Source organism: Robertkochia solimangrovi, from assembly GCF_007279655.1.
GTDB lineage: Bacteria > Bacteroidota > Bacteroidia > Flavobacteriales > Flavobacteriaceae > Robertkochia > Robertkochia solimangrovi.
The window spans coordinates 57,672-173,014 of the sequence record NZ_QKWN01000008.1 but is presented as its reverse complement, the minus strand read 5'-3'; the positions used below and the strand labels follow the sequence as shown (position 1 = coordinate 173,014).

The 115,343-nt window shown below is 41.9% G+C and carries 104 protein-coding genes (2 of these 104 cut by a window edge); 51 read left to right on the top strand and 53 right to left on the bottom strand.

What is annotated here, in order from left to right:
• The 8 genes from DMZ48_RS12335 to DMZ48_RS12300 all read right to left on the bottom strand — a co-directional run.
• On the bottom strand, positions 1–1,265 hold the 5' portion of the coding sequence (locus DMZ48_RS12335) for a TonB-dependent receptor (protein WP_143955460.1). 1,117 nt of this gene lie to the left of the window's left edge; the window shows 1,265 of its 2,382 coding nt (coding positions 1–1,265); it begins with the start codon at positions 1,263–1,265; its stop codon lies beyond the left edge, outside the window.
• A gap of 425 nt (positions 1,266–1,690) precedes the next feature.
• Positions 1,691–3,106 (bottom strand): alkaline phosphatase, encoded by a 1,416-nt coding sequence (locus tag DMZ48_RS12330; RefSeq protein WP_143955459.1) that lies wholly within the window; start codon positions 3,104–3,106, stop codon positions 1,691–1,693.
• An 18-nt stretch (positions 3,107–3,124) separates the two neighbouring features.
• Positions 3,125–3,562, bottom strand: coding sequence for a hypothetical protein (locus tag DMZ48_RS12325; protein WP_143955458.1), 438 nt, complete (start codon positions 3,560–3,562; stop codon positions 3,125–3,127).
• Positions 3,552–4,763 carry an ABC transporter permease gene (locus tag DMZ48_RS12320; RefSeq protein WP_143955457.1) on the bottom strand — a complete coding sequence of 404 codons (1,212 nt, stop codon included), beginning with the start codon at positions 4,761–4,763 and terminating at the stop codon, positions 3,552–3,554. The genes DMZ48_RS12325 and DMZ48_RS12320 overlap by 11 nt, the downstream gene beginning before the upstream one ends.
• Positions 4,760–5,389, bottom strand: coding sequence for an ABC transporter ATP-binding protein (locus DMZ48_RS12315; protein ID WP_143955456.1), 630 nt, complete (start codon positions 5,387–5,389; stop codon positions 4,760–4,762). The genes DMZ48_RS12320 and DMZ48_RS12315 overlap by 4 nt, the downstream gene beginning before the upstream one ends.
• Positions 5,390–5,408: 19 nt before the next feature.
• Complete coding sequence (locus DMZ48_RS12310) at positions 5,409–6,602, bottom strand: GTP-binding protein (RefSeq protein ID WP_143955455.1); 1,194 nt, start codon at positions 6,600–6,602, stop codon at positions 5,409–5,411.
• Positions 6,603–7,007: 405 nt separating this feature from the next.
• Positions 7,008–7,316 carry a hypothetical protein gene (locus tag DMZ48_RS12305; RefSeq protein ID WP_143955454.1) on the bottom strand — a complete coding sequence of 103 codons (309 nt, stop codon included), beginning with the start codon at positions 7,314–7,316 and terminating at the stop codon, positions 7,008–7,010.
• 63 nt (positions 7,317–7,379) lie between these two features.
• Positions 7,380–7,763, bottom strand: coding sequence for a MerC domain-containing protein (locus DMZ48_RS12300; RefSeq protein WP_143955453.1), 384 nt, complete (start codon positions 7,761–7,763; stop codon positions 7,380–7,382).
• A 511-nt stretch (positions 7,764–8,274) separates the two neighbouring features.
• Here DMZ48_RS12300 and DMZ48_RS12295 point away from each other — a divergent pair.
• The gene (locus DMZ48_RS12295) at positions 8,275–8,859 is read left to right on the top strand and encodes a GNAT family N-acetyltransferase (RefSeq protein WP_242009194.1); all 585 of its coding nucleotides are present in this window, start codon (positions 8,275–8,277) and stop codon (positions 8,857–8,859) included.
• Between the two features lie 334 nt (positions 8,860–9,193).
• Here the strand turns inward: DMZ48_RS12295 and DMZ48_RS12290 are convergent, their stop codons facing one another.
• Positions 9,194–11,779, bottom strand: a complete 2,586-nt coding sequence (locus DMZ48_RS12290) for a M1 family aminopeptidase (protein ID WP_143955452.1) — start codon at positions 11,777–11,779, stop codon at positions 9,194–9,196.
• Positions 11,780–11,788: 9 nt separating this feature from the next.
• Positions 11,789–11,911 carry a hypothetical protein gene (locus tag DMZ48_RS18850; RefSeq protein ID WP_277872834.1) on the bottom strand — a complete coding sequence of 41 codons (123 nt, stop codon included), beginning with the start codon at positions 11,909–11,911 and terminating at the stop codon, positions 11,789–11,791.
• Positions 11,912–12,012: 101 nt separating this feature from the next.
• Between DMZ48_RS18850 and DMZ48_RS12285 the strand changes: the two genes are divergently transcribed.
• Positions 12,013–12,678, top strand: coding sequence for a peroxiredoxin (locus DMZ48_RS12285; protein WP_199287971.1), 666 nt, complete (start codon positions 12,013–12,015; stop codon positions 12,676–12,678).
• Between the two features lie 327 nt (positions 12,679–13,005).
• The gene (locus tag DMZ48_RS12280) at positions 13,006–14,211 is read left to right on the top strand and encodes a hypothetical protein (protein WP_143955451.1); all 1,206 of its coding nucleotides are present in this window, start codon (positions 13,006–13,008) and stop codon (positions 14,209–14,211) included.
• 70 nt (positions 14,212–14,281) lie between these two features.
• Here the strand turns inward: DMZ48_RS12280 and DMZ48_RS12275 are convergent, their stop codons facing one another.
• The 4 genes from DMZ48_RS12275 to DMZ48_RS12260 all read right to left on the bottom strand — a co-directional run bounded on the left by DMZ48_RS12275 (position 14,282) and on the right by DMZ48_RS12260 (position 21,348).
• On the bottom strand, positions 14,282–15,145 hold the full coding sequence (locus DMZ48_RS12275) for a DUF4412 domain-containing protein (RefSeq protein WP_143955450.1): 864 nt from the start codon (positions 15,143–15,145) through the stop codon (positions 14,282–14,284).
• 298 nt (positions 15,146–15,443) lie between these two features.
• The gene (locus DMZ48_RS12270) at positions 15,444–16,817 is read right to left on the bottom strand and encodes a glycosyl hydrolase (RefSeq protein ID WP_143955449.1); all 1,374 of its coding nucleotides are present in this window, start codon (positions 16,815–16,817) and stop codon (positions 15,444–15,446) included.
• 547 nt (positions 16,818–17,364) lie between these two features.
• The gene (locus DMZ48_RS12265; RefSeq protein WP_143955448.1) at positions 17,365–20,154 is read right to left on the bottom strand and encodes a M16 family metallopeptidase; all 2,790 of its coding nucleotides are present in this window, start codon (positions 20,152–20,154) and stop codon (positions 17,365–17,367) included.
• 135 nt (positions 20,155–20,289) lie between these two features.
• Positions 20,290–21,348 carry a helix-turn-helix domain-containing protein gene (locus DMZ48_RS12260; RefSeq protein ID WP_143955447.1) on the bottom strand — a complete coding sequence of 353 codons (1,059 nt, stop codon included), beginning with the start codon at positions 21,346–21,348 and terminating at the stop codon, positions 20,290–20,292.
• Between the two features lie 319 nt (positions 21,349–21,667).
• Between DMZ48_RS12260 and DMZ48_RS12255 the strand changes: the two genes are divergently transcribed.
• The 7 genes from DMZ48_RS12255 to DMZ48_RS12225 all read left to right on the top strand — a co-directional run bounded on the left by DMZ48_RS12255 (position 21,668) and on the right by DMZ48_RS12225 (position 28,638).
• Complete coding sequence (locus tag DMZ48_RS12255) at positions 21,668–22,786, top strand: PQQ-dependent sugar dehydrogenase (protein ID WP_143955446.1); 1,119 nt, start codon at positions 21,668–21,670, stop codon at positions 22,784–22,786.
• A complete protein-coding gene (locus tag DMZ48_RS12250; RefSeq protein WP_143955445.1) occupies positions 22,783–23,190 on the top strand; it encodes a c-type cytochrome in 408 nt (135 codons plus the stop codon). The genes DMZ48_RS12255 and DMZ48_RS12250 overlap by 4 nt, the downstream gene beginning before the upstream one ends.
• Before the next feature lie 81 nt (positions 23,191–23,271).
• Positions 23,272–23,880, top strand: a complete 609-nt coding sequence (gene udk / locus DMZ48_RS12245; RefSeq protein ID WP_143955444.1) for a uridine kinase — start codon at positions 23,272–23,274, stop codon at positions 23,878–23,880.
• 1 nt (position 23,881) lies between these two features.
• Positions 23,882–24,214, top strand: coding sequence for an FtsB family cell division protein (locus tag DMZ48_RS12240; RefSeq protein ID WP_143955443.1), 333 nt, complete (start codon positions 23,882–23,884; stop codon positions 24,212–24,214).
• Positions 24,215–24,222: 8 nt separating this feature from the next.
• Complete coding sequence (locus DMZ48_RS12235) at positions 24,223–25,611, top strand: methylmalonyl-CoA mutase subunit beta (protein WP_143955442.1); 1,389 nt, start codon at positions 24,223–24,225, stop codon at positions 25,609–25,611.
• Complete coding sequence (scpA, locus tag DMZ48_RS12230) at positions 25,604–27,688, top strand: methylmalonyl-CoA mutase (RefSeq protein ID WP_143955441.1); 2,085 nt, start codon at positions 25,604–25,606, stop codon at positions 27,686–27,688. Before DMZ48_RS12235 ends, scpA begins: the two co-directional genes overlap by 8 nt.
• 68 nt (positions 27,689–27,756) lie before the next feature.
• Entirely contained in the window at positions 27,757–28,638 is an 882-nt protein-coding gene (locus DMZ48_RS12225; RefSeq protein ID WP_143955440.1) for an SDR family oxidoreductase, read from the top strand.
• Positions 28,639–28,736: 98 nt separating this feature from the next.
• Here the strand turns inward: DMZ48_RS12225 and DMZ48_RS12220 are convergent, their stop codons facing one another.
• From DMZ48_RS12220 to DMZ48_RS12210, 3 genes are read right to left on the bottom strand one after another with little or no spacing between them, the layout of a single operon-like run.
• Positions 28,737–33,659: a T9SS type A sorting domain-containing protein gene (locus DMZ48_RS12220; protein WP_162558710.1), complete on the bottom strand. Its 4,923-nt coding sequence runs from the start codon at positions 33,657–33,659 to the stop codon at positions 28,737–28,739.
• Position 33,660: 1 nt separating this feature from the next.
• Entirely contained in the window at positions 33,661–35,745 is a 2,085-nt protein-coding gene (locus DMZ48_RS12215; protein WP_143955438.1) for a fibronectin type III domain-containing protein, read from the bottom strand.
• Positions 35,745–40,583 (bottom strand): hypothetical protein, encoded by a 4,839-nt coding sequence (locus DMZ48_RS12210; protein WP_143955437.1) that lies wholly within the window; start codon positions 40,581–40,583, stop codon positions 35,745–35,747. The genes DMZ48_RS12215 and DMZ48_RS12210 overlap by 1 nt, the downstream gene beginning before the upstream one ends.
• A 316-nt stretch (positions 40,584–40,899) precedes the next feature.
• Between DMZ48_RS12210 and DMZ48_RS12205 the strand changes: the two genes are divergently transcribed.
• From DMZ48_RS12205 to DMZ48_RS12195, 3 genes are all read left to right on the top strand, one after another.
• Positions 40,900–41,433 carry a GNAT family N-acetyltransferase gene (locus DMZ48_RS12205; protein WP_143955436.1) on the top strand — a complete coding sequence of 178 codons (534 nt, stop codon included), beginning with the start codon at positions 40,900–40,902 and terminating at the stop codon, positions 41,431–41,433.
• A gap of 234 nt (positions 41,434–41,667) precedes the next feature.
• Positions 41,668–43,188: a hypothetical protein gene (locus tag DMZ48_RS12200; protein ID WP_143955435.1), complete on the top strand. Its 1,521-nt coding sequence runs from the start codon at positions 41,668–41,670 to the stop codon at positions 43,186–43,188.
• 104 nt (positions 43,189–43,292) lie between these two features.
• The gene (locus DMZ48_RS12195; RefSeq protein WP_143955434.1) at positions 43,293–44,504 is read left to right on the top strand and encodes an LETM1-related biofilm-associated protein; all 1,212 of its coding nucleotides are present in this window, start codon (positions 43,293–43,295) and stop codon (positions 44,502–44,504) included.
• Here the strand turns inward: DMZ48_RS12195 and DMZ48_RS12190 are convergent.
• The 5 genes from DMZ48_RS12190 to DMZ48_RS18630 are packed head-to-tail and all read right to left on the bottom strand — an operon-like array spanning position 44,501 to position 47,451.
• Entirely contained in the window at positions 44,501–45,256 is a 756-nt protein-coding gene (locus DMZ48_RS12190; RefSeq protein ID WP_143955433.1) for a LytR/AlgR family response regulator transcription factor, read from the bottom strand. The two genes, DMZ48_RS12195 and DMZ48_RS12190, sit on opposite strands and share 4 nt — an antisense overlap.
• Before the next feature lie 15 nt (positions 45,257–45,271).
• Entirely contained in the window at positions 45,272–45,622 is a 351-nt protein-coding gene (locus DMZ48_RS12185) for a 2TM domain-containing protein (protein ID WP_143955432.1), read from the bottom strand.
• The gene (locus DMZ48_RS12180; protein WP_143955431.1) at positions 45,613–45,924 is read right to left on the bottom strand and encodes a 2TM domain-containing protein; all 312 of its coding nucleotides are present in this window, start codon (positions 45,922–45,924) and stop codon (positions 45,613–45,615) included. The genes DMZ48_RS12185 and DMZ48_RS12180 overlap by 10 nt, the downstream gene beginning before the upstream one ends.
• A gap of 18 nt (positions 45,925–45,942) precedes the next feature.
• The gene (locus DMZ48_RS12175; protein WP_143955430.1) at positions 45,943–47,280 is read right to left on the bottom strand and encodes a histidine kinase; all 1,338 of its coding nucleotides are present in this window, start codon (positions 47,278–47,280) and stop codon (positions 45,943–45,945) included.
• Positions 47,281–47,295: 15 nt separating this feature from the next.
• On the bottom strand, positions 47,296–47,451 hold the full coding sequence (locus DMZ48_RS18630) for a hypothetical protein (protein ID WP_162558709.1): 156 nt from the start codon (positions 47,449–47,451) through the stop codon (positions 47,296–47,298).
• Between the two features lie 102 nt (positions 47,452–47,553).
• Between DMZ48_RS18630 and DMZ48_RS12170 the strand changes: the two genes are divergently transcribed.
• From DMZ48_RS12170 to DMZ48_RS12160, 3 genes are all read left to right on the top strand, one after another.
• Positions 47,554–48,141 carry a GNAT family N-acetyltransferase gene (locus DMZ48_RS12170; RefSeq protein ID WP_242009193.1) on the top strand — a complete coding sequence of 196 codons (588 nt, stop codon included), beginning with the start codon at positions 47,554–47,556 and terminating at the stop codon, positions 48,139–48,141.
• A gap of 74 nt (positions 48,142–48,215) precedes the next feature.
• Positions 48,216–49,130 (top strand): polysaccharide deacetylase family protein, encoded by a 915-nt coding sequence (locus tag DMZ48_RS12165; RefSeq protein WP_143955429.1) that lies wholly within the window; start codon positions 48,216–48,218, stop codon positions 49,128–49,130.
• Between the two features lie 19 nt (positions 49,131–49,149).
• On the top strand, positions 49,150–49,560 hold the full coding sequence (locus tag DMZ48_RS12160) for a gamma-glutamylcyclotransferase family protein (protein WP_143955428.1): 411 nt from the start codon (positions 49,150–49,152) through the stop codon (positions 49,558–49,560).
• 23 nt (positions 49,561–49,583) lie between these two features.
• On the opposite strand, the gene recQ is transcribed toward DMZ48_RS12160, so the two are convergent.
• On the bottom strand, positions 49,584–51,785 hold the full coding sequence (gene recQ / locus DMZ48_RS12155) for a DNA helicase RecQ (protein ID WP_143955427.1): 2,202 nt from the start codon (positions 51,783–51,785) through the stop codon (positions 49,584–49,586).
• Positions 51,786–51,870: 85 nt separating this feature from the next.
• On the opposite strand from recQ, the gene DMZ48_RS12150 reads away from it, so the two are divergent.
• From DMZ48_RS12150 to lptB, 4 genes are all read left to right on the top strand, one after another.
• Positions 51,871–52,836 carry a KpsF/GutQ family sugar-phosphate isomerase gene (locus DMZ48_RS12150; protein WP_143955426.1) on the top strand — a complete coding sequence of 322 codons (966 nt, stop codon included), beginning with the start codon at positions 51,871–51,873 and terminating at the stop codon, positions 52,834–52,836.
• Positions 52,836–53,681, top strand: a complete 846-nt coding sequence (gene tatC, locus DMZ48_RS12145; RefSeq protein ID WP_143955425.1) for a twin-arginine translocase subunit TatC — start codon at positions 52,836–52,838, stop codon at positions 53,679–53,681. The genes DMZ48_RS12150 and tatC overlap by 1 nt, the downstream gene beginning before the upstream one ends.
• Positions 53,674–54,030, top strand: a complete 357-nt coding sequence (locus DMZ48_RS12140) for a carboxymuconolactone decarboxylase family protein (protein ID WP_143955424.1) — start codon at positions 53,674–53,676, stop codon at positions 54,028–54,030. Before tatC ends, DMZ48_RS12140 begins: the two co-directional genes overlap by 8 nt.
• A gap of 92 nt (positions 54,031–54,122) precedes the next feature.
• Positions 54,123–54,863 carry an LPS export ABC transporter ATP-binding protein gene (lptB, locus tag DMZ48_RS12135; protein ID WP_143955423.1) on the top strand — a complete coding sequence of 247 codons (741 nt, stop codon included), beginning with the start codon at positions 54,123–54,125 and terminating at the stop codon, positions 54,861–54,863.
• Here the strand turns inward: lptB and DMZ48_RS12130 are convergent.
• Positions 54,860–55,615 (bottom strand): CDP-alcohol phosphatidyltransferase family protein, encoded by a 756-nt coding sequence (locus tag DMZ48_RS12130; protein ID WP_143955422.1) that lies wholly within the window; start codon positions 55,613–55,615, stop codon positions 54,860–54,862. The two genes, lptB and DMZ48_RS12130, sit on opposite strands and share 4 nt — an antisense overlap.
• Positions 55,616–55,770: 155 nt before the next feature.
• On the opposite strand from DMZ48_RS12130, the gene lnt reads away from it, so the two are divergent.
• From lnt to DMZ48_RS12095, 7 genes are all read left to right on the top strand, one after another.
• Positions 55,771–57,366: an apolipoprotein N-acyltransferase gene (gene lnt, locus DMZ48_RS12125; RefSeq protein ID WP_143955421.1), complete on the top strand. Its 1,596-nt coding sequence runs from the start codon at positions 55,771–55,773 to the stop codon at positions 57,364–57,366.
• 51 nt (positions 57,367–57,417) lie between these two features.
• Complete coding sequence (locus DMZ48_RS12120; protein WP_143955420.1) at positions 57,418–59,289, top strand: ABC-F family ATP-binding cassette domain-containing protein; 1,872 nt, start codon at positions 57,418–57,420, stop codon at positions 59,287–59,289.
• Complete coding sequence (locus DMZ48_RS12115; protein ID WP_143955419.1) at positions 59,286–59,789, top strand: hypothetical protein; 504 nt, start codon at positions 59,286–59,288, stop codon at positions 59,787–59,789. Before DMZ48_RS12120 ends, DMZ48_RS12115 begins: the two co-directional genes overlap by 4 nt.
• A 142-nt stretch (positions 59,790–59,931) precedes the next feature.
• Positions 59,932–60,507: a cob(I)yrinic acid a,c-diamide adenosyltransferase gene (locus DMZ48_RS12110; RefSeq protein WP_143955418.1), complete on the top strand. Its 576-nt coding sequence runs from the start codon at positions 59,932–59,934 to the stop codon at positions 60,505–60,507.
• 154 nt (positions 60,508–60,661) lie between these two features.
• Positions 60,662–60,883: a DUF2795 domain-containing protein gene (locus DMZ48_RS12105; protein ID WP_008612884.1), complete on the top strand. Its 222-nt coding sequence runs from the start codon at positions 60,662–60,664 to the stop codon at positions 60,881–60,883.
• 85 nt (positions 60,884–60,968) lie between these two features.
• A complete protein-coding gene (gene secA / locus DMZ48_RS12100) occupies positions 60,969–64,328 on the top strand; it encodes a preprotein translocase subunit SecA (RefSeq protein ID WP_143955417.1) in 3,360 nt (1,119 codons plus the stop codon).
• Between the two features lie 205 nt (positions 64,329–64,533).
• On the top strand, positions 64,534–65,739 hold the full coding sequence (locus DMZ48_RS12095; RefSeq protein WP_242009192.1) for a sensor histidine kinase: 1,206 nt from the start codon (positions 64,534–64,536) through the stop codon (positions 65,737–65,739).
• 48 nt (positions 65,740–65,787) lie between these two features.
• On the opposite strand, the gene DMZ48_RS12090 is transcribed toward DMZ48_RS12095, so the two are convergent.
• Positions 65,788–66,186: a hypothetical protein gene (locus DMZ48_RS12090; RefSeq protein ID WP_143955416.1), complete on the bottom strand. Its 399-nt coding sequence runs from the start codon at positions 66,184–66,186 to the stop codon at positions 65,788–65,790.
• 6 nt (positions 66,187–66,192) lie between these two features.
• Positions 66,193–66,753 (bottom strand): RNA polymerase sigma factor, encoded by a 561-nt coding sequence (locus DMZ48_RS12085; protein ID WP_143955415.1) that lies wholly within the window; start codon positions 66,751–66,753, stop codon positions 66,193–66,195.
• A gap of 115 nt (positions 66,754–66,868) precedes the next feature.
• Here DMZ48_RS12085 and DMZ48_RS12080 point away from each other — a divergent pair, with 115 nt between their 5' ends.
• Together DMZ48_RS12080 and msrA are read left to right on the top strand one after the other, a co-directional pair.
• Entirely contained in the window at positions 66,869–67,210 is a 342-nt protein-coding gene (locus tag DMZ48_RS12080; protein ID WP_143955414.1) for a DUF6249 domain-containing protein, read from the top strand.
• Between the two features lie 112 nt (positions 67,211–67,322).
• Positions 67,323–67,997 carry a peptide-methionine (S)-S-oxide reductase MsrA gene (msrA, locus tag DMZ48_RS12075; RefSeq protein WP_143955413.1) on the top strand — a complete coding sequence of 225 codons (675 nt, stop codon included), beginning with the start codon at positions 67,323–67,325 and terminating at the stop codon, positions 67,995–67,997.
• Positions 67,998–68,000: 3 nt separating this feature from the next.
• Here msrA and DMZ48_RS12070 read toward each other — a convergent pair whose 3' ends face one another.
• Genes DMZ48_RS12070 through DMZ48_RS12060 form a run of 3 tightly spaced genes read right to left on the bottom strand, consistent with a single transcriptional unit; the run spans position 68,001 to position 70,615 of the window.
• Entirely contained in the window at positions 68,001–69,512 is a 1,512-nt protein-coding gene (locus DMZ48_RS12070) for a DUF4097 family beta strand repeat-containing protein (RefSeq protein ID WP_143955412.1), read from the bottom strand.
• Positions 69,484–70,083, bottom strand: a complete 600-nt coding sequence (locus DMZ48_RS12065) for a hypothetical protein (protein WP_143955411.1) — start codon at positions 70,081–70,083, stop codon at positions 69,484–69,486. Before DMZ48_RS12065 ends, DMZ48_RS12070 begins: the two co-directional genes overlap by 29 nt.
• Entirely contained in the window at positions 70,067–70,615 is a 549-nt protein-coding gene (locus DMZ48_RS12060) for an RNA polymerase sigma factor (RefSeq protein ID WP_143955410.1), read from the bottom strand. Before DMZ48_RS12060 ends, DMZ48_RS12065 begins: the two co-directional genes overlap by 17 nt.
• A 114-nt stretch (positions 70,616–70,729) precedes the next feature.
• Here DMZ48_RS12060 and DMZ48_RS12055 point away from each other — a divergent pair, with 114 nt between their 5' ends.
• The gene (locus DMZ48_RS12055) at positions 70,730–71,683 is read left to right on the top strand and encodes an aldose epimerase family protein (RefSeq protein ID WP_143955409.1); all 954 of its coding nucleotides are present in this window, start codon (positions 70,730–70,732) and stop codon (positions 71,681–71,683) included.
• An 83-nt stretch (positions 71,684–71,766) separates the two neighbouring features.
• On the opposite strand, the gene DMZ48_RS12050 is transcribed toward DMZ48_RS12055, so the two are convergent.
• Positions 71,767–72,192, bottom strand: a complete 426-nt coding sequence (locus DMZ48_RS12050; RefSeq protein WP_143955408.1) for an organic hydroperoxide resistance protein — start codon at positions 72,190–72,192, stop codon at positions 71,767–71,769.
• Between the two features lie 90 nt (positions 72,193–72,282).
• On the opposite strand from DMZ48_RS12050, the gene meaB reads away from it, so the two are divergent.
• From meaB to DMZ48_RS12025, 5 genes are read left to right on the top strand one after another with little or no spacing between them, the layout of a single operon-like run.
• Positions 72,283–73,329, top strand: a complete 1,047-nt coding sequence (gene meaB / locus DMZ48_RS12045; protein ID WP_242009191.1) for a methylmalonyl Co-A mutase-associated GTPase MeaB — start codon at positions 72,283–72,285, stop codon at positions 73,327–73,329.
• A 39-nt stretch (positions 73,330–73,368) separates the two neighbouring features.
• A complete protein-coding gene (locus tag DMZ48_RS12040; RefSeq protein ID WP_143955406.1) occupies positions 73,369–74,082 on the top strand; it encodes a glycosyltransferase in 714 nt (237 codons plus the stop codon).
• On the top strand, positions 74,083–74,706 hold the full coding sequence (locus tag DMZ48_RS12035; RefSeq protein WP_143955405.1) for a lipid-A-disaccharide synthase N-terminal domain-containing protein: 624 nt from the start codon (positions 74,083–74,085) through the stop codon (positions 74,704–74,706).
• Positions 74,699–76,327 (top strand): ArnT family glycosyltransferase, encoded by a 1,629-nt coding sequence (locus DMZ48_RS12030; protein ID WP_143955404.1) that lies wholly within the window; start codon positions 74,699–74,701, stop codon positions 76,325–76,327. The genes DMZ48_RS12035 and DMZ48_RS12030 overlap by 8 nt, the downstream gene beginning before the upstream one ends.
• Before the next feature lies 1 nt (position 76,328).
• On the top strand, positions 76,329–77,009 hold the full coding sequence (locus tag DMZ48_RS12025; protein WP_143955403.1) for a hypothetical protein: 681 nt from the start codon (positions 76,329–76,331) through the stop codon (positions 77,007–77,009).
• On the opposite strand, the gene DMZ48_RS12020 is transcribed toward DMZ48_RS12025, so the two are convergent.
• From DMZ48_RS12020 to ruvX, 11 genes are all read right to left on the bottom strand, one after another.
• The gene (locus DMZ48_RS12020; protein ID WP_143955402.1) at positions 76,975–77,547 is read right to left on the bottom strand and encodes a phosphatase PAP2 family protein; all 573 of its coding nucleotides are present in this window, start codon (positions 77,545–77,547) and stop codon (positions 76,975–76,977) included. The two genes, DMZ48_RS12025 and DMZ48_RS12020, sit on opposite strands and share 35 nt — an antisense overlap.
• A 22-nt stretch (positions 77,548–77,569) precedes the next feature.
• The gene (locus tag DMZ48_RS12015) at positions 77,570–77,797 is read right to left on the bottom strand and encodes a hypothetical protein (RefSeq protein WP_143955401.1); all 228 of its coding nucleotides are present in this window, start codon (positions 77,795–77,797) and stop codon (positions 77,570–77,572) included.
• Between the two features lie 11 nt (positions 77,798–77,808).
• A complete protein-coding gene (locus DMZ48_RS12010) occupies positions 77,809–79,209 on the bottom strand; it encodes an MATE family efflux transporter (RefSeq protein WP_143955400.1) in 1,401 nt (466 codons plus the stop codon).
• 37 nt (positions 79,210–79,246) lie between these two features.
• Positions 79,247–80,023 carry a nucleoside triphosphate pyrophosphohydrolase gene (gene mazG, locus DMZ48_RS12005; RefSeq protein ID WP_143955399.1) on the bottom strand — a complete coding sequence of 259 codons (777 nt, stop codon included), beginning with the start codon at positions 80,021–80,023 and terminating at the stop codon, positions 79,247–79,249.
• 11 nt (positions 80,024–80,034) lie between these two features.
• The gene (locus tag DMZ48_RS12000) at positions 80,035–81,075 is read right to left on the bottom strand and encodes an ATP-grasp domain-containing protein (RefSeq protein ID WP_143955398.1); all 1,041 of its coding nucleotides are present in this window, start codon (positions 81,073–81,075) and stop codon (positions 80,035–80,037) included.
• Positions 81,072–81,770 carry an NRDE family protein gene (locus DMZ48_RS11995; protein WP_143955397.1) on the bottom strand — a complete coding sequence of 233 codons (699 nt, stop codon included), beginning with the start codon at positions 81,768–81,770 and terminating at the stop codon, positions 81,072–81,074. Before DMZ48_RS11995 ends, DMZ48_RS12000 begins: the two co-directional genes overlap by 4 nt.
• The gene (locus DMZ48_RS11990; protein WP_143955396.1) at positions 81,758–82,267 is read right to left on the bottom strand and encodes a DinB family protein; all 510 of its coding nucleotides are present in this window, start codon (positions 82,265–82,267) and stop codon (positions 81,758–81,760) included. Before DMZ48_RS11990 ends, DMZ48_RS11995 begins: the two co-directional genes overlap by 13 nt.
• A 135-nt stretch (positions 82,268–82,402) precedes the next feature.
• Positions 82,403–82,846, bottom strand: a complete 444-nt coding sequence (locus tag DMZ48_RS11985; protein ID WP_143955395.1) for a DUF5606 family protein — start codon at positions 82,844–82,846, stop codon at positions 82,403–82,405.
• 51 nt (positions 82,847–82,897) lie between these two features.
• Positions 82,898–83,491, bottom strand: a complete 594-nt coding sequence (def, locus tag DMZ48_RS11980) for a peptide deformylase (RefSeq protein WP_143955394.1) — start codon at positions 83,489–83,491, stop codon at positions 82,898–82,900.
• A 91-nt stretch (positions 83,492–83,582) separates the two neighbouring features.
• On the bottom strand, positions 83,583–84,008 hold the full coding sequence (locus tag DMZ48_RS11975) for a T9SS type A sorting domain-containing protein (protein WP_143955393.1): 426 nt from the start codon (positions 84,006–84,008) through the stop codon (positions 83,583–83,585).
• A 127-nt stretch (positions 84,009–84,135) separates the two neighbouring features.
• The gene (gene ruvX / locus DMZ48_RS11970; RefSeq protein WP_143955392.1) at positions 84,136–84,549 is read right to left on the bottom strand and encodes a Holliday junction resolvase RuvX; all 414 of its coding nucleotides are present in this window, start codon (positions 84,547–84,549) and stop codon (positions 84,136–84,138) included.
• Between the two features lie 101 nt (positions 84,550–84,650).
• On the opposite strand from ruvX, the gene DMZ48_RS11965 reads away from it, so the two are divergent.
• Positions 84,651–85,466: a 2,3,4,5-tetrahydropyridine-2,6-dicarboxylate N-succinyltransferase gene (locus DMZ48_RS11965; protein WP_143955391.1), complete on the top strand. Its 816-nt coding sequence runs from the start codon at positions 84,651–84,653 to the stop codon at positions 85,464–85,466.
• 124 nt (positions 85,467–85,590) lie between these two features.
• Positions 85,591–86,355, top strand: coding sequence for a glycosyltransferase family 2 protein (locus DMZ48_RS11960; RefSeq protein ID WP_143955390.1), 765 nt, complete (start codon positions 85,591–85,593; stop codon positions 86,353–86,355).
• On the opposite strand, the gene DMZ48_RS11955 is transcribed toward DMZ48_RS11960, so the two are convergent.
• Positions 86,352–87,293 carry an NAD-dependent epimerase/dehydratase family protein gene (locus tag DMZ48_RS11955; protein WP_143955389.1) on the bottom strand — a complete coding sequence of 314 codons (942 nt, stop codon included), beginning with the start codon at positions 87,291–87,293 and terminating at the stop codon, positions 86,352–86,354. The genes DMZ48_RS11960 and DMZ48_RS11955 overlap by 4 nt on opposite strands.
• A gap of 99 nt (positions 87,294–87,392) precedes the next feature.
• Here DMZ48_RS11955 and DMZ48_RS11950 point away from each other — a divergent pair, with 99 nt between their 5' ends.
• From DMZ48_RS11950 to DMZ48_RS11925, 6 genes are all read left to right on the top strand, one after another.
• Positions 87,393–88,496 (top strand): glycosyltransferase family 9 protein, encoded by a 1,104-nt coding sequence (locus tag DMZ48_RS11950; protein ID WP_143955388.1) that lies wholly within the window; start codon positions 87,393–87,395, stop codon positions 88,494–88,496.
• A gap of 101 nt (positions 88,497–88,597) precedes the next feature.
• Complete coding sequence (locus tag DMZ48_RS11945) at positions 88,598–89,158, top strand: L-threonylcarbamoyladenylate synthase (RefSeq protein WP_143955387.1); 561 nt, start codon at positions 88,598–88,600, stop codon at positions 89,156–89,158.
• Positions 89,159–89,222: 64 nt separating this feature from the next.
• On the top strand, positions 89,223–90,650 hold the full coding sequence (locus DMZ48_RS11940) for a CCA tRNA nucleotidyltransferase (RefSeq protein ID WP_143955386.1): 1,428 nt from the start codon (positions 89,223–89,225) through the stop codon (positions 90,648–90,650).
• Between the two features lie 72 nt (positions 90,651–90,722).
• Positions 90,723–91,742, top strand: a complete 1,020-nt coding sequence (locus DMZ48_RS11935; protein ID WP_143955385.1) for a COX15/CtaA family protein — start codon at positions 90,723–90,725, stop codon at positions 91,740–91,742.
• Positions 91,743–91,793: 51 nt separating this feature from the next.
• On the top strand, positions 91,794–92,309 hold the full coding sequence (locus DMZ48_RS11930) for an IS1096 element passenger TnpR family protein (RefSeq protein WP_143955384.1): 516 nt from the start codon (positions 91,794–91,796) through the stop codon (positions 92,307–92,309).
• A gap of 41 nt (positions 92,310–92,350) precedes the next feature.
• Positions 92,351–93,415, top strand: coding sequence for a nucleoid-associated protein (locus tag DMZ48_RS11925; RefSeq protein WP_143955383.1), 1,065 nt, complete (start codon positions 92,351–92,353; stop codon positions 93,413–93,415).
• Positions 93,416–93,483: 68 nt separating this feature from the next.
• Here DMZ48_RS11925 and DMZ48_RS11920 read toward each other — a convergent pair whose 3' ends face one another.
• Together DMZ48_RS11920 and DMZ48_RS11915 are read right to left on the bottom strand one after the other, a co-directional pair.
• Positions 93,484–94,194, bottom strand: a complete 711-nt coding sequence (locus DMZ48_RS11920) for a LolA family protein (protein ID WP_143955382.1) — start codon at positions 94,192–94,194, stop codon at positions 93,484–93,486.
• 51 nt (positions 94,195–94,245) lie between these two features.
• Positions 94,246–95,313: a hypothetical protein gene (locus tag DMZ48_RS11915; RefSeq protein WP_143955381.1), complete on the bottom strand. Its 1,068-nt coding sequence runs from the start codon at positions 95,311–95,313 to the stop codon at positions 94,246–94,248.
• An 89-nt stretch (positions 95,314–95,402) separates the two neighbouring features.
• Here DMZ48_RS11915 and DMZ48_RS11910 point away from each other — a divergent pair, with 89 nt between their 5' ends.
• Genes DMZ48_RS11910 through uvrB form a run of 4 tightly spaced genes read left to right on the top strand, consistent with a single transcriptional unit; the run spans position 95,403 to position 101,929 of the window.
• Positions 95,403–96,305 (top strand): ABC transporter ATP-binding protein, encoded by a 903-nt coding sequence (locus DMZ48_RS11910; RefSeq protein ID WP_143955380.1) that lies wholly within the window; start codon positions 95,403–95,405, stop codon positions 96,303–96,305.
• A 15-nt stretch (positions 96,306–96,320) separates the two neighbouring features.
• Positions 96,321–97,151, top strand: a complete 831-nt coding sequence (locus tag DMZ48_RS11905) for an ABC transporter permease (protein WP_143955379.1) — start codon at positions 96,321–96,323, stop codon at positions 97,149–97,151.
• Positions 97,152–97,166: 15 nt separating this feature from the next.
• Entirely contained in the window at positions 97,167–99,884 is a 2,718-nt protein-coding gene (locus DMZ48_RS11900; RefSeq protein WP_143955378.1) for a T9SS type B sorting domain-containing protein, read from the top strand.
• A gap of 53 nt (positions 99,885–99,937) precedes the next feature.
• Complete coding sequence (uvrB, locus tag DMZ48_RS11895; RefSeq protein ID WP_143955377.1) at positions 99,938–101,929, top strand: excinuclease ABC subunit UvrB; 1,992 nt, start codon at positions 99,938–99,940, stop codon at positions 101,927–101,929.
• 83 nt (positions 101,930–102,012) lie between these two features.
• On the opposite strand, the gene DMZ48_RS11890 is transcribed toward uvrB, so the two are convergent.
• Both DMZ48_RS11890 and DMZ48_RS11885 read right to left on the bottom strand, forming a co-directional pair.
• Entirely contained in the window at positions 102,013–102,444 is a 432-nt protein-coding gene (locus tag DMZ48_RS11890; RefSeq protein WP_143955376.1) for an Hsp20/alpha crystallin family protein, read from the bottom strand.
• A gap of 346 nt (positions 102,445–102,790) precedes the next feature.
• Positions 102,791–103,195, bottom strand: coding sequence for a TerB family tellurite resistance protein (locus DMZ48_RS11885; RefSeq protein WP_143955375.1), 405 nt, complete (start codon positions 103,193–103,195; stop codon positions 102,791–102,793).
• 366 nt (positions 103,196–103,561) lie between these two features.
• Here DMZ48_RS11885 and DMZ48_RS11880 point away from each other — a divergent pair, with 366 nt between their 5' ends.
• Positions 103,562–104,254 (top strand): phosphoadenylyl-sulfate reductase, encoded by a 693-nt coding sequence (locus tag DMZ48_RS11880; RefSeq protein WP_143955374.1) that lies wholly within the window; start codon positions 103,562–103,564, stop codon positions 104,252–104,254.
• A gap of 111 nt (positions 104,255–104,365) precedes the next feature.
• Here DMZ48_RS11880 and DMZ48_RS11875 read toward each other — a convergent pair whose 3' ends face one another.
• Both DMZ48_RS11875 and sucC read right to left on the bottom strand, forming a co-directional pair.
• Entirely contained in the window at positions 104,366–104,704 is a 339-nt protein-coding gene (locus tag DMZ48_RS11875) for a hypothetical protein (RefSeq protein WP_143955373.1), read from the bottom strand.
• Between the two features lie 426 nt (positions 104,705–105,130).
• Positions 105,131–106,324, bottom strand: a complete 1,194-nt coding sequence (sucC, locus tag DMZ48_RS11870; protein ID WP_143955372.1) for an ADP-forming succinate--CoA ligase subunit beta — start codon at positions 106,322–106,324, stop codon at positions 105,131–105,133.
• Between the two features lie 271 nt (positions 106,325–106,595).
• Here sucC and lysA point away from each other — a divergent pair, with 271 nt between their 5' ends.
• Positions 106,596–107,840 (top strand): diaminopimelate decarboxylase, encoded by a 1,245-nt coding sequence (gene lysA / locus DMZ48_RS11865; protein ID WP_143955371.1) that lies wholly within the window; start codon positions 106,596–106,598, stop codon positions 107,838–107,840.
• Between the two features lie 98 nt (positions 107,841–107,938).
• On the top strand, positions 107,939–108,451 hold the full coding sequence (locus DMZ48_RS11860) for a thioredoxin family protein (RefSeq protein ID WP_143955370.1): 513 nt from the start codon (positions 107,939–107,941) through the stop codon (positions 108,449–108,451).
• Between the two features lie 18 nt (positions 108,452–108,469).
• Here the strand turns inward: DMZ48_RS11860 and DMZ48_RS11855 are convergent, their stop codons facing one another.
• Positions 108,470–109,066 carry a hypothetical protein gene (locus DMZ48_RS11855; RefSeq protein ID WP_143955369.1) on the bottom strand — a complete coding sequence of 199 codons (597 nt, stop codon included), beginning with the start codon at positions 109,064–109,066 and terminating at the stop codon, positions 108,470–108,472.
• A gap of 152 nt (positions 109,067–109,218) precedes the next feature.
• On the bottom strand, positions 109,219–110,151 hold the full coding sequence (locus tag DMZ48_RS11850; protein ID WP_143955368.1) for an NAD-dependent epimerase/dehydratase family protein: 933 nt from the start codon (positions 110,149–110,151) through the stop codon (positions 109,219–109,221).
• 225 nt (positions 110,152–110,376) lie between these two features.
• Here DMZ48_RS11850 and DMZ48_RS11845 point away from each other — a divergent pair, with 225 nt between their 5' ends.
• Positions 110,377–111,276: a MerR family transcriptional regulator gene (locus tag DMZ48_RS11845; RefSeq protein WP_143955367.1), complete on the top strand. Its 900-nt coding sequence runs from the start codon at positions 110,377–110,379 to the stop codon at positions 111,274–111,276.
• 3 nt (positions 111,277–111,279) lie between these two features.
• Here the strand turns inward: DMZ48_RS11845 and DMZ48_RS11840 are convergent, their stop codons facing one another.
• From DMZ48_RS11840 to DMZ48_RS11830, 3 genes are all read right to left on the bottom strand, one after another.
• Complete coding sequence (locus tag DMZ48_RS11840) at positions 111,280–111,849, bottom strand: TlpA disulfide reductase family protein (RefSeq protein ID WP_143955366.1); 570 nt, start codon at positions 111,847–111,849, stop codon at positions 111,280–111,282.
• Between the two features lie 137 nt (positions 111,850–111,986).
• Positions 111,987–114,257: an aconitate hydratase gene (locus DMZ48_RS11835; protein WP_143955365.1), complete on the bottom strand. Its 2,271-nt coding sequence runs from the start codon at positions 114,255–114,257 to the stop codon at positions 111,987–111,989.
• 213 nt (positions 114,258–114,470) lie between these two features.
• A protein-coding gene (locus DMZ48_RS11830; protein ID WP_143955364.1) for an AAA family ATPase crosses the window boundary here: on the bottom strand, positions 114,471–115,343 show its 3' portion. 81 nt of this gene lie beyond the right edge of the window; the window shows 873 of its 954 coding nt (coding positions 82–954); its start codon lies beyond the right edge, outside the window; its stop codon occupies positions 114,471–114,473.

The window sequence follows — 115,343 nt, the reverse complement described above, 5'->3', positions numbered from 1 at the left end:
TTTCGGAATACCCTTTCTCTGGAATCTGCAGGCTTCGGCATATATCCATGAGGAACCGGTTCGGAATGTTCTTCTCTATGATTACTCTGGTACCCCAAATCAAAATGAAGTACGTGGGTTTTCCCGTGGGTAATAAGCGTAGTACTATTGGTAACCTTTAAATGATTCACCGTATGATACGGAAGGTCAATATCACGGTTCGAACGGTCGTAATCAATTGATGAAGTACGAACCTCAAGTCCGTGGGCATTAGCAAAAAAGCCATTTTTGGTATTGACATTACTGATAGAAGTCTCCGATTTAAAATTATCGGAAACATATCCCAGATTAAAACTGGCATTGGCTTCCTTACCTGCTGTATTTCTCAGATTATGGTCATGGAGTTCAAAGATGTAATTCTCATAATTGATTCTATCGGTGGGCACCTTAAAATCACCATAATCACGATAGGTAAACCTTCCTCGGTAATACCAATGTTCTTTACGGGATTGAAGCCCTGCCGATACTCCCAGCAAGTCATTGTTTGTTTCACCCAGCAAATTCACTTCTCCTTCAAAGGTGTTCTGCTGAGGAATCAGGGAGGGTTTAATATTAACCACCCCGGCAATTGCATCCGATCCATACATCAGTGAGGCAGGTCCCTTGATAATCTGGATCGCTTCAATACCATACTGATCGATCTCAAGACCATGATCACTTCCCCACTGCTGTGCTTCATGTTTAATTCCATTCTGTACAACAGCTACCCTGTTAAACCCTAAACCCCGTATTACAGGTTTCGATTGCCCGGAACCGATATTTATAGTACTCACTCCGGGAATTTTTTCGAGGGTCTGCATCAGACTGTTCGCCCTGTTTTTATCGAGAAAATCTTTATTCACCGATTCAGATACGAGTGGAATTGTTCGCGACTCCTTTCGATCTGAAACTCCATGTAACTCAATTGCTTCAAGTGCTGTGGATACGGTTTCAAGGTATACCATCACCCTTTGCAACCCAGGTTTAACCACGACGGTAAACGTTTGGTCAGCAAACCCCATATGAGCTACTTTGAATTCATAAACACCTTCAGGTAGCTCATCGAAGTTAAAATGACCGTATTCATCAGATACCGCATATCTGGTTTCTCCTAAAACGGTAGCCCCGGTAACAGGTTTTTTGGATGCAGCATCTAGCACAGAACCTTCCAAATTGAAAGTATTCTGAGCCATCGCCAGGGAGCAAATACTCAAATAGAGTATACCCCCAATTAATTTGTGGATCATGCTATAGATAACAAAATGAATTAAACATCTATTCCGAAGGCAAATACTTCGAAATAATATTGGAGACTATTGAATAGAAATTCAATGGTCTTATAAGAATGTATTATACGATGAGATGGTTTGAGGAGGAGGGCGACTAAAGAGCTGGTCTGTAGTAAGAGTAAATTCCTTTAGATATGCATAATGGTTAATAACCTTTCTTTCAGATACTAACAGAAAGGTTTCAAGTTGGAGATCCGGAGATTCCCCCGGTAGAACGGGAATCGAATTATGAGTAATCGCATGATCACATAACCTGCAACTTTCAACGTGATCTTTATCAGTGTTATGGGTAAGCACATGTAATCCGACCATTTTCATAGACAAGAAAATGATCAGCAATACCATCGAAATTATGTGCTTATAACTACTGATTTGCATCGCCTTTAAAAATCATTTTCAACCTCCGCCGCTTTCAGCATCAAATAATGGAGATCCGTATTCTTTATAAATGGCTTTAAATGCTGACTTCCCGGACCATACATTGCCAATTCAACGTAATCGGCAGAATGCTGCATACTGATCCATCCAACCGAGTTATATTTCTTCTGAATTTCAGCCAGTGTCTGAAACGGTAAATGTCTGGGATTATACAATCCGTCTTCGGCACCGATTCCTTTATACTGATTGAGTACCGACGCAGCTTCATCTGTTGTAATATCAATAGCGTTGGCATATTGAACGCGGTCCTTGAACTGGTCAATGGAAGTCTCTATCCCTACCCCATTTAAGATCCAGTCATTGGAATGTCTGTATTTCTGAATACTGTCAAAATTTTTATTGGCACTGTCTCCATAGATAATACCTGGATTTGCATTGCCATGGTCAGTGGTAATAATCACCAATGTATCATCGTTTTCCATTGCAAACTTTATCACTACATCCAAAGCCTCATCATGTGCAATCTGATCGTGAATTAAACCTCCAATATCATTCCCATGCGCTGCCCAATCCACCTTTCCGGCTTCTACCTGTAACACGAATCCCTCCGGATTCACTTTCAAGATATCAATAGCCTTCTCGGTCATTTCTGCGAGGGTTGGCACTTTTTTCTTTAGTTCCGAGTTATTTTCGAGGTCTATGGAATAAGGCAAAGCATCCTCTTCGAAAACACCAAGCAAACGTTCGCTATTTGATGCAGCCAGCAAAGAGGATCTTGATTTAACCACGGTATATCCATGCGCTTCAAACTCACGGTACATAGGTTTTCCATCCGATCTTTTTTCCGGATCAAAGTATTTATTTCCACCTCCCAAAAGCACATCAAACTTATGTTCGAGATACTTCACGGCTATACTTTCCTGATCGCTCCGTGATTTTTGATTGACACAAAAACCGGCTGGCGTAGCATGCGTCACCGGTACCGTGGTGACGCAGCCTGCCGATTTCCCAACCGATTTAAACTTTTGCCAAATCGGCATAAACGACTCTCCTTCCCTGCTCATGTTCAGACTTCCGTTCGGGATTCGAACTCCCCCTCCCCAGGATGAACTTGCAGCAGCAGAGTCTGTGACTATGGAATTGGCGGATGCCATATCCATCAATGCCCTACTCACCATATTCTCTTTGTACAATTCCAACCATCGGGTGCCTTTTCCCGATCTCCTTGACAGGTAGATATCTGCCATATTAAGCGTTCCGGTACTCATCCCATCACTAATAACCATAATGATGTTTCTCGCCTTTCTGCTCTTTAATCCACTAAAGCCGGTAACATTCGAAGCCATGCCTTGAAAAGGATGTAACATTGCCGTACCAAGCGTAAACAAGGAACCGTTTCTAAAAAAATTTCTTCTGTTCATTATAAGTTTTTATAAATATTATTCGATCAATTGGCCTTTACATCCCGTAAGGATATAATTGAAATGTTCGACATCATCTGCATTCAAACTCAGTTTACCCGTCACTTTCACAATCGCATCGGTAGGAAAATCAGGTCTGGATAAGAACTCCATTTCAATCACTGTTTCCGGACCTCCCGCACCACAGAAAAAGCAGGATGCCATCGGACTTTTAGAAAGCATAAAAACTTTTTCCTGAGGATCTACATTCAGAAAATATCCGGTGATAGAAACTGTCTTTGATTCCAAAACTTTGACTTCAGGTAAAAAAGTTGGATACATAAAAGGATCATCATAACCGGGAAAATACTTATCGGCGAATGTTACTTTAGACAGAACCTTCCAACTGATTTCAGTTTGGGTATATCCCATAGAGATCCCGATTATTGTGAGCAATAAAAAAAGGCTATATTTCATGGCTAAGAATTTTTGAAATGTTCAGTTTGAGCACCGGATAAATCGCAATACTAACGGCGATGATGGCCACACTTAACACAATGAATATCAGATTCATAATATTACTGTTGAACCAAAAATCAGCCGGAAGCCCTACAGGCAGCAAACTCGTATAATACAAGACACAATAGATGGTGGTTTGGGAGAGTATATAACCCAGAATAAGCGCTAAAATCACCAAAATGAATGCTTCCAGAATTAGCATCATCACCAATTGAAGATGGCTCGCACCATAGGTTCTGTACAGGGCGAGATCAAAGGATCGGTCCTTTACCATTTGTATTAGATTAAGGCAGATCATCAACCCTGATAGCAGCAGGATCAAAAAGGCGATCCAGGAAATAGTTTTAACCCCGATACCAACGAATGAAAATAATCGATCCAGTTCATATCTTGGTATGGCAGCCTGCATACCGGTATTCCTATTTATAGTATTTGAAAACTTTAGTAGTCCGGACAAATTCTTAAAGGAAACCAGAAGGGAGGTTATCTCTTTATTATAATGTTCTTCCCCCGCTTCCTTGCTGTTCTCATCTTCATGATCATGATGTTCATGAAGTTCCCATACACTATCTAAACCGGTTACAATAAGTCGGTCGATCACTGTTCCTGATGGTTGATAGATGCCGACCACTTTCATCGGCCTTTCATGATGGTGTAAACTATTTGCCGCCAAACCATGACCACTTTCAAAGGTATCTCCAATGTCAAGGCCTGTTTTTTGGGCCACATCATTACCCAAAACCACTTCCAATGTATACTTTGGACCTCTCCCTTGCACTATCTCAACGTTATACAGGGTTGGGAAATCAGGGGTCGTACCAACGATTCGGAATCCTTTATAATTATCACCATAAGAAATAGGTACAGCTATTTTAACCAGTGGATTTCTTTGAACAGCTTCAGCTGCTTCATAGGAAATATTTCCTGTTGGATTATCGATGTGCAATATGGAAGAAAGAACCAGTTGTAACGGACTACCTTTAGCTCCTAACACAAGATCAATAGTCCCCAGATCATTATTTAGTTTCGATTCGACGGTATAGTTCAACTGCTGAATTCCAAAAAGCAATGTAATGCTAAGCGTAAGCGTGATAAGTCCTAAGGCCGAATACCAGGGTTTGGAACTAATATTTCTTATACTAATGCTCCAAATATTCATAGAAAGATGGTTTTTGAGAAATGAGCAGTAATACGCTGATCATGTGTGATTACAACCAAATTAGCATCATTTAGTTCGGCTTGCTTTTTCAACAGATCGATCACTTTCATGCAATTTTCATCATCGAGACTTGACGTCGGCTCATCGGCAAGAATAACCCGGGGGGAATGGATTACTGCCATTGCGATACCTAAACGCTGTAATTGACCTTCGCTGAGTTCGTTGGTTCTATGGGAAATACAATCAGCGATATTCAATGACTCCAAGAGCTGTTGAATGACCACCGTATTGATAGCCCGTCCACTAAAGAACAAACGAGCTCTTAAATTTTCCTCGACGGTCAGCGTACTGATCGCATGATTTCTTTGAAAAATGATTCCTATATGATGACCTCGAAATGCATCCAGCCTTTTAGGACTTAGTTCGTGAATCGCGACATCATCGACCACCACAGCTCCATGATAAGGTGACAACAATCCGGAAAGCAGATGGAGTAAGGTTGTTTTACCTACTCCGGATCTTCCCAGTATAAGCAGACTTTCGGAATTATTAAGGGTAATGTTAGGGAAATTGAGGATCCTACTATCCTTCTTATATCTAAAATTAAGGTTTTGAACTTCGATCATCTCAAGATTATTTTTCTTTTCAAACTGGCCATTGATCCTTTGGATTAAAGAGTCCTTCTTTCCAGGTCTCAACTTCTGCATCGGTAAGTAAACAATTATTCAGGGCCTTGAGGATCTCCTTCGTAGCCATGTACTGCCCGATAAAGACCAGCTCATTTTTACGATCACCATATTCCGAATCCCATTCAGACTCTATAAAATGTTGATTCTCCAAAAAAGTACTATACGTGATTCTTTCGACAAATGGCATGGAAGCCCACCAGACTCCTGCGAGATCGACCTTAGTCGAGCCCCCTGCAGTACTCCAAACCAAAGCCTGTCCCGGGCGTGATGCCAACCAGAACAAACCTTTGCTTCTAATAATACTCAATGGAAAATCATGGTTCACAAATTCCAGAAATCTTTCCGGATGAAATGGCTTTTTGCTTTTAAACACAAAGGAACCGATACCATACGCTTCCGTTTCCGGAATATGATCTTTCTCCAGCTCGCGAATCCAGCCGGCTGCATTAGAAGCTTTATCAAAATCGAACAATCCCGTATTTATGATTTTGTTATAGGAAACCCTGGCATTTTCCGACGGAATGATGATGGCATCCGAATTCAGTTTTCGTAAGATGATATAGAGTTCATTTAATTGAAATTTATTGACAAGATCGATCTTGTTCAAAATAATAACATTGGCGAATTCTATCTGATCGGTCAACAGATTTACGATGGTACGATTATCATCCGGTATGTTGGTAAGATCTCTGGAGAAAAGATAATCTGAACTGGAAAAATCTTTGATAAAATTAAATGCATCCACAACCGTAACCATGGTATCGATGTAACTGAAGTTACTGAGATCAATAGTTCCGTCCTCGCTCTCGAAGCTAAAAGTCTGAGCTACAGGAAGCGGTTCGCTTATCCCGGAACTTTCAATAATAAGATAGTCAAACCGCTCTTCAAGCGCTAGACGTTCAACTTCTATGATAAGATCTTCTCGGAGTGTACAACAGATACAACCGTTACTCATTTCCACCAACTTCTCTTCGGTTCGTGAAAGTGAATTTTTACTGGAAATGAGCTGTGCATCGATATTGACCTCGCTCATATCATTCACTATGACCGCAACCTTAAGACCTTCCTTATTTTGTAAAATATGATTTAACAGTGTTGTTTTACCAGCCCCTAAAAATCCACTAAGGACTGTAACCGGTAATTTTTTCATTTCTTGAAATTTTTTTATTATCTAAATAAATCTTTCAGATCCGAAAGGGTAAGTATCCTTAAGAGCATCGCTGGTATTCATAGAAATTTAAGAAAAGAGCTATTTGCCAAAGCGATTACATCGATGACAATAAACATCTAATACACCATACTTTATATGCCACATTTTGTGATTACTTCAGTATTATGAGCACTATATAAACGTTCCTGAAGGCTCCAAATGAGCATGCGGAAGGATAACCTTTATCGAATTATTTATGCGAAGGGAACGCAAGATCTGATATCTCAGGGGTATATCTAATAACTACAGGCTTAACCTGAAAACATAAACAGAGGATCTTCACCTTATCTTTACAGTATTCAGCTTTATAGTACCCTTTTATTACCCAAAGAGAAATTTCGAGGTCTATACAAAAGAAGGGGGTGGGCGGCAGAAGAATTGCCCAGTCATCAATTCTCCGGACTTAGCGATCTCGAGTTCCGGAATTTCGACACTCAATGGTAGTATCTCCGGATTTTGGAATTCGAAAATCTCAAGGTCGACCGGAGGTGTTGGTGTATGGATATTATAAAGTACATGCTCGCAAATAGCACAATCGGAATGATGAGCATGATCTTTAACGTGAGAAAAGACGTGAATTCCTTCCAATTTCATAAAAATGAAAATGGTCAGGAAAGAAAATAAAATAATATTCTTAATAGAATTCTGTCTCATTGACTCAAAGTAAAGGAATATTTTTGAGAAGCAAAGCATCTCAGATGCGGATTTAATAAAAGCTTAATGATTGCATCGAACTACAGATCGTGTAAGTTTCCAATTTACCCAATGAGCTATAGATACCAAAACAGCTCCTGTTACAGTATTCATCATTTCCCATAACTCCGAAAAATGAAGTCTGCTCAATGCGATCATTGTAAATCCTGCGATAACCAGTAGCAACGGCTTAGAACTCTTATGTACCTTCCTATATCCGGGCCATAATGATAAAACAACAAAGACAATCCCAATAAGAATGAAGGTCCATTCAATGATGGGATTATGTAAAAATCGCAAGCTGGTCATAGAGGTAAATGAGAACACTATGGGTACAGCCGCACAATGAATCGCACAAATGAGTGAGCTTGACATGGCGATCAGATCTAAAGTATTGTTCTTTGACATGTGAAGTTGATTTGATTAAACAGAAAGCAAATATATAAATGATTTTTATTAATGCGATAAAGTTGCATTAATAAAAATCATTAAAAATATGCCATACCTTTTAAGTTCATCGGAAACTAATAAGGCAATCGATTCTTCTTCACCTTCACTTATTACAGTCATTTATTTCACAAAAATATTATCCTGTTCGCGACTCACTTCCCTTATGCAACTCACCGTTGTTCACAATCAGTCCAATGGTTTTTATTACCTACAAAGATTCGCATGTATAAGAACATGAGTATTTCCCGCTCATCGCGGGAATCACGTTACTCGTCGTAAGGGTGACATAAATAATAAAAAACATAATATCCTGAATACAAGATCATTATATATTCGCAATGCGTATCTTTGAATGCCCTTTTCAATACGCTGTAATCATTAGTACACGAAACGTAACATTCTATAAGAACAGACAAACAGCCAACTTACCACGAATGAGCATCCCATTGAATAAACAGCCATAAAAATAATGATGACCATACGAAAAGCGAAGAAAGAAGAATCTCAAAAAATAGCCCCACTTATATTCCTGGCGATGGAAGATATCGCTTATAATTTTGCAGGAGAAAAGTCGAAAGATAAAGCCATTCAATTCCTGGAAAGCCTGATCAAAGAAAAAAACAATCAGTACTCTTATGAAAATTGCTGGGTGGCAGAAACTCAGGAAGCTATCGCAGGAATGGCAGTGATCTACAATGGCGCTCACTTAGCATCACTACGAAAACCTGTGACCGAAAAGGTAATGTCGATGTTCAGCAGGTCTTTTGAACTGGAAGATGAAACACAGGCAGGCGAATATTATATAGACTGTATCAGCGTAGCACCTGACCATCAGGGTAAAGGAATCGGTTCTAAGATACTCCTTTTTTTGATCGAAGAATATGTTCACAAGCATCATGAAACACTCGGATTACTGGTTGACAAAGACAATCCAAATGCAAAGCGATTATATGTCAAATTAGGATTTGAGCCTGTAGATGAAAAAATTATAGCAGGGAAAGAAATGGAGCACCTGCAGCTTACTTATGAAAAAGCCACCCTTTTTGAGGATTAAAAGCATAACTCCAGTCCAACCGCCAAAAACAATTAGATATCCAAAATCGATTTCAACCTACAACTCAAAACCTGAGCCTGCGAAGCCCCAAGAAGAACTGAACACGCGAAGCCCCAAGAAGAACTGAACACCCGAAGACACTTTCACCACAGGACACTCAAGCATTTGTGGCTAAAGGCCACCAATCGCGGCGACACTCGACGCCGCCGAAGGCAGGAGTCCCGATTGCTATCGGGAGACACTCCTACTTCGCCGAAGGCTGAAGTCAGGATCGTCACTCCCCAGTGCGCCAGCAGACCAAAAGACTTTAACCTCCCCACAATATCAAAAAAAACTATCTGGCGCTCACCTTCTCCTTCCCAAACAACTCATGATTTCTATACAAATCATCAGCGGCCTGATTGAGTTTCTTCAGCAATACCGGATTCAGATCCGGATGCGCTGCCAGATATTCCTGTAAGATCGTATAAGCCTCTTCAGAGGTATACCTACCGACAGAGGCACTGAGCCAACCTTTGGGAAAGAATATATCTCCCGTACGTTGAATCTCCTCGAGCATTTCCAAAGAAGGTTTCAGGTATTTGATAGACGTATCCTGACGCAAAGGATGATTCAGATACCCCAGTAAACTGAGTACCCAGCTTTCCTTTTCCCGGTTACCTTCCTCTTTAAGCGATTCGAAAACGGCATCCCGCACGGTCACCTCTGAGGACAATGCCGGCTCAAGAAATTCAAATCGTTTGATCTTATCAGGATTGCTTAATGAAGCCTTAGCCTGCTCCAGGATATCTTCTGCCTTTTCATGGCCATACAGTGCCAGACTCATCGCCATCCCGGTATAACTGTCTTCATTCAGTCGGAGTCCGTCAAAGACTTTTTCTTTATTCCAGATCGCATACAATCGTGATTTTCCTTGATCCGAATACGCAACTGAACTAAAGAGTCCGAAGAAGATCTTTTTCAGATTGGGGGACAAATCAGCACTTAATTGTCCATAAGCCAACTCCTCCAAAGGTTTTTGGGCTTCCGCTCGTTGTGCTGCAGAAAGATAATTCCAGTACAGATCGGAGAGTTCGCCCGATATACGGTTTACGATCAGTTCATTCTTTTCCGATAGTATCGCTTTGGTCAGCATTGTATAAGTCGAGTGCGGATCCAGGTTGCCGTTGAGTGAATTTTCATAACAATTAATCAGCGCATAGGTTCTGGCTACATCATCTTCTATCTGAGGAATCAGGTCAATGGATTCCTTATCGACCGGAAAGACCCCGTAACCCATGCCGTTATAATTATAGATAATCGTTTCAGGTTTTGGTAGTCCGACAACTGCTTCGATTTCGGTACGCTCACCGATCATATCCACGGCAACCGTCTTGACCGAATCAGGATATACGAGGCCGATACTAAAGGTCTGATTCCAGCTATTATCGCTACCATCCTCAGCTTTCTGAAGGAGTTCCAGGGAAGCGATCTTATCATTTTCAAAAGTAATCTCCTCGGAGATCACAGGTCTTCCGGGTTCATTGATCCATACCTTACTCCATGCTTTCAGGTCGTGATCGGTGCGTTTATCGAGTATCGCTACCAATTCATTCCAGTCGGCATTCCCATCAGCAAAGGTCTCGATATACTCCTGAATCCCCTCCTGAAATACCTCCTTCCCTATCAGGCTTTCCAGCAGATTCATAACGATGGGAGCTTTATTATAGATAATGGCACCATAGAGCGAACCGGCATCTTTAAGGTTTTCCAGATGCTGACGAATCGGGTTCGTACCGCGAGTTCGGTCTTCTCCATAGGCACGCGGATAATGAGTCAGTATAAATAAAAGATCGTGGTTGATGTCCGGAAAGGCCGGGTTCACGATCTTATCGGCCATAAAGTTGGCGAAAACCTCTTTCATCCAAACATCATTGAACCATTTCATAGTCACCAGGTCACCGAACCACATATGGGAAGTCTCATGGGCGATCAGTTTGGCCCTGGATAATTTTTGATTTTCGGTAGCGGTATTATCCAGGAACAAGGAAGATTCACGATACTGAATGGCGCCTACATGTTCCATTCCCCCATACTGAAATCCCGGGATTGCGGCAAAATCCAGTTTTTGAAACGGAAACGGATAAGCCGTATACTCCTCCAGAAAATCGATGGATTGCTGATGCAGGTCGAAGATGGGCTGCACACTTTCCTCGATCTTTTCAACATTATTTTCCCGATAGAGCATACGCATATCGAATTTCCCGGGATTGATGATGGTATCCTTGAATTTCCCGGCTACAAAAGAGAACAGATACGAACTCATTTTATCGGTTTTCCCGAATAGATGAGTGATCCTATCACCACTTTGTAAGGCTTCCTTTTCCGGAGCACCCCCCAGTACTTTCCAATCTTCAGGCGTAGTAATTTGCAAGGTATAGGTAGCTTTCAGATTCGGTTGATCGAAACAGGGAAACACGGTACTGGCGCGGTCAGGAACCAGTAAGGTATACAGATAATCATCATTTCTGTTGAGGGAAAGTTCTCCTGTTATAAAATTAATTTCCACCACATTTACCCCTTTTTTAAGATACTGGGAATCGATGATCAGATGTTCTTGTTCATGCCTTACGGGTATTTCCTCAGTATTGGTCCGAACGCCGAGTACATGATCGGATTGCTCATTGAAATCCAGTATCAACGGATAATCCAGCGAATTCATTTGCACCTCCAAACGCAATACGGCAGGAATTTGCTTTTCCTTTTCAGCGGGAATATTGAAATGCAGGTTATAGGAAATATCGGAAAGCCGGGCTTTACGCATTTGCGCGAGTTCCAGTGGAATTCCGGGTTTGATGAGTTCGTTGATGTCGATAGATTTTTGGTCGTTACAGGCGAAGACCAGGGATAGAGTAACTACGAGTAATAGGATCTTTTTCATTGAAGCGATTTAAGCATCGCCTAATTTAAGACATAAAATATAAGTAGGAAATTGCGGCAGCGTAAAAGTTGCACTGATGAATTCTGCTGGGTTTGGTATTTTAATCTGCTCAATTCCCTTTCCTAAAGCCATTCAGCACCCCTCCTTTTTTAACATGCTTATGTAACCTGTGTTACACTAAAAGACAATTCTGAATCGTAATTTTAAGATGCTGATTTTTAAAGTTTAAGGTCATGGACACAACAATGAATACGGTAACAAACCGCGTAATGCCAAAGATCGGTGATATGGCTCCCGATTTTGAAGCGGTTACCACCATGGGAAAAATTCAATTCTCAGATTATGCTCCCGATCAATGGGTGGTATTGTTCTCACACCCGGCTGACTTCACTCCGGTGTGCACGACCGAGCTTACCGGTTTTGCAAAACGAAAAGCCGAGTTTGATGCCTTGAACACTGCCTTGCTCGGACTTAGTATTGACAGTGTACATGCGCATTTAGGTTGGATCCAGAATGTACGACAAAACACTGGAGTCCTATTCGACTTCCCTATCATTGCCGATATCGATATGAAGGTGGCTAAACTCTATGGAATGCTACAACCCAATGAAAGTGAAACTGCTGCTGTCAGAGCGGTCTTTATCATCGATCCTTATAAACGCATTCGCTTGATCATGTATTACCCTATGAATGTGGGTAGAAACATGGATGAGATTCTGAGAACCTTACAGGCACTTCAGGTTTCCGACCAATATCAGGTAGCACTACCTCTTGACTGGAAATCCGGTGATAAAGTAATTGTACCACCACCCAGAACGGTCGAAGAGATGAATAAAAGATTAGAAGATAAAACGCTGGAGAAAGTCGATTTCTATCTGGCAAAAAAAGATTTGAATTGATGTAAGTTTAGGTTGGTTTATGAACAAGACCCTGTTCTGGATGATTAGATTGAATAGGGTCTTTTTCGTTCTCAGGGATATTTCAAAAATGGTCTGTAACATTGATGACATTACCGCCTCACTTTTTTTCATTCTTTTGCGCCCATCAGGAAAATTTGAGATCCCGATTTCATGAAAAACAAAATATTCCTTCCCTTTTTCTTTTTATCATTTTTACTCACTGCGCAAAATAAGTCTTTAAATGATGTAACCGATGTGCAAAAAGAAAATACACTTTTTTCGTTTGTCTCTTTAAATGGCACAATCAGGAATTATTTTATTAGCACAATGAATGAAGGTGCTCTGGAAGATTTTGCAACCAACGCATTTGGAGGGATGGTCGGTATCAAAACCACTCCTTTTAAAGGATTTACCGCTGGTCTCAGTGGTAGTTTCGCATTCAAAACATTCTACACAGATCTGAATGTTCCGGACACTTTAACCGGAATGGCATCAAAATATGAACAGGAATTGTACAATATCGGAGACCGCCGGAATTACAAGGATCTCTACAGATTGGAAACCTTTTATCTGCAATATCAACATGCGACAGGAAATATAAGTCTCGGTAAACTGGAGATAACCGACACTCCTTTACTCAACAGGAGCGATGGCAGAATGAACCCGTTTGCATTTCAGGGATTGTGGATCAGTCAGAGGCTGGGTGATCAAAGGTTCAATCTAGCCTGGATCGATCACATTGCACCAAGAAGCACCTATAAATGGTATTCATTTAATGACGGTATCGGACTCACCAACAATGGATTTCAACCAGACGGTACTGAAGCAGACTATCGATATACAGCACAAACCAAAGGTATCGGAATACTCGATTACCACTCCGTCTATAAACGATTGGCGTGGCGTTTCAATTACTGGTATCTTCATAACCTGTTGCATATCGGTATGATCGACATTAGCTATTCAGGAAAACATTGGACCACAGGGTTGCAATATTCACTGCAAACCGCAGACAGATACCAGGAACAAGTCGATTACCACTCCAGATATATTCAGCCCGATGAGCATGGGCAGGTGTTAAGTTACGTCATCGCCTATCAACCTGAACACTGGAAATTTAGTTTTGCTTACACCCATGCGTTTGATTCTGGAAGATATCTTTTTCCGAGAGAGCTGGGTCGGGATCAATTCTTTACTTCCATTTCCAGATCCAGACTTGAAGGTTTCGGTAACATGGATGTGATCACCCTTACCGGGACACATGATCTTTATGTGAAAGGATTAGATCTTACAATTCAATACACACGACTCTTCGGTCCGGAAACCAATAATTATACATTTAACAAATATAATTTGGATGCTTACTACCAGATAAACACACGAATACATTATGAAGTAGAAGGCATATTAAAAGGTCTGAAATTTGATCTTCTCTACGTGTATAAGGAGAATATCCATGACCGGAATGCCGCTGTAATTTTTAATAAAAGTAATTTTCATCAGATAAACCTGATCACGAATTTCGTCTTTTAGATCAGCACATAAAAAAACGGCATTGGAAAAGTTACTCAATGCCGTCCACTGCTTGTTTTTTGATTGTAAACTAATTCTTCATATTCATGGAAAAGGTTTCGTAATCAGACTTGCTAACGCTGAAGGGGTCTTTTTCAAGTCCGACACATCGCATGGTCACATCACTGTCATTTTCCTTTTTATCATGCATGATCATTTCCATGACCAACCCCATTTTTCCATCTTTCATGATCCATTTCTTATCAAAATTTGTCGGTAATTGCTCGCTTTTTCCGAAAGCATCGAACAAGCTGATGCCGGGTTCAAAGGTGTTATAGATGGTAACATGATAATCTTCATTTTCATAGATGAAACCCTGGCAGTCATAGCCTTGTATGGTTTTACCCGGAATCTCGGTAATCGTATACTCCACTTTAGGTTGTTCCCCGGCGGCTTCCATAAGTTTTTTGGGATCATATTTCATGGCATACATCATCTTTTTCCCATCCTGATCCATATATACCACAGAAAGATCTTCGTTGGAATCATACACCATGGTCATATTCATATCCTTTTGATTGATTCCCATACCCCAGTATGCGGCATTTTCCTTCAGGTAAAAATCGATCGGCTGGGAGGATTCTTTTCCGCCGTCGGTTTCCACGCTCATGATATATTTCCATTCAAAGTCATAAGAATCAGGAACACTTTCCGGATCGGCAGCATTCATTCCACCGAGCATAGGATTGCCTCCTTTCATCATGGATTCAGGGTCGAAAGCCTTATCGATGGCATCACTGGTAGCTCCCTGAACTTTGTCATCTATTTTATTAATAGTAGTATTCTCTACGGTCTTTTCCAGCTTCTTCTTCAGCTTCTTTAAAAATTGTGCTTCTGCTTTCGGTATAACGAACAACATCATCGCCGCAAACAGGATCATTCTAAAATAATTCATAATTCAACATCTATTGGTTTAATGATAGTTTTGAGCATTAAGGGATAAATGCATGGAAATGAAGCAGAACGAATTTACAAAATTAAGCGTTCGATCACCGTTAAAATATTGAATAACAGGATTTTTCCCCATTATGTATCCTATTTTGATTTTGCCTTACCAGTGGCCATTCCAATCTCCTAAACTGATTTCAACCCAGCCTGTTGCTGGCATTTTAAACAATTATTGGATTATAAAAAATGTATTGAAGTCTTAAAAGTTAACCGGAAGTTTTAGGGAATAGTTTTAACAGTAGTGATCAGTTACTCGCCACGAGTGAAAAATCATCCAGAAGTAGTGCTTGTTGGGCATAGGGATGTGCAATGATCAACCGTATTGTAGCATCCCCTTTTACATAAAAGCGAACAGAAGATTTTGTCCAGTCGGTATTCTGTGGCAGGGGTATTTCAAGAATCTGTTTACCCTGAGTTTCATTAAGGATGATCATTGAAAAGTTCTGATCTGGTATATCCTCAAATTTGCTGGCAAACGCCAGATCATAACTGGTAAATGGCGTTAGTTTAACCACATGTTCGAGTCGGGATTCCTTTGATTCCATTTTCACAGCAAAGATCCCATCCTCCGCAATATCGACAAGTGAAACACCGGTACTGCTCCAGTGTGTGATACCATTTATTTCAAAAGACCCGTTTTCCAAAAGATTCGGTCTTGGATCAATCAAAGGAGTTTCCGCAATATATCTTCCCTGAGTAATAAAAGCATTGGGTTCGTGAGTTGCATAAAACTCTCCCAGGATAGTTAAACCCTCATTTTCATCATACAATACCGATCTGCCTAGATTCGGATCCTCCGGGTCAGAATTAAACCATGCATAGCGTTCTACATAAGGCATCGTATCTAATGCCGGAAGAACCGCTTCCATGAATTCCAGGATGTCTGAACTACTGTATTTATTATTATTGATATTGGTAGCATCCCAATCACCTACCGCGAACTCAGTGATCCATATCGGTTTTTTATACATCTCATAGGCTCGCTTCACATCATTAATAAAGAACTTCGGATCGATATCTGCATACCAATGCATGGCGAAATAATCGATTCGGTAATTGAGTTGCTCAGCGCGATACATGAATTCTTTCATCCAGTCGTTATCGAAATGTACTGTACATGGACTCACCAGTGGCACACCTACTTGTTCTAACAGTGGCCAAAGATCCAGTGCTCTTTGCACCGTCATATTTGCCTGCTCTGCATTATCCGGTTCATTGAATCCCATGAGATAAGCAACTTTTCCCTCCTCCGCCAAACCTCTGACGTAGTTCACATTTTCTGTATTCGTCATTTCTTTTCCCCAGAACATAGGAACGAACTGTACATTTTCGGGAATGGAAGCGTCGCGTCGTGGTGTCCAAGAATAATACCAATGAGATGCAGAGGCCGTCAATCGTGTATTCCAGGTGTCGATACTATAATGTATACCAATACCCTTTTTTCCATTGATAGGCATGGGAGAAACCGGTTCTATTTCGTTATCTGTAGAATCTTCCGGTGTGATCACCGGTGTATCTTTCAAAGCTTGTAACTCATGAAAATCATTGATGAGATCATCTGAACAGGACACCAGACCTGCAAATGCGAAAGCACCTAAAAGATGATAAACAAACCTCATTTGATAAAAGTTGACTTTAATTTCGGTAAGCTCAGGGGTGAACCGAAAAACACCGGTAGCTATTTATCAATAAGGTTAATTCTGTAAGAAGCAAGGAGGGCTAAATTTAAATAAATAAATTGAAATTCAAACGTTTGATGTATTTTTTTAGGCAATTAATACACTAAATATCAACGTTTAAGCAGATTCAAAGCAAAAAATTACCTTTCATCGGTAAATTATGAATTTCATCAGACTGTAAGTGATAACGTACATTGATGTGATCATATTAACCGTCAGAAAAACAAGCAATTAACACAGTTTAAATACAGAAAAAGAGATAATAACAGGTGAATTGCTCTTGAAAATGCAATAGCAACATGTTAAACGCTGTATCCTAATTATGAATTTATAATTAAGTTATGGATTGTGAGTTATGAAACAGAATACAGCTTTACTGCGTTACTGCTTCACAAGGTAACATCGTAACTAAAACGAATTGAAAATCTTCTTAATAAAAAACCCCGATACATATATCGGGGTTTTTATAATCTTAAAATTCAAAATTTTATAGTTCCGGCATCAATAAACCTTCCACTACATCAGAATTTTTTGTGATATACGATGCTATATCCATAATATCTTTTTTGGTAATTGCATTCACCACCTCGATATAGGTATCCATATCCATTCTTTCGTTTCCATAATAAACCTGCGAAGTGATGGCACTCATCCAATAATTATTATTATTCTCAACCTCTCTGCGTTGTTTGATCATCGACTCCTTTGCTTCTTTAAAATCTTCTGCATTTACCTGACTGGTAAGGATATCCATTTGATCATATACAAGTTTCATCAGATGATCTGCTTTTTCCGGGTTACAATCAAAACCTACAGAAACACTGAAACGTTCCTGAGGCAATCTCGACAGACCGGCTTTTGCACCAACTCCGTAACTTCCCCCTTCTTCTTCACGAATCTGTTCGTGACAAAGCTTCTGTAATAATTGCCCGAAAAGACTATAAGCCAGGCTTTTTTCATGACTATAGGCTGCTTCCCCTTTCAGCACCAAATTAACAGTAGCCTGCGGAGTTTCCATAGGAACCGTAACATGTACCTGAGTTCTGCCTTTTGCAGGTTCAAAATTATGATCCTTATAAGTTTCCTGTTTGCCGTTCACAGTGATATTTCCGATATACTTCGCAGCAAGATCAAGTATCTGATCTTTATCGATATCCCCCATGATTACAAAAGTAAAATCTCCAATATTGGCAAATCTGTCGTTATAGATCTTCTGCATATCTTCAAAATTGATTCTACTCAGGAGGTCCTCATTGAAAAGTAAGGAGCGTTCATTATGATTTACCAAAGCCACGGATAAAGAATCGCTGAAAATGGATTTGTTGTTCTTCTTCTTTTTCTCTAAATTCTTTTCGACTCGTTCCATGGTTAGATCATATACGTCATTATCGAACCGAGGTGCCATAAATGACAAATACAATTTCTGGAACATTACTTCGACATCACTTTTAACACTGCTTCCGGAAACAGACTCTGACAGTTCACCCAAACTTAACGAAACATTTGCTCTGGTTCCCGCCAATTTTTTCCCCAGGGCTACCGCATCATATTCTCCTAATCCTGACTGAAGAGCAATAGCCGTTGCGATCTCTGCCGACGGAAGTAATTCTATCGGCAACAGGGAACGTCCACCTGGACTATACCCTGAAAGATAGATACGATCCTTCTCATAGTCGGTAGGATAAATCACGACCTTAGCCCCGTTCTTAAGCTCATATTCCATCGCTTCAAAACCAGGAACGTTATCAGATTTCACGATTGCGGTCCTATTTAGCGATTCAGCGATCAACGGCTTATCATCAACCTTATCCACATAAGGTTGTAGATCGTTGCGCTTATTCACTCTATTAAATTCCGTTTTAAAATCCTTCTCTTTAGGATAGGTCTCACTTTCACCACCCACCAAAGCGATCACAATATCTTCGGTTTTATAGAGTTTTTTCATCAGAGCGAGTAATTCGTCATTGGTAACGGTCTCCACTCTGTTCACATTATAATTTACACTCCATTCGATATCCGGCATAGGATTGCCCGTAAAGTAATGGTCATAGATCTGAGAAGCATACTGATCACTCGCGATCTTATCTTTATTATTCAAATAGGAAATCTGTCCCTTTTTGATAGAAGCTTTAGCTCTTTCCAATTCGCTCTCCGTAGCTCCGAATGTAACAAAACGAAGCAATTCCGTTAGTGCAAACTGAAAACTCTCAAGTTCCTTTCCATCTTTCGGAACGATACTCAAAGATAGTACGTCCAATGGGCGTACAAATTGTGAATACCTGTACCCAATAGAAAGGGCAGGACAATCTTTTTGACGAACATATTCTGCGAATCTGTTATTCAACACATAAGAGGCCACAGACTTCAGAAGGTTATCTTCGAGATAAGCTTCCCCTTTTAATACCTCCGGGTTCTGGCGAATTGAAAAGTTAATGTTCAAACTTCCCAGTTCCTTATCGAGCGATTCAATAAAAACAAAATCTCCCTTTAAAGGCATTCCAAACACTTTTCTTTCCGGTAGATTCTTTGCCATTGGAATATCAGAGAAAATCTCTTTGATCTTTTTCTCCATAGCATCTACATCAACATCCCCTACCACGATCACCGCCTGAGTTTCGGGACGATACCATTTTCTGTAATAATCCCTGAGTTCGTCATACTCAAAGTTATTAACCACAGACATGAGTCCGATCGGCATTCGGTCTGCATAAACGGAGCCTTTTAACAAACCGGTGGTCCAAACCTTCTCATTGGCTCGGAATGACGGCGTATTTCTTGTTCTCCATTCTTCATTGATCACACCTCGTTCCTTATCGATTTCTTCATCGGTGAGCGATAGAAATCCTGACCAGTCATGCAGAATCAATAACGTGGAATCCATCAATCTTGAGTTCTCCACAGGTACCTTACTGATATTGTAAACCGTCTGATCGAAAGCGGTAAAAGCATTGATCTCAGATCCGAATTTAATACCGTTCTTTTCGAGATATTCGAGCATTGATTTATCGGGATAGTTCTGCGTTCCGTTAAATGCCATATGCTCAAGAAAGTGTGCCAGACCACGTTGTTTCTCGGTTTCTAATACAGACCCAACGTTCTGAGCAAAATAAAATGAAGCCCTGTCTTCAGGTTCATTATTGTATTTGATGTAGTAGGTCATTCCATTCTCCAGTACACCTGTTCGTACTGAAGCATCGAAAAAAGGATCTTGCTTACTTTGGGCGAATAGATTCATTCCCCCAAAAAGCAAGAGCATAGTAATTTTTCTAATCTTCATATTAAGTTAGTTTTCCTTATTTATTACAAAGACAATCAAAAGCGATAAACGGGTGAAATAATTTCAGATTTTATGCAATATTTAACACACTTCCCAGTAAACCACTGGGTTTATGATGAGGTAAGAAAAAAAAGATCAAGCATATTTTGTAATCGACGGAAGGGTTTTGAACCTTCTCTTAAATACTCTTGTGAAATAGGAAGGATTGCTGAATCCGAGATCGTAGGCAACCTCTGAGATCTGTTGCTCTGACTGGCACAGACGATGAAAGGCCATACGCATTTTGATCTCCAGAATCAACTGGTTGGGGGATTCTCCTGATAACTTTCGTATTCTCCTGTTCAGCTGTGATTTGCTCATTCCCATCTGCGAACAAAAACTATCGATATCGAAATCACAATTATCAAGTTCGGCTTCGATGATGGAAGCGCTTCGGTTTAAGAATTGAATATCATTGGCCTTCAACACCTTTAGTTCTTCATCATCTTCAAGCGATACGATACCTTCCAACTGAATATATCGGGAAGTGATATCATCAAGATAGATGCTGCCGCACCTGTTTATATAATTCATTCTGCCACACAATTGCAGTGCTGCTTTTCCCGCACTTTCAATATCCTTACATTCCGGAGCGATCGTACTCAGTGAAATTCTGAATTCAGGTATATTCTTCAGATTATTTAATCGTGATCTTATCCCAAAGGCACAGAGTAAAGCCCTGCTTGCAGATTTGAATCTGGCCATAATCTTTTGAGAAGGTTCATAGATGAGTATACCATCATGAATTCGGATCAAGTCTCTTATGCCATTATCATCGACACCATGGTTTTGATACTGATCCAGTAAGGCTAACTGCAGTAAGGTATCCGATGGTAACGCAGGTACATCTTCTCCAGAATCTTCCGAGGAAATCTCGGTTCGCATCACATTAAAAAAATTAAGATCATTTCCATCTACCCCAACAAGGTTACAGGAGCAATCTTTAGACGAACTTTTATGAGCAGCAATACAATTTGACATGGCAGGGGCTTCCATTAATATATAAATAGTACGTTCGTCATAGTTGATCCAAAACTTTAAATGTTTCACCCCAAACACTTCCTGAACTGCCAGATCCTTTAAATGAGCAGACAGTAAGGCGGAAAGACCTTCGTTGACTTCATCCATATAATGTACATCCATAAACAATGCCATGACTTCTACAATTTAATTCGTGGGAGGAATATGATTATAGCATTAAAAATACGAATAAATAAGACCTCAATCCTTATGAGACAGCTAATTACAGGCATTTTCCCCTTGAATACAGGGGGTAAGAATCCTCATTTTAACAGGGGTTTAAAGGAGATCGTATTCCTTTACCAAAGCGTTGTCAGGCATCTCCCACTTCCTACAGCAAAAGGATTAGAGAGCAACTTGTCTAAACATCCTAATTTTTTCTTTTTATTAAGAATTTTAACGTAATAAAACGTTATTTTTAACAGGAATCAAAAAAATCAACTAATCCATATTTATGAAATTGAAATTCAAACTTTTATTTTTCCTCTCATGGTTTCTCACTCTTTCCTGTGCTCAGAAAAAAGACAAGGAAGTGACGACCCCTGAAAACCTGGAATATACCACAGAAACCGTTGTTGATGGTATAACTATCCCATGGGGACTCGCATTCCTGCCGGATGGAAGTCTCCTGATCTCTGATAAAAGCGGTGAGATCACCTTATTTAAGGATGGCAAAAAAGAGACTGTAAGCGGCGGTCCGGAAGTATATGTAAGAGGACAAGGAGGTTTAATGGATATTGAATTACATCCGGATTATGAAAATAATGGCTGGATCTACATGACCTACGCTTCCAGTGAAGGAGAAGGCGAAGGTGGTCATACTGCACTGATGCGGGCAAAACTGAATGGTACCACACTGGTAGAACAACAACAATTATACAAAGCAACACCTAACACGACGGAAGGAAGACATTTCGGATCCCGTATCGAATTCGATGATGACGGGTACCTTTATTTCAGTATCGGTGAACGAGGTAACAGAGATGTAAATCCACAGGATATCACAAGAGATGGAGGTAAGATCTACCGTTTAAATGATGATGGAAGTGTTCCTGATGACAATCCCTTTATGAATGAACCGAATGCGGTTAAGGGTATCTTTAGCTACGGGCACCGTAATCCTCAGGGAATGGCAAAAAATCCGGAAACCGGAGAAATCTGGGTACACGAACATGGTCCACAAGGGGGTGATGAGATCAATATCATCAAGAAAGGTGCAAATTACGGATGGCCGGTGATCAGCTACGGAATCAATTATGATGGTTCCTCCTTTACCGACATTACGGAAAAAGAAGGCATGGAGCAACCATTTCACTACTGGGTTCCTTCGATAGCTCCCAGTGGAATGTGCTTCGTAACTTCCGACAAATATCCTGACTGGAAAGGAGATCTACTGGTAGGATCCTTAAAATTTCAATATCTTGAAAAGTTGAGTATGGCTGATGGTAAAGTGACCAATCGTGAAAAATTATTCGAGAATATCGGAAGGGTGAGAAATGTACGTCAGGGGCCTGATGGTTATATCTACCTGGGTGTTGAAGGCAAAGGAATTCTGAAAATAGTGGCAAAATGATAAAAACATTGTTCATATACATCCTGCTCACGGGTATCCTCGTTTGGAATGTATATCCGGAACAAAAATTCGACCTGCAAAAAAGTATTAAACAAGGCGAAAAGATCTATCAGACTTCCTGTGCCACCTGTCATCAGGTGAACGGACAAGGTGTGAATCCTTTATACCCGCCATTAGCCAATTCCGACTACCTGTTAAAGAACAGAGAAGCGAGTATCAAAGCGGTGAAATACGGACAACAAGGGAAGATCACTGTAAATGGCAAGGTCTATAACAATATGATGATACCTATGGGACTCAATGACGAGCAGGTTGCAGATGTGATGAACTATATACTGAATTCCTGGGGAAACAAAGCAGAGAAACCGGTTACCCCGGCTGAAGTCACTGCGGTTAAAAAATAATCCATTAATATTCCCACAGTCCTCCGGCAATTTGTTATTTTTCTGCCTCAAAACATTACTTTTGCAGATAAATAATCAACTATGCTTATTATCGGTATAGCCGGAGGAACCGGATGTGGAAAGACCACTGTAGTTAACCAGATAGTCAACGAACTTCCTGAAAATGAGGTTGGTGTCATTTCTCAAGATTCCTATTACAAGGATACCTCCGAACTCTCTTATGAAGAACGAACCCGGATCAATTTTGACCATCCCAGGGCTATTGACTTTGAGCTGTTGGAAGCGCACCTATCTGCTTTAAAAAAAGGGGAATCGATCGAACAACCGGTCTATTCATTTGTAGAACATAACCGTACCGGTGAAACGGTCACCACACATCCGAGAAAGGTAATGATCGTAGAGGGTATTCTCATCCTAACACATTCGGAACTACGTGAACTGTTCGACATCAAGATCTTCGTTCATGCCGATTCGGATGAGCGTCTGATCCGAAGACTGAAAAGAGATCTTATGGAAAGAGGTCGTGATATCGATGAAGTACTCAGCAGGTACCAGAATACACTGAAACCGATGCACGAACAATTTATCGAACCTACCAAGGAATTTGCTGATATCATCATCCCCAACAATAAATACAATACCGTTGCCATAGATATCGTTAGAACTATTATCAACGAACGCCTGATATAATATGAAGCTCAAAGAATTAAGAAAATCACGATGGTTCAGGATCTTCAGTAACATCTACGTTCTGGTCACGACCATCTTTGTCATCTGGATGTTGTTCTTTGACACCAATAGTTGGTGGTTTACCCACAAGGAACTGGATAATGAAATCGATAAGCTCGAAAAACAAAAGATACACCTCCAGGAGGAAATTCAAAAGGATAAACAGACATTAAAACGTCTTCAGAATATCGATGAACTCGAGAAATTCGCCAGGGAGGAATATTATCTGAAACGTCCTGAAGAAGATATTTTCATCATTGAATATGAAGATAGTCTTAAAACCGATCATAAATAACACCATTCATGTTTGAAGAATTCCATGAAATACCGCCAAAACAATGGAAGCAAAAGATACAATACGACCTTCAGGGAAAAGATTATAATGAAACCCTGATCACCGATACTCCGGAAGGAATACGTATCAAACCCTTCTATTCCGCTGAAGACAGGCCTGAACTAGCGCCTGCCCAACCCGATCAGTCTTGGAAGATCTGTGAACGCGTCTATGTCAGTAATCTGCATACAGCCAACCGGAAAGCAATGCATGCGCTTAACTCCGGAAGTGAAAGTATCCTTTTCCACTTCGATAAAAGATTTGAGGATCTCCAACTCCTCTTCGAAGGAGTTTCCGAAAAAGCAGCTTCGATCTATCTCGAAGTAAATCTGATGTCTGCAGACTTTGTAGAAGAACTTTGCAAAGCCCTTCAGAATGTTACCGGTCAAATCTATCTGCTCAATGATCCTATAGGTCACCTTGCCACTACCGGAAACTGGTTTTCCAATAGGGAAAAAGACCTTGAACGTTGGATGAATATACAACATCATCTCAGCCATACAACATCCGTTGCAAGCGGAATTCATATCAATACAACCCTTTATCAGGAGTCCGGCGCTAACAGTGTCCAGCTGTTGGCTTATACGTTATGCCATCTCGTGGAATATCTCAACGCCCTCGAAGATAAAAACAAACTATCACTCCTCTCCGGATCAAAGACCGTTTTCACGGTGGCAGCCGGAAGCGATTATTTCATGGAGATCGCAAAATTAAGAGCGTTGCGATTACTATATCGATTGATAGCTGAAGAATATGGCCTTCCTGGTGAATGCCATCTGTATGGAAGTCCTTCCTTACGCAACAAGACCATTTACGATTATAATGTTAATATGCTTCGCACCACCGGTGAATCGATGAGTCTCATCTTAGGCGGCGCTTCAGCGGTTTGCAGTATGCCTTATGACTTTATCTTTCATAAGGATAATGAGTTCGGTTCCCGTATCGCGAGAAACCAATTGCTCATTCTGAAGGAGGAAGCACATTTCGATGAAGCCGCGAAAGCGGCCGATGGCGCGTATTATATAGAAGCACTAACAGAAGAACTGGCCACTAAAGCGCTTGAATTGTTCAAACAACTGGAATCCGGTGGCGGACTTTTACAGGAATTAAGAGATCATACCCTTCAACGAAAGATCCGTGAAAATGCAAATGAGGAATTAAAAGCCTTCAAAGAGCAGCAATTACGACTTATAGGTACGAACTGTTACCTCAATACTGCTGAATCTATGAAGAATTCACTGGAACTGCATCCCTTCCTGAAAAAGAACCCACAAAAAACACTGGTCGAACCGATACTTCCCAGGAGGATCGCTGAAAAATCTGAAAATGACCGTTTAAAGAATGAACAACATGGGTAGACGATCATTAGAACATCTAAGCCTGAAGGCTGATACCCTTCGTAAGGACCCGATATCTGTAAAAGACGAGCATGAACATCTTGGATTCGCTGCCGGGTTCCCACCCTATTTACGCGGGCCTTACAGCACCATGTATGTGATGCGTCCCTGGACCATCCGACAATATGCAGGATTTTCCACTGCGGAAGAAAGTAATGCGTTCTACCGACGAAATCTGGAGGCCGGGCAAAAGGGCCTTTCCGTTGCGTTTGATCTCCCCACCCATCGAGGTTACGACTCCGATCATGAGCGCGTCGTGGGAGATGTGGGAAAGGCCGGGGTAGCGATCGATTCGGTAGAAGACATGAAAATATTGTTCGATCAGATACCGCTGGACCGGATGTCGGTTTCCATGACCATGAACGGAGCGGTATTGCCGATCATGGCCTTTTTTATCGTTACCGCGGAAGAACAAGGCGTTGACCGAAAACTATTATCCGGCACCATCCAGAATGACATTCTGAAAGAGTTCATGGTTCGGAATACGTATATCTACCCACCGGAACCTTCCATGCGAATCATCGCCGATATCTTTGAATATTGCAGTAAGGAACTTCCGAAATTCAACAGTATCAGTATTTCGGGCTACCATATGCAGGAGGCCGGTGCTACTCCGGAGATCGAATTAGCGTATACGCTTGCCGACGGACTCGAATATATCAGAACCGGACTCAGGGCAGGTATGAAAATAGATAAATTTGCCCCGAGACTTTCATTTTTCTGGGCGATCGGGATGGATCATTTCAAGGAGATCGCAAAGATGAGAGCTGCCCGGATGTTATGGGCTAAACTCGTAAAACAGTTCGACCCTCAAGATCCGAAATCCCTGGCATTGCGTACCCATTGTCAGACCAGTGGGTGGAGCCTCACCGAACAAGACCCCTTTAACAATGTGAGTCGTACGTGCATAGAGGCCGCCGCTGCAGCCTTCGGAGGCACACAATCGTTACATACGAATGCTCTCGATGAGGCGATCGCTCTACCGACCGATTTTTCGGCAAGGATCGCCAGAAACACCCAATTATACTTACAGGAAGAGACGGGAATAACGCGCACAGTGGATCCGTGGGGAGGAAGTTATTACGTAGAACAACTTACGGCAACGATGGTGGAAAAAGCCTGGGAACTCATCCAAGAAGTTGAAGAACTCGGAGGCATGACCAAAGCCATCGAAGCCGGTATCCCCAAGATGCGTATCGAAGAGGCTGCTGCCATCAAACAGGCCCGTATCGACAGTGGACGAGATGTGATCGTGGGAGTAAACAAGTACAAAGCAGCCTCAGATGAACTGCCGGAACTTCTGGAAGTAGACAATGAGAGTGTCCGCCGTTCGCAGATCGACAGACTTGAATTCGTAAAAGCGAACAGGGATGAAGACAAAGTTCAGCATACGCTGAGCCAACTCACCGAAGCGGCTTCTACAAACACCAAAAATTTATTAGCTTTAGCAATAGAAGCTGCCAGAGCAAGGGCAACCCTTGGAGAGATCTCCATGGCACTAGAAAAGGTTTATGGCAGATATAAGGCAACCACACAAACATTTACAGGCGTGTATTCAAAAGAAGCTGCAGACGACGAAACCTTTACAACTGCCCGGAAATTATCCGATCAGTTCGCAGAACAGGAGGGTCGAAGACCCCGTATCATGATCGCAAAAATGGGACAGGATGGGCACGATCGTGGGGCCAGGGTGGTTGCGACCGCCTATGCGGATATGGGCTTTGACGTCGATATCGGTCCATTGTTCCAAACCCCGGAGGAAGCTGCCAGGCAAGCAGTGGAAAACGACGTTCATGTATTGGGTATTTCATCGCTGGCAGGTGGCCATAAAACACTGGTACCAAAAGTGATCGAAGCGCTCCGGTCATACGATCGGGAAGACATCATGGTGATCGTCGGAGGGGTAATCCCCCGTAATGATTATCAATACCTGTTCGATGCCGGGGCGGTTGCGGTTTTCGGACCAGGGACACCCATCAGTGAAGCGGCGATCAGCATTCTTAAGATTCTCGGAACCGAAGAAGAAACACAACCTTAAACCAACCGGATCGCTGATGATCCGAAAACATTAAATAAAACAACGAACACACTTAAAGACGATATAAAATGGACTACAGTAAAAAAATGCTCAGGGACGATGCTTTAGCCGGTAAGAACATCGTAGTTACCGGAGGTGGTAGTGGACTCGGAAAAGCGATGACCCGCTATTTTCTGGAATTGGGAGCCAAAGTGGCGATCACTTCCCGAAATCTCGATAAATTAAAGACCACAGCATCAGAGCTGGAAAGTGAGACCGGAGGCACCTGTTTACCGGTACAATGCGATGTGCGTCATTATGATCAGGTGGAAGCCATGATGCAAACGGTACTGGATAGTTTTGAAAAAGTGGACATCCTGGTGAATAATGCGGCCGGAAACTTTATTTCCCCTACGGAACGATTGTCTGCCAATGCTTTTGATACCATCATCGATATCGTCCTGAAAGGTACCAAGAACTGTACGCTGGCTTTCGGAAAACATTGGATCGATACCAAACAGGAGAACACCAATGTCTTAAATATCGTAACCACCTATGCATGGACTGGTTCCGGATATGTAGTTCCTTCAGCTGCAGCCAAAGCCGGTGTCCTGGCGATGACCCGCAGTCTGGCGGTGGAATGGGCGAAATATGGCATGCGTTTCAATGCGATCGCACCTGGCCCCTTCCCTACCAAAGGTGCCTGGGATCGTTTACTTCCCGGAGAACTACGTGAAAAGTTCGATCTCGCTAAAAAGGTTCCGTTGAAACGAGTGGGTGATCATCAGGAGCTGGCAAATCTCGCTGCATATATGGTCTCTGATTTCGGTGCCTACCTCAACGGAGAAGTCATCACCATCGATGGCGGGGAGTGGCTGAAAGGCGCAGGAATGTTCAATCTGCTTGAAGCCGTACCCGAACCGATGTGGGATATGCTCGAAGCGATGATCAGAGCTAAAAAAGACCATTAAATTAAGTGACCGTTAGGATTGCATAATGCAAAGCACTGTGTAAGGGAATGTATACTTGAGTATGGAAATGGTTATTCTTGACTTTTGCCTGATTCAAGTCAATTGATCACCAGCTTCCTTACCAGATTACCATCCAGGGTTTCCAGGCACAACGCATAGATTCCGGGAGGCTGATTAGACAGGTCGGTTTTTATATTGTGATGACGGGTTTCCAGGTAGGAGTTCGAGTAAACCGCCAGATTGGAAGTCAGATTGTATACTTTAACGTTTAACGGACTCGACCGATAGAGATCAGCTTTCAGGTGAAATACCCCATTACCGGGATTGGGATAGATCACAACTTCTTCGAAGATCTTTCCGGAGGCACTATCATTAGTCCTTGAGGGATCAGTGGAATCATCGAGCACGATCACCTCCTTGGATTTAAGAGCGGTACAACCGTCAATCGTAGTCAATAAACCGATCGTATAGGTCCCGGGTTCAGGGAACACCAATTCCGCCATCCCGGAGAATTCCGATTTTAGAAGTACGCCTTCCGGCACGCGCCATTCCGCCTCTTCCGGGATAGGGATACTGATATCTACGGCATACACCGGTAAATCCTCATACACACGGGAACTGATCAGGAAATCTGCAACCACTTCCTGTTGGGAAGTAGATACCATAACTCTATCCTCGGCCTCGCATCCATCTACGATGACACGGAGTTTATATACACCGTTGTCATTTACTTCAATTACGGCCTGATCTGAATAAAATACTGCATCCTTGGTCCAGTGATAAGACACTTCCTGACCTGAACAAGTTCCATCCAGCGTTATGGATCGGTCTTTACAAACCACCACTTCATCGGGTAAGTCCAATTCAATGGCTATGGGCTCAGGGATCTCATAGGTGCGAAAAATGGATGGTTTATTTGCTCTGAGGATTTCTACGGTATACTTTCCAGGGCACAGGTTTTGGATTTTTGACCCAATTTTACCATTATTCCACCTATAGATATAATCCGAAACACCATTGTTTACCTCCAAGCTTATCGCTCCCTGACAATCTCCTGAACAGCCTGAGTTGGTAATTTCAAAATTTACCAGATCCGGTTGATCTATAATCACCTCCTGAGTATTTACACAACCAACATCATCAGTAATTTCAATAGTGTACTTACCTGCCTGAAGGTCATGTAACTTAAAAATTTCAGCTTGCTGTAACATATATTCTAGATTGGAGGCCTTCAACTTATATGGAGGGACTCCCCCAGTGATACTCAATGTTATGCTACCATCCTTACCTTCAAAAGTGGAGGCATAAGCAACCTCTAAAAATCCTAAACTAATAGGCGAATTATATTGAATCAATTCAATTTCTCTATCGAGATAACATCCATTCGCATCTGTCACCTGCACTTTATATGTTCCCGCAATTAAATTATCAATTTTATTCCCAACCATACCATTATTCCAATCAATTGAATATGGCTTAGTTCCACCACTTATATCCAAACTTATACCCCCACTCTTATCATTAAAACAAAGGGGAGGATAAATTTTTATATCAACAATCTCAAGTGGTTCGACTCCCTTTACTTCGACCTGACTTCCTACAGTAATTCCATTCATATCTGTCACCTCAGCCATATAAACTCCGGAAGTCAAATTTACCGCAGATATTCCATCTTGAATTAATTTGATATAACTTGAGTCTTCCATTTTATACCATTGAATTTTATAAGGAGGGACTCCACCTGATATTAATGCTAATAATTCACCTTCCGATTCACCATTACAAACAGGTTCAAAAACTGTTTGTAATTCTAAAATCAAGCTTTCAGGTTCTGTAATTTCGTAGTCTACATCAAGTAAACAACCTCCAGAAGAAACATTATCCATTACCTCCAAATGATATATTCCTGCTTTTAAATTTTCGATATCCTTTGTTACGGCTTCAAACATATTCGGCCCTGTCCAATAAAAATTATAAGGTTGAGTTCCTCCAAAAACTCTTATTTTAATATTTCCATCTGCTTTTCCATTTGAAGAAACATTCTGAATTTCAACATTTTCAATTGCTAATATTTCTTTTGGTTGATCAATTAATATATCCTTTTTAATTTGGCATCCCAAACTATCTGATATAACTACTGAATATAGACCAGAATATAGATTTCTAACATTCCCCGTCTCTTCACCAGTGTTCCAACTATAAGAATAGGGAGGGGTACCTCCAGAGGCATTTAAATTAATCCAACCATTATTATTACCATAACAAAAATTGTCTCCTTTTTCAAAAGTCAATGTCAAATTTGAAGGTTCAAAAACTTGAAAAGGTTGTTCAATAAATACTTCACTTTTGGAACTATCAACTATTTTAAGAATATATTTTCCCGCAAATAAATTATCGATTAAATTATTAAAAGTGTCAAATAATAAATTCCCATTAATATCAAAAACTTGAAAATTATAAGGGGGTATGCCTCCAGTCATAATGACTTCAACCTCACCTGACCTATCTTCATTGCATTTAACATTGTTTACAATAAAATGATCTAAAACTAAGGGGTCCGGTTCTTGGATAATAGCCTCTTGTAACAATTCTGCCTGACATCCATTATCATCAAAAATAATTAAGGAATAGCTTCCAGCTTGAAGACCTTCGAAGAATAGCTTGTCAGTCGAATTTAATATTATGTGTTCTATCTTATCCCGATAAAGAATAGCTTTATTGATCTTTTGGGTACCGGAAAATTCAAAAAACAATACACCGGACCTTCCATTATAAATAATGTTATCTTCATGTCTATCTTTCACTTCATGAACTCCAAGTTCTCGTGTGGGTTCATAAATACTAATACCAGTAGAGAAATTATTAAAAGTACAATTATTGAAATCTGTGATTTCATAAAAATATAATCCAGAGCTCAGTCCTTTAATAATCTCCCCTTCATCAAAAAAATTTGGATTCAAGGCTTTTGACCAAGTAATAGTATAAGGTTGAATTCCCCCCTTAATATCCAATTCTATGGTTCCATTATTTCCGTATTTACAGGAAACATTTGTATGACTTTCATTCACTTTGAATGGCTTTGGTTCAGTTATGACAATAGAATCTACGGCTTCAACCCCATTTTTATCTTTCACAGTAACTGAATATGAACCTGCTTTGAGATTAAATCTTTCCTGATTTACAGTACCATCATCCCATAAATATGTATATGAATCATCATTTTGAGAAACTCCACCAATACCCTGTGCTTTAATTGAGGTTAATTCGCCAAAACAATTTAATGGATTCAATCCGGCTTGAAAATCAACTTTTAAAACTGGTGGAGGTATAATCTCAACCTCAAGCGTGTCCGCTCTACATCCATTTTCATCAGTTACAGTCAACTCATAAATTCCTGCACCTAATTGGTTAATATTTTGTTCATTAGAAAAAATCACTCCATTTTTCAACCATTCAATAGAATAATTTCCAATTGATCCCGTAATCTTTATATCAATACTCCCATCTTCAGAACTATTTGACTTAGGATTCATAATATTAAACAGTGATACATTAAGCCTTTTTTCAGGCTCATTAATCACTACTATTACCGACTTCTCACACCCATTTGCATCTTTGAGAACAACCTTATAGTTTCCTACTGTTAATTCTTTAAATTCAGTATCTGATACCCATTCACCATCGTTTATTGATAATAAGTAGGGAGGAATACCACCGATTGGTAAACATGTAATTCTACCTGTAGCTTCATTTTTACATTTCACATCAGATTTAATAATTTTTAAATCTAATAATTCTGGATCTGATATATGAAATGGTGTACTGTAATTGGTATCTGTTGGTATTGCAGAATCACCCTCAGATTCAAATAAAGATGACCAATAGACCCTATATAGACCTTCACTAATTTCCTTTGGCCAGGTAATGTTTTTGTCTTTATAATCTTCATTAGTAAAACTATAGGATTTGACATACGCCCATGAATTATCTGTGAATTTTTCCAAACCTATTAGTAGTTTCTCTCCATTTCCTACTATTAATTCCCGATCGAATGACAATCTAAAACTGCCATTTTTACTTCCTTTACAAGAAGGATTAAGTACTTGAGGGTTGGGTTGAATACTATTATCCAAATTTGGAGCACATCGATTTATATAAAAGCTATATGGACCTAAAATGAACGTTCCGGAATTTAAACTCTGATTTTCTATATCCTGATTAGAATTTCTTATACGACTGTATTTTCCGCCACCACTTGCTTTCAATACAAATCGTAGCTTCAAAAATTTTGAAGCCATTAAATCTTTATTTAATGCTTTCTCCAGTATCTGTGGAGAAACAGATAGAGGATATATACTTCGCATATCCATATCATTAATATGCTGCCACCCATCTTCAATATTATCTGTTAAATATTCCCAATGTCCATCAACAATATTAATCCCTGTCCTATTGAATAGTGGCTTGCAATAACTTGCATTACTATTTATATCCTTTTCAATATCTATATTTGGAATCAACCAAATCTTCATGGCACTTAAAGCCTGAGAATAACTGTAGTTTTCAAGATTTTGAGAATTTGAATTTCCTAAAATAAATGACTCCCCTAAATGAATATCTACTGTCTGCAGGTTAATATATTCTTCACAATATTCGGTCATTGTTTTAGCAAAAATGAGATTACTGCTTTTTTGATTTATATCTATTACACACTGATCTATTTTTCCATCCGCTCCAGTGAAAGTTAAATTTTTATTCTCATACATTGTGACAGATAATTCATCAGCATTAATATGCAAAGGCTCATTGACAAATATTGAATCCGGGTATGAAGTAAAATAAACAAAAGGATCTCTTAATGAAGTTATTGCACATGTAGAACATGATCCACTACCATCCATATATCCATCATAGAATTCGTAGGTATATGGCAATGGTATGGCTACAAGAACATTATCTTGAGCAAATAAATAGAAACAATTAAACGCTAATATATATAATAGAAGTAGTTTAAAATTCATGCTAATAATTAACTTGGATTTTGTTTGAAAAAGATTGAGATCCATCATTATAAATTAGCCTTAACATATATTCATAGTTACTGTTTATAACTATATCCCTATCAGTAAAATGATTTTGATTATAGGGTATTCTCTTATAAAGTGAGAGCTTACCATCACCAACCTTTCTATATAACGCTATAGAAATTAATCCATTTCTATTAGCATCCCAACTGAGGTCGATTAATTTAAATTTAAAATCTGGTGTGGCCTTAAAGAATTTCAAGGCCTCTCTTTGAAACTGTGGAGCTATTTTCACAGAGATTCCAGGGGACGGAGAGCTAATATTTCCAGAACTATCAATTGCTTTTAGAAAATAATAATATTCATTAGCTCCTTTTAACTTTTCGTCCTTGAAAGGCAACTTAAAATCTACAGGTAGATTTTTAATTAAAACTGTGTCCCCTTTCTGACCCTCCTTTACAATAGATCTAAAAAGTTGAATACTTTGAACATCATTTGACGAACTATTCACCCAACTCAGTATAATACAATCCTTATTAACCTGATATTTATTAATTAATGGTGAAGTTGGTTTAATAATATCCGGAAAGTCTACAACCACTTCTTTGGAAAAATCTGATTCATTAAATTTTCGATCAATAGCTTTAATGTAATATCTATATTTTGAAATAAAATCCCCTTTTAATAGTGAATCATTAAAAGTGTCAATCTTTATTGGACTGACGTTCAATTTTGTTTTAATGTCACCATCTTTTTTTGCTCTATAAATGTCATATCCCAAAATATCAGGATCAGCGACTAAATTCCATTTGAGATTTACTATCCGATTTGTTTTCAGAATTATTTTAAGATTTTTCGGTATTTGAGGCGGTATTGTATCAGCTATCTGAATTAATCTTGTATTAGAATCCACATATTCATTTTGCGATAATAAAACTCTAACTTTTATATATTCTACAGAATACTGATTTCTATAATCCAACCTTCTTTGTTCAGACGCTATGGAGTCAATCTTTATTAAGAATGCACCTGTTGGTGTAGCTGAAGATAAAATCTGAAATTTTATTATAGAATCTGTTTTCCGTATATAATATTTCCAATTAAGACGAACACTATCTTTCCATATAATGGGTTCCAATAAATCAGGATAAACTTTTGTGCGGTTTACCTCCTTCAATTTGACCATTGATGAAGGCTTACCAATAGAATTAAAAATTGTCTTCCCGATAATTCTGTAATGATATGTCTTTGATGAATCCTGGAGGATATCCGTAAATTTCAAAGTCTTATTTAATTGAGAATCTGTTTGAGCAAATGGAACTTCACTAACGCGATAAAAAATTTTTCCGTCAACTGATCGCTCAATAAAATAAGAGCTGTATAATTCTGAAAACTCCTTAGAATTATTCCACTGGATCATCCCCTTATTTCCTAAGCGATATGCTATCAACCCTGACGGCGCAGGCAATTCAGTTGTTTTTGAGAGATTTACAAAGGCCAGTGCGGGTTCAGGGTAGGCCAAATCCGTTTCAGGCATTGCAGAGAAAACCTTATAAATATATTGTTCATCTGCTTTAACTTGCCTGTCTACAAATCCTAAACCCGCTAAAAGAGCAATATTAAAATCCTGATCTATAGCAAATAGCGCAAATCCAAATCTTCTATTTAACTCTTCGGCCTTTGAAAAAATTTGGGAAATATTTATTTCATCATCTTCCAATATAAAATCTTCACCATATATTGCCTGTGCCACCACTGCAGCCATAGGTGAGTCATTCACTTTTAATTTCCATTTATTTTTCGTTATTGGAATAATAGGATGCTGATTAAGTCTTTCGAATTTTTCATTTCTTAAGTAATCTCCGTTTCTGAATACCGTTTTACGATAAATATTAAATCCATATTTCAAGGATTTCTTCCAGCATATTGCATTATTCATAGCCCAACGGATCATTACAGAATCAGATGCAGCTTGGCTTTTAATTTGTAAAAATGATTCAACATTGGAATCGCTTATTCGATTTTGTGCTAATCCAATATTCTGAACGGAAACCATTATGAGTAAGAAAGTCATTTGCTTCATTAAAATTCATTTAAATATTCAATATCAACCTTTTCTCCAGAGTCCTGATCTGGCACCACATATTCAAACATGACTTGATATTCTTCTCGGTTAATAAATGGAAAAGCACCATTTATGATATAGTTATAATGCTTACATGCTTGTAAATTGATTGTTTCTGTATTTAAATACTTGCGGACTATCTGATTCTGAAGATCCTTAAAATCAGACCAAAAAATAATTGATTGCTTCCATTGAAATGGAAAATTGGTAGATAGAAAATCAAGATCATTGTATTCAATTGCACTCAAATATCTATTATCAACAATGATATTCTTATTAGGTGGCAAACCTTGATTTAAAATATTCCTTGTAACTTTTAAATTACCATTTAAGGGATATTCTTTGTATAATAGCGGATAAATTTCATTTAGATAATAACGGCTTTTAAGTATTGCTTTCACTGAAATTAACGGCTTATAACCTCCATATGGACTGCCCTTCAACTCCACGATACTGAAAGGCTCAGAATTGGTAGTTGTAAAACCTAAAAGCCCTGCTTCTTCAGTTCCTTCAAAAAAAGTGTAAGTTCTTTTGACTTTAAGATTTCTAATCTTTTCTTTAAACGTTTTATACTTACTGGTTGTAAAAGCAAATTCAAATCTATCTATGATACCTGCTCTATTTATTGAGCCTGTTAATTTATTTTCAGATATACTTATTTCCTGAGATAAATTCTTCAAGGACTTATTAGTACCTTTCTCTTTAATATCAGAGGCTGTCTTAATAGAAATTATATTAACTCTATAGGCAGAATTTGGCACTAATCTCCTTAAATCAAACTTTATACGATTATTAGTTTTATCATAAGACAACTCTTGTTCAATTGTATCTCCAAGAGATTCGTTAATAAGTAATAACTTATCTTTAAATTCGGAATCGAACAGATAATCCTGTCCTTTTTTTAATTGAATAAATCCATATTTGTAAGTTTTAGGAAGTAGATATTTTTGGGCAATAACGGGATACATTAATTCAATGTTTTTAAATGGTAGGATTGAAGGAGCTAATCCAGTAGTAAAAGTTGATCTTCTCTCTTCAATAACTGGGACACCATTTTGCTTTACTTGTACCCATGTACCATCAATTCTTTCTTCAAAACCAACTTGAGCAATAATGATCAATTGTGTTTCTTCAGGCAAAATATCATTAGGTTCAAAGATCAAATGATCTCTTAGATCATTCCACAATGTATCTCCCTTAATCTTTCGATTTCCGTCTTTAACTTCGAATCGATTTAACTTTATTCTATAATTTTTAGATTCCTGGGTTTCGTCAATTCTTAGAATTTCTCCAATTGGAAAATTGAATGCAATCTGTATTGATTCGAAAACATCTGTATTCGTTGAATTGTCATAAGGTAATATATCAGAAATAACTTCTACCTGATCAAGTCCTGTTCTTTCAATAATTTCACATTCCTCTCCAATAGTAATTTTTAATCTAGCTTTTATCGCTATAGTTCCTAATACCTTAATATTTACTCCTGCATAACCTTTAATGAACCATGGATTAGGCAAATGTCCTTGTGCCAACAATGCTATACCAGATTTTAATATTGGCACCTTGGTTTTTAATCCGAATATTCTAATGGCAACACCTAATTCTCCTTGTAAATAAGCATAAACTTGCCCACTCGCATACCATCCATTAAGCCCAACTTCTTCAGAACTTCCTCTGCAGGTCGCCTCACCAAAATCACGCATCATAAGATCTAATCCTACTCCTGCCTCAACTGAAGCATAAATTAATCCCCAGTCAAACCCTAAACCAATTGAAAATTGAGCACCAAATGCATATCCCTTTCCAATGGCTAGATCATTATTATAATTTCGATTAAAAATTCGTTCATCCCCTTTTAGATTTAGTAATTCCGAAATTATATTTGGTGGCGCTGAAGGCTTAGGTAATATAGTACCAGTCATAAAATATAAATTCGCATTCGCTCTATATAATCCTATAGGTATGTCTTTAACTCCAATACGTTTATCCGGTGTACCTATATAGATATACCAATCTTTCGGGCTATTATAAAATTCTAAATATCCTAATCTATTATCTACACCATCACCACGTATCCCTCCAAGATTCAGATAAACGTCAAATAGTCCCCAATAGATTTCATTTTCAAAATCATAATCAAAGGCAACCTGGGCTGCAAACATCTCCTTACCACTCAAAACATCAGGAAATACTTCCTCCGCATAGAATTTCATTCCCTTATGGTCCAAAGTATTTTCATCTATGGCAAGTAAAGCCTTTTCCCGATCCGCCAAATCCTTTTGAACGGTTTCAAAATTCCCCAGGTTACCTATAATTGAATCATCTGATGAATTTGAACTCATAATCGATCCTGCCCCATAAAAGCCGACACGATTGATTCCTCCTCCATTTTTTGATTTATTAAAACTTATCTCTATTCCAGTAAGTCCAGTAAAAGTGGTCTGCTTTCGAACCTCGAACGCCGCCAAAGCCTTAAACCCTAAATTAATTGATTCGTCCGGGATATATTTTATTCCTGATAAACTTTCAGAACTTTTATCATAATTACCTTTTCTCATATGATGATAAAGTCCGCCTCCAATTTTAAAAATTTTAAAATTTAGGTTGTTTCCAGATGAAGGATCTCCATATGCATCAACATACCAGTATTTATAAGCATCTTTTTTACCAAAAATAGCTCCTGCATTAAGGCTGATATTAAGGGCCGGAATATATAAATCCAAATTACCTCCGATGGCATCACCATATGAAGTAGATTCAGACAAAAAATTTAATTTGCCATTTAATTTGAAACCTTTCCTCTCTGCTGAAATTTGGATGGAATCAACATGTATTTTAGAAATTTTCCAATTAAGAATATCGCCGGATTGGTATGCTGCTTTACAATGAATTCCTAAATCACCTTTTAGTCCTTGATCATCTAGTTGAATAAAGCAGTTGAATTTCAAATTCGCAGTTTGATCATTATCAACTAATAAGCTGGTTTTATATACACCAATGTTGAAACCTGAGAATTTCATCAAATCAACTGTATCCTTAAAACCTATGTATGCGACCTGCAAATATGGCTTTTCAATTGTCTGGATTTTAAAATTTTGAAATGCAAGTCCTTCAAAATCTAATTCGTTAAAATTTTCTTTAGCCAATTGTTTTCCTTCAAATGAATTTAAAGCAGAATCCTGCTCCTTATTGAAAGACATTACACCAGTTAAATTTGCTTCAGGGTAAAAATTACCATCCTTTAATTTCAACTGTATATAGGATTCCGGAAATATTTTTGCTTTTGCATTGAAAATATCAAAAGCAACATCCTTTTCTATTTCTGTATTTAGTATATATTCTCCTTGTTCTGTAACGATTGCTTCATACGATAATAGTCCTCCCTTTGTTTCTGGATTAGCAACTGGTAAATTTATCTCTCCATTGAATCCTGCTTCAATAAAATGGTTTGAGGCAATATTAAGTTTAATTGCATCTACCGAAAAAGCCCATTTGGAAGCGATTCCTTTATTAATAGACAATACATGCTCAGCGAAAAATTCTCCAGAAATACCATAATTATCAATTATGAGATTCTCCGCTCCTATTATAATTCTCTCTTTGGAATTCCTTGATTTAAATTCCTTGGGAAGCATAATATTAACCTCTCTTGAAAAAAATCCTCGCCATAATTCTCTTTGTCCACGAATTAATAAATTATTCTCAACATAATATTTTGGAAAACTCATTGCTGACGAATTCAAGGTATCACTAAGATCTAACACACAATCTTTGACCTCGAATCCCCATCCTTTTAATCCTTTAATTTCAAAATGAGGGAGATTGATTTCTATCAAAAGATTTTCCAAAGAAGTCGTTCGAATGTAAAATTCAGCACCTACGTAACTATCATTATCTACGGGATGATTCCCATCACCTGCCGCAAGGTCATTAGGAAATTTATAATCACCATTGCGTTTTAATGGAACTGCAATATTTTTAGAGATTCTAATATCCGCATTTAAAGCCAGTTCTATTATATTCCCATCACAGTCTATGGTAATGAAACTTTCATCGTCAGGCTTACCATTCCTTTTGATTCCTCCTTTAAAAGTTAAAAGCCACTGTCCACCACTACTCGAAACAGGAATATCTGACAATAAGTTTAGGGAGGCCTGGTCATAAATACCTCCTTCATGAGAGATCTTAACGTTACTTGCACCAAAAAACAATTCAGTGCCTATTTCTCCTAACTCAAGCTTTGCGAACATATCAACCTCAGCAAAAAGTGAATGGAATCTTGCATTTATAATACCTATACTTAATTGTGTATTTTGAGTAATATGTTTTTTAATACCAACTGGAAAATTGGTAATTACATTACCTGAAATTACATCTACAAAATTTTTATGTTCTTCAATCTCTTCAAATACCTCTTTAGCTATTTGAATTATTGAATCCGTTTGATTATCAGTCTTAAAAATACGTTTTACATACTCATCAGTAAATTCCGCATAGCCCTGTATCTTATTTAAAGATTGAAAATTTTTATCATTTAATTTAGTAACAGTTTCGTCTATGATCGGTGATACAATACTAAAATTCTTAGTCGCTTTATCTCTTATATCTGTATCTACATAATAATTACGAAATATACCTTCTTCCTCAAAACCCCAGTTTTTCGGAAGAAGGACATATTCCGCATCCTCAAGCATGAACAAACCAAAACCTACTTTTTTAAATGAACCCTGTGTTGAATTAACCCATAAAAAAAATAATAAGAATAGAATGCTATGGAATTTAATTACATGATTCATTTTGTCCGATTTTATATTTTTTGAATTCTTCAATTACCATTTAATTCCACTTATGTAGAAACTAACTAGTGGGAACAGTAAAATAAAAATCTAATTTCCCGTCAGTACAATAAATTGAATTTAATAGTTCTGATTTTTCTTCTCTATTTATCCTATCAGACTCTAAATATATAGAATATTTTCTATATTATAATATTTAAATCTATATTTTTAAATCTTTTTCTTACTTTTTATTTTCTAAATAAGTGTAATTGATTGTTAATTAGAAGCTTACGTAAAACACCAACTGTAAATTATTTTTATATATCTTAACCCCATGCACCCCACTCTCCGACAAGAAACCCCAGCCGACTACCCGTTGGTACATAGCCTGATCGAACGGGCCTTCCGGCATGATCCCCACAGTGATCACCGGGAGCAGTTCCTGGTACGAGCCTTGCGGGAGGCAGCAACCTTTATTCCCGAGCTTTCCCTGGTGGCGGAACTCAACCAGGCTATCGTGGGCTATATTCTCTTTACGCCCATTACCATCGATCATGCCCAGACGCGCATACCTTCCCTCGCGTTGGCGCCGGTGTGTGTGGCGCCTGATTTTCAACGACAGGGGATCGGCAGTGCGCTGATCGAAACCGGACACCGCATCGCAACCGATCTCGGTTACACGACGGTGATCGTACTGGGCCATAAAGACTATTACCCGCGATTCGGGTATGAGCGTTGCGTAGATCATCAGATCACGATGCCTTTTGCCGTCGCCGATGACTATTGCATGGTTAAGGAACTGACCCCCGGAGCCTTAACCCATATACATGGAAGCGTTACCTACCCGAAAGCATTTCTCGGAGCGTAGCAATACCTCGGGTTTGTAAGGCAAAATGTCCTTAACGCCTTTTTTTTATGCATAATTTCTTACATTCGTACCTTTAAATGGTCCCTGAAATTCTTTTAAATCCTATGTTTAATTGCTATGATCGATCGCTGGACGCTCGGGCTGTTGCCGTTCCGTCTGTTCGGTTCGCCCTATCGTCATCGTTAGCTATTGGCTGTTTTCCGGAACCTTAAACGTTAACCTTTGCAAAACCCTATGAAATTTACTGCTTTATTTCTGACCTTCTTTACCTTTTTCAGCTTGCAGGCCCAATGGCAGCTCAAGGAAAGTGAACCCTTTCCGCTACAGTTTGATAACAACCGCATACTCGCCACCCATACCCAGGCGAACGGAAATACCATCGCGATCCGACAAGCCGATCAATTTTTTATCATCGATTTTCTAGACCCGGAGTTACAACCCTTGTATTCCCTCAATATTCCTGTTAGTCAGAATGAGTATTATCTCGAAAATGTGATCACCGATACCGGGATCAAAATATTTACTGTTTCCTCCCCGGAACGTAAGTCTTACGAGGTACACTGTTTTGAACTTTCCCATGGTTCCCGCCAATATCACAAACGTACCCTGTTCAAGATCACCGGAGACCCAAGGAAGAATCCATTCCTGTTTGAAGGGAAATCCAATTATAATATCGCGATCTCCCCGGATAAGCACAGCATTGCCTTTTCGGAAACCCAGGAGCAAAAGGACCTCCATTATTGTCGTATCTATGTCTATGATCTGGAAACCCTGGAGCCGGTCTACAAAAACACCTACCAGGTTGACCCTGGCAAATATTACGAACAGAATGACCTCATCATCGATAATGAGCGTAATGTATATTCCCTGGGTAAACAATTTGCCGATCGCAAGGCACAAAAGAAAAACCAGTATCATTACGTCCTAAATCAGATCAACCGGGATGTAGCGGAGACCTTGGTACTTAAACTGCCGAACTATCAGATCCGCTCCCTGCGTATAAGTCCGTTAGATGATCAATTCCTTCTTATGGGTTTCTATACCAAACCGGATGGAAAAGGGATCAAAGGGGCCTGCCATCTTTCGATCGACCCTCGTGAAATGACGATCAAGAAAGCGCAGCACCACCCCTTCCCTGCCGAGGTTTTTCGGGACCTTTATGGACCTGATGCCGCTTATCACAACAAAAATGAACTCTTCGATTACGAGATCGATCATATCCTGACCGATGATCTAGGAAATACCTATATCACCGCAGAAGAGGTCGTGCAAATCGTATACGCTTCTATGGCGCCCATGCCTATGGCCTCACCAATTCCCGTGGCTCCTTCGGTAAGTTTGAGTTTCAATGCCGGTTTCTACCGGGGCAATAATTCTTCGGTGAAATACGGAAATATTCTCGCACTAAAGTTCGACCCTGCCGGAGACCTGATCTGGGGCCATACTCTCCTAAAAAATAAAACAGGTCCGTCGTACAAAGCGTTTTTACAGGATCAAAAACTCCATATAATACTGAATACCGATAAAAAATTAAAGGAAACGAATGACGGACGGGTGACACTCAAGGCCGGATGGTTCGCTTCCACCGCCCTTTTTGATATTGTCTATAACGAAGACGGCAATTCCGACTTTAATTTGATCCGCGAAAATTCAGCCAACAACATTTTTCATCCCTATTCCGGAGTGTATAGCCATGATTCCTTTTTTATGATCGGAGAAAGCTTGGATGCTATGCGGTATATGCTTTTGTATTAGGGCACAAAACCCAAATAACCAACCTTCAAAACCGGATTGTCTATAGGATCCGGTTTCTTTTTTCCTAAAGAATCGTAATTTTACCCGGACAAAACAAATAAAGCATGAACCCCTCGGCTCAAGGATGGATCGATAAGTTCGGTACGGTGGTACGAAAGTCCCCGATGCCGTATACACAGGAGTCCGAACTCTACCTGGAGTTTCGGAACATCGGCTTTATCTATGGGGCGAACATCGCTCAACCTTCGTTTATCCCGCCCGACCTTAACCTTTCCGAAGATGAACTGGCGAAGCTCAACCTGCTCTCTGCCCTGTATTCGGTCTACCAGCTCAAGGTTGGGGAAGCTTTTAAGTTCAACGATTTCCTGAAGGAAGTGAACCAGTTCTATTCTCAGCTGAAGGTGGAAGAGATCAGCTTCTTCAGCAAACTCCTCACCGGAAAGAAAACCTCACATCAACTGGAGGTACTCCTGCACAAGCGGGTCACCCTTGACGATAACTTTATCACCCGAAGCTTTAACAGCATGCTTACCAATGCGTTGTTGTTCCTCGATGTGATCGCGTTTCGCCGCTATCTCGAAGGCGATCGCAAGGTGCGTAAATATGCGGCGCGTATCGAGCGTATCATCATTAACCTCACCTATCATACCCTGAATTCCAAGGAAGAAAAGAGCGTCAATGATCATAACCTCTTGCGTTTGTTCGAATCATCGCTGCGGTATAATCAGACCCGAAAGGAAGATTTTGACGGCAGTTACCGATCGGAACTGTTCGAATCGTTCACCTATCTGGAAAAGAAATATTTTATCGACCTCAGCGCTCTTGCGGCCTGGGAAGATCATAGCCTGGAATACCGGGAATCGGATTTCATTCACGGGATCGGGAAAGACCTGAACCTGGAATTTCCGGAGATCGAGGAATCCCTGAGCTTTGTGGGTTATTTCTTCGATGCCAACAAGAGTAGGGTCAGTGTGTTCAAGTCTTCGAATCCGGTGAAGATGTTCTACGACAATTCCTATCAGATGGTGCGCAAGCTCATCACCCGAAACTCCAAACGCCTGTTGCGGGAACTGAGTGAGAGCCGGGAACTCTTGCTTTTACTCTCTAAATCGACCACCGATGAACTGGACGAAGAGGAACGCAAGAAGGTCCGCGAGCAATTGCTGGATATTTTTAAGGCTATCCCTTCCCTGGCGATCTTTGCCCTTCCGGGCGGCGCCATCCTGTTGCCGATCTTCATCAAACTGATCCCGAAGCTACTCCCCTCCGCTTTCGACGATAACCGCATCGAAAAGGAAACCGAATCGGAAGTCTAAGACAACCAGTCTTTGAAGTCCTTAACGCGTTCCCGGCTCACGATGATCTCCTGCTCCTTAAAGTGATGGAGCTTCACCTGTAATCTGGAATTGGTATAGCTCACCATATCACTGATGGCATCGATGTTCACAAAGAACTTCCGGCTTACCCTAAAGAACCTGCGCGGTTCGAGTTCTTCTTCGAGGTTTTCCAACGTGGTATCCAGCAGGTAGTTCCGGCCATCGTTCGTAAAGGCATAGGTACCCTTGTTCTCACTGTAGAAGCATTCGATATCGTCGGTATTGATCAGTTTGAGGTGCTGTCCGACCCGGGCGGTATACCGCTGTTTATAGGCACGGTCGACCGGATTGATCAGCAACTTCCGGATATCCTCGAAATCGAGTTGCGAACGTGCGGGATCAGGTCGAAAGGTTTTGTATTTCTTTACGGCCAGTTCGAGCTCTTCATCATCGATGGGCTTCAACAGGTAATCGATACTGTTCAGTTTGAAGGCCTGTAAGGCATATTCGTCATAGGCGGTCGTAAATATGACCGCACTGCTCACCTGCACCGCGTCGAAGATCTCGAAAGAGAGTCCGTCTGATAACTGAATGTCGAGAAAGATCAGTTCGGGGGCGGGATTTTTCCGGAACCAGGCCACCGATTCCTCTACGGAATGCAGCATGGTACTCACGGTTACGCCCATCTGTTCCAGCATGCGGTTGAGTCTTCTTGCCGAAGGTGCTTCGTCTTCTATGATGATCACTTCCATAAAAAAGGGGTACTTTTATTGTTTTTTCTGATAGCGGTCCATTTCCTCCGCTTCTTTTTGCATTAGTTTTTCGATCTTGCGTTCTTCCCAGTTCGCTCCAAACACCAGGTCTTTACCGAACACCTCCCAGAAGTGGATCCCCAGACCCACGCCCCAGCCGGCTACCGACATAAAAAGAATCCAGATTTCGAAGTCGCCACCAAAAGCATGTGAGATGAAGTAATTGATCAGCATAAAGCCATTGACGATCACATAGATCGCGAGGTGCCAGTAGAAGCCTTTGATCTCCTTCACCCGTCGCTGTGCCTTTTTCAGTTTTTTCGAATACTCGGTTTTCGTCTCTTTATAGTCCATCGTTACTCCCATCTTTGCCGTTTCATCTCATTTTGTTCCTTCTCCATGATCTCGCGGATCTTACGCTCTTCCCATTCCTTGTTGAACATGGGGTTCCATCCGAAAGCCTTAGCGGCATGGAACAATAGTCCGAGTCCCCAGCCACCGGCCGCCCATAATACCCACGGATAGGCCAGTCGGTTGGTATACCAGTTGATAAAGGTCAGAAAGCCGATGACCAGGATATAGGAGGTCAGGTTTCCGTAGAACTTCTTCATCTCTGCGACGCGTTCTTTCGCCCGCATATATTTGTCCTGTTCTTTAAAATTTTCCATTATTGGTGATTCTTGGTGTTAGTTATTTTCTTTATCCATCAGTTCCCGGATCTTACGGGCTTCCCAGTTCTTCCCCCAGAGCGGGTTGTAATCAAAGGCTTCCATATAGTGCATGATGACTCCGAAGCCCCACCCCGCCGCCGGAAAGATGATCCAGGGGAAATCGGTGGTCTTATAGTTCAGCCACCCCAGACACGGGATGACGATGAGATAGGCGATCAGGTTCGAATAGAAACCCTTCATGGCCTGTACGCGCTCTTTGGCACGCTGATAACGTTTTTCTGCGATATAATCCTGTTGCACTTCCATGGCTGATACTTGTTTTGACAGCATCGGGATCTTGACGATAAACTCCGATGCGGTTTCGTTTAAATACACTTCTTTACTGGTGAGCAAGGCATAGCGTTCTGCGATATTCCGCAGTCCTACCCCGCTCCCTTTCTTCACCACCTGTTTCGGCTGGAGGTTGTTCGTAACCACCAGGTAACCGTCTTCCTCAAAGATCCGGATGGTGAGCGGATGTGAGGGATTCACCATATTGTGCTTTACGGCATTCTCCAGCAGGAGTTGCAGTGACAGCGGCACGACCTTCATTTCAGGATCACTCGCCGCGTCCGGGAGTTCGAAACGAATGCTGTCTTCAAAGCGCATTTTCAGCAGGCTCACATAGGTTCGGGCGAATCTCAGTTCTTCATCCACACTGACCAGCTCCTTATTCTTCTGCTCGAGCACATACCGGTAGATCTTGGAAAGTGAGGTGGTAAACTTCTGGGCGGCCTCCGGGTTCTCTTCGATCAGGCTGGTCAGTACGTTCAGACTGTTGAACAGAAAATGCGGATCCAGCTGATTCTTCAGGGCATCGAACTGTGCTGTTGCCGTACCGGCGATCACCTTTTGACGGGCTACCTGTGATTCCTTCTTATGCTTGTAATAATAGAAGGCATAGAATCCCGCCACGATGATGATGGTGACGATGATCGACCCATAGTACTGAGCCGGCTCCTGTGCTTTCAAAAACTCCTGCAACGGCTGGCGGTCGACTCCCACCTTAAAGAAAAGATTCAGCAGGAACATGGTCAGAAAGGTTGCGAGGAAAGAAAGCGTGACCGGGAACAACAGTCTTCTCGGCTGCAGGAACTTATACCCGTACCGCCCCATCAGCCATTTCATCACCCACATATTCGCGAAATAAATAGCGACAGAATACACCTGATTGAACAGGAAACGCCGTAAAAAAGCCTGATCAAATGTAACTCCGTAATTCCCGGAATAGATCATATTGATCAGCAGAAAGACTGCGAACACGGCCACACCGATCAAAAATGCTTTTACCAATTCCCTGATGAACCCTTTCATAATGTATTTATTTCTTTAAAGGTAAAATTTTCTGTCGTTATCCTCCACCCAAATTTGTGATGAAACGACGACATTCGCTTCACTGTATCCCGAAGGAAAAGCAGCATATTCTGTTTGCTCTGCTGCGACACTACAGATGAAACTGACGATTAAATAGATGATCCTGATCATGACGTTCGTTTTGATTGATGCAGCAAAGTTGGCTGTTTACCGGAAGTTCTCCTACTATAGTTTACCGAACTGTCGAAAAAAGGGGATGAAATGCAAGCGATCATGAAACTGATAGCTCAATTCGTTAATTTCGACGAATCACAAAGACATAAGCCCCTAGGAACCATAATTTTATCCTATTTTTACGATATGATTTTCCAGACCAGGCGATTATATATCCGAGAAATGCTGAAAAGCGACCTGGGTAGTTTTCATAAAATGCAAAACGACCAGGCCGTGATGCGCTATGTCGGCGGCAAGACCTTCACCCTCGAAGAGAACGTCCGCGATCTGGAAAATATCATCGCTTTCTACAGCAAACCCCGGAACGATTTCTGGATCTGGGCGATCGTCAACCGCGAAGACGACCGCTTTCTGGGTACGGTTGCCCTGGTGCGCAATGAAAAGACCGAATATGAGATCGGGTATCGTCTGTTGATGAAGGAATGGGGGAACGGTTACGGAAAGGAAGTCGTGAACGGACTCATCTATCATGCCTTTGAAAATATGCATCTGAAAGAGATCGTGGCCTATGTCGATAAGGCCAATGCCTCCTCGGTTCGTATCCTCGATTCTACCTTCCGTTTTATCCGCGAATTCTATAATGAGGAAGAAAATTGCATAGACCGCTATTACAGGCTTTCTAATTAACAGGGATTTTTTATTTTTATGGGGTCCCCGGATTCTTTACGCCTTGAGCTTTTTTAAAAGATCCAAACCATCGTATGAGAAAACATATTACGGCCCTCTTCATCCTTGCCTTCCTTTTTTCAGGAATGGCCCAACAGAACCTGGCAGAAAGGCTCGGTTACACCAAAGACACCAAATTACTGATCATACACGCCGATGACATCGGGATCGCCCATTCGGTGAACGATGCCTCTTTTACCGCCATGAAAGAAGGTTCGGTAAACTCGGGCAGTATCATCACGGTCGGCCCCTGGATGGAAGAGGTGGCCGAAATGGCGAAGGAATTTCCACAGGCTGACCTCGGGGTGCATCTGGCCCTGACGAGTGAATGGCTGCATTATAAATGGCGGCCTCTGACGGAAGGGAAAAGCTTTACCACCGAATTCGGCTATTTTTATGCCACCTGTGCGGAGGCCACCAAAAATGTGATCCTTGCCGAACTGGAAGAAGAGATGCGGGCGCAGATCGAGTTCGCCATCAAGAACGGCATACAACCCACCCACCTCGACAATCATATGGGTTGCCTGACCACCGGAGATCCCGAGCTATTGCAGCTTTATCTTAAATTGGGGCGTATGTATGAAATTCCGGTCATGCTCACCAAAAGTCAGGTACCGCCTTCCATCAAAAAGAACCTGACCAAGACGGCAGTATTACTGGATGCCCTCTATATCGCCGGACCGGAAGATTACAAGAACGGGATGGCTGCCTATTACACCAAAGTCATCCGAAATCTCAAGCCTGGACTCAACCAGATCATTCTGCATGCTGCCCACGATGATGCGGAGATGCAGCAGATCTGTTATGGCCACCGGAACTGGGGCTCTGACTGGCGGCAGAAGGATTATTATTATTTCACCAGCGAACGCGTGCAACGCCTGCTGGAAGAGAACGAGATCCGGCTGATCTCCTGGCGTGAGATCCGGGAGATTCTTTTCAATGCCGATTAAAACGAAATAATCCGCCCCCATGACTCCACCCATCCATCATTTATTCGTTTACGGAACCCTGCGCACGGGGTTCGACAACCGCTATGCCCGCTACCTGCATACCCATGGCACCTACCTGGGGGTGGGGCGAATTCCCGGAAAACTCTATGACCTGGGCTCCTTCCCCGGAGCGGTCTTTCTTCCCGAATCGGAATCAGTGGTACAGGGGGATGTTTTCAGCGTGGATCCCGGAAATGAACGCTTGTTCGAACTGATGGACGAATATGAAGGAATCGATGATCCTGATTTTAATTATTATGAAAGAAAAATGATCGGGGTCGAACTCGAAGGAAGCGTATTCCAATGCCTGTCTTATGCACTGATTCGGGACACGAATGGCCTGAAACAGATCGAGGCAGGTGATTATATCGCCTACCTCGATCGGATGTAACAGATTATTTATTACAGTTGGTGTCAGTTTGCTACTTCACTGATGAACTTAATCCGGTAGATTCGAAGTTCATCATCTTCGTAATCTCCGTCAAATTCTTCCATAGCCACTGATATCTTGTCATTGTCTGCATCGATGAAATATTCATGCAATTCATCCTGCTGATCTTCATCGAACAATTCATCGATCCAGTAATCGATGTTCAGTTTCGTTCCCATATAGACGATCTGTTCCATTTCCTTGATCAGGTCATCCATGCTAAGTCCTTTAGATGCCGCAATATCATCCAGCGGAAGTTTGCGGTCAATGTTCTGAATGATATATAATTTAAGTCCGGAATTCGCCCCTGTGGATTTCACGACGAGGTCATCCGGTCTGTCGATATTGTTCTCTTCTACATATTTGGAGATGAAGTCGATAAAGGCTTTCCCGTATTTACGAGCCTTACCATCGCCTACCCCATGAATATTGATGAGTTCATCCATGGTAACCGGATACTTCAGCGCCATATCTTCGAGTGACGGATCCTGAAAAACCACGAAAGGAGGAACTTCCAGCTTTTTCGCCTGTTGTTTCCTCAGGTCCTTCAGCATCTTAAGCAAGACGTCATCGGCTACAAAGCCACCCGTTTTTTTCGCAGTTGCAATGGTATCGTCATCGGAATCCTCATAGGTATGGTCTTCCGTCATCATGAACGAGACCGGAGCTTCCAGGTATTTCTTTCCGGCCTTACTTAAATGCAGTACACCGTACAATTCGATCTCCTTTTTGATGAGTCCGGTGACGAGTACCTGGCGAATCAATGCCATCCAGTATTTATTATCGTGTTCCATTCCGGTTCCGAAGAAGGGTTTCTCATCGGTCTTATGCGACTTGATCAAGGCATTCGTCTTTCCGATCAGGGTATTCACGATCTCTTTGGCCTTATATTTTTCTTTGGTTTCGCGGATGATGGATAATAGTTTAACCACATCATCTTTGGCTTCGTGTTTCTTTTTGGGGAAACGCACATTGTCATCGAGGTCGGCACCTTCGCCGTTCACCTCATCGAATTCCTCCCCGAAATAGTGCAGGATATATTTCCTTCTCGACATGGAAGTTTCGGCATAAGCCACCATATCCTGCAGGAGGGCATGGCCGATTTCCTGTTCTGCAACGGGTTTTCCACTCATGAACTTTTCCAGCTTCTCGATATCCTTATAGGAATAGAATGCCAGGCAGTGTCCTTCCCCCCCGTCACGACCGGCTCTACCGGTTTCCTGGTAGTAACTTTCGATACTTTTCGGGATATCGTGGTGGATCACGAAGCGAACATCCGGTTTATCGATCCCCATTCCGAAAGCGATGGTAGCTACCACCACGTCGACATCTTCCATGAGGAACATATCCTGATGATTGGCACGGGTCTTGGCATCGAGTCCGGCATGGTAGGGAACCGCTTTGATTCCATTCACCTGCAGGGTTTGTGCCAGTTCCTCCACCCTTTTCCGGCTCAGACAGTAGATGATCCCCGATTTGCCTTCGTGTTGTTTGACAAAACGGATGATATCGGCATCTACATTCTTGGTTTTGGGTCGTACTTCATAATAGAGGTTCGGACGATTAAAGGAGGCCTTGAAGACCATGGCCTGTCCCATTCCCAGATTCTTCAGGATATCCTCCTGAACCTTGGGAGTCGCTGTAGCGGTAAGTGCGATAATAGGAATATCATCGCCCAGTCTTTTAATAATCGCTCTGATATTTCTGTATTCCGGGCGGAAGTCATGCCCCCATTCGGAGATACAGTGTGCTTCGTCCACTGCGACGAAGGAGATCTTAACTGTCCTCAGGAAGTCTATATACTCTTCCTTTGTCAGTGATTCCGGGGCAACATAAAGCAGTTTAGTGATTCCGTTTGTGATATCATCCATCACCTGTTTCACCTCCGTTTTGGTAAGTGAAGAGTTCAGTACATGGGCGATTCCCTTATTGGCGGAAATTCCCCTGATGGCATCGACCTGATTCTTCATCAGTGCGATTAACGGTGAGATCACGATCGCAGTTCCTTCCTTTACAAGTGCAGGTAATTGGTAGCATAGGGATTTCCCACCACCGGTGGGCATAATTACAAATGTGTTTTCGTCGTTGACGATGTTTTTTACAACCTTCTCCTGTAAACCTTTAAACTGACTAAATCCAAAATACTTCTTCAGCTCCGCGTGTAAGTCAATTTCAGCAGTACTCATCCTTTCGTTTTACTATTTTATATACATTTGCACTACTAAAGATAAGATATTCTTTTTTTATTACAAATTCTAAAAAATCAAAAGTTTGATCGATAAAAATGCCATTATAGCCTGTGCTAGAAAGGCAATTGATACTGAGGGAGATGCCATCAAAAACCTGTCAGGTTTAGTAGATGGCGAATTTGCGGATGCGATTGAATTTATTTACAATTCGAAGGGTAGAGTCATCATAACAGGAATCGGGAAGAGTGCGATTATCGCTACAAAGATCGTAGCAACGCTCAATTCTACCGGTACTCCTGCTATTTTTATGCACGCTGCCGATGCCATTCACGGAGATCTGGGAACCATTTTGGAGGATGATGTTGTGATCTGTATCTCCAAAAGCGGGAATACACCGGAGATCAAAGTACTGGTTCCGCTGATCAAAAACGGACCGAACAAACTGATCGCGATCACTTCGAACCGCGAGTCATTCCTCGGGCAACATTCCGACTATGTGATGAACGCTTATGTGGAGAAAGAAGCTTGTCCGAACAACCTGGCTCCTACCACCAGTACGACCGCTCAGTTGGTCGTTGGGGATGCCCTCGCGATCTGCCTTTTGGAACTTCGCGGCTTCAGCAGTTCTGATTTCGCCAAATACCATCCGGGAGGTGCGTTAGGGAAAAAACTCTATCTGCGTGTGGGTGATGTTGCTGCAGCCAATATGAAACCGGAAGTGTCGAAAGCATCAGACATCCGTAAAGTGATCGTGGAGATCTCTGAAAAGATGCTTGGGGTGACCGCAGTGGTCGAGAAGAACCAGATCACCGGGATCATTACCGATGGTGACATTCGTAGGATGCTCAACAAATACGAGAACATCAACGGACTTACCGCCGCCGATATCATGACCGCCAACCCAAAATCCGTACATGCCGAAATGATGGCTGTCGACGCACTTGAAATAATGGAAAACAACGGAATCTCCCAGCTATTGGTGACCGATGAAGCCGGTTACTTCGGGGTGATCCATCTTCATGACCTAATTAAAGAAGGAATTATTTAATGGCCCAACAACAAGAAACTGCCTCTGAAATGTCTTTTCTGGACCATCTCGAAGAACTGAGATGGCACCTTATTCGCTCCACACTTGCGGTTGTCATCATCGCCGTGGTAGCCTTTCTGATGAAAGACTTTATTTTTGACACCATACTTTTCGGTCCTAAAAAAGCCGATTTCCCTACCTACCGATTGTTCTGTAATATCTCCAGAACCATCGGTCTCGATGATTCTTTTTGCGAAGGTCCGCAATTCAGGATCCAGAGTCGTCAGATGGCAGGACAATTCTCAGCACATATCTGGACCTCTATCTGGGCCGGATTTATCATCGGTTTCCCGTATCTGTTATATGAGCTGTGGAAATTTATTAGTCCGGGACTCTATGAGAACGAACGTAAGAATGCGAGGGGTTTCATCTTTATCGCTTCCTTTCTGTTCTTTACCGGGGTGTTGTTCGGATACTATGTGATCTCTCCCTTGTCTATCAATTTCCTGGCGAATTACCGGGTTAGTGACGAGGTATTCAACGATATTGACCTGTCCTCTTATATCTCTATCGTCAGATCAGCAGTGATCGCCTGCGGACTCATCTTTGAGTTGCCGATCCTCATTTTCTTTCTGACGAAGATCGGACTGGTGACACCGGAGTTTCTGAAGAAATACCGTAAGTTCGCTCTGGTCATCGTATTGATCGTAGCGGCTGTAATCACCCCTCCCGATGTGGCGAGCCAGGTCGTGGTAACCATACCGGTACTGATCCTTTACGAGATAAGTATACACATCTCCCGTATCGTGATCAAAAGGGATAAAGAAAAGCAAAACAATACAACAAACGTAACTAAGAATGACTGATCAGGTTAAGGAATTCAACGAATATCGCAGCAGGATGAACGAACGCATCCTGGCCGATAACAACAAGATCATCAAGAGGATATTCAACCTCGACACCAATGCCTATGCACCCGGAACCCTGGATGTAAAGACCAAGGAACTGTTAGGCCTTGTGGCTTCTATGGTATTGCGATGTGATGATTGCGTACGTTACCACCTGGAGACCTGTCATAAGGAAGGTCTGACCAAGGATGAGGTTGCTGAAGCGATGGGTATCGCTACCCTGGTGGGAGGTACCATCGTGATCCCGCACCTAAGAAGAGCTTACGAGTTCTGGGATGCCCTCGAAATCCAGGAAAAATCAGAATAATTTTATAATGTTATTATAAAAGAATGCCGTACCGAATCCATTTTTTTACTTTTGAAAGAAATGAATCCGGTACGATATAAAAAATCCGCCCTGTGAAATTACGTGCAGAAAACATAATGAAGTCCTATAAAGGACGAAAAGTGGTAAAAGGGATCTCCCTGGAAGTGAACAAAGGTGAGATCGTCGGACTCCTCGGCCCGAATGGTGCCGGTAAGACGACGTCTTTCTATATGATCGTAGGACTTATCAAACCCAACGGTGGTAAGATATTTCTCGACAGCCAGGAGATCACTGATTATCCGATGTACAAGAGAGCACAACAGGGTATCGGATACCTGGCACAGGAAGCTTCTGTATTCCGTAAACTCAGTGTAGAAGACAATATCATGAGCGTTCTGGAGCTCACCAAGCTCAGCAAACAGGAACGTCACATGAAGATGGAATCGCTGCTCGATGAGTTCAATATAGGCCACATTCGCAAGAACCGCGGAGACTTGTTATCGGGAGGTGAACGACGCCGTACGGAGATCGCACGAGCCTTAGCCACCGACCCGAGTTTCATTCTGCTCGATGAACCGTTTGCCGGAGTTGACCCGGTAGCCGTAGAGGATATTCAACGGATCGTTGCTCAGCTAAAGAATAAGAATATCGGGATTCTGATCACCGACCACAATGTACAGGAAACACTGGCGATCACCGAACGATCCTACCTCATGTTCGAAGGTAGTATTCTGAAAGCGGGAATTCCGGAAGAGCTCGCAGCCGATGAAATGGTTCGTAAGGTCTATCTCGGACAGAACTTCGAACTTCGGAAGAAAAAGCTGGACTTCTAAGCCAGCTTCCCTTTGCTATTCTCGATCACCGAGAACACTACATACAATACGATGATCACCGGTATCGCCATGAATTGCATCACGATCAGCAAAATGAGGCTGAGCAACAAAAAGGTGTATTTTATGATATTATCCCTGAGCTTTCCGCCTTTGAACTTCAAAGAAAAAAGTCGCACTCGCGCGTTGAGCATATAAGCACTCAGCAGCGTGATCACCACCAGAAACCAATTGCTCAGGATCAGTGTATCGAAGGTTACGTTGTTATGATATTTCAGGATCAATGGCAACGAAAGGATGAACAAGGCATTAGCCGGAGTAGGCAGACCGGTAAAAGTGGTCGCCTGATCTTCATCGATATTGAATTTCGCTAAACGATATGCCGATGCCAGGGTGATCAGAAATCCGAGGAAGGAGATCGCGATGAACGTATCGCCTACCCAGAACATGGATTCGGTCGATTCTCCACTCCATGTATACGAATTGAGTCCGTTCGCCTGATTAAACAGCTGAAACATCACAATACCCGGAACGAGTCCGCTGGTCACCAGGTCTGCCAGGGAATCCAATTGCACGCCCAGCTCGCTTTTCACATTCAGCAACCTTGCCGCCAAGCCGTCGAAGAAATCAAAGAAGATTCCGATGGCCACGAACAATGCTGCCAGTTCCAGATGATTCCTTACCGCTAATACTACGGCGATACAACCGCTCAGAAGGTTGAGCATGGTCAGGAAATTTGGTATGTGTCTTTTCATTTAAGCGTTGTTTAGTACTGCAAATTTAGCATAAAGTACTGCGTAAGTTATTAAAATTCCCGCATATTTTCGGCAGAAGACCGGATCGGAATTTTCCAAATGAAGATGCGATTCCTAAATTAAATCCTGATATTAGCGGTGAAAAAATTCTCCGGATGAGAAACAAACTCGTACTGACCCTGATTACCGGTATCTTACTGGCTGCCGCCTGGCCGACCTATGGTATTCCTGTCTTTATATTCTTTGCTTTCACCCCGCTGTTACTGGTAGAGCACGACATCCGAATGGATGACCAGGGCCGCAAAGGGCTCCGGGTCTTCGGGTACGCCTACCTGGCTTTTCTTATCTGGAACAGCATTACGACCTGGTGGATCTGGTACTCCACTCCTTTCGGAATGCTTTTCGCTCTGTTGGTGAACTCACTGCTGATGGCGATCGTTTTTTCCCTTTACCATTTTACCGCGAAACGCTTTCCTCCAAAAATACACCTGGTATTCCTTCCTGCAATCTGGATGGCCTTTGAAAAATTTCATCTGAACTGGGATTTTTCCTGGCCCTGGTTAAACCTGGGAAATGTCTTTTCAGAATACACTTCATGGATCCAATGGTATGAATATACCGGAACCTTCGGAGGAGCCCTGTGGATATGGATTCTCAATATCAGCGTATATCTCACCATTCTCAAATTCTACGCTACGGGTGATAAAAAAACGCTATCCAAGGGAATTGCCAAAAATGTATTGTTTATCGCAATCCCCGTGATCATCTCCATGATCATCCTGATGCGATACCAGGAGAGTGCTGAAAAGATCGAAGTGGTGCTGTATCAGCCCAATGTAGATCCATACACCGAAAAATATGATTCCTCATACACCAATACGATGATTGTGAAACAAATGGAGGAAGATACCCGTGGTGATATCGATAGGAATACCCAATACCTGATCGCCCCGGAAACCGCATTGGCCAACAACACCAGCCTGGAAAGTTTTGATTTTAGCCGGGAGAAACAGGAACTTCAGTTATTTGCAGCCACAAATCCGAATCTGAAGATCATCACCGGAGCAGATTTCTTTAAGCTGTACGGCAAATCACAGAAACCCCCGACGCTTTCCGCCAACCGATCTTCCCGTGGAGACTGGTTTGATGTGTATAATGCGGCGATCCAAATAGACAGGAAGGGTCAGACCCAGGTCTATTTCAAATCCAAACTCGTGGTAGGCGTGGAAACCTTCCCTTTTAAAAGCATCCTGCAACCGTTACTCGGAAATATCATGATCGACCTTGGAGGAACCGTATTATCCCGCGGCACTCAGGAAGAACGCTCGGTCTTCCATTCGCAGGACGGCAGCTATAATGCTGCCCCGATCATCTGTTACGAATCGGTGTACGGAGAATATGTCAGTGATTATGTAAAGAATGGTGCCAATTTCCTGGCGATCATCACGAATGATGCCTGGTGGGACCACACCCAGGGCCATCAACAGCATCTCAGCTATGCCCGTCTTCGTGCCATCGAAAACCGAAGATCGGTAGCCCGTAGTGCGAATACCGGAATATCTGCCCTGATAGACGAGAAGGGAACGATCCTGAAAACATTGGCTTATGGTGTCAAGGGAACCGTAAAAGGTGATATCACCATCAATAATAAAAAGACCTTCTATACCCGATACGGTGATTATATCGCCAGAATCGCCACACTGATCGCCGGGTTTATATTTCTCTTTGCGATCGCCCGAAAAAAAGGATGATCCACAAGGCTTCGGAGGGAATAAATCATTTATTTTGCAAAAAAATTAATCGTGAATTACCTCTCAGTAGAAAACATATCCAAATCATACGGGGAACGTGTGCTTTTCAGCGATATCTCCTTCGGGATCAACAAGGATCAGAAGGTCGCCTTTATCGCTAAGAACGGTACCGGAAAAACCTCCCTGCTCAATATAATCACGGGAAAAGATATTCCCGACACCGGGCAGGTGGTATCCCGAAACGGACTCAAAATGGCCTTTTTACCACAGGAGCCGGATCTCGATCCGAAGCTGACCGTGGAAGAGACCATCTTCGCTTCCGACAACCGGGTATTACAGGTAATTCACCAATACGAGATCGCATTACAGCATCCCGATGATACGGAAGCCTACCAAAAAGCCTTTGAGCAGATGGAGGTGCATCACGCCTGGGATTTCGAAACCCGGTACAAACAGATCCTGTTCAAACTGAAGCTCGACCAACTCGACCAGTCTGTCAGTAAATTATCCGGAGGTCAAAAGAAGCGCCTGGCACTCGCCACGATTTTGCTGAACAACCCGGAACTATTGATCCTCGATGAGCCCACCAACCACCTTGATCTCGAAATGATCGAATGGCTGGAACAGTATTTTGCCAAAGAGAATATCACCCTGTTCATGGTGACCCACGACCGATATTTCCTGGAAAGGGTTTGTAACGAGATCCTTGAAATGGACGAAGGGGTTCTCTACCAGTATAAAGGAAATTACTCCTACTACCTCGAAAAGAAAGAAGACCGGATGCGTTCGGAGCAGGCTTCGGTGGAAAAGGCAAAAAACCTGTATTCCAAAGAACTCGAATGGATGCGTCGTCAACCGAAAGCACGAACCACCAAATCGAAATCCCGGATCGACGATTTCTATGAGATCAAGGAAAAAGCCCATCAGCGCAGAAAGGATCACCAGGTTCAACTGGAGATCAATATGGAGCGTCTCGGATCAAAGATCGTTGAATTCCATAATGTTTCCCTGGCCTTCGGCAAAAAGCAGATCCTCAATAAATTCGAATACAGTATCCGTAAAGGAGAACGTATCGGAATCATCGGAAAGAACGGAACCGGAAAGACCACCTTCCTGAACATGCTCACCGGGAAGCAAAACCCGGATAGCGGAAAGATCATTATCGGAGAGACCGTTAAGTTCGGGTATTATACCCAGCAGGGAATACATGTCAAACCCGGACAAAAGGTGATCGAAGTCATCCGTGAGTTCGGAGATTATATCCCTCTGACCAAAGGCCGACAGATCTCTGCAGCACAGTTACTGGAGCGATTTCTGTTTGACCGTAAAAAGCAATACGATTATGTGGAAAAGCTCAGTGGTGGGGAACAAAAGCGACTTTATCTGTGTACGGTCCTGATCCAGAACCCGAATTTTCTGATTCTCGATGAGCCTACCAACGACCTCGACATCATAACCCTGAACGTACTCGAAAGTTTCCTGATGGATTTTCCGGGTTGTCTGCTGGTGGTTTCTCACGACCGTTATTTTATGGATAAGATCGTCGACCACCTATTCGTTTTCGAAGGGGAAGGCAATATTACCGATTTCCCCGGAAACTATACCGATTACCGGGTCTACGAGAACAGCGGTGGTAATAACCAGGAAAGTTCAGATTCGGAAAAGACAACCACGAAGAAAACCTGGAAAAAAGATCAGAATTCCGGCTTGAATTATCAGGAGCAAAAAGAATATAAGCGCCTGGAGACCGAGATCAAAAAGCTGGAGCGCGAAAAAGATGCGGTAGAGGCGAAATTCGCAACCGGAGACCTCGAAGGCGATGCGATAGACAAAGAATCGATCAAATTACAGGAGATCCTCGACGCGATCGAGGAGAAAACAGAACGCTGGTTCGAGTTATCGATGAAAGCGGAAGGAGCATGAGTCATTGGATCGAAAAACTTAAATTTTACCTGAGATCTGTAAATCAGCACGGTATCCACTCCCCTTTTGTCTATGATCTGACCACCAAAGTGTTCTATAAAAAACAATGCGTAAAACGAGAAGACTGGAAGCCCTGCCACAATGACCGCTATTTCACAGTAAAAGAGGAACAGCTGATCTCAGGAGTTGCTGCCTTTCTTTTCCCGGAAAAGCAAAAACTGGTAACCTATACATTTGACGATCAACCGGAAGGAACCATCACCCCTACGGATATTCTTATCGTGACAGCAGGCTCGAAGCCTACTGACATCATGTATGAGCAAATGAAGGCAAACCTCGACAACGACGGTATACTGATCATGGGCAATCCGCGAAGGAATACTTTGTGGCAAAAATTAAAACAGGATACAGATATCCATCTGACCATTGATACCTTTTCACTGGGTTTTGCCTTTAAAAGGCAACAACAACGAAAGGAAGATTTTATTATTCGGATTTAAATCAGTATTTTTTTATAGTACGTAAAAATCAGATTTAGGTCCTGTAACCGGTAAGTGTCTTAGGATGATTGGCATAAACCCAAATAATTTGGTTACATACATAACATAACCATAAGACACACCAAGAAATGAACATATATCTATGAAAATATATACCAAAACGGGAGATAAGGGAACCACATCGTTATTCGGAGGGGAGCGAGTTCCCAAACATCACATCAGAATTGAGAGCTACGGCACTGTGGATGAACTCAATTCATGGATCGGACTGATTCGGGATCACAGCACTGATGTTGCGATGGCCTTGATACTGGAAGGTGTACAGAATAAACTTTTCACGGCCGGAGCGATTCTGGCTACCCCGCCTTCAAAAGAAGTACTGAAAAGCGGAAAAAAGCGTTTGAACATCGAAAGGATCGAAGAAGAAGACCTGTCAGTTTTAGAAACAGCCATCGACCAAATGGAAACAGAACTTCCGCCGATGACACATTTCGTGTTACCGGGCGGACACCCGCATGTGTCATATTGTCATATAGCACGAACCGTATGTCGCAGAGCGGAGCGAAGAACATCACAACTCAATGAAATTGAAGAAGTTGAGGAGATCGTAATCAGGTATTTAAACAGATTATCAGACTACCTGTTTGTACTGGCACGGAAGTTGTCAAACGATCTACAGGCAAAAGAAGTCAAATGGATTCCAACTAAAAAAGAGTAAAATTCTTCAGGATATCCGCCGATTTTTTATATAAAATTTAATTTAAATGCCTGAAATATACGTTCTTAGAAATAATAAGCATTTAATATAAAAATTACTTGACTTTTTACAATTAAAATTTATTTTTGCACAAATCATTAAACACAATTGCAAGATGTATTGGACTTTAGAATTGGCATCTTATTTAGATGATGCACCATGGCCAGCAACAAAAGACGAGTTAATTGACTATGCTATCAGAACAGGTGCGCCTCTGGAAGTTGTGGAAAATCTTCAGGCAATGGAAGATGAAGGAGACATGTATGAATCAATTGAGGAGATTTGGCCTGATTACCCCACAGAAGAAGACTATCTGTGGAATGAAGATGAATATTAACAAATCCATTAACATTATAAAAATAAAAAGTCTCTTAGGAGGCTTTTTTTTTGCTTAATTTTGATACCTAACACGAATTTCAATCATGAGTTTACTCAATTCAGTTTTAAAGATCTTTGTAGGGGATAAGGCGAAGAAGGACGTCAAAGAACTGCAGCCGATCATAGACAAAATCAAATCATTTGAAGGCTCGCTTTCAACTTTAACACACGACGAATTACGGGATAAAACACGTGAATTTAAGGAAAAGATCAAAGCTTCGAGAGCGGAGATCGACGAGCAGATCGCCTCCCTTAAAGCCGAAGTGGAACTATCGGATGACATCGATAAGAATGAAGATATTTATACCCAAATCGACACTCTTGAAGACCAGGCTTACGAGATCACTGAAAAAATATTGAACGATATCCTTCCGGAAGCCTTTGCGGTGGTAAAAGAGACCGCGAAGCGTTTCGCAGAGAATGAGAACATCGAGGTAACTGCCAGTGCATTTGACCGCGAAATTTCCGGATCCAAAGAATATGTTTCCCTGGCAGATGATAAAGCCATCTGGAAGAATTCCTGGGATGCCGCCGGTAAGGAGGTTACCTGGGATATGATCCACTATGACGTTCAGCTCATCGGTGGTATCGCATTGCACCAGGGAAAAATCGCTGAGATGCAGACCGGGGAAGGTAAGACCCTTGTGGCTACCCTGCCGGTGTACCTCAATGCGCTTACCGGAAACGGTGTACATCTGGTAACGGTGAACGATTACCTCGCACGAAGGGATAGCGCCTGGATGGGACCACTCTTCGAATTCCACGGGATGTCGATCGATTGTATCGATAACCACCAGCCGAACTCACCGGGTCGCCGTAAAGCTTATCTTTCCGATATCACCTATGGTACCAATAACGAATTCGGTTTCGACTACCTGAGAGATAACATGGCTCATACGCCTCAGGATCTTGTACAAAGAAAACATAACTATGCCATTGTCGATGAGGTCGATTCTGTACTGATTGATGATGCCCGTACTCCCCTTATCATCTCCGGACCGGTACCCCAGGGTGACCGACACGAGTTCAACGAACTCAAGCCGAAGGTAAATGATATCGTAAGGGTACAACGCCAATATCTGACAGGAGTGCTCGCGGAAGCGAAAAAGCTCATCCAGGAAGGAAACACCAAAGAAGGAGGATTCCAGTTGCTACGTGTACATCGCGGACTTCCAAAAAATAAGGCACTTATCAAGTTTCTGAGTGAAGAAGGAGTTAAACAACTGCTTCAGAAAACAGAAAACCATTATATGCAGGATAACAATCGTGAAATGCCTAAGGTAGACGAGGCGCTCTGGTTTGTTATCGATGAAAAGAACAACCAGATCGAACTTACCGACAGGGGTATCGAACACCTTTCCGGTGATACCGACAGCGACTTCTTCGTAATGCCTGATATAGGTACTGAGATCGCTAAGATCGAGAATCAAAATCTGGAAGTGGAAAAAGAAGCGGAACTCAAAGAAGAGCTTTTCAAGGATTTTTCCATCAAAAGTGAACGTATCCACACCCTCAACCAATTACTGAAAGCCTATACCCTGTTCGAAAAAGATATCGAATATGTGGTTATGGAAAACAAGGTAATGATCGTTGATGAACAAACCGGTAGGATCATGGATGGAAGACGTTATTCAGACGGACTCCACCAGGCGATCGAAGCCAAGGAAAATGTGAAGATCGAAGCGGCTACGCAGACCTTCGCAACCATCACCCTTCAGAACTACTTCCGTATGTACAAAAAACTGTCAGGTATGACGGGTACAGCGATCACGGAAGCCGGTGAATTCTGGGAGATCTACGAACTCGATGTTATGGAGATCCCTACCAACAGACCGATCGCAAGATTTGACAAGGAAGATCTCATCTATAAGACCAAACGCGAAAAGTATAATGCAGTTATCGAGGATATCGTGAAACTGGTAGGTGAAGGAAGACCGGTACTGGTAGGTACCACCTCCGTAGAGATCTCCGAGCTCCTTTCGAAAATGCTTTCCATCAGAAAGATACAACACAACGTACTGAACGCGAAACTGCATAAAAAAGAGGCGGATATCGTTGCTGAAGCCGGTAATCCGGGGGTTGTAACGATCGCTACCAACATGGCAGGTCGTGGTACGGATATCAAGCTGATCAAAGAAGTTAAGGATGCAGGCGGACTCGCCATTATCGGTACGGAACGCCATGATTCCAGACGTGTAGACAGACAGTTAAGAGGTCGTTCAGGACGTCAGGGAGATCCGGGAAGCTCTCAGTTCTATGTATCTCTGGAAGACAACCTGATGCGTTTATTCGGATCGGAACGTGTTGCCAAGATGATGGACCGTATGGGACTGGAAGACGGCGAGGTAATTCAGCATTCGATGATGACCAAATCTATCGAACGCGCTCAGAAAAAAGTAGAAGAGAACAACTTCGGTATCCGTAAGCGATTACTCGAATATGATGACGTGATGAACGCGCAACGTGAAGTGGTCTATAAAAGAAGAAAACACGCCCTGCAAGGGGAACGTCTGAAGCTGGATATCGCCAACATGATCTTCGACACCTGCGAACAGATCGTTGAAACTAATAAGGCTGCGAACGATTATAAGAATCTGGAATTCGAACTGATCAAGTATTTTTCGATCACTTCACCGGTAAATGAAGACGAATTCAAGCGACTTTCAGACCGAGAGCTCACTTCGAAGATCTATAAGGCTGCCTACCAATATTACAATGAAAAGATGCAGCGAAATGCTGCCACTGCCTACCCGGTCATCAAGAATGTATACGAGAATCCGGGCAACCAGTTCATTCGAATCGTCGTTCCGTTTACAGACGGAGTGAAGACACTTAAGGTGGTTACCAACCTGAAAGATGCCTACGAATCTGAAGGTAAGAAACTGATCACCGATTTCGAAAAGAACATCACACTGGCGATCATCGATGATTCCTGGAAAACACATCTCAGAAAGATGGATGAATTGAAGCAATCGGTACAGCTGGCTGTTCACGAACAAAAAGATCCGCTACTGATCTATAAGTTCGAGGCTTTCGAACTCTTTAAGGAAATGATCGATAAAGTGAACCGTGAGGTGATCTCCTTCCTGTTCAAAGGTGAACTTCCAACAGAAGAAAGCACGAATATTCAGGAAGCCAGAGAGGTTCGTCAGAAAGAAGATTACAAAACCTCCAAAGAGGAAATTCCGAACAGCGACGAACTCGCAGCTCAAAATCGCGCGGCAGGTCAGGCTGGTCAGAAACGTCCTCAGATAACCGAAACCATCGTCAGAGAACGACCTAAGATCGGTAGAAACGATAAGGTGACCATCAAGAATGTGGTGACCGGAGAAAACAAATCATTGAAGTTCAAACAGGCGGAACCCCTGCTCCAAAAAGGTGAATGGGTTCTTGTCGAAGATTGATAAACACAGGCCTCCGGGCACTGGAAAACATAGCGAAGCGATAATTTCTTTTGAGAGGTTATCGCTTCTTTATTTAAAAAAAATAAATATCTTTAACCCGTAAAGCTATTCTGACCCCATACCCCCCTATTGTGAATAGTACCCCCAAAACTTAACCGAATTTACTATGACGATTATTGATTAAGCAACCAAAACAACCCTGAACGTGGAATATAACCAACTGAAAAATAATACGCATCTTATCCTGCGAGTCAATTATTTTTCATCGATACTGATGCTACTCTTAGCGCCCGTATGTTATTACCTGCTCAACATCAAAGGCATGATACCGGGCACGTTCCTGTTCTATGGGATAATGAACCTTTTGAACACCTTTCTGTTCTATAAACACCGCAATCTTACGATCATTTATATTTTCACTACCCTGCTCGGGCTGAGTGGTGCACTAATCGTTACCCTTTATAGTGGCGGAATCAACAGTCCGTTCATCTTTGTGCTGGCGCTAATCGTTTTTGCGGGTTATATATCGACACGGCGTTACGGGATCATACATCTCTATGTGATCTCCGTACTCATCATTATCACCTTCCTGCTCAGTTATTACAATATGTCCTTTCCGAATCAGGTCCCCCCTGAGTCACAGAACATATTCAGTCTGATCTCAATTCTGTTTACTGTATATATTCTGGGAGGCATCTTTGGAAAGATCCTGCAGACGAACTATCGCAACCTGTATAATTCCAAGAAAAAGCTCGAGATCCAGAGCCGGCAGAAAGAGATCCTGTTAAAGGAGATCCATCACCGGGTAAAGAACAATCTGCAGACCGTTTCCAGTTTGCTCAGCCTGCAATCCCGAAGCGTGCCCAATTCTGAGATGAAAGGGGTCCTGATCAACAGTCAGAACCGGGTGATCTCTATGGCACTTATCCATGAAATGCTTTATGCCAATGACGATATCTCCAAGATCCAGTATGAAGACTATGTCGGTCAACTCGCACGCCATCTGATACAATCGATCAAAGGAAAACAACACAATATCAAACTGGAAATCGAGATTCCGGATATCAAGCTAGGGATCGATACCGCAATTCCGCTTGGACTCCTTATCAACGAATTTATCACCAATACGCTCAAGCATGGTATCCGAAATGATGAGGCAGGCACGATCACCATTCGTCTCAACCGGATGAAGGATAACAGTCTGTTGCTGCAATTAGGAGATAACGGGATCGGATTTCAAAACAATGGAGAGATCCCGGGTAATAAAACGCTGGGCTTACGACTGATCCATAATCTCGTAAAACAATTAAAAGGAACGATGGAGCTCGATAAAGAGAAATCTGGGGTTAATTACAACATCCGGTTCACCGAGACTGCATCGAACGTTAAAGCCAGGGAAAGCCTCGGATAGCAACATCCTCTCCACTAGTGTCATTAGTGCCATTAGTGTCACTAAAACCTACGCTTTATATCTTCTATCGATCAGATTCTTCAGGATACTGAACTCAATGATCAGGAATATGGCCAGTATAATGATACCATACATGGCAACATCTGAGATCTCCAAAGCTCCAAAGAAGGAAGCAACACGCTCATATCCGGGCTTTAATCGAGATAGGTACCCAGGGGCATCCTCAGATCCGGGCTCCATCAGGGAATATCCGATGACTCCCACAGCGATCAGGGCGATTAGAACCCATTGCAAAGGGGATATCAACGGGCTGAACTCTGGAAGGGACTGCATGCCCGCAATACTTTTCATTATATTTTGCTTCATCGATACCGGAGGCATTCTTTTGCCTTTATCATCGAAAAAACTTCTTAAAAAATCTTCTTGTTCCTTTTCTGATCTTTCCATATTCCGCTATTTTACGGTTGCTTCATGATCCTTTAATATACCGTATAAAGCCTTTCTCGTTCGAAAGAGCTTTACTTTCAGATTATCGAGTGGAGTCCCGAGGATCTCACTCATTTCCTTAAGCGATAATTCCTCATAATAATACAATTGTATGAGGGTCCGCTGTTCTTCAGTGAGCCTTTGAAGTGCCTGCTCCAAAAGGAATGTTCTGTCTTTACCTTCTAACGAAGATAATGAATCTTCAGAAGTGGTCGTCGGATGAACCTCACTGTACGCTTCGTTATGTTTTATTCTCCTGTTGATCATTTTCACCCGATCAAGTGAATGAAAATATACGATCTTATATAACCAGGTTGAGAATTTAGAGGTTTCCCTGAACTCCTTAATTTTCTGATACGCCTTGATAAAGGCTTCCTGAACTACATCCTGTGCCTCCTCTTCATCCTTCAGGATACGAACAGCAATGGTGAAGGCCATTTGTTGATAGGTATCTACAAAATAGCCAAAAGCTCCGGAGTCACCTCCTTTCACCCGTTCCAAGTAATACTGTTCTCTCTGGTTAGTCATTTGATGGTTAGACGACTCAATAAATACCAAGGTTACAAATATTTTTGACTTTTTCTGTAACCACCTTCTTCTTTACGTCGTCAAAGGGGTAAATAATCAATTAAAAACAATAGTTATGGGTCCTTCAATTTTAATCGTCGCCATCATATTTGCTACGATCTTCGGTATTTTTTATCTGTTTATTTCATCACGTCACAAAGAACGTCTGTCACTTATTGAAAAAGGCGCAGATGCCTCCATCTTCTATGGAAACAGAAAAAGAACCTCTCCGATCTGGAAAATATTTGTGGTTAACCTGGCAACCCTGTTAATGGGTATCGGTCTGGGTGTCTTGCTTGCAGGAATTTTGTCAACCGCACTGAACATGAAAGAAGAAGTGGTCTTCCCCGGCATGATCTTCCTGACCGCCGGACTCGGTTTATTCGCTGGTTTTCAGATCGCACGTAAACTGGATTGATCGTTCTTCAAAGCAAACTTTTTAAAGCGTCTCCATTCCGGAGGCGCTTTATTTTTTTGGATTTCTGCGTAAGGATTTCCGAACTTAACCCACCAAAACAGAAATCAACATTATGAAAACCCATACAATCCTTCTTTTATTCATCAGTATGACCCTTGGGTTATCCTGCAAGGGTAACGCCTCCAAAACCGAAGAAATGACCGCAAGTCATGAAAATTCTACCTCGACAGAACAAGATCTGTCGGGATACAAGACCGCCTACTTCGCAAGTGGTTGCTTTTGGTGTGTGGAAGCAGTATTTGAAAGTGTAAAAGGAGTTAAAGAAGCTGTTTCGGGATACTCGGGAGGATCAGAAAAGAATCCGACCTATCGTGAAGTTAGTTATGGAAAAACCGGTCACGCCGAATCTGTAAAAGTATATTATGATCCAGAAGTGGTCAGTTTTGACACGCTGGTCACTGTATTCTTCGGATCTCAGGACCCGACTACTCCTGACCAACAGGGGCCGGATCGCGGAAAGCAATATCGCTCGATAGCCTTCTATCAGAATGATGAAGAAAAAGCGATCATCGAAAAACATATTCAGGAACTCGAAGCATCGAAGGTGTATGACCGCCCCATTGTCACTCAGGTAGTTCCATTTACCAAATTCTGGGAAGCGGAAGATTATCATCAGAACTATGAAAAACTACACCCAAATGAACCGTACGTCAAGAATGTATCGATTCCGCGTTTAAAGAAATTTCAAAGTAAATATCCTGAACTACTAAAGGAAAATGTCCATTAAGGATTATTGATAGCTGATCTCGCTGAAGGTAGCAACAAGATTTATACTCTTGTCACCGGAATTGGAAATTTTATAACCTTTGGCTAGTTCATTGTTGTAACGTTTATTCACGTCTATCTTAAGATTTCCGGGGTAGCTAACTTTTGAATCGGTTACGCTGCTGTAAAATTTGAACGGTGTATTGGGCAATATGAGTTTCGCTTCCGAATTATCGAGTACGATATCGATCGTATTGAAAGAATCCGAAAGATTAAGGATCTTCAGGTCACCGAAAGATCCATTGATGATGGCGTCACCGGAAACATTCCCCAGTGTTACATCCGATGATTTTGAAAGCAGTTTAATGCTGTTCACCTGTTGCAGATCAACTTCACGGGAATAGTTTACTTTGAGTTCACCTTGTTTCCAGTTATCGACGATCACCGGAGAATAGGAGGCATTGATCACAGTGGTTGCCCCATCGACCACAGTGGCATGCAACCTTGTATATGACAAGGTTGCATTGATATTTCTGTAGTTTTCGGCCAGTTTGATCTCACCGTGTCTTACATTCAATTTTAGTTTTGCTCCTTTAGGGGCTTTTATCTTAATGGTTCTTTTGATTTTAAGATTCTTATTGGAACCTTCATGTCTCAGGAAATACACTTCAGGAGCAGCTTGCGGATTTCCGGAATTGATACGCAACATCGCTTCACGCACTTCTTTTTCTGCCATACGTTGTGCCTCTCTTGCGGCTATCATTTGCTCTTTACGTACGCGTTGTAATTCATCCCGTTGTTCCGCTCTTACTTTCTGTTGCTCTTTACGTATTATTTCTTGTTCCTCACGAAGCTTATCCCGCTGCACTCGCATTTCCTCACGAAGTTTCTCACGCTCGATCATCTGTTTCTCCATCTCCTCCTTCCACTTGAGCATTTCTTTTTTATAGTCTTCGTCGAAATTGGCTTTAAATTTTTCCTTCCATTCTTTCAGATACTTCTCTCCATCCTTCTCATAGGCATCATAATCGAAATTCATATCCCCGAAAGCAAAGGCAATCGGTGGTACCGGAGGAACAGGAGGTGCCGGAGGCACATCAGGAACGGGAAGCGTTCCTATTTCAGGCATCTCAGGTAATTCAGGCATCTCCGGAAAATTGAAACTAAAATCCATGTTATCTCCGGAAAGGACGAAGACATTATCTCCTCTTATATTCCAATTCAGGTTATTATCTCCTGAAATGGTCACTTTTCCGCTATTTCCGATCGCTTTGAAGTTCCAGTTGTCCATGATCTTTTTCGCTTCTTCCTCGGAAACCCCTTCGATCTCGATGGTTGCTTCTACCACGACCTCATTGCGGTTCCAGGTATCGAATTCAAGATCGGCATAACTGGTATTGATATCGATAACCACATCCTTATTCACCTTGAACTCTTCATGAAAATCCTTTTTCTGAACCTGTGCCGACAGCATTCCAGCCATCAAAATAAAAATACAGGATACCAGATTAAGTTTTCTGTACGTTAAACGTTTCATCTTTGTCTTGTTTTAGTTCTTTTAATTTGTCTTTTAACCTGTATAACAACTGTAATCGCATTTGCAGATTATCGATCAGGGCATTTACGGTATTCTCATTCGGACCTATGGTATTCAATTCTTTGAGTAACGACTGATAATCTTTATTGAGTTCGGCAAGCCTGCTCATGTAGGAGTTCATCAGTTTTTCGTTCTCGGCGGTCATATCGAGGTCGGCGAGTTCCAGGTTGATATTCGCCAGATAGTAGTTCTCGATCTTACCGAGATCCGGCGAGATATCACTTAGTGTGATCTGTTTTTCCCGGATTTCTTTTTCACCGCCGGTTTCAACCACTTGTGAACCCGAAGTTTCCACCCCGGAAGATTGCCCCATATAGAATACAAAAACACCTATAGCTGCAACGATAGCGATCGCCGCTGCCATTTTAAGAAACCCGAAGGAAGGCTTTTTGCGATTCTCCGGCAGGCGTTCCTTAAGCAATCTTGCAAAATCATCTCTATGGCCCTGCGGCATTTTTGCCGAATCCGGACTACGATCGTTTTTCAGAAGATCTCTAATGTCTTGTCCCATTTCTTTTGTGTTTTAATAATTCCTGCAATTTTTGTTTTCCCCGCATCAATTGGGTTCGGGAAGTGATGGTAGTGATACCCAGGATTTGCGCAATTTCCTGGTGGTCATAGCCTTCGATCAGGTAGAGCATCACCACATACCTGTATTTTTCCGGAAGTCCGGCTATGGCCTCCTTCACTGCTTCCACGCTGATATCATCATCTACTTCCCAATTTTCCTCGGCAGCATCGGCAACCTGCAGATAATTCTCTTCCAGCGACAAATGATGCTGATGCCTGGATTTCAGAAAATCGATACACTGATTGATGACGATCCGCTTTAACCAGGCCCCGAAAGTCACCTCTGCCCTGAACTGACCCAACCGTTGAAAAGCTTTGATAAATGCTTCCTGAGTGGTGTCTTTGGCATCGTCAGGATCTTTCAAAAAACGCAATGACACGCAATACATAGCATCGCAATACTGATCATAAAGTCTCATTTGAGCCAGGTGATCATTATTTTTACATTTCTCGATGAGATCGGTCTGCATCATGCCGGCAGATTTCTTTAAGGTTGATTACATTTGTTATTCTCTTTAAAGACGAAACAAATTTCACAGCGTTGCAAAAAAATCGCTTTTTTTAAAAATAATTTAAATTAATCATACTTGGAGACATTTACCATAAAGAATAAGCACCTCAGCATCAGCTGCCTCAACTATGGAGCAGCGATGACCTCTCTCATTGTAAAGGACAAGCTCGGGAAAGAAATCAATGTGATCTACGGATTCAAGGATCCGAAAGATTATGACCATAACACCTATTATCTCGGTGCTGCCGTTGGAAGGATCGCCGGAAGGATCGGTGGTGGCGGATTTACCTTAAACGAGGTCTTTTATCCGCTTTACAACGACAACGGAGTTCATCTTCATGGAGGAACAGAAGGTTTCTCTTTCCGTGACTGGGAACTCGAAGAGATCACCGAAGGCGAGCAACCGGAGATCACCCTGAAAAGAAGCAGTGAAAACATGGAGGATGGTTACCCGGGGAATCTGGAGGTTAGCGTAACCTATAAACTGATCGATAATAAACTCAGTATACGTTTTACCGCGGAATCCGATCAGGATACCTATGTGAATTTCACCAACCATAATTATTACAACCTCGCCGGTGAAGGAAGCATTCTGGATCAGGAACTATACATGGATGCCGCTAGTTGGCAGGAGAAGGATGAAAAGAACCTAGCCACTGGAAAACTGCTGGATGTTACGAACACTCCTTTTGACTTCCGCAGTCCTCGTAACGTGGGCTCTCACCCCGATTTTAAAGGTATTGACGACTGTTTCTCACTGGGTGATGAGGAGGTCTCAGCAGGCCTTTATTCTCCCGAAAGCGGTATTGAAATGAAGGTGTATACCAATCAGGCCGCGGTTGTGGTCTTCACCCCCGAAACGATCGATAAAAAGGAGTACCTCAATCCTGATCCCGGGACCTATCCCGCGATCTGTTTTGAAACGCAGGGATTCAATAATGCTCCTAACAAACCGGAATTCCCCAGCATCCTGTTAAAAAAGGGAGAACGATATATCAACGAATCGGTATACGAATTCAACATTCGATAAGCCATCCGATTTTTTCTATACCATCAAAAAGGGCCTTTACCCAAACGGATAAAAGCCCTTTTATTTCCACTTTAAAAAACTCTTTATTCTTCAAGTAAATTGAGTGTCACGTCGATATTGTCACGCGTTGCCTTTGAATAAGGGCAAATTTCATGCGCTTCATTGATCAGCACCTCTCCGGTTTCGAGATCAACTCCGGGAAAATAACCATCGATGATCACACTGAGTAAAAAACCTCCGTCATCAGGATCTTTACCGATCTCAACAGTAACGGTAACTTCGAAGTCACTTGGATCTACTTTATGCTTTTTTGCCACCACTTGCAGGGCGCTGCCAAAACAGGCGGAATACCCTGCTGCGAACAGCTGTTCAGGATTGGTAAATTCTCCCCCGGCTCCGCCGAGACCCTTCGGTACTTCAAGTTTTAAGTCGAGGACTCCGTCGTCGCTTGTGACATGTCCGCTTCTCCCACCTACAGTTGTTGCAGTGGCTTTGTACAATGCTTCCATTCCTAATGATTTAAAGTTCCTTATGAATATAGGATTAATACTGCTGAATACATTATTTGAATTATTAAATTTGTTTTAAAATTTTTCTCCTTGTCTGATCAAACTCCATTGCACTCCACTGATCCTGATAACGCCAAACGATATCGGGAACAAAGGGCCCGAAAGACGGATCCGGAACTTCTGATATCCGGAATTCTACAAGGAGACCGAGTTGCCCTTAGCCGGGCGATCACGCTGATAGAAAGCAAAAAGGCTTCCCACAGGGAAGTCGCGAACACGATAATTAATGCCTGTCTGCCACATGCTTCCCGCTCCGTCAGAATCGGGATCACAGGGGTACCCGGGGTTGGTAAAAGCAGTTTTATCGAAGCTTTTGGAAAATACCTGGTACGACAAGGCAAAAAACTAGCGGTTCTTGCGGTAGATCCCAGCAGTACACGTACTCATGGCAGTATCTTAGGTGATAAGACCCGCATGCAGGACCTGGTACTTTCTGAAGATGCCTTTATCCGTCCTTCACCCTCCGGAGAAACTGCCGGCGGGGTGGCGCGAAAGACCCGGGAAACGATCATTTTGTGTGAAGCTGCCGGCTTTGATACGGTTATAATAGAGACCGTTGGTGTGGGACAGGGAGAACTTGCCGTTCATAGTATGGTCGATTTCTTTCTGTTGCTCAAACTGGCAGGCGCAGGTGACGAACTTCAGGGCATAAAAAGGGGTATCATGGAAATGGCCGATAGTGTGGTCATCAATAAATGTGACGGCACGAACGTCAAACCCGCGAAGAAAGCTCAGGGCGAATTCAAAAGAGCTTTACATCTCTACCCTCCAAAACCAGGAGGATGGCAACCGGAAGTACTCACGGCTTCAGCCCTCGAGGAAACCGGAATCGAAGCGGTCTGGCATACCATTTCGGAATGCCTGGTGTTGCGTCGTAAACAAGGAATCTTTGAAACCAATCGCAGGGAACAAAACAGGATGTGGCTTCGGAATACCATCGAAGACCAGCTCTTATCCGACTTTTACGGAGACCCCAAGATCAGAGCAGCTTTCGAAGAACAGTTAACAGCCGTTGAAAACAATACGGTCTCCCCTTTCGCTGCCGCACAATATTTACTCGGTTTAAGCAGGCAGTAAGTTGAAATAACCTACATTTGCAGATATTTAAAATCGATAATGAATTACGAATTCACCATAGTAGTACCGGTGTACAATGAAGAAGACAACCTGCTAAGGGTTGAAAAGGAATTAAAAGCTTACCTCAGTATTGCAGCAAGAAAGACCAAAGTGCTTTTTGTAAATGACGGATCCTCTGATAACAGTCAGCAGATCATCGAAAAAATATGTGCCGACAATACCGATTTTAACTATATCCTGTTTGAAAAGAACTGTGGATTGAGCGCTGCGATCAAAGCAGGATTCGATCATACAGATACCGAATTGGTAGGATATATCGATTCAGATCTCCAAACCGCTCCTGAAGATTTCAATGTGCTTCTTGAATTCATCAACGATCATGAACTGGTAACCGGCGTTCGTTCAAACCGCCAGGATTCTTTTGTAAAGAATATGTCGTCGACCATCGCGAATGGCATTCGAAGAGCTTTTACCCATGACGGGATGGATGATACCGGATGTCCTTTAAAAGTGATCCGCACCGAATACGCGCAACGTATTCCGATGTTTCGCGGACTCCACCGTTTTTTACCGGCCATGATCCTGTTACAACACGGAAGGATCATTCAGGTACCGGTAAGACACTTCCCCAGAATTGCCGGAACTGCTAAATTCGGACTTTGGAACCGACTTCTGGGTCCATTAGCCGATTGTTTCGCCTACCTGTGGATGAAGAAGAAGTATATTAATTACGCTATAGCCAAAAAAGGATAAATGAACGATTGGCTGATATATTCCATCGGATTTATTGCCCAGATCCTGTTTTCAGGACGCTTATTGTTACAATGGCTGATCTCTGAAAAGAACAAAAAAGTACTCACCCCTTCCCTGTTCTGGAAACTGAGCCTGCTGGCCTCTTTCCTGCTATTCGTTTATGGCTGGTTACGGGATGATTTTGCCATTATGCTCGGGCAAACACTCACCTATTTTATCTATATCCGGAATTTACAGATACAGGGTGAATGGCAAAAGACGCCAAAGGTATTTCGATGGTTCCTCTGGATCTTTCCGGTTCTGGTGATCATCTATGGTTACAACAACAATACTTACGATATAAATCAGTTATTGAAGAATGATGAGATCCCCCTATGGCTCCTCCTACTCGGTAGTATCGCTCAGGTGATATTCACCCTCAGATTCATCTATCAGTGGATCTATTCGGAACGAAGAAAGGAATCGACCTTACCCATGGGGTTCTGGATACTGAGCCTGACCGGAGCATTGCTTATCTTTACCTATGCGATCTTCCGAAAGGATCCGGTTTTACTGGCCGGACATTCCCTGGGAAGTATCATCTATATCAGAAACATATTTTTATTGAGGAAACAACATGATTGAATACATCGAAAAAAATCCGGTTAAGATCGTTCTGCTGGTTTGCCTGCTTATATTCTGTGTTAATCTTGATGTACTGTATGTAAATATCATGGAAGCCAGGAACTTTGTTACTGCCCGTGAAATGATCGATCAAGGACACTGGATCCTGACCACCATGAACGAGTTTCCCAGATATGAAAAACCACCATTACCGACTTGGTTAACCGCAATATCGGCAATGATATTCGGGGTTCATAATCTTTTTGGCTTACGGTTACCCGCGGCCCTGATCGCCACTGTTCTGGTTTATTTCATGTATAAATGTGTTGTTTTTCTCAGCAATTCTAAAAAACTGGCATTATATACTTCGCTCATCCTCACTACCTCCTTCTATATCATTTTTTCCGGAAGGAACGGACAGTGGGATATCTTTACGCATGGATTCATGGTGGTCAGTATTTATTACCAGCTGCTCATGATCTTCAAAGAAGAAAGAAGATGGGGCCATGCGCTGCTTGCCGGCCTGTTCCTGGGATGTTCCTTTCTCAGCAAAGGTCCGGTATCCCTCTATGCATTATGGCTTCCTTTTGTCATCGCCATGATCATGGTATACCGCAGCTCTTTTAAAAAAGCGCATATACTCCCATTCTTAACCTTTTTGATCTCCGGGCTGATCATCGGTTTCTCGTGGTTCATTTACGTCCGCTATGCCGATCCTGAAGCTTTCATCGAGATAACCAAAGAGGAAACTGCCAACTGGGCAGGCTATAATGTTCGACCTTTCTATTATTACTGGAGCTTCTTTACCCAAAGCGGCATCTGGACCCTACCGGCTTTTATAGGACTGCTCTATCCCTATTTGAAAAAACGGGTCGCCGATCCAAAGATCTATCGTTTCAGCCTGATCTGGACCCTGGCTTCGGTGATATTACTCTCACTGATCCCTGAAAAGAAATCGAGATATCTTCTGCCGGTGCTGATACCACTGGCTTTCAATACGGCATCCTATATACAATACCTCATTCAGAACTTTTCACCGAATTCCAACAAATGGGAAAAGCTCTCTGTATATTTTACATTCCTGCTGATCGGTTTGATCGGGATCATATTTCCGTTTGGAGGATACTTCTTCTTTGCCGACAAACTGGAAGGACTTTGGCCTTATTTCATACTTACGTCCATTGCACTATTTGCCATCGGCGTACTGATCATCAAATACCTGCGAAAGGATTCTATCAAAGAAATCTTCTATCTGACCATCGCCTTTATCATCAGCATCATGGTCTTAGGTTTCCCGATTGCAAATGCCTTTAACAGCAATCCCGGTTTTCATAATATCGATGATCTGGATCCGGAAGGCCTACCTCTTTATTCCTATGGTGAACAAGCCCCGGAAATGATCTGGAATCTCGGTTATCCGGCACCGGAGATCGAACATAACGGAGTTATCGAATATCCGGAAGATGAAGCCTTCGGAATACTGGTAGTTCCGGCAAAACTCAACGACTTTCACCGTATATTTGCGAAACGTTACCATATCGTTCCCAAAGACCGGTATGACATTAATTACACCGCTGCTGAGGGACAAAAAGCCTGGAAAGACCGACTCATCAGCGAATATTTTATCTTAAAAAAGAAATAAAATGACCAGAACAGACAAATACGGCTATCTATTTTTAGTGATCACCTTTATCTACAGTCTTTACCTAGGATTCACCGATGTTGATTTCTTCAATGATGTTTTCACGGTTGAAGACGGAACGGTGGAATACGGTACCGCTATCATGTTACTTTGTATCAGTATCCTTAGTTTTTACCGCCTTTTCACAACCGGCCGATCGAAATCATGGTACTGGAAACTCGGGGTTTTCGCCTGCGCTGTTGTTTTTCTGTTCGGAGCCGGAGAAGAGATTTCCTGGGGGCAGCGAATTTTCGATATTCAATCGGGAGAATATTTCCTTGAGAATAATGCTCAGGGAGAAACTAATCTTCATAACCTTGTTGTAGGTGGTAAAAAAATAAACAAGATCATTTTTAGTCAGTTGCTTATGGTTGGAATGGTGATCTACCTCCTTGTTCTTCCCATATTTTATCGCAGAAATGCATGGATCAAGAAAATGGCAGACCGGTTTGCACTTCCTATCGTTAAATGGCATCATACCATCGCATTTATCGTATCTACACTTATCGTGGCTTTGATTCCTGCCGACAGAAAGTGGGAGGTCTATGAACTCGCCTTTGGTGTTGTCTTCTTTTTGATTTTCCTGAATCCGCTGAACGCTTTTATATTCAGTAAAGGGGAAGATACTTACAGCCAAGCCTGAAAAGACGATAACTTCCCCAACCGATCAGCATTCCAAAACACATTCCGGTGATCACATCCAGTGGAAAATGAACCCCGATGTAGATTCTGCTATAGGTTACGACCAATGCCCAAACCAATAAAATGTAAGGAACCACCGGTATTCGCTGTTTGAATAGAAGACTGAAGAAGGTTGCCACGGTCAGGGCATTTGCTGCATGTGCAGAAAAATATCCGAACTGGCCTCCGCATCCTTCCTTAACTACACGGATCATGCCCGCCAGTGAAGCATCATGACAGGGTCTCAAACGCTCAAATCCGTATTTAAACAAATTTGCCAGCTGATCGGCTGAGGTGATCATCAGTGCCGTAATCACAAGGATCAAAAGTGTTTTCTTCCAATTGAAATAATAGATACAGATCAGCAACAGTAAGACGTAAAGAGGAACGGATGACCATTTATTCGTGATGAACATCCAAAAGGCATCCCAGTTCTCATTACCCATCCCATTGAGATAGACAAAAAGCTCCTTATCAAGGGCGATCAGTTTATCGAGCATTATATTAGTTCAGTTTTAGGGATTAGTCTTCGTACCTGCTGATCTCCCGATCGTAGAACTCATTGGCAGCGTTGATCAGGTTCTCTGCTTCGGAAGCGAGCTCCTTTTCATCTTCCTGACTGAATTCTTCCAGCCATTCTACTTCATCGTTCTCCAGATTGATAATGAATCTTGGATATTCGGTATGCACTATAAAGATCGCATCCGGGAAATCGGTGTTATCACCGAGTAAAAACTTAGGTAATTCCATAGTATTCTATTTTATGAAGCAACGGCCTGTTGCTTGTAACTGTTTTCTGTGATCAATTTTCGGGTCATATAATTAAACCTGAAATACAAGAATATGGCTGCCGTGGTCAGTCCTGCCAATAAACCTGCCCAGATACCCATACTTTCGGCTCCGGTATGTAATCCGAAATAAAAAGAGATCGGAAAGCCTACGAACCAGTAGGCCACCAGTGTGATCCCCATCGGAATCCACACATCCTGAAGTCCGCGTAACGCTCCCAAAAAGACTACCTGAAAGCCATCTGAAATCTGAAAGAAGGCGGCTACCAGTAACAATCTCGATGCAATCCCGATCACCTCAATGTTATCTACCTCATTCACCAGATCGTTTTGATCCAGATAGATCGTAGGTAACCAGAACCTGAAAATAATAAAGAAAAGGGCAAATACGATCTCCACGATAAAGGTGAGTGCAAAGATCGAAATAGCGATTCTTCGCAATTCCATATAATTCTTCAACCCTTTTTGATTTCCTACCCTGATCATGGCTGCCACGCTTAATCCAACCCCTACCATATAGGTCATACTGGAGAGGTTCAGAGCGATCTGATTCGCCGCCTGAGGATTCGTTCCCAATACACCGCTGAGCCAAATTGCTGCCGTAAATATACCTACCTCAAAGAACATCTGTAACGCAGAAGGAAGGCCGAGATTCACAATCTTACCAACCATATTGCGATGGAAGGAAAATTTTCTTATCCCGGTTACAAAAGGTTCAGTTCTGCGATTTTTATGAAAGATCACCCAAAGGAAAATCACCATAACGATCCTGGACACAAGAGTTCCGATCGCCGCACCGATGATACCCAGCTGCGGAAAACCGAATTTACCGAAGATCAACAGATAATTAAGGGTGATATTGATGATATTCGACAATACCGTAGCATACATGGGATACTTGGTCAGTGAAAGTCCGTCGGAAAATTGCTTTAATGCCTGAAACATAACGAGTGGGATCATGGAAAAAGCCACCAGATCCAGGTATGGTATCGCAAGGGTCACCACTTCTTCCGGTTGTTCCATGATATGCATCAGTGGTTTTGCCAGCAACATCAACAGAAAGAGAAAAACCCCTAACACCGTACAAATAACCAATCCGTGCAGAAAGGACGACCTCCCTTTTTCCAGATCTCCGGCCGCATCCGCTTCCGCAACGAGCGGCGTGATCGCCGTGGAAAATCCGATTCCCAGTGACATTGCTACAAAGATGAAACTATTCCCCAGAGATACTGCTGCAAGTTCAGCAGTTCCCAGCTGCCCTACCATGATATTATCGGCAAAAGCAACGAAGGTGTGACCCAGCATACCCAGCATGACAGGGTACGCCAGTTTAATATTATACCGGAATTCTTTAGTGTATTTATGAAGTAACATCCCCGAGATTTAGCGCAGCAAAGATAAGTTATAATTCCTATAACTTTTTAGCCTCTTCCCAAAAGACATCCATTTCCGCCAGGGTCATATCTTTCAGAGCTTTACCGGCCTCTGCGGCTTTTCCTTCCAGATACTTAAAGCGCTTGATGAACTTCTTATTGGTGCGTTCCAGTGCATTCTCCGGGTTCACCTTTAAAAATCTTGCATAGTTGATCATAGAGAACATCACATCTCCAAATTCTGCTTCGATAAGATCCTGATCTCCTTTTTCCACCTCGGCTTTAAACTCCGAAAGTTCCTCTTCCAGTTTCTCCCAGACTTGTGCCGGTTCTTCCCAGTCAAATCCAACCCCGGCGACCTTATCCTGAATACGGTTAGCTTTTACCAGTGCAGGAAGACTATTCGGTACTCCTTCCAGTACGCTTTTCTTTCCTTCCTTTAGTTTTAGGTTTTCCCAGTTGCGTTTAACTTCTTCTTCATCTTCCACCTCGATATCTCCATAGATATGGGGATGGCGGTCGATCAGTTTATCGCAGATGGAATTTGCCACATCGGCGATATCGAAATCACCGGTCTCACTGCCGATCTTCGCATAGAAAACAATATGCAGGAGCACATCTCCCAATTCCTTCTTGATCTCCTGAAGGTCTTTATCTAATATCGCATCCCCCAATTCATAGGTTTCTTCAATGGTCAGGTGTCTTAGAGACTCGAAGGTTTGTTTGCGATCCCACGGACATTGTTCTCTCAATTCATCCATAATGGTCAGGAGTCGATCAAAGGCCTTCAATTGTGCTTCACGGGAATTCTTCATAGCGATTCGATTCAGTAAACGAGATGTTTCTTATAATTTCTGTATTGCAAATAACGTGCTTTTGCCTCAGAATACACAGGAAAACGCTCCCCATTTACCCGATGACCGATCGCGATTTCTGCAGCGATCCGCCACAATTTCGCCATATCAAACCAGGCCTTAAAAAGACTATATCCGGGATGATAAACATGTGTTGGTTCAGCTCCGATCCCATTCACTTCAAGGATCTTGAAATCTCCCGCCTTCAAATGTTCAAAGGAGGCCGCCCTAATATCGAAGCGACCAAAATTAAAACCAGGCATACGATCATTCAAACGGTCGAAAACCTCCAGTAGTTCTGAATCGATGAGATCGTTTCCATTGAGGAATTTTGTACCCCGATTATGATTGCCGATCGGTTCGAGCGGGACAATTTCACCTTTTTCCGGGATACTGTTCCATAACCTGATCATTTTACGCTGCAAGCGATCGAATTGCAGGAAGGCACGATCATTACCGGCTATTAGAGCAGCAACGGTATGCACACCGTTTCCGGTCACCGACAGGAACTCCTTACAGGTAAGTGAAGGAATACATCCGGATTCCCGGTCTGGAATCCGGTAATAGAAGACTCCGAACTCAGCAGGCAGCGCTACGAATTCCTGTACTAACATATCGATATCGGGACCGGATTCAAGTTGTCTTTTTAACATATCCAGATCGGTCACTTTTTGCACCTGCAACCCGCGAAACCCTACATCCGGTTTCAGGATCACCGGGAAATCAAGTCCGGACTTCTGAAATAGCCTGAGCTTAACAGCTACCGATTCACCTTTACTGAGTAAAATTGTAATGGGTAGGAACTCGGACGGAACCAGTTTGAACGATTCCCATTTGGGATCGCTAAGGATAAAACCTTTTTTAATACCGGGATTTACCTTTAGAAAAAAAAAGAGGCTTCTCGTCTTAACCGACAACCATCCGTGTTGAAGAACAACCGGAATATAAAGAATCCACATCGGCCAATATTCCCAGGAACTGCATTTGATCCAAAATTTTCTTAAGGTCGTCATTGCTTAAGTTCATCATACTGTCTTTGCTCGTGCATCACGGGATTCATCTCGAAATACTGAATATTACTGGTGAGTCCTCTTGAAACTACCTGTGTTATACTGGTAGTTCTAACTTCCTGACGGTCCAGAACGAATTCACCAGAACCTTTAAGTCCGTGTAAATCCAGTATCACATCCGGAGTTGGCGCCTCATGTTCTTCTGAAAAATCGCGAAATATCTGTTGTTTATGCTCCTGCACTTTAAAATCATACAAGGTAATGGAAGACCATATATGAGGTCTGTCAGTGTTCAGGTACTGGATATATTTCTTGGCCCCATCCCAGATCAGCACCTGAAGTAATTCATCGATAAGGATCAACGTAAAGGGCTCGATCCCTTCCAGGATTGCACAACACATAAACTCATGGAAATTCGCATATGAATAGGCTTCAGGGATAAGACTTCCACGGCTTCTTTTATAGAATGACTTTCTCTTATGCTTCATAAAAGCACCGTTTAAAAGGCATGCGGTGCGGCCGAGATTATCGGTAGCGATCCAGGTACCTCCCTTTTCTTTATCTACCGGTGCGACGATAGACTTATAGGTAGACACTGTGATATGCCTTGGAGGCAGGGTCATTCTTGAAGGATCTTCATCCCGATTTGAAGTAAGAGTATAACCTTTAGCGTCGGGGATATAGGTTACTGTGCACATAAATTATTGTTTCTGACTGTAGAAACCGCAACTCCGAAATTTTTGTCCAGCAAAAGATCGGGCTTCATAGCCTGAATTCCGATCTTAATTATGGCCAGATGATGGATCAGATGCTCAAGATTATAAATGAGTTCACGCCTAAGAGAAGTAGGGACTATTTCACCTTTGGAATGACAGGAAGTATCATAATTATACAACAACTTCATCGGGATCTCCATACGAGAATGATCAATACCATCAGCGATATCCCCTAACACTCCCAAGGCAAACCCCGGATCTGATTCTATCATCTTATCTCGTCTGCGATCGTCATAATTTACTTCTCCGCTCTGCTTTCCTTCCATCAGGCATTGATAGAATTCAAGAATGTGACGGATATGCATTCCGATCGTAGAACCATTGAGCACTTTCAGCGGAGTGGTGTATTCTTTGGCTGATAATTGCCCGATGACTAATTTCAGATTATTGAAGTTATCAATAGTCGTTTGATAAATCATGAATATGTTAGGTTGGTTGCTAAAGATTTAGTCGTAAAACTTCCAAATCCTTATATCTTCTTAAAAATAACGCAAAAAATAAAGCCTTCCGTATGGGAAGGCTTCAAGTAATTAACAAATAATGTTTAATAACTTTTATTTCTCTTCAGAATCCTGTTCAACGGTTTCTTCAGCTTCTTCATTTTCGGGAGCCGAGAAATCGGTGATTCCATTATTGATAAGAAGGTTATACCACTGGATCACTTTCTTGATATCACTCGCATAAACACGATCTTCATCGTAATCCGGTAATATTTCAAAGAAATATTCTTCCAGAGTGTCTTTATCATCCTTGTGACTAACAGAGGTGTTCTTTCCTTCTTCTTTTTCTTTGATCTTTTGGAATACCTCTCTCAAGGGTACTTCTTCGGTAAGTGTATAGATGGCGATCTCTGAAAGAAGGCTTACGTTGTTTCTCAAGCCTACGGAAAGTTTCTTCCCGTCGATCAGGGATTCAGCTACAAACCCGGTGCGGGTCTGAGTCATCAATTTATAAAGTCCCGGTTTCCCGGATATTGCCAATATCTTATCTAAACTCATATCCATTTTTTTAACGGCGCAAATATCTGCGCTTTCACCTTATTTTCAAAATCATCCACGCGCTTTTTTGGCTGCTGGAAATTTCATTTTATAATCCACTTTCACCTTGCCTTTTGATATATTGGCAAGCTTTCCTTTCAGTAAACGCTTTTTGAGTCCGGATAGTTTATCCGTAAACAAGATTCCTTCGATATGATCATATTCGTGCTGGATCACTCTAGCGGCTAACCCTTCGAAAGTTTCTTCGAAGCGGTTGAAATTCTCATCGTAATATTCCAGGCGGATCACCGGATTTCTGTAAACGTCCTCTCTGATATCGGGAATACTAAGACACCCCTCGTTGAAGGCCCACTCTTCACCGGTTTCTTCAAGAATCTGTGGATTTATGAAAACTTTCTTAAACCCTTCCAACGTTTTTCGATCAGTTTCAGAAAGATCCTCGTCCTCTGCGAACGGGGAGGCATCGATGACAAACAAACGTAATGGTAAACCTATCTGCGGAGCAGCCAGACCAACGCCATAAGCGTGGTACATAGTTTCAAACATATTTTCGATAAGCACATCGAGTTCAGGATGATCCTTTTTGATGTCCTCACCTTTTTTCCGCAAAACGGGGTCACCGTAAGCCACTATGGGTAGAATCATATTAACTTGCATTTAATTGGAATGCAAAAGTACAAAGTTATTCCCAACATTAGCTGCGGGTAAAAACGAAAATGAATAATTTAGGTTTCTTCTATCGAATGATAACTTTCTTAGTGGTCTGAATGCTATCTGACTTTACGTTCAGGATATAAACTCCCACACCCAGTTCTGCGATACTAATAGCGATCTCATTACGTTCGGTCGTGAGTTGTTTTACCAGCTTTCCAGTGATATCATAAAAATTCAGGGACTTTTTCCCGGTACCCTTAAGGGTAACATTCAATGCGTCCTTACGATTGACGGGATTTGGAAAGACCTTTACGTCTTCTTCATGCTGCCATGACTGGTTATATGCCAGAATGGAGTAATCCATCGACCAGACAGGAGCTTCCATGTCGGTAAATGGTATGGCAGTATTCTGTGTCGTTTGCTCATTATCCTTCCGTAATTCTGTGGGGGCAGACAGTACATTTTGTAGGATTAATAAGCAAAAGAATAACGTAGTTTTTATTTTCATTCAGTGAAATTTAGTGGTTGGACATAGTTTTTAAGTAGGTTAAATATCTAATTATCAATAAACAAAATTAAAAAAATTTCAATATGATGGTAAAAATTAAGGGTTTTTGTACAATAAATTCGATGATTTAAAGTTTGGCGGCCATGAACGACTGTAAAATCACGGTTGCACTCACCTCATCGAGCAATGCTTTATCCCTTCGCTTCTTCTTTTTTAGACCACTATCGATCATACTTTGAAAAGCGATCTTAGACGTGAACCTTTCATCCATACGTTCAATTGTTATGCCAGGGATTACATTTTTTATTTTTTTTATGAATTCTCCTATGACCTGCTCCACATCAGAAGCTACGTTATTCAGTCTCTTGGGAGCTCCAACCACGATCGTCTCCACCTTCTCCTCCGATGTATATTTTTTCAGAAAATCCAATAATTCACCGGTTGCAACCGTCGTAAGCCCTGAGGCTATGATCTGCAACTCATCGGTAACGGCTATTCCGCAACGCTTTTCCCCAAAATCAATGGCAAGAATCCTACTCATAATTGAATTTTTAGTAAAAATACGTCATAAATGTTACACCTGTAAAACCTTGAGAGAATTTGATGGTAAGGGCGTATATTTGCAAAAAAATTTATCATAGCATGGAAGAATTACGCTCTGTTATAGAGAATGCCTGGGAAAACCGGGAATTATTGAAAGAACAGCAAACCATAGATACAATCCGTAAAGTAGTTGCTCTTCTAGATGCAGGAGAACTTAGAGTTGCTGAACCAACCGAAAACGGATGGCAAGTGAACGAATGGGTTAAAAAGGCGGTTGTCCTGTATTTCCCTATCCAGAAAATGGAAACCATCGAGGCAGGACCTCTTGAATTCCACGATAAGATTCCATTAAAGAGAAATTATGCAGAAAAAGGAATTCGTGTAGTTCCTCATGCGGTTGCCAGACATGGTGCTTATATTTCTGCCGGAACGATCCTGATGCCGAGTTATGTGAATATCGGTGCTTATGTTGACGAAGGTACCATGGTAGACACCTGGGCAACCGTTGGAAGTTGTGCTCAGATCGGAAAGAATGTTCACCTCAGTGGTGGTGTAGGTATCGGAGGCGTGCTTGAACCGCTTCAGGCTGCCCCTGTAATCATCGAAGATAATGCCTTTATCGGTTCACGTTGTATCGTAGTAGAAGGAGTACGTGTGGAAAAAGAAGCTGTACTGGGTGCCAATGTAGTACTGACCGCTTCTACCAAAATCATCGATGTTACCGGTGACGAACCTGTGGAAATGAAGGGATATGTACCGGCTCGTTCGGTAGTAATTCCGGGAAGTTATGCCAAAGAATTCTCTGCAGGAACCTATAATGTCCCTTGTGCACTGATCATCGGTAAGCGTAAGGAAAGTACCAATAAGAAAACTTCACTGAATGACGCCCTGCGCGAATATGACGTAGCCGTATAGTCGTTCAACAAAGAATTTTATAAAGCTGTTTCCGACAGGTCAGAGTCTGCTTTGTGCAGACCTCCCTGCTGACGGAAGCAGCTTTTTACATTTATACCCCTATATTTGCCAAAAATCTAAAAGCTTGGCCCAAAACAACAAATTATCAGCTGTGATCATCACCTACAATGAGATCGGCTATATCAAAGATTGTATCGACAGTATCCGATTCGCAGATGAAATCATTGTAGTTGATTCCTACAGTACCGATGGTACCTGGGAATGGCTGGAAAAGGATCCGGATGTAAAATCGGTACAACATCCCTTTCGTAATTTTACGGAACAGAAATCCTATGCACTAAGCCTTGCAAAGCATGACTGGATCTATTTTATCGATGCCGATGAAAGAATCACCCCTCCGCTTCAGGAAGAGATCATCGCTACCATCAACAACCCGGAAGCCCTGGAAGCCTACTGGAACTACCGCCTGTTCATGTATAAAAACGAACGACTTCACTTCAGTGGATGGCAGACCGATAAGGTACATCGCCTCTTCCGCAAAAGTCGTTGTAAATTCACCGATACACGCATCGTACATGAAACGCTGGAAGTTGACGGAACAGAAGGTAAGCTTCGGGAAAAATTAATCCATTACAGTTTTAAGGACTACGAAGATTACAAGGGAAAAATGATCAGTTACGGAAGATTAAAAGCCCGTGAATCCTTCGAAAAAGGCAAAAAATGGAACTGGTTCGCCCAAACCCTCAAACCGTTTTGGAGGTTCTTTCATCATTACATACTTCGATTAGGCATTCTGGATGGCAAAAAAGGAATGACCATCTGTTATCTGAATGCGCTCGGTGTACATGAACGATTCAAAGAATTAAAGAAAATTGAACAAAGATCTTAGCAGAACTTCTGTTTATACCATTCTACCTGCGCTTTCAGTCCTTCTTCGAATTCGGTTTCAGGTTCATAACCCAGTAATTTTCTCGCTTTATCGATCAAAGCAGTAGTGCGAAGCTGATCGCCCGGACGCGGAGGTGTTCTTTTGATCTTTGCCGGCTTACCGATGATTTTCTCGATAAGCTCGATACCTTCTTTAGTCGTATATTCTTTATCGGAACCGATATTTACGATCTCTCCTCCCAGCACTTCTTCCTTCCCGATAACCGCAGCCATACCTTTAACGATATCTCCTACATAGGTAAAACTTCTGGAGTGTTTTTCACTACCTTCAAATAACGGAAACTCCGTATCCTCAATAATACTCTTGATCAGTTTTGTATACAATTTCTCAGGACGTTCGCGGGGACCGTAAACCGAATATAATCGGAGAGAACACGCTTTGATCTTTCCGGTACGATGCTCCCCTAACACAAGCTGCTCTGCAGCGAGTTTAGTAGTTCCATAATAAGAGATCGGTGTGGGAACAGCGGTTTCCGGAAGTGTAGCCTCTTTTCCATAGATCGAAGAAGTGGCGATATTCACAAAAAGTTTCAGATCCGGACTATATTCTTTCGCCCAATCCAAAAAATTCTGAGTAGCATAGATATTATTATTCACGTAATCCTCCAAAGGTGTTGTTGCAGAAATTCCCGGTTGTGCCGCAAAATGAAAGATATAATCAATATCTCCGGGTAAGTGCGATCCCAGATCATCATTCAGGTCGATCTCCACAAATCGTACTCCGGCCTTCTCTATATCCTCCTGATTCAGACGCTTTAATGCAGGATCATAATAATCTGAAAAACTGTCCAGTCCTATAACATCATGTCCTTGTTCTGCAAAATAAGCAGCGGTGTGGGAACCTATAAAGCCAGCAGCACCGGTGATCAATATCCTCATCCTTTCTATTTTCTTGGATTACCAAACAAAAATAGAATTTATGATTTAAACTCCCAGCTTCAGAAAGATTATTTAATTTGCATTTAAAATTCAAAAGCTTTGAAGGTCCTTATTCTGCAACAAAAAATGATCGGTGATGTGCTCACCAGCACTATTCTGTGCCACAACATAAAAGCACAACTTCCGGACGCCCAAATAGACTATATGATCCATACTCATACGGTTGCAGTAGCGCAGCATAATCCTTATATAGATAACCTCCTTTTGTTCGATGCAGCACTTCGTAAGAATAAAAAAGCATTGATCTCCTACATACGTAAGCTCAATAAAACTCAATATGATGTGATTATCGATGTTTACGGGAAATTAGAGACCAACCTCATCACCCTGTTATGCGATGCTTCAAAAAAAATCGCCTATCACAAATGGTATAGTTCTTTCCTGTATACGAATACGATTAAAAGACATCCAAAATCAATTACAGGGGAAGCACTGACCATCGAACACCGGCTCCGCTTACTGGAGCCACTTTTTCCGGAAAAACCACTGAACACTTATCATGTCCGACCACAAATCTACCTGAGTCAGGAAGAAAAAGACTGGGCTGCTGCTTATCTTACGGAACATGGCATCGACGACCAGCAACTGATCATGATTGGAATCCTCGGAAGCGGGCCTAAAAAGAATTATCCACCACTCTATATGGCACAACTACTCGATATCCTTGCGGATGAAAGTGAGGCCGTCTTATTGCTGAACTACATTCCTTCCCAAAAAGAGGAAGTCGAAAACATTCTCAACCGTTGTCACCCGAAAACGCTTCAAAAGCTGAGGCCTGAACTTTTCGCTCCTTCCTTACGCAAGTTCCTCGCATTATTAAGCAACTGTAAGGCACTTATCGGTAATGAAGGAGGAGCAGTCAATATGGCTAAAGCTTTAAATGTGCCCACGTTCTCCATCTTTAGTCCGTGGATACCTAAAGAAGAATGGAGCCTTTTTGAAGACCACATGAATCAAAGCGTGCACCTGAAGGAATATCATCCGGAATTATTTGAAGGACAAAAAACTGCTGACCTTAAGAAGCACAGCCGCCAATTATACGATCATTTTGTACCGGAACTCTTTCATAGCAAACTATCCGGGTATCTCAGGGAATTAAAAGATCAGGTACCCGAAGAAAATTCCAAGACCGAGGAATTCTGAGGATTATCGGTATTTAGAACAGGCTTCGGTGTTTTTGAATATTGCAGAGAAATAAACCGTAATTTTGCGGCAAACAGATCTGATCTTCTGAATCTATGGAAATGAATACTGAAATCGAGAACTGCCTGAAAACCGTGAATTCCGGTGCCCTCATCCTCTATCCAACCGATACGGTCTGGGGAATCGGATGCGATGCAACGAACCCAGAGGCTGTTAAAAAAGTTTATGATCTCAAGCAAAGAGACGACAGTAAAGCCTTGATCTGTCTGGTCTCAGATTTAAGAATGCTGGAGAAGTATGTTTATGAAGTCCCTGATGCCGCCTATGACATCATAGAATTAGCAAACAAACCCACCACCATCATCTATGACAGGCCATTAAACCTGGCCCCCAACCTTATCGGAGAGGACGACACCATAGCGATTCGGGTTGCTTCCGATCCTTTTTGTCAGAAATTGATACGACAGCTGAAAAGACCGTTAGTCTCCACTTCAGCAAACATCAGCGGAGCACCAACACCACATTCATACTCAGAAATAAGCGGGGAAATTTTAAAAGGTGTCGACTATATAGTAAATTTGCACCGCGATAAAAAAAACCCTTCTCCTTCAAGTATCATTAAACTGTCAAATAACGGAGAGGTCAGGATCATACGAAAGTAAAACGATCCGGAAAGACCGGTCCGACCAGACGAATACGGGGGAAAACCGAAAGGAATTTCATGGAATGAATTATAAAGAAGCGATACAAGATCCTGTTTTTACGCTAATTTCAAATGCAGCGGACCAGATTGGTGTGGAATCCTACGTAATCGGAGGCTTTGTCAGAGATTACTTTTTAAAACGTAACACCCCTAAAGATATCGATATTGTTGCCGTTGGAAGCGGCATCGAACTGGCGAGACAAGTGGCAGACTCGATGGAGAAGCCCACCAAGATCTCTGTCTTTAAGAATTATGGTACCGCCATGATCAAGAATGAAGACACAGAAGTAGAGTTCGTAGGTGCCAGAAAGGAAAGCTATCGATCTGATAGCCGGAAACCTTTAGTGGAAGATGGCACGCTGGAGGATGATCAGAATCGCAGAGATTTCACCATCAATGCCCTTGCACTTTCACTGAGTAAAGAGAACTTCGGCGCTCTTCTGGACCCCTTTAACGGGATGGAGGACCTGAATAATGGTATTATCCGAACTCCGCTGGATCCGGATATCACCTATTCCGACGACCCTTTGCGCATGATGCGTGCCATAAGGTTTGCAAGTCAGCTAAACTTTGAGATTCATCCGGAATCACTTTCGGCAATTGAACGCAATAAAGATCGAATCAAGATCATTTCCAGTGAACGCATCGTGGATGAGCTCCACAAGATTCTGCTGAGCACGAAACCCTCGGTTGGATTCACACATTTATTCAAGACCGGACTTTTGCATATCATCATGCCTGAACTAACCGCTTTACAAGGTATTGAAGAGAAAGAAGGTCAGCGCCACAAAGACAATTTCTGGCATACTCTGGAAGTAGTGGATAACATTTCAGAAAATACCGACAATCTTTGGCTTCGTTGGGCAGCACTGCTTCACGATATCGGAAAAGCACCGACGAAGCGATTTGATAAAAAGATCGGCTGGACCTTTCACGGGCATGAATTCGTAGGCTCCAAAATGGTCTTTCGTATGTTTAAACGTTTACGTCTCCCACTTAATGAGAAGATGAAATACGTACAGAAGATGGTGATGATGAGCTCAAGACCTATCGTACTTTCCATGGACATCGTTACCGATTCTGCCGTAAGACGCCTGATCTTTGATGCCGGAGATGACATAGAAGACTTGATGACCCTGTGTGAAGCGGATATCACCACTAAAAATCCACGTCGCTATAAAAAATACCACAACAATTTTAAAGTAGTTCGCAATAAGCTCGCAGAGGTCGAAGAAAGAGATCATGTACGGAATTTCCAGCCACCGATCGATGGTGAAGAGATCATGCAGATCTTTAATCTTAAACCTTCCCGGGAAGTTGGAATTCTAAAGGATGCCATCAAAGAAGCGATTCTGGAAGGTGATATCTCCAATGATTATGAGTCGGCGTATCAGTTCATGATGGAAAGAGCCAAAAAACTCGGACTTACCATCCCTGAAAAGAGCGAATAATAAAGATGATGACCAACCCATACCAATGGCAAAACTAAACTTCAGAATCCTTGGATTAATCCTATAAATGCTATGAAAAAAGACAACAAATTCGTCGTTTACTGGTTATTATCAGGTTGTATCCTGATCTTCGGAATGGTTGTGATCGGGGGAATTACCCGACTAACACATTCCGGACTTTCGATCTCAGAGTACAAATTGATCAGCGGAGTGCTTCCTCCGATGAATGAATCCGAATGGGAGGCCGCTTTCGACCTTTACAAGCAATTTCCGGAATATCAGAAACTGAACACGCATTTTACATTACAGGATTTTAAGGATATCTATTTCTGGGAATGGCTACACCGTTTGATCGGCAGAATGATCGGTGTGGTTTTTATGATTCCATTCCTCTATTTCCTGATCAAAAAACAATTAAGCGTTCCCACGATCAAAAAATCGATCGTTCTTCTCTGTATGGGCGGACTCCAGGGATTTATCGGCTGGTATATGGTAAAATCCGGATTGATCGACCGACCGGATGTAAGTCATTATCGACTGGCGCTTCACCTCATCACTGCCTTTCTGACCTTTGCTTATACCCTGTGGGTTGCACTCGATCTCATCTATAAAAACAAGTCGCATGTCATCGACAAAGGCTTCCGAAATCTGATCAGGGTCGGATTGATAATTCTCCTGATCCAGATCATCTGGGGTGCTTTTGTGGCCGGACTCGATGCCGGATTCGTGCATAACTTCTGGCCGATGATGTCTGAAGGCAAATTCATTCACCCTACGGCCTATACAGAACTCGAACCGGTCTGGAAGAATTTTGTGGAAGGTAAAAGCGGTGTTCAGTTCGTTCACCGAACCATGGCTTATGTCGTGGTACTGATCATCGGGATCATATTTTTTAAAAGCCGAAAACTCGAACTTACAAGAGACCAGTATAATGGTGTAAGAGCCCTGTTAGGCCTGGTACTCCTGCAGTTTCTTATCGGTGTGATGACCTTGTTACTTTCCATCCCGATATGGCTGGGTGTTACCCATCAGGTAGTCGCTTTCTTCCTGTTGAGTGCGATGATTTTTACCCTGCATCGCTTTACAAAATGATGCCCTCATTTCGGGTGATTTTTGTATGTTTGTAGCCATATAATTTACCGGATGATTTACAAATTCAGAATAATACTGGATGCAGAGGAAGATGTGTTCAGAGACATCGCCATTGAAGGCAATGCATCACTGGAAGACCTCCACAATACCATCGCTCAGGCGTTTGGTTTTGATGGAAGTGAAATGGCTTCGTTCTATGTCAGTGACGAAACCTGGCAACAGGGAGAAGAGATCGCTCTATTCGATATGAGTGACGGAGGGAATGAGGTCAGACTAATGGCCGAAACCAGTATCGAAAGTGAAATGAATGAAGACAATCGAAACCTGATTTATGTATATGATTTCTTCAGTATGTGGACCTTCTTTGTGGAGCTTGCGGACATTTCAGAAAAGGAAGCAGGTGTCACTTATCCGGACCTTCTCTTTGCACACGGACAACTCCCGGACAGTCCTCCGGAAAAGGATTTTGAAGGGGATGACCTGCCAGGATTTGAAGATCAGGATGAAGACTTCAATTTCGATGTCGATGACTATGATGAATTCGGGTTTGACGAGAACTGGAACTGATCCTAAAACTGTATCCAACTACCTAATAATTTACAACACACATGATCAATTTATACGCTGCACAAATTGAAAGTTTATCGATCCACAAGGTCGGTAACAAGGGCAAAGGTGAACCTGCCTTCTACTCTGAAGCTCCGTATCACCTAAATGACGAAATCACAGCGATTCTCAAGGAATATTTCTTTAAACCCTTCCGTGAGAAAGAAGAGAACTACCTGCATTTTCACAATGAAGTAGCTGTGGAATATAACGAGTTGTACAAGATCGCATCTGAGATCTTTGCGGATCCTTCCACAACGCACATGAATTCAAAGCGTATCGCTTCTCACCTGTATGAACAATCAGGACATCCACATATCAAAAGCGGTGAGGTTTATGTGACTCATTTTACAGATGTTTCCATCGACAACGAAAAGACCGATGCCATCGGTATCTTTAAATCGGAATTGAAACATGATTTCCTGGAATTTGAGGAAAGCAACAGCAATCTGGAGATCATCATTCGCCAGGGGGTGAATGTAAATAAGCTTGATAAAGGATGCCTGATCTTAAACACTCAGAAGGAAGAGGGTTATAAACTATTATCGATCGACAGTAACCGTTATGACACTAAATACTGGCTGGAGAAATTCCTGGCTGTGGAAGCGACTACCGATGAGGCATTCTACACCAAGAAATACCTGAAATTCTGCCAGGATTTTGCCAAAGAGGTTGTATTACCTGCAGAAGATAAGAAAGAAGAGGTTATGTTCATGAACAGAGCCGTAAATCACTTCGCTAAAAACGATGCTTTTGAAGAGACCAATTTCCTCAACGAGGTGATCGAGAATCCGGAACTGATCCCTGAATTCAAACATTACAAATCGGAAAAAGGAGGTAAATACAGCATCGAGGATGTAAGCAATTTCCCAATCGCGAACAAAGCGGTAACGGAAGCGAGAAAGAAGATCAAGAACGTGATCGAACTTGACACCAACATTCAGATCAAAATGGATTTCATCAACCCGGAATCTGCAGAGAAATTTGTAGAAAAAGGATGGGATGAAGAAAGACAGATGTATTATTACCTCGTCTATTTCAACAAGGAACAAAAGACTAAGGAATAAACATAATTCTCTACTAAAAAAGCCTGCTTTGATTCAAAGCAGGCTTTTTTATTTATAGCTCCAAAAGGTCAGTTCACCCCGGGCTTCTTAAAGCGGGAGTCGTCTATCTTTTCATTGAGTTTTATATCGGTGAGCTTCATACTCATCATTGGTGTTTCAAAATTACCATCCACATAACTATCCAGCTGAGCAGCTATTTTGAGTCCGTTGATATCCTTGTAATCATTATAATGTACATATACTTTACCCAGAATACCGTTTTCGGTCTCATCGTATGCTAACAGGTGCGTTTTCGGATCAAAATACTTAACTACTTTTGTTTGGGTTGACTTATCGGTGAAGGCTATTGCTGTATACGTTTGTCCATTGAGGGATTTGTCACCGATCATCTCCGTTTGATAACCATCAAGATCGAGCATCATATCTCTCAGACCCTTTTTACGGCTATCCGCGATCTGATCGTCGGTCATATCGATCGGCGCTGAGGATCCTGTCATAGGATTGATCATCCAGCCTTTTTCTCCGTCGAATCCGCTAACGATCCTGGACCCCATAACCGTGATCTCAGAATATTGTTTATTAGGGTCCTTGTACCAGACCTTTCCTTGCATGTCAGCTCCCATGGTATTGATCTCAACGGAGGCAATCATTGATTTCACACCTTCAAGCTTACTTTTACCTCCCATAGCACTGAGGTACTGATCAACCACCTTATCGGTTGATTGAGCGAAGCTGAACTGTGCTGCGAACACTAGTAACAGTATCGTAATATTTTTCATAATTCGTAGGTTTTTACTTTACTAATCTATACATTTTTTTTGACAACAGTATTATCCGTGTATCAATCTTTTCATACTTATATCTTCATAATTGCGTTTTACGAAATCAAGCGCAACTTTCAGCACCTGCCCCATCGACCTGCATCTTTTAAACTTCATATCAAGTGTATAATCATACAATTCCCCTTTTAACTGTTCGAGATTCTTAGGGGTACTGATATGATCCCTGGTCATACATTTCAATAAGATCCGCAACCTTTTCTTAGAGGTGATGATCCTCTTTGCCAACACTGAACGTTCCTCTTTCTTATACTGCTCTATGGAAGCCGGCTTCAGTTTCTCTTCCACCATTTTCACCATCTTATAATTCTCCTTAAAAAACTGAGGCTTATACACCTTGAAATTTCCTTCGTAAGACTGCTGATCGAAATCGATCGCTCTGATCCTGAAGATCACATTGTCAAAATCATGAACAGGGATGATCACATAATTGTAGGAGCGCATATCACCTAACAATCTTATCATACATCGCTCATTGAACTTTACGAATTCCTTTGCTATCTGACTTTTCTGGATATCGGTGCATTCCGGCAACGCTTCCTTGATAAAGGCATCTCCGGGTATTCCTGAAATGTGTTCTTCGATAAGCGTATCATTATAGACTACGAAATTGATACGGTTCGGAGAAAGTATATGCTCCAGCTCCAGTCCGTACACCCGGGAAGCATCTGCTTTTTTCACATACAGGTAGGTATAATTATCATTGAGAATATTTCGCACCTTGATACGAAACGGTTTGGAGTTTCCAAAGGTACAGTAATCGATCGCATCGACATTCAGGTATTGAAAGATATCCTCATTACCATCCGAAAAGATCAGGGTATACACCTGCTTAAGATGATAATCGATCTCAGGTCTTTCAAATTCAGAATAATATACCCGTATCCACATCGTATCTTCATCATTCTCATCATAAACGACAACAGACCCGGAAAAGCGCAACAGATCATCATAGGATATCGGTATCTTAGTGGTTCTGTTATATCGCTCCAGGTAAGCCAGCAACTGCTCGTTCACGGGGTAAGTAGGCTTTTTCCTGGACATTAATTTCTCGCTCATGGTTAAAAGGTATTATTTTTAATAATAATTTTCTCTGTAACAAATGTTTTTAACATTCGTCATATAAACGAACAAAAACCTTAAAAGTTTTGGAAACAATACTAACCATAAACAATTTAACCAAAAAATTCGGATACCTCACCGCTGTCAGCGATCTTTCTTTCACGATCGAGAAAGGAAATGTTTACGGCATACTGGGTCCGAATGGAAGCGGTAAATCAACGACTCTTGGAATCGTACTTAATGTTGTCAATAAAACCAGCGGAGATTTTCACTGGTTCGATGGTAAAACCTCTACTCACGAAGCCCTTAAAAAGGTAGGTGCTATTATCGAACGTCCAAATTTCTATCCGTATATGTCTGCAGAACAAAACCTGCGTCTCGTATGTAAGATCAAGGAAGTTTCGGATTCGAAGATTCGCGAAAAACTGGAACTGGTCGGACTCTATGACCGAAAGGATTCCAAGTTCAGAACCTTTTCCCTCGGGATGAAACAAAGGCTTGCGATCGCTTCGGCACTGTTGAACGATCCAGAGATCCTTATCCTCGATGAACCAACAAACGGACTGGATCCGCAGGGTATTCATCAGATCCGACAACTGATCAAAGAGATCGCCGCAGGAGGAACTACTATTTTACTGGCATCCCACCTGCTGGATGAAGTGGAAAAAGTATGCTCTCATGTTGTGATCCTAAGAAAGGGGGTTAAGCTCTACTCCGGACGTGTTGATGAAATGATTGCGAGTCACGGATTCCTCGAGTTGCGCTCTGAACAAAAAGAGGAATTGATAACCCTCCTGAACAACAGTGAATTATTTTCAAATGTGAATGCTGAAAATGGAATAATCAAAGCCTTCCTGCGTCGACCTTTGGAAGCTGATGAATTCAATAAGATCGCCTTTGAAAAAGGAATTGTTCTTTCTCATCTTGTGAAAAGAAAAGAAAGCCTCGAGGAACAGTTCCTCACACTCACCAACAATCACTCCAATTAAAAAACCAACTCAACAATGATACGTCTCTTACAAATCGAAGGTATAAAACTATGGAACAGCAGATCCAGCCGGGTTCTGATCATAGCCTATTTCTGCCTTCTTATCTCTATAGCACTCATTTCAGTTATAAAGTTTGATATCGGCCAGATACAGATCCATTTAGCCGATCAGGGAATTTTCAATTTTCCGTTCATCTGGCATTTCAATACCTATGTAGCTGCCTTCTTTAAACTTTTTCTGGCGATCATCATCGTTTCGATGATCTCCAACGAATACAGTAACAAAACCATCAAACAGAACTTAATCGACGGTTTGAGCAAGAAAGAATTTATCATGTCAAAATTTTTGACCGTGATCGTTTTTTCTGCAGTCTCTACGGCTTTCGTATTTATAGTTTCTCTGTTACTCGGACTTGCCTACTCCGACTATACCGAATTCAGCATCGTATTTTCTCAATTGGATTACCTGATCGCCTTTTTTGTAAAATTGATGGGATTCTTTTCCTTTTGTATGTTTTTAGGTATGCTCATCAAAAAATCAGCTTTTGCGCTTGGTTTCCTGATCTTATGGCAAGCTTTTGAAGGTATCATCTATGGGCTTCTGCGATGGAAAACGAATGCAAATATTGCAGACAGCGTAAGCAATCTGCTTCCTCTTGATGCTATGAGCAACCTGATTAAAGAACCGGCCACCCGAATGAGTGCGGTTCAGTCGGTAGCCAGTCAGTTAGGTGAAGAACTTTCTAAGGATTACGGGGTTCACTGGTATGAGATCCTGATTGTTCTCGTATGGACCTTCATATTTGTCTATTCATCTTATTTGATTCTGAAGAAACGCGATTTATAGTATATTTGAGGAGACATGACCAAACTGATCTCCTCAATATTTTTTTGGACCGGTTTGTTGATTTCACTACCGCTTTTTAGTCAGGGTGAAGCCAACAACTGGTTTTTCGGTGAGAATGCCGGCCTGCACTTCAATTCAGATGGCAGTGTCACACCACTAAGTACGGGGAAACTTCAGACACTGGAGGGCTGCTCCTCCATTTCTGACAGCTCCGGAAACCTCCTCTTCTATACCGATGGTTCCACCGTTTACAACCGGAACCATAACGTGATGTTAAACGGCACCAATCTCTATGGAGACGTGTCAAGTACCCAGTCTGCCATAATCGTACCTAAACCGGAATTTGACAATATCTACTACATTTTTACGGTAGATACATCGGTGGGTCAAAACGATCCTGATTTCGGGTTCAATTATTCGGTGGTAGACATGAGTGCTGATAACGGACTAGGAGCCATTACCATCAAGAACCAGTCATTATTGGCGAATTGTTCTGAAAAACTATCGGCAGTGGTAAAAGATTGCCGCCAAAAGACGTTTTGGGTAGTGACCATGGGCTTCAACAGTCCTTCTGATCAGTATTTCAATGCTTTCTATGCATACGAAGTAAGCAGTGCAGGGATCGGTAATCCGGTAAAAAGTGTGATCAGCGGTAGTCCTATCGAAGATCAACGGGGCTATTTAAAATTTTCCCCTGACGGAACCAAACTCGCTGCCGCCAATGCCGTTAGCGGGCTTACACTTTTCGATTTTGATGCAACCTCAGGAACGGTATCAAACCGACAGACCCTCAGTTCTGTCATGTTCCCTTATGGATTGGAATTCTCCCCCAACAACAGGTTTCTGTATGTTCATTCATCCAACGATCAGTTTCAACCACCACATGATTCCTATCTTACACAATACGATCTCGACGCTGCCAATATATCGACAAGTCGTGTCATTTTAGACCGAAGAAACATCTATCGGGGTGCCCTTCAACTCGGCCCTAACGGCAAGATCTACCGCACCATCTCCAACGATTATACAGAAGGAACCAATTATCTCGGCGTAATCGAAAATCCAGACCAGCCCAATGCCACCTATACACACAATGCGATATATTTGGGTGTTGGCCATTTAGCTACACAGGGACTCCCTCCTTTTGTGCAGTCCTTTTTCAACAAAGTGAATCTAATTCCACAGGAAGACAGCACCTTGAATAATAACGACCTTGAACTCTGCGAAAATGACTCCTATCTACTCGAAGCTCCGGAATATACAGATGCTACTTACAAATGGTATCTGAATGATGAACTGCTGAGTGAAACCGGCAATACGCTGGAAATTGTTGCAGCCGGAAGCGAAGATGAAGGTATCTACCGTGTGGATATCGATCCGATCGATCTCAACGAATGCCCCATCACCGGAGAAGCCATAGTAACGGTGAATGTATTGCCGCAGACTGTAGCTCTGGAACTCATACAATGCGATGTAGATGCGAACCCGACTGACGGCCTTTCCGATTTCAACCTTACTGAACTTATCCCTCAGATCGGAACAACCGATGCATATACGATCGACTTTTTCGATTCCGCTACTTCTCTGACTGCAGATACGCCCATCACAAACCCGGGAAATTATCGAAACACCTCGGCATCACAGATGATCATCTATCGTATCTCCCAGGGTGATTGCTACCGCACGGGAACTGCCGTTCTAAATACGAACAGCACAGCCGTTGCACCTGCTGCAATACCCTATTTCTTTCAATGTGAAGACCTCTATGCCCCGTTAAGCGAAGAAGCAGATTTCGATCTTGATGCTATAAAACAAGATCTGACCAGCGGGTATGCTGCATTCTATGAAAACACGGAAGATGCTATTCTCGAAGTCGGTGAATTAAGTGGATCACTACGAGTGACCAGCGAGAAGACACTTTACGTAAGATATGAAACCGACGATGCCTGTACCGCAATTGAATATATCACCCTGATCGTTGATCAGCGACCAAACGCGACCCTTGAAGAACCACTTCCTTTGATTTGTCTCAATACACCCAGGGTAACGGTAAATATCACCGGAACCCACAATGAATACCGATGGTACAGGATCAACCCTGACGGCACGGAGAACCTGCTTGGAAATGAGCGCTATCAACAAATTTCGGAACCCGGTGATTACCGTATCGAGGTTGCCGATCAATTCGAAGATCACGGAGTGAGAAGAACCTGCACGGGAGAATCATTTTTTACCATTAACGCATCAAACATAGCGACGTTCAGTGCTCCGCCTGAGATCTTTGACATCTCGGAAAACAACACGATCACCGTTTTCACCGAAGGAGAAGGTGACTACGAATATGCATTATACTCCATAGACGGTCCCTATCAGGAAAGCAATGTCTTTGAAAATGTTCCTCCGGGATTTATCACTATTTTTGTACGTGATAAAAATGGTTGTGGTACCATTGAGAAAACCGTATCAGTAATCGGTTATGACAAGTTCTTTACACCGAACAATGACGGGATCAATGATCACTGGCAATTGAAGGGGATCAATGCTGAATTTCAAACAGCCTCCCTGATATTCATCTATGATCGTTATGGAAAATTACTGAAACAGATCGATCCGCTTGGACCGGGTTGGGACGGAACGTTTCATGGAAATATCCTGCCAGCCTCAGATTACTGGTTCAGGGTACAGTTGGAAGACGGCAGAGAATTCAAAGGGCATTTCACTTTGAAGCGCTGATCATCAAGCGCTATCCGCAACTATATTTAAGAATTATACACCCAGGTTTTTATATGCAATTTAAAATCACCTCAGATTACAAACCCACAGGAGATCAGCCTCAGGCTATCAAAGAACTCGCTGAAGGTATACGAGCAGAAGAGCGATATCAAACACTTCTAGGAGTTACGGGATCCGGAAAAACCTTTACGGTAGCCAATGTGGTTGAAGAGGTCCAACGTCCAACGCTGGTTCTTGCACATAATAAGACACTGGCGGCGCAGCTATATTCAGAATTCAAACAATTCTTTCCCGAAAACGCTGTGGAATATTTTGTTTCCTATTATGATTATTATCAACCGGAGGCATATATCCCGGTGACGGGTACCTATATCGAAAAGGATCTTTCGATCAATGATGAGATCGAGAAACTCCGACTGAGCGCTACATCTTCTTTATTATCAGGAAGAAGGGATGTACTGGTAGTCGCCTCAGTTTCCTGTCTGTATGGGATCGGAAACCCAATCGAATTCCAAAAGAACGTGATCTCTGTTGAGCGCGACCAGGTGATCTCCCGAACAAAATTGCTACATCGACTGGTTCAAAGTCTCTATTCGCGTACAACAGCAGATTTCAATCATGGTAATTTCCGTGTAAAAGGCGATGTTGTGGATATTTATCCGGGATATGCCGATGACGCCTTCCGCATTCATTTCTTCGGTGATGAGATCGAAGAGATCGAAGCCTTCGATCCAATTTCGAATAAGGTGATCGAAAAATATGATCGCGTGAACATCTATCCGGCCAATATGTTCGTGACGTCTCCGGATGTACTGCAAAATGCCATTCACCAGATACAGGATGACATGGTAAAACAAGTGGACTATTTCAAAGAGATCGGCAAACCTCTCGAAGCCAAAAGACTGGAAGAAAGAACGTCCTTCGACCTGGAGATGATTCGGGAATTGGGGTATTGCAGCGGTATCGAAAACTATTCGAGATACCTGGACGGAAGACCCCCCGGAACACGCCCTTTCTGTCTGCTCGATTACTTTCCCGATGATTATCTTATGGTCGTTGATGAAAGCCATGTGACCATTCCTCAGGTACATGCGATGTATGGAGGAGACCGAAGCCGTAAAGAAAATCTGGTAGAATATGGCTTTCGACTACCGGCAGCCATGGACAACCGTCCACTGAAATTCGAAGAATTCGAAGGACTGCAAAATCAGGTGATCTATGTAAGTGCCACTCCGGCCGATTACGAATTGAAACTGAGTGGAGGAATCTATGTGGAACAGGTGATACGACCTACCGGTCTTCTCGACCCTATTATTGAGGTTCGCCCTAGTGAAAATCAGATAGACGACCTTATCGAGGAGATCCAGCAACGGGTGGAAAGTGACGAAAGAGTACTGGTCACTACACTGACCAAAAGAATGGCAGAAGAACTCACCAAATACCTGACAAGAATCCAGGTACGATGCCGTTATATCCACAGTGATGTAGATACTCTGGAAAGAGTAGAGATCATGCAGGATCTCAGAAAAGGACTCTTTGATGTCCTGATCGGTGTTAACCTGTTGCGGGAAGGGTTGGACCTGCCCGAAGTCTCTCTGGTAGCGATTCTGGATGCGGATAAGGAAGGATTTCTAAGAAGCGCCAGATCATTAACCCAAACTGTGGGTCGTGCTGCCAGGAACATCAACGGAAAGGCGATTATGTATGCCGATAAGATCACAGAGAGCATGCAGAAAACCATCGATGAGACCAACTACCGTAGAGAAAAACAAACCGCCTATAACAAGGCACACAATATCACACCAAAAGCCCTGAAGAAAAATCTTGATTCCGCCTTAGCTAAGAATTCATTATCCACCTATCAACTCGAGAAAGAAGCTGCCCGAAAGGCTGCTGAACCCGAAGTAGACTATTTGCCAAAACCAAAGATCGAACAATTGATCAGGGACAAAAGAAAAGCTATGGAAAAAGCGGCCAAAGAACTGGATTTTATCGAAGCTGCGCGACTACGGGATGAGATAAAAGTATTGCAGGAAAAGGTATAAATGAACTCCGGCCCCGTGAAAACGGAGCCGGAGAAACTAACTAACCAAAACTTAACTATGAAAAAACTATCACTCTACTTATATTATCCGATCTCGATCATCCTTTTTGGTTTTGGAAGTGCTTCCTCTTTTTTAGGAATATCCAATTTCAAAACCCCATCTTCATAAGAAGCATTGATCTTATCGCTGTTTACAGTTTCAGGCAGCGTAAAGGAACGGCTGAATGAACTGAAACTAAATTCTTTTCTACTATACTTTCCATCTTCAGAATTTGCTTCATTCTCTTTCTTAACCTCGGAAGAAATAGTTAGAAGATTCTTATCTACTTCGATGTTGAAATTTTCTTTTTTTAGTCCTGGAGCGGCCAGTTCAAGTTCAAAACCTCCATCGCGTTCTTTAATATTTACTGCAGGAACATTTTTATTTAAATTCTCCATTCCTCCAAACCAGTCTGGTCTGAATAATTCATCGAAAATAGAGGGAATACTGTTATAATTTCTTTTTACCAAACTCATAATATTATATGTTTTAAGTTAAACTGTTTAAGATTTTTAATTACACCTCTGCATAGACAAAATGTGAGCCAAGTGAAAAAACATGACTATATGTCATCTACAAAAGCTAATGCAGCGCCATTTTGACATAAAAAGTATGCGATTCGGACAAAAAGAGTATTGATCCGACTCCTGCTTATTTAAGTAAGCAACAAATGGATCTTATAAAAAGTCGTAATAGGATTTGCCGACAAGGCAGTACAAGGTCAGGACCTACCACTTCAGAATGTCATAAGATAGTGTGGCGGGTCAGATTTTCAGAAATACTAAGGAAGCGGCCAAAGCCTGGAACGCAAATACCTGATAATTAGTTATAATACGTTTTAAAGATATTGATAAGAACTCCCGGAGGAAGGACTTTATCCGGATAGGAATGCATTTCCATTAGCACCCGATCCATCGCCACCGGATTCAAACCCATGCGCAAACCGAATTCTTTAAGCGTTCTCATTTCATTAGGGCGTTGTTGTTGATCCATATTCATCAACAGCACCAAACGATGAAACTGTAAGATTCTTTCAGCTTCAGCCTGTGGAGGTGTGTACGGCGTTTCTTTTCTCGTGAACAATACTTCCAGTTCTTCCTGCCCTACCTCCATGTGTTGAGCCATTGCATTGATAAAATCGTATTCCCGTTGATTGATATCATGGTCGGATCTTACCAGGGCAATCATTTCTGAAAGTAAACTGAGTTTTTCTTTCTTATTATTCATAATGATGCATTTGTACGAAAAGTAAACAAAGCTCCTATAAAAATGAAATTATATCGACGTACGACATTTTTTACAAATAAACAAACATTCTTACATCGAAATATCCGACGAACTACATAATCTGATCACACTCAGGGCAATTACATTTTTAAAATGTTTGTTGATGCGATGAAATTATGAATACCACCAGGCTACTTTTAATTTCTCCTCTTATTTCACCCTCTAATTACCGGATAAAAACACCCTGAGCCCGAGCGGCAAAACCCCTAAAAATGAATTAATTTGACCAATAATTAGGCGCAGTTAAAATATTTTTCTACCTTGCGCTATCTAATTACCCTATCGGGTTACTATACTAATAGATTTATGAGTACATTTACGGTCAGGAAACGAATACTTAGTGAGGAAGAGATCAGTAAATTGAACGCTGTTTACAAAAATTTAAGTATAGAAGAACGCATCGCAAGACTTTATGAGGATTTTGAAATGGAAGAGATCATGCTTACCAGCTCCTTCGCAGCAACCTCTGCGTTCTTATTACATTTATTTTCAAACACTAATATTTCACAACCGGTTCATTTTATAGACACCGGTTATCATTTTTCTGAAACACTGGATTACAAAAAAGAACTCACGGAATTATACGGTCTTCCCGTAAAATCGATACGAGCTGTCGCCTGGGAACACGAATTCACCACTCAAGATGAGACCTGGAGTAAGAATCCGGAGTTTTGCTGCAGTATCAATAAAGTTAAACCCCTGGAAGCCATCAAAAAGAATTATACCGTCTGGGTATCCGGTTTGATGGAATGGCAGAGTGATCACCGCTCAACACTGGACATCTTTGAAACGAGAGGTGATATCCTGAAATTCTACCCACTTCTGGACGTAACGAAGGAAATGCGCGATTCTTTTATCCAGGAACACAAACTCCCCTTTCATCCACTGGTAAGTCAGGGTTATCAATCGATCGGTTGTAAACATTGCACCGTACCCGGTGAAGACCGAAGCGGAAGATGGAACAACAGTCCTAAAACAGAATGCGGTCTGCATTTATAATATAAAAGCATAAAGAATAGTAGTTAGGTGAATATGTGGTCAAACACATGTTAAAAAGCCTGGTGTAGCAATGACACCAGGCTTTGATTTTTCATAGCGATTTGTCAACTACTACTTTCCCGTTTTGAAATGAACTTCAAAAGTATACTCCTGCAAAGGCGCCAATTCCTTTGACTTTAATTTCTTATAATTCAATCTGTACTTGACATAGTCTTCAATAATATAATTACCGCCTTTTACATCGATCACAACGATCTCACCTTCTGAATTGATCAGAAAATGAACGCGTGCACTCAGAGCAGTATCATCCAGATCGAAAGCAGGATTTCGCAACAAATTTTGCAGTTCTTTGTTGGTTTCCACTTTGATCGGCTTCGGGTCTGCAGCTACTCCTTTAGAAAGGGTAAACATCACTAATACCGTGGTAAAAAGTTTGATCATCGATTTCATAATAAATGTTCGTTTATATTTGATTATGTGTCAAAATTAAAACGAAATTTATCAGTAAAATACTGCTAACTAAACCCTTAACTCATACTTAATTTAAATAACACTTCCGTAATTTGAGAAACCTTAAACGCTGAGCATGCACTTAATCGATAAGTCCCCTGAAACACTGAGGCTTTCAAAATTTCCCACGACTTTGAAAGTCATACAAAAAATTATATAGTACACACAGTTATTCTTCAAACACTACCATATCAACATCAAACCCTGAAATTCTTTAGAGAAATACTATCAAAAATAAAGAAGTCATGCATAATTACTGATTACTGTGAGAATACCGCACGCCTTAACTCTAAATTTACAATGATAACCATAAAAAAAGGCCTGAATCTAGATTCAGGCCTTTTAAAATTTATTATAATCCGGTAATTAACCGAGTACTTCCTGTACTTTATCAGCAGCTTCCTGGAATTGAATTGCAGAATGCACTGCCAATCCGGAATTATCGATAAGTTCTTTTGCGATTTCAGCGTTAGTTCCCTGAAGACGTACAATAATCGGTACCTGAATGGCATCTCCCATATTCTTGTATGCATCAACGATACCCTGAGCAACACGATCACATCTTACGATTCCACCGAAAATATTAACCAGAATTGCTTTTACGTTAGGATCTTTAAGGATGATTCTGAAAGCGGTTTCAACACGTTTCGCATCAGCAGTACCTCCTACATCCAGGAAGTTTGCCGGCTCACCACCCGCCATTTTGATAAGGTCCATTGTCGCCATCGCAAGTCCGGCTCCATTAACCATACATCCTACATTTCCATCGAGGTTCACATAGTTAAGACCAGCCGCTTTCGCTTCCACCTCGATCGGATCCTCCTCACGAAGGTCACGCATCTCAGCATAATCCTTATGTCTGTATAATGCGTTATCATCAAGGGTCACTTTAGCATCCACTGCCATGATCTTATCATCAGAAGTCTTCAGGACCGGGTTGATCTCAAACAGAGATGCATCAGAAACTTCGTAAGCCTTATACAAAGAAGCAACAAACTTCGTCATCTCCTTGAATGCAGTTCCGCTTAATCCAAGATTGAAAGCGATACGTCTTGCCTGAAACGGCATAAGTCCGATACTTGGATCCACCTCTTCTGTAAAGATCAGGTGCGGCGTCTTTTCAGCAACTTCTTCGATATCCATTCCACCTTCGGTAGAATACATGATCATGTTTCGTCCTTTGCTTCTGTCAAGAAGAACCGACATATAGAATTCTGAGGTCTCACTTTCTCCAGGATAGTAAACATCCTCAGCCACCAATACCTGATGAACTTTTTTCCCTTCTTTGGAAGTTTGAGGAGTAACCAGATTCATCCCGATGATGCTGCCTGCAAGTTCCTCTACTTCTTTAAGGTTTTTGGCGAGTTTTACTCCTCCACCCTTTCCACGTCCACCTGCGTGAACCTGCGCTTTAATAACATGCCAACCGGTACCGGTCTCCGCTGTTAATTGTTTTGCTGCGTCAACAGCTTCATTAGCGTTATGGGCTACAATTCCGCGCTGTATGCGGACTCCAAAACTTGCCAAAATTTCTTTTCCTTGATATTCGTGTAAATTCATAACGATTCCTTCTAATAGTATAATTTAAGCGTAGCAAATGTAACAAATGGAGTTTAATTAACCCAACATTATTTAAGATTTAGCCCAACTCATAAATGCCCGATTATGCCGTAATTTCTAAAGATTTACCGATATTGCCTACCTTTAAGACGTATGCAATACGAATTGATTGTTACAAATGAAACATATTGTTTTATTTTAATATTTTTAAACATTTATTTTAAACTTACGGGTGTCCTATTTAATTTTGCACCCTTATAATGTTTGAACTATGGAGAACAAAGATTTACTGAACATCGCAAAGGAATATGGAAGTCCGGTCTATGTTTATGACTCAGCAACGATCATTTCACAATATAACAGGCTTACTTCAGCTTTCAAGGGAGTAAAAAAGTTAAAACTAAACTATGCCGTAAAAGCATTATCCAATATAGCGATTCTAAAACTGATGAACGCTCTTGGAAGCGGATTGGATACCGTTTCTGTACAGGAAGTTCAGTTAGGACTTGAAGCAGGTTTTGCTCCGGAGGATATCATCTTCACTCCGAATGGTGTCTCCATGGAAGAAATCGAAAAAGTAGCTGCACTAGGAGCTCAGATCAATATTGATAACCTTTCCATTCTGGAGCAGTTCGGAAGCAAACATCCGAACACTCCCGTTTGTATTCGTATAAACCCACACGTGATGGCCGGAGGAAATTCAAATATTTCCGTAGGACATATCGATTCTAAATTCGGAATCAGCATTCACCAGATCCCGCACTTATTGCGTATCGTGGAAAATACAGGAATGCATGTCAATGGCATTCACATGCACACCGGAAGTGACATTCTGGACATCGAAGTATTTCTATATGCATCTGAAATACTCTTTGAAACCGCAAAGAACTTCAAGGATCTTGAATTCATCGATTTTGGAAGTGGATTTAAAGTACCGTACAAAGAAGGTGATATCGAAACCAACATCGAAGAGCTCGGTAAGAAACTGACGAAACGTTTCAATGATTTCTGCAAAGAGACCGGAAAAGATCTCACCCTTTCTTTCGAGCCAGGTAAATTTCTGGTAAGCCAGGCAGGATTTTTTGTAGCTCGTGTGAACGTGGTAAAACAGACCACTTCAACGGTATTCGCAAGTATAGATTCAGGTTTCAACCACCTTATACGCCCGATGTTCTACAATTCATACCACGAGATCTTTAATCTGACCAACCCTAAAGGAAAAGAGCGCTTCTATTCTGTGGTAGGCTACATTTGTGAAACAGACACCTTTGGTAATAACCGTCGTATTGCAGAGATTTCTGAAGGAGACCTGCTATGTTTCAGAAATGCCGGTGCTTATTGCTTTACCATGGCTAGCAACTATAACTCCCGCTACAGACCTGCAGAAGTTCTTTGGCATGATGGTCAGGCCCTTCTGATCCGTAAAAGAGAGACCTTTGAAGACCTGATCAGAAATCAGGTAGACGTAACGATAAAATTACCGGAATCCAACAAGGAGCTTGTTAAAAAGTCCTGATCATTTCCATATAACATAACGCCCGGCACTCGCCGGGCTTTGTTTTTTTCCCATACTCATTCCAAATTTGGTATCTTTACTTTTTTAAAGCAAATGCCATGAGAAACGCCCTGATCATTTTATTTTTCATTTTAGGCATCCAGTTCATACCTGCACAAGAAATAGAATGGATGACCTGGGAAGAAGCGATTGCTAAAACGGAAAAAGACAAGGATCCTAAGAAGATCTTCATAGACGTTTATACCGATTGGTGTGGATGGTGCAAAAGAATGGACAAAGACACCTTCAACAATCCTGAAGTTGCAGCCTATATGAAAGAAAATTTCTATATGGTTAAATTCGATGCAGAATCAAAAGAACCCATTACTTACAGAGACCAAGAGTTTAAGTTTGTAAGCCAGGGTCGCAGCGGATATCACGAACTCGCTGCGGCACTTTTACAAGGAAGACTCAGTTTCCCTACGGTAGTGTTTATGAGTGAGAAACAGGAAATGTTGTCACCGGTACCGGGTTATCAAAAACCCAAAGAATTCCTGATGATCGCCCGCTATTTTGGAGACGACCTCTATAAGACAACACAATGGGATGAATACGAAAAGAACTATCAATAGCACTTCAAAACAAACCGCTTAAAAATCGTGTGTTATTGCGGGATTGAAATTCTCGTCGAACATGATATAGGCATTCCCACTGGCTGCATCGTAAGGCGCCTTTTCCACCATGGACGAATTATTCGGATAGGTACCATTCTCATAACTCAACTCCTTCAGTCCATCACGATCGCGGGTGAGTATTATTCTCCAGCCGTTCTTTTGCGTCTGCTCGATCCATAAAGGCACATTCATGACGGTAAAATGAGTGATCTCCGAGAGATCACTTTTTAACAACAACAGATCACATCCCCCGGTGCCACAAAAATAAGAAGTAAGGAACCGAATGAATATCTCTTTATTTCCATCTCCGTTAAGATCCAGTTGATCAAACTGAAATTTGCGGTCTTCCGGCTTCAAAAACTCCATATCCTCTTTGAAACGATCCTGCAGAAAACCAACGAGTCGATCGGTAAGATCTGTATTTTCAGAAGTGTTCTCAGAAGGTATCTTATCCTGCAAAATATCTTTCTCAGGTGCATTTGCATTTGAAGATTTTCCAGCCCCGGCATCCGTCTTGGTCTTACACGAAATAACCGCTATAATTAACAAGCAACTACAAATAAAATGTCTCATGATAAGCTTCCTAAAATTACACAGTCTTTAAAACGTAAACACCCAGACAACCAGATACTTACGCTTCGTAAATGTAATAAGAAAAAATCATCATACTTCCATTTTCAACCAAAAAAAGAGAAATATCCTATAGACCGGAAAAATTGTAGTAATTAAGACAGATTCATTATGATATCATCGGTCATAGTATCGAGATCGAAATCCGGTTTCCAATTCCAATCACTCACCGCTACAGAATCATCGATACTATCCGGCCAGCTACTCGCGATCTTCTGTCTGAAATCAGGTTCATATACGATCTCAAAATCAGGGAAATGACGTTTGATGCTTTCATAGATCTCCTTTGGAGAAAAGCTCAACGCACCGATATTATAAGAAGACCGGACCTTCACCAGGTCTTCCGGAGCTTCCATCAATTCAACAGTCGCCTTGATCGCATCAGGCATATACATCATAGGAAGATAGGTGTCTTCACTCAGGAAACAAGAAAACTTTTCGCCCGCTATTGCTGCCCTGTATATGTCGACAGCATAATCGGTCGTCCCCCCACCTGCAGCAGACTTATACCCGATAAGACCAGGATAACGCAAACTTCTTACATCCACCCCATAGGTCTTATTATAATATTCACACCAACGTTCTCCGGCCAGTTTTGAAATACCATAAACAGTAGTAGGGTCCATCGCACAGTACTGAGGTGTATTTACTCTTGGGGTATTATTTCCGAAAACAGCGATAGAGGAAGGCCAATATACTTTGAGATTGTACTCACGTGCTAATTCAAGAACGTTCAGCAAACTCTGCATATTGATATCCCAGGTAAAAAGTGGCTTTTTCTCCCCGGTAGCCGAAAGAATAGCGGCAAGATGGTAAACCTGTGTCACCTTATTTTCACTGATCAGCGCTTCCATTTTAGGCCGATCCATAACGTCAAGAACCGCAAACTTACAGTTGGTAAACCTTGAGCTTACCTGCTCGTTGATATCAGTTGCAATTATACTTTCATCACCATAGATCTCAGACAATTTTAGTGTTAATTCACTACCTAACTGCCCTCCGGCTCCGGTTATTAAGATTCTTTCCATATTGAATAATTCCTAATGATCAGCTGAAAAACCTACCTGTTTTAAACTCGCCGCAAATATCCTTAATTTTTATAAATAAATACTCAAAATCAATCAACATTAACCAACTCATTAAAAAATTATATGAAGTTTCGATGAACTGTTAAAAATGTTGAACTTTATTAGTAATTCACCTATAAATAATGAAAAGATTCATACTTTTGTTTATACTTTTTGGGGCTAAGTATGAACAATGTAAAAGTAAATTTCAGCATCAGAGATCTGGAAAATCTTTCCGGGATCAAAGCACACACTATAAGGATCTGGGAAAAACGTTACAACCTACTGGAACCCAACCGAACTGACACGAACATCCGCTTTTACTCTCTGGCCTCACTTCAGAAATTGCTGAACATAACCTTATTATACAATAATGGTTACAAGATCTCCAAAATCGCTTCCATGGATCCGGATGAGATTCCGGCGGCTGTAAAAGATATTGTTGCCAAACAAAGCATCAAGAATCATACATTGAATGCTTTTAAGCTTGCCATGATCAACTTCGATCAGAATTTATTTCTCAGCACTTACAATCAACTATTACGGGAAAAATCATTTCGGGAAATTTTCTTTGAACTTTTCATCCCTTTACTGAACGAACTCGGCTATTTGTGGCAGACGAACACGATATCACCTGCACATGAGCACTTTATAAGCCATTTGGTGAAGCAGAAGATCCATGTGAACATCGAAAAGGCTCAACTCTATCCACCTACGAATGACAGTCGTACATTCGTGATGTTCCTTCCTGAAAATGAGATCCATGAGATCGGTCTACTATATTTGACCTATGAATTGGCCAGACTGGGCTATCGCGCGATCTACCTGGGACAGTCCGTGCCCATGCAGAATCTCAAAGACATCGAGAATTACTATGACAACCTTGTATTTATAACCTATTTTACCATATCACCTGCCTTGCGGGAAGTACCGGAATACCTGCAACAATTCAGTCAGGAGATTCTCAAAGGCGGGACCGGAGCGTTATGGGTACTGGGTAAACAGCTTGAATCACTGGCTCCTAAAGAAATCCCCAAGGGAATTGAAACTTTCCGCAGCCTGAGAGAAGTGATCAGTCATGTGTAATCATCATTCTTGCAGTAACGCATCGAACATTTCAAATACTTTCTGACTATTCCACTTTCTTGCCATTCGATCATCAGCCACTACGATTGTACCATCTTTAGCGATCACAAATGAAGCTGGAATATATTTGGAGATCATTTGGTCCGGCACAGCTGTCAAGGACTGAAAGACCGGAATGGTGTACCCCTTATCCTTAAGGAACTCCTGAATTACAGGAGCTTGTTCATTCGAGACGAACAGGAATTTTACACGATCCTGGTACTTTTCATATAATTCCTGCATTCCCGGCATTTCTGCAATACAGGAAGGGCACCAGGTAGCCCAAAAGTTTACGAGAACCACCTCCCCTTTCAAACTGGCGAACTTCAAATTTTGCCCATCTAAGGCACGTAATTCCCAATCATAATGTTGCAACGTTTGCTGCTCATCATCATCGACCATGCCCGGACTAAAGGAGATCAATCGATTCACAAAGACCTTGACAGGAGTTCCTATTGGTGTAAATGCGATTAAAAACAAGAGTACTGCCAGTACGCTATCGATAAGTATACGTTTCTTCTTGGATCCTTTCATGTTTGCCAGTTTTCTGCACGCAAAGTACTGATTAATTTTAATCACCTCTGTCACCCTTGTCACATAAGGTTTACTTATTTCTATGAAATAAAAAAGGCTTCCCAAGGGAAGCCTTTTTATCTATATACAGAATTTTATTAAGCATTCTGAGCCTTGATCAGGTTTAATGCAGATCCGGCCTTAAACCAGGCGATCTGTCCCTGATTATAAGAATGATTCAATTTGATCTCCTCTTTGGAACCGTCTGCATGAACGATCTCCAAAGTCAATGGAGTCTCCGGTGCAAAGTTCTCAAGGTCGATGAAGTTAAAGGTATCATCTTCCAGGATCTTATCATAATCATTCTCATTGGCGAAGGTAAGCGCAAGCATCCCTTGCTTTTTAAGGTTAGTTTCGTGAATACGCGCAAACGATTTAACGATCACTGCTCTTACGCCTAAATGTCTTGGCTGCATAGCAGCGTGCTCACGTGAAGAACCTTCTCCATAGTTATGGTCACCCACAACGATCGATGGTACTCCTTTAGCCTTGTATTCGCGTTGTACATCAGGAACTCCTCCGTACTCACCAGTCAACTGACTTTTCACGAAATTAGTCTTCTGATTGAATGCATTTACAGCACCGATCAGTGTATTGTTTGCGATGTTATCGAGATGCCCTCTGAAACGCAACCATGGACCTGCCATTGAGATGTGGTCTGTGGTACATTTTCCGAACGCTTTGATCAGTAGTTTAGCACCGGTGATATTCTTACCATCCCATGGCTTGAAAGGCTCAAGAAGCTGTAGTCTTTCAGACTCAGGAGAAACGATAACTTCAACGCCGCTACCATCTTCAGCCGGAGAGATATAACCTGCATCTTCCACTGCAAATCCTTCCGGAGGTAATTCATAACCTCTTGGTTCATCAAGCATCACTTCCTCCCCATCTTCATTGATAAGTTTATCGGTTAACGGGTTAAAGTCAAGACGACCTGAAATCGCAATCGCAGTTACAAGCTCAGGAGAACCTACGAATGCCATTGTATTCGGGTTACCATCTGCTCTTTTCGCAAAGTTTCTGTTGAAGGAATGTACGATAGTATTGCGATCCTGATCGGTTGCACTTCCACCGTAACGATCCCACATTCCGATACATGGTCCGCAAGCATTGGCAAATACGGTAGCACCGATCTCATCAAAGGTCTTGATGAATCCGTCGCGCTCGATCGTATAACGCACCTGCTCCGATCCCGGAGTGATCGTAAAGTTAGATTTCGTCTTTAATTTTTTATCAGCCACCTGTTTTGCAAGTGAAGCTGCTCTGGAAATATCTTCGTAAGATGAGTTGGTACAGGAACCTATTAGTCCGTACTCCACTTTAAGAGGCCAATCATTTGCCTTGGCAGCCTCCCCCATTTTAGAGATAGGCGTTGCAAGATCCGGAGTAAATGGTCCGTTCAGGTGTGGCTCAAGTTCATCAAGATTGATCTCGATCACCTGATCGAAATATTGCTCAGGATTCGCATATACTTCAGGATCTGCGGTAAGGTACTCTTTCACCTCATTTGCAGCATCTGCTACATCGGCACGATCGGTCGAACGCAGGTAACGATCCATAGACTCATCATAACCAAAGGTAGAAGTGGTAGCACCAACCTCAGCACCCATGTTACAGATGGTTCCTTTCCCTGTACAAGACATAGAAGTTGCACCTTCGCCGAAATATTCTATGATAGCTCCGGTTCCCCCTTTTACGGTAAGGATTCCGGCCACTTTCAGGATTACATCTTTAGGAGCGGTCCATCCGGAAAGTTTTCCGGTAAGTTTAACTCCGATCAATTTAGGGAATTTGAGTTCCCATGGCATTCCAGACATAACATCAACAGCATCCGCTCCACCAACACCGATAGCAACCATTCCTAGTCCGCCGGCATTTACAGTATGAGAATCGGTACCGATCATCATACCCCCTGGGAACGCATAGTTCTCAAGTACTACCTGGTGAATAATCCCTGCACCCGGTTTCCAGAATCCGATGCCATATTTATTTGATACTGATTCAAGGAAATCGAATACTTCATTACTGGTTTCATTTGCTCTTTTCAAATCGGCATCTGCACCTACCTTAGCCTGGATCAGGTGATCACAATGTACTGTGGTTGGTACCGCTACCTTAGGTTTACCGGCATGCATGAACTGCAATAATGCCATCTGAGCAGTTGCATCCTGACAAGCGATCCTGTCCGGCGCAAAATCAACATAATCCTTTCCACGGGTAAACGCATTTGAAGGCGTTCCTTCCCAAAGGTGAGAATACAATATTTTCTCCGATAAGGTCAGTGGTTTCCCGGTCAGTTCACGAGCTTTATCCACCCGTTCTGCCATGGAAGCATAGACCCCCTTTATCATATCAATATCAAAAGCCATATTAAGTTTTTTATTTAATTTGAAAGTCCTGCGAAATTACGAAAAACCATACAGATTTTAAAGTTTTTAATAAAACATTACAGTCACTGTAAATTATGTGAAAATTCGCAATAAAAATCACCTTTTTCACAAAAATATCTTCCTGAAATCAAAGTATTGCTGCGAATATCTCAAAGAAAGATATGCAGGGTATTTTGCGTAAAATCAACCCTATCAATAGAGTGAAGTAATGATTTCTTCCAGAGAAATGTTCTCTGCGTCTGCTTTGTAGTTTTTGAGCACTCTATGCCTTAAGATTCCGGGAGCCACCGCCTGTACATCTTCAATATCAGGGGTATATTTTCCTTTGATCAATGCATTTGCTTTAGCCGCCAGGATCAGGTTTTGTGATGCACGAGGTCCGGCACCCCAATCGACATAGTTATTAATCTTTTCTGTAGCCATTTCCGTACCCGGCCTGGTCTTACTTACAAGCTTCACAGCATATTCGATCACATTGTCAGTAACCGGTACTCTTCGAACAAGATGCTGTATGGCCACGATCTCGTCAGCAGTGAACAATGGCTTCACCGTATAGACTTCATCATTCGTGGTCGCTTTTACAACAGCCACTTCTTCCTGATAGCTCGGGTAATTAAGCTCTACAGCAAACATAAAACGGTCTAATTGCGCTTCCGGAAGCGGATAAGTCCCTTCCTGCTCAATCGGGTTCTGAGTAGCCAGCACGAAGTATGGGAGTGATAAAGGATAGTGTTTTCCGGAAACGGTCACCGCTCTTTCCTGCATGGCTTCCAGTAATGCTGATTGCGTTTTAGGTGGTGTACGGTTGATCTCATCCGCAAGTATGATATTACCGAAAACAGGTCCCTTGATGAATTTAAACTCACGGTTCTGATCCAGGATCTCACTACCGAGAATATCACTTGGCATAAGATCCGGAGTAAACTGTATCCTCCTGAATTCAAGTCCGAGCGCCTTGGCAATAGTATTGACCATCAAGGTCTTTGCCAATCCCGGAACCCCGATCAACAGGGTATGTCCTCCGGAATAGATAGACAAAAGAATTTCATCGATCACCTTTTCCTG

Coding starts and splice junctions, on each gene's coding strand:
- DMZ48_RS12165 (WP_143955429.1), top strand. CDS start 48,216: ATGAGAAAACATATTACGGCCCTCTTCATCCTTGCCTTCCTTTTTTCA.
- DMZ48_RS18850 (WP_277872834.1), bottom strand. CDS start 11,911: ATGGCTTTAGGAAAGGGAATTGAGCAGATTAAAATACCAAACCCAGCA.
- DMZ48_RS12290 (WP_143955452.1), bottom strand. CDS start 11,779: ATGAAAAAGATCCTATTACTCGTAGTTACTCTATCCCTGGTCTTCGCC.
- secA (WP_143955417.1), top strand. CDS start 60,969: ATGAGTTTACTCAATTCAGTTTTAAAGATCTTTGTAGGGGATAAGGCG.
- DMZ48_RS12170 (WP_242009193.1), top strand. CDS start 47,554: ATGAAACTGATAGCTCAATTCGTTAATTTCGACGAATCACAAAGACAT.
- DMZ48_RS12225 (WP_143955440.1), top strand. CDS start 27,757: ATGGACTACAGTAAAAAAATGCTCAGGGACGATGCTTTAGCCGGTAAG.
- DMZ48_RS12000 (WP_143955398.1), bottom strand. CDS start 81,075: ATGACGACCTTAAGAAAATTTTGGATCAAATGCAGTTCCTGGGAATAT.
- DMZ48_RS12040 (WP_143955406.1), top strand. CDS start 73,369: ATGAATTACGAATTCACCATAGTAGTACCGGTGTACAATGAAGAAGAC.
- DMZ48_RS12020 (WP_143955402.1), bottom strand. CDS start 77,547: ATGCTCGATAAACTGATCGCCCTTGATAAGGAGCTTTTTGTCTATCTC.
- DMZ48_RS12010 (WP_143955400.1), bottom strand. CDS start 79,209: ATGTTACTTCATAAATACACTAAAGAATTCCGGTATAATATTAAACTG.
- DMZ48_RS11850 (WP_143955368.1), bottom strand. CDS start 110,151: ATGGAAAGAATCTTAATAACCGGAGCCGGAGGGCAGTTAGGTAGTGAA.
- DMZ48_RS11860 (WP_143955370.1), top strand. CDS start 107,939: ATGAGAAACGCCCTGATCATTTTATTTTTCATTTTAGGCATCCAGTTC.
- DMZ48_RS12070 (WP_143955412.1), bottom strand. CDS start 69,512: ATGAAACGTTTAACGTACAGAAAACTTAATCTGGTATCCTGTATTTTT.
- DMZ48_RS11835 (WP_143955365.1), bottom strand. CDS start 114,257: ATGGCTTTTGATATTGATATGATAAAGGGGGTCTATGCTTCCATGGCA.
- DMZ48_RS12090 (WP_143955416.1), bottom strand. CDS start 66,186: ATGGAAAGATCAGAAAAGGAACAAGAAGATTTTTTAAGAAGTTTTTTC.
- DMZ48_RS12130 (WP_143955422.1), bottom strand. CDS start 55,615: ATGAAAAGACACATACCAAATTTCCTGACCATGCTCAACCTTCTGAGC.
- DMZ48_RS11855 (WP_143955369.1), bottom strand. CDS start 109,066: ATGAGACATTTTATTTGTAGTTGCTTGTTAATTATAGCGGTTATTTCG.
- def (WP_143955394.1), bottom strand. CDS start 83,491: ATGATTCTACCCATAGTGGCTTACGGTGACCCCGTTTTGCGGAAAAAA.
- DMZ48_RS12285 (WP_199287971.1), top strand. CDS start 12,013: ATGGACACAACAATGAATACGGTAACAAACCGCGTAATGCCAAAGATC.
- DMZ48_RS12050 (WP_143955408.1), bottom strand. CDS start 72,192: ATGGAAGCATTGTACAAAGCCACTGCAACAACTGTAGGTGGGAGAAGC.
- DMZ48_RS12195 (WP_143955434.1), top strand. CDS start 43,293: ATGAACCCCTCGGCTCAAGGATGGATCGATAAGTTCGGTACGGTGGTA.
- DMZ48_RS12320 (WP_143955457.1), bottom strand. CDS start 4,763: ATGAATATTTGGAGCATTAGTATAAGAAATATTAGTTCCAAACCCTGG.
- DMZ48_RS12240 (WP_143955443.1), top strand. CDS start 23,882: ATGAAGCTCAAAGAATTAAGAAAATCACGATGGTTCAGGATCTTCAGT.
- DMZ48_RS12250 (WP_143955445.1), top strand. CDS start 22,783: ATGATAAAAACATTGTTCATATACATCCTGCTCACGGGTATCCTCGTT.
- DMZ48_RS12265 (WP_143955448.1), bottom strand. CDS start 20,154: ATGAAGATTAGAAAAATTACTATGCTCTTGCTTTTTGGGGGAATGAAT.
- DMZ48_RS12205 (WP_143955436.1), top strand. CDS start 40,900: ATGCACCCCACTCTCCGACAAGAAACCCCAGCCGACTACCCGTTGGTA.
- DMZ48_RS12220 (WP_162558710.1), bottom strand. CDS start 33,659: ATGAATTTTAAACTACTTCTATTATATATATTAGCGTTTAATTGTTTC.
- lysA (WP_143955371.1), top strand. CDS start 106,596: ATGGAGAACAAAGATTTACTGAACATCGCAAAGGAATATGGAAGTCCG.
- mazG (WP_143955399.1), bottom strand. CDS start 80,023: ATGAAGAATTCCCGTGAAGCACAATTGAAGGCCTTTGATCGACTCCTG.
- DMZ48_RS12115 (WP_143955419.1), top strand. CDS start 59,286: ATGAGTCATTGGATCGAAAAACTTAAATTTTACCTGAGATCTGTAAAT.
- DMZ48_RS12275 (WP_143955450.1), bottom strand. CDS start 15,145: ATGAATTATTTTAGAATGATCCTGTTTGCGGCGATGATGTTGTTCGTT.
- DMZ48_RS11880 (WP_143955374.1), top strand. CDS start 103,562: ATGAGTACATTTACGGTCAGGAAACGAATACTTAGTGAGGAAGAGATC.
- DMZ48_RS11920 (WP_143955382.1), bottom strand. CDS start 94,194: ATGAAAAATATTACGATACTGTTACTAGTGTTCGCAGCACAGTTCAGC.
- DMZ48_RS11890 (WP_143955376.1), bottom strand. CDS start 102,444: ATGAGTTTGGTAAAAAGAAATTATAACAGTATTCCCTCTATTTTCGAT.
- DMZ48_RS12315 (WP_143955456.1), bottom strand. CDS start 5,389: ATGATCGAAGTTCAAAACCTTAATTTTAGATATAAGAAGGATAGTAGG.
- DMZ48_RS12030 (WP_143955404.1), top strand. CDS start 74,699: ATGATTGAATACATCGAAAAAAATCCGGTTAAGATCGTTCTGCTGGTT.
- DMZ48_RS11845 (WP_143955367.1), top strand. CDS start 110,377: ATGAACAATGTAAAAGTAAATTTCAGCATCAGAGATCTGGAAAATCTT.
- recQ (WP_143955427.1), bottom strand. CDS start 51,785: ATGAGTACTGCTGAAATTGACTTACACGCGGAGCTGAAGAAGTATTTT.
- DMZ48_RS11840 (WP_143955366.1), bottom strand. CDS start 111,849: ATGAAAGGATCCAAGAAGAAACGTATACTTATCGATAGCGTACTGGCA.
- scpA (WP_143955441.1), top strand. CDS start 25,604: ATGGGTAGACGATCATTAGAACATCTAAGCCTGAAGGCTGATACCCTT.
- DMZ48_RS12215 (WP_143955438.1), bottom strand. CDS start 35,745: ATGAAGCAAATGACTTTCTTACTCATAATGGTTTCCGTTCAGAATATT.
- DMZ48_RS12105 (WP_008612884.1), top strand. CDS start 60,662: ATGTATTGGACTTTAGAATTGGCATCTTATTTAGATGATGCACCATGG.
- DMZ48_RS11925 (WP_143955383.1), top strand. CDS start 92,351: ATGATCAATTTATACGCTGCACAAATTGAAAGTTTATCGATCCACAAG.
- DMZ48_RS11945 (WP_143955387.1), top strand. CDS start 88,598: ATGAATACTGAAATCGAGAACTGCCTGAAAACCGTGAATTCCGGTGCC.
- DMZ48_RS12190 (WP_143955433.1), bottom strand. CDS start 45,256: ATGGAAGTGATCATCATAGAAGACGAAGCACCTTCGGCAAGAAGACTC.
- DMZ48_RS12025 (WP_143955403.1), top strand. CDS start 76,329: ATGACCAGAACAGACAAATACGGCTATCTATTTTTAGTGATCACCTTT.
- sucC (WP_143955372.1), bottom strand. CDS start 106,324: ATGAATTTACACGAATATCAAGGAAAAGAAATTTTGGCAAGTTTTGGA.
- uvrB (WP_143955377.1), top strand. CDS start 99,938: ATGCAATTTAAAATCACCTCAGATTACAAACCCACAGGAGATCAGCCT.
- DMZ48_RS12300 (WP_143955453.1), bottom strand. CDS start 7,763: ATGTCAAAGAACAATACTTTAGATCTGATCGCCATGTCAAGCTCACTC.
- DMZ48_RS11975 (WP_143955393.1), bottom strand. CDS start 84,008: ATGAAAATAAAAACTACGTTATTCTTTTGCTTATTAATCCTACAAAAT.
- DMZ48_RS11875 (WP_143955373.1), bottom strand. CDS start 104,704: ATGAAATCGATGATCAAACTTTTTACCACGGTATTAGTGATGTTTACC.
- DMZ48_RS11915 (WP_143955381.1), bottom strand. CDS start 95,313: ATGAGCGAGAAATTAATGTCCAGGAAAAAGCCTACTTACCCCGTGAAC.
- DMZ48_RS11900 (WP_143955378.1), top strand. CDS start 97,167: ATGACCAAACTGATCTCCTCAATATTTTTTTGGACCGGTTTGTTGATT.
- DMZ48_RS12060 (WP_143955410.1), bottom strand. CDS start 70,615: ATGATGCAGACCGATCTCATCGAGAAATGTAAAAATAATGATCACCTG.
- DMZ48_RS12305 (WP_143955454.1), bottom strand. CDS start 7,316: ATGAGACAGAATTCTATTAAGAATATTATTTTATTTTCTTTCCTGACC.
- DMZ48_RS12035 (WP_143955405.1), top strand. CDS start 74,083: ATGAACGATTGGCTGATATATTCCATCGGATTTATTGCCCAGATCCTG.
- DMZ48_RS12325 (WP_143955458.1), bottom strand. CDS start 3,562: ATGAAATATAGCCTTTTTTTATTGCTCACAATAATCGGGATCTCTATG.
- DMZ48_RS12080 (WP_143955414.1), top strand. CDS start 66,869: ATGGGTCCTTCAATTTTAATCGTCGCCATCATATTTGCTACGATCTTC.
- DMZ48_RS12310 (WP_143955455.1), bottom strand. CDS start 6,602: ATGAAAAAATTACCGGTTACAGTCCTTAGTGGATTTTTAGGGGCTGGT.
- udk (WP_143955444.1), top strand. CDS start 23,272: ATGCTTATTATCGGTATAGCCGGAGGAACCGGATGTGGAAAGACCACT.
- DMZ48_RS11995 (WP_143955397.1), bottom strand. CDS start 81,770: ATGTGCACAGTAACCTATATCCCCGACGCTAAAGGTTATACTCTTACT.
- DMZ48_RS11955 (WP_143955389.1), bottom strand. CDS start 87,293: ATGAGGATATTGATCACCGGTGCTGCTGGCTTTATAGGTTCCCACACC.
- DMZ48_RS11940 (WP_143955386.1), top strand. CDS start 89,223: ATGAATTATAAAGAAGCGATACAAGATCCTGTTTTTACGCTAATTTCA.
- DMZ48_RS18630 (WP_162558709.1), bottom strand. CDS start 47,451: ATGATCAGGATCATCTATTTAATCGTCAGTTTCATCTGTAGTGTCGCA.
- DMZ48_RS12110 (WP_143955418.1), top strand. CDS start 59,932: ATGAAAATATATACCAAAACGGGAGATAAGGGAACCACATCGTTATTC.
- DMZ48_RS11965 (WP_143955391.1), top strand. CDS start 84,651: ATGGAAGAATTACGCTCTGTTATAGAGAATGCCTGGGAAAACCGGGAA.
- DMZ48_RS12140 (WP_143955424.1), top strand. CDS start 53,674: ATGACTGATCAGGTTAAGGAATTCAACGAATATCGCAGCAGGATGAAC.
- DMZ48_RS12280 (WP_143955451.1), top strand. CDS start 13,006: ATGAATGAAGGTGCTCTGGAAGATTTTGCAACCAACGCATTTGGAGGG.
- DMZ48_RS12200 (WP_143955435.1), top strand. CDS start 41,668: ATGAAATTTACTGCTTTATTTCTGACCTTCTTTACCTTTTTCAGCTTG.
- DMZ48_RS12085 (WP_143955415.1), bottom strand. CDS start 66,753: ATGACTAACCAGAGAGAACAGTATTACTTGGAACGGGTGAAAGGAGGT.
- DMZ48_RS11935 (WP_143955385.1), top strand. CDS start 90,723: ATGAAAAAAGACAACAAATTCGTCGTTTACTGGTTATTATCAGGTTGT.
- DMZ48_RS12160 (WP_143955428.1), top strand. CDS start 49,150: ATGACTCCACCCATCCATCATTTATTCGTTTACGGAACCCTGCGCACG.
- DMZ48_RS11930 (WP_143955384.1), top strand. CDS start 91,794: ATGATTTACAAATTCAGAATAATACTGGATGCAGAGGAAGATGTGTTC.
- DMZ48_RS12260 (WP_143955447.1), bottom strand. CDS start 21,348: ATGGCATTGTTTATGGATGTACATTATATGGATGAAGTCAACGAAGGT.
- msrA (WP_143955413.1), top strand. CDS start 67,323: ATGAAAACCCATACAATCCTTCTTTTATTCATCAGTATGACCCTTGGG.
- DMZ48_RS11985 (WP_143955395.1), bottom strand. CDS start 82,846: ATGAGTTTAGATAAGATATTGGCAATATCCGGGAAACCGGGACTTTAT.
- DMZ48_RS11885 (WP_143955375.1), bottom strand. CDS start 103,195: ATGAATAATAAGAAAGAAAAACTCAGTTTACTTTCAGAAATGATTGCC.
- DMZ48_RS12295 (WP_242009194.1), top strand. CDS start 8,275: ATGATGACCATACGAAAAGCGAAGAAAGAAGAATCTCAAAAAATAGCC.
- DMZ48_RS12175 (WP_143955430.1), bottom strand. CDS start 47,280: ATGAAAGGGTTCATCAGGGAATTGGTAAAAGCATTTTTGATCGGTGTG.
- DMZ48_RS12185 (WP_143955432.1), bottom strand. CDS start 45,622: ATGGGAGTAACGATGGACTATAAAGAGACGAAAACCGAGTATTCGAAA.
- DMZ48_RS12330 (WP_143955459.1), bottom strand. CDS start 3,106: ATGAACAGAAGAAATTTTTTTAGAAACGGTTCCTTGTTTACGCTTGGT.
- DMZ48_RS11905 (WP_143955379.1), top strand. CDS start 96,321: ATGATACGTCTCTTACAAATCGAAGGTATAAAACTATGGAACAGCAGA.
- DMZ48_RS12270 (WP_143955449.1), bottom strand. CDS start 16,817: ATGAGGTTTGTTTATCATCTTTTAGGTGCTTTCGCATTTGCAGGTCTG.
- DMZ48_RS12065 (WP_143955411.1), bottom strand. CDS start 70,083: ATGGGACAAGACATTAGAGATCTTCTGAAAAACGATCGTAGTCCGGAT.
- DMZ48_RS12210 (WP_143955437.1), bottom strand. CDS start 40,583: ATGAATCATGTAATTAAATTCCATAGCATTCTATTCTTATTATTTTTT.
- DMZ48_RS12180 (WP_143955431.1), bottom strand. CDS start 45,924: ATGGAAAATTTTAAAGAACAGGACAAATATATGCGGGCGAAAGAACGC.
- DMZ48_RS12255 (WP_143955446.1), top strand. CDS start 21,668: ATGAAATTGAAATTCAAACTTTTATTTTTCCTCTCATGGTTTCTCACT.
- DMZ48_RS12235 (WP_143955442.1), top strand. CDS start 24,223: ATGTTTGAAGAATTCCATGAAATACCGCCAAAACAATGGAAGCAAAAG.
- ruvX (WP_143955392.1), bottom strand. CDS start 84,549: ATGAGTAGGATTCTTGCCATTGATTTTGGGGAAAAGCGTTGCGGAATA.
- tatC (WP_143955425.1), top strand. CDS start 52,836: ATGGCCCAACAACAAGAAACTGCCTCTGAAATGTCTTTTCTGGACCAT.
- DMZ48_RS11990 (WP_143955396.1), bottom strand. CDS start 82,267: ATGATTTATCAAACGACTATTGATAACTTCAATAATCTGAAATTAGTC.
- lnt (WP_143955421.1), top strand. CDS start 55,771: ATGAGAAACAAACTCGTACTGACCCTGATTACCGGTATCTTACTGGCT.
- DMZ48_RS12015 (WP_143955401.1), bottom strand. CDS start 77,797: ATGGAATTACCTAAGTTTTTACTCGGTGATAACACCGATTTCCCGGAT.